A 115343-nucleotide genomic window follows, 5' to 3' on the forward strand; every position below is an offset into this window, starting at 1 on the left:
AGCAAATTTTCTGAGCACACCTCCGTCGGAGTGTGCATGAAACACCGCCCTGCCTTATGGCAGGGCGAATAATTTGTGGGCCACGCATCAGCTGCGGGCGGCCATGACACGCTCTACAGTATCAACAACAGCCTGAGTCTGAGGATCAATCTCAATATTGATTGCATCCCCCGGACGCCGGGTTGCCAGATTGGTTCTGGTGAGCGTCTCCGGAATCAGATTGACATTGAAGCGTTGTGCTTCCACATCACCAATCGTCAGACTGGCACCATCAATGCCGATATAACCTTTCGTGAACACATATTTCATCAAAGACGACGGCATCGAGAACCAAATCTTGTAATTGTTTTCAGATTCAATCACCTCATCCACCGTTGCGGTTGTCATGATATGTCCCGACATACTGTGACCCCCGATTTCATCCCCGAATTTCGCCGCACGCTCGATGTTCACCCGGTCCCCTTCACGGAGCAAACCAAGATTGGTCACACGCAGGGTCTCCTGCATCAAATCAAACGACACAAGATTGCCATCGATTCGGGTAACCGTCAGACAGCAACCGTTATGTGCGACGGATGACCCAAGCTCTAAGCCATGAATGAGCTCATCCGGCAAACGAAGCACGTGTGTCTGGAAATCTTTTTTCTTTTTAATTTCAACAACTTCAAAAGTTCCCTGAACAATTCCTGTAAACATCTGTCCTCCGCATTTAAAAGCAAAAACAAGCTTTAACTCACAATTTGACCACAAAGTTAGAACAACTGTCCCAAAATTTTGTGACTCGATTGTATTGGGTCAGGCAAATACTTATCCTTACTCACCGTAATGTTTCGCAGCGGTATTACGCTTAATTTCCTGACCATGTTTAAATCGCACACCAATCACCTGGGCTTCCGAATCCAACTTACTTTAACGACAGTCATTCTTCTGAGTGCCATTGGTGTCGGCATGATTTGGTACAACAGTTCTGAACGCGCCATCACCCAGGCGATTGAAGGATTTTACCGCCAGAGCAATGACGTCGTGAAAGATCACCTGGATGAATTTTTTAACAATGTCCGGCTGATCTACAAACAACAGGAACTGATGTCTGACGAACTGGATGCGATCGTTCAGGACAGAACAAAAATGCAACAGTACCTGACCGATTCTCTCGTTCAGCACCCTAACATAGAGCACTTTTACTTTGCTACACCGGAAGGCGGATTCAGGCTGATTGGCCGCGACCCGGATATTGTCCGGTTCAAACTGCCCGAAAGCTATGCAAATTATCTGGAATTTATCGAAACTGAGCGCCCGGAAGCAAGTGCGTTGCACCGCTACATTATTCATCCGGAAAAACAGAACATCCTGCTGAATACCAAGGAATACTATGACGCCCGTAAGCAACCCTGGTTTTTTCAGGCGCTGACTCATGACCAGGCCGTATGGAGTGAGCTGATCAAGCGTGAGGAACAGCAAGGTGAGCTGGGGGTTACGTTATCAAAAGCAGAATACGACCAGGCCGGCGAACTGCTGGGTGTCTGGGGCATGGATATTGATTTAACACCGCTAATTGATGAGCTGGAAAGTATCAAAATCAGTCCGAACAGCGTCATCACCATTCTGGGCCGGCAGGGAACAATACTGACCAGTACCCGGCCGGATCATGTGGCTGCCTACGGGGAACTGAAAACGATTGATCCTCAGCAGACGCCGCTTCTCTATAAAGTCTGGAAATACAGATACGGGCACACAACTGAAGTCAGCCCGGTCTACCGTTTTCACTGTCAGGGACAGGACTGGCTGAGCTATACCGGCTATTACACTCTGGACGGGGATGACCGGGTCACCATCGTCATGCTGTCGCCGTTAAGCGACTTCACTTCTGTCTTCATGACAGCCAAAGATACGGCCATCATCCTGACCCTGGTGCTCATGATCATCGCTGCCATCTACGGGTACTACGGAAACCGTTACATTCTGACGCCCATTCAGCGCCTGACACACGCGATTAACAATATCAGCAAGGGTCATTGGGGGCAGACACTGAATCTGAAACGGAATGACGAAGTGGGCCAGCTGGCGGATGCATTCGATGATATGAGCCGGCATCTGGAACAAACCATTACCCACCTGGATCAGGAGCGCGAAGAAACGGCCAGACTCAACCTGTTACTGGAAAAACAGAATCAGGAACTGGAGGCCAGAGTCGCAGCCCGCACTCTTGCCCTGAAGAAAGCCAACAGCCGTCTGGAAAAACTGGCTTTTTATGATCCCCTGACCAACGCACCGAACCGCCGCTATTTCTGGCAGCGATTCAATGAAATGCGTGATCGGCAAGGGTGCTGGCTGATGTTACTGGACGTGGATAATTTCAAAAAACTGAATGACACTTACGGACACCAGGTTGGCGATCAGGCCCTGCAGCATCTGGTCAATATCTGTAATGACACCTTTGACGAACCCGACTTTATTGGACGAATCGGTGGAGAGGAGTTTGCAATCTGCTCTCTCGCTCCGGATGAAAGCACCATTCGCCGGATCGCAGATGACCTGTTGAAACGCATTGCCTCAATCCCGGTTTCACTGGGAGACACGCTGATCACCATCACCGTCAGCATGGGGATCACCCAGTGTGAACCCGGCAGTAAAGGCTGTTTTGGCATTGCAGACGGATTGCTTTATCAGGCGAAACAATCGGGTAAAAACAAAGCGCTGATGATGAATCTGCAAGAGCGCGGCTAGCTTAGTGAGACTGATTGAATAAATCGTTGTCTGCCGGAGGGAAGCCGATATAATCACTACTGAATAATCTTCCAACAAGATATCCCTGCCCGCTGGAGCAATTTGTGCATTTTTATCGTCTTGAAACTAAGCGATTGCTTAAACTCGCTATTCCCGTTCTGATCGCTTCTGTTGCCCAGACTGCGATGAGTTTTATTGATACTGTGATGGCCGGTAGTGTCAGCGCAACTGATATGGCTGCGGTCTCCGTGGCTTCCAGCATCTGGATGCCTGCAATTCTGTTTGGAATTGGTGTACTGCTCGCTATGGTTCCCATCGTCGCTCAGCTGAATGGTTCCGGACAGAAAGAAAAAATCCCGTTTCAGGTTCAGCACAGTTTTCTCTTAGCGCTGCTGCTGTCTGTCCCTGTGATTCTGGTGCTGTATAACGCTGGCGTCCTGATCGATTATATGGCGCTCGAAAGCGTCCTGTCTGAAAAAACCATCGGTTATCTGCACGCGGTTCTTTATGCCGTTCCGGCCCTGTTTCTGTTTCAGGCCTTACGCAGCTTCTCTGAAGGATTATCCCTGACGGTTCCGGGCATGGTGATTGGTTTCATCGGCCTGCTTGCCAACATTCCTCTGAACTGGGTCTTTGTCTACGGTAAATTTGGCGCACCGGCTCTGGGCGGTGTAGGCTGCGGCGTCGCAACCGCCATTGTCTACTGGCTGATGTTCTTTGCCATGCTGATTTACGTCCTGGTGAACAAAAAACTCAACCGGATTGGGCTGTTCAACACCCTGTATCAGCCTGAAATGAGTACCGTCACCCGCCAGTTCAAACTAGGTTTTCCGATTGCGGCCGCACTGTTTTTTGAAGTCTCGCTCTTTGCCGCCATTGCCCTGCTGATTGCGCCGCTTGGCTCCATTGTGGTGGCCGCGCACCAGATTGCGATTAACTTTTCCTCGCTGGTCTTTATGCTCCCGATGAGCCTGAGCGCAGCGACCAGTATCCGGGTTGGACATCAGCTGGGTGAGAAAAACTTCGACGGCGCCAGAATTTCCAGCCATTGCGGTATCTGGCTGGGCGTCGCTGTCTCTCTGACCACCGCGGTACTCACGGTCATTTTCCGTGAACCCATTGGGTTACTTTATACCGATAACCCGGAAGTGGTCAGTCTTGCCGCCCAGTTATTGTTCCTTGCAGCGGTTTACCAATGCAGTGATGCCATCCAAGTGGTCGCTGCCGGTGCACTCCGCGGGTATAAAGACATGCAGGCAATTTTCGTCCGGACTTTCATTGCCTACTGGATCTTCGGCCTGCCGACCGGTTACACCCTGGGGATGACGCATCTGGTCACCGAGCCGATGGGCCCGCACGGATTCTGGATTGGTAACGTGGTTGGTCTGACGGCCGCTGCCATCATGCTGACAACACGCTTACTGTGGCTGCAACGTCAGGATCACGACTTCCAGCTGGCCCTGTCAGTCCGCTAATCCGGGCTCTGTAATCTGGCAACAGTACATAGAAGGCAGCAAAAGCTGCCTTTTCTTTACCTGAAAAGTCAGCATGTTAGCGTATACTTTGAAAAAACCGTCTGAAGTATCGCCCATGCTTTTTGTTCTCCGTCATTTTGTTGCTGGTCTGAAAGTCTTCCTGCTGTCGGTCTGCCTTATGCTGCTGAGTAGCTGCGACACACCGTCGTCAGAAAGCAGTTTCACAAATTATACCGATCGTCTGGCCTCGGTTCTGGACAGCAGTGAACCCGAAGCACCCAAGACTGCAATCCCCCCGCTGCCGGAAGTCAGTGAACTGCTGCAACAGACAGAAGATGTCCGAATGGGCCTACTGGATGCTTACGAGTTAAGAGCATGCGGCCTGTTTCAGCTGATTGCGGAGCGAAATTCCGTGCTGGGTAAAGTTCAGGACCGAACCCGGCAACTGCGTTACGAATTACTGTTACTGGACGGTATCAGTCACTGCCTTGCAACACTGCCGGAGAACAGCAAACTGCAGGCACAGCTCCTTCAGGTCCAGCGCATCAAACAGCAGGATTTACCCAAATATTTCTGGAACATGCTGCTCACCGGTGAAGAATGGCAGAAGCAATTCAAGCCGACCCATATCGCTTTCCCGTTAAACGCTATGCCCGGCGCTTCTGAAAGTCAGCATATTTTCCGCGGAATCGCCGAGATCGCCCGACAAATCAGCGCAGGACAGACGGTGACATCCCAAGCCGCAGACAACTTGCTGACCTATCAGGCAGACATTCACACCTTCCGTTATCTCGGCCAGTTGTTTTACGCCATGGCCCGCGCCCGGGACTGGCTCAATACAACCACCCGGTTGCTGAACAGCCAGGATTCGCAGGTGATGTGCGGTCCAAACCGCAACCAGCAACAAGCCGATTACCTGCAGAACGTGTTTTATAAGTTTTATGTCGGCGAGATTCAGCCCTATCTGGCAAAACTCGACAGTCAATACCAGGAAATTTCGCCCGACCTGCAAGCCTTATTTACAACGCCAGCACGCCCCGCTGCACTGGCTGACTACCAGAGTTATTACATTGACGGTGCATTACACAGCCAGTTTCGTGAAGCCACGCTCAACCATGTGCATTACTGGCAGACACTCTTCAAACGCTGTGGGATAAAGGTCGGACAGACCGGATAGCCTTCGCTATGCTTGATGAACAGAAATCGCGATGGAGTGACGCAATGAAAAAAATAAAAAATGAGCAAAAGTTGCTCAAAAAAGCCATGGAACTCGGCATCGCCTTTGCCCGAAAGCAGGGATACGAAGATTTTGGCAAAGGCATCTCTGAAAAAGACAAAGTCGAATGTATCTATCGCCTGCTGGTCGACGTCAAACAAATCACCCCCCTCGCCCCGGATCAGGAAGACGGCCCCAACATGCGTCACAAACTGGCCATCTGGATTTCCCGGCTGTTACCGCCGGATCATGAGTTACTGCAATAATTCTTCCCGAAAAACAATCACTCACTGACTGAAAGCGCACCAGGCAGTACAAGTTGCAACCAAACAGTCACGAAAAATAAAAAAGCCAACTCAAACACTTGCACCGGAGGGAGTGAATCGCTAATATTCACCCCGTTCTGATGCAGAGCACTTCCATGATACGACCGTAGCTCAGCTGGTTAGAGCACCACCTTGACATGGTGGGGGTCGGTGGTTCGAGTCCACTCGGTCGTACCAAATTTCGCATTAGAATAACTTAAATTTCGCGTCTGTAGCTCAGCTGGTTAGAGTACTACCTTGACATGGTAGGGGTCGGTGGTTCGAGTCCACTCAGACGCACCATATTTCGCAAATTGCCTCCCCTTTTTCAGGCAGTTCGCAACAAACAATACGACCGTAGCTCAGCTGGTTAGAGCACCACCTTGACATGGTGGGGGTCGGTGGTTCGAGTCCACTCGGTCGTACCAAAATTTAAAAATCTGCGTCTGTAGCTCAGCTGGTTAGAGTACTACCTTGACATGGTAGGGGTCGGTGGTTCGAGTCCACTCAGACGCACCATATTTCGCAATTGCCTCCCCTTTCAGGCAGTTTGCAACAGACAATACGACCGTAGCTCAGCTGGTTAGAGCACCACCTTGACATGGTGGGGGTCGGTGGTTCGAGTCCACTCGGTCGTACCAAACAGAGAAGCCCGTTCGAAAGAGCGGGCTTTTTCTTTGCTAAGAAGATGTATTCCACTTCTCTACATTACACTGGTGTTGCCAGATTCAGAAAGCTGCTTGGCGGCGGCTTCGTCGCTGACCCCTGTGAGTGAGTCTTTCAGCAGTTGAACCATGGCGGTGTGCTGTTCGGCAGAGAGTTTCAGCCCTTTGGTGTTCGCTTCGAACAGTGCGATCAGTTGTTCCCACATTGTTTGTCGTTCCTCAAAGAATTTATTCGCCAGTGACTCGGAAAGGTAGGTTGGGCAATCGTGCAGGCTGGCTTCGCTCAGCTCGATTTTGTCGAGGTTTCTGATGCATGGCCGTGTGACCAACCCGGCGCCCAGCAGGGTTGGGCCAAATTCCTGATACTGGCCGTTCTGCCCTTGTTCGTTACTGACGTAATTGGGATGAATTTCGGCGCTCAGGTATTTAAAGCCTTCTTTGGTGACTTTGCTGATGCCGAGTTCGTACCACTCCACCTCTGCACGTAATCGACCGCGATCGGTAAACAAGCGACGCACCACCGCCCCGGCACCGTTTTCAGGCTGGTGCTCAATGTCGATGTTGATTTCCTGGCCATAGACGTTCTCGTTGAAGTTTTTGACCAGGTCATCGAACATTTGCTGGGTCAGTTCGAATTCGCCGTAGCGCGGATCGTAAAATTTGCCGGTTCGGGTAATGGTGACAACACTGCGTTTACTGCTGCTGTGGGTATCCACCTTCACAGCATCCGACAGGAGATGAATGGCCCCGCTGGCCGGTGCTGCACTGAGTGCCAGCACAACACTGGCGGAAAGAAAGGATTGTTTGCTCATGTCTCTGCCCTAAAACGGAAAAGCCCCTGAGGGTAAACTCAGGGGCTCGGTCGCCATCAATGTGGGGAGAGTGGCAGAGGCTTGGAAGCGGCGGGAGGGGGATCATGGTAATTACGCTGACACAGAACTATGAACACCCTCTTCTGCGAAGCAATTTGCTATGTGTAATTACATCGACAGAGCTTCTCTAAGTCCTATATGCACAACCATTTGTTTACTAAAATCTAAATCAGAGTTGTTTTCACGATGAGACCAAGATTGGTACTGCTTACCACCTTTCTCTCTATTTTTCCAAGTGTTTCCTATAACACTAAAGTTATATAGATTAATTAGTGCCTGTTCAGCCTTAATGTTTTTATAATGAAAAACATTATCTTCATAATACTTAACAATATCTTTGAAATAAAAATAGTGCCGATTAAAATTTTTAATTAACTTAAGGCTTTCTTCTATTTCAATATCTGTAACATGTCCTGACATTTCATTCCTAACTTCGTCTAACAGATATTGAGAATAATCTGATCTAGCATCTGCTAAAGTTTGCCATCTAAAAGAATTATGCGACGGATGTTTCTCAATAATAGAATTCAGAAATGTAATAATATCCCTAGGCCTAAAGAATGTTCTTTCGAGTAAAAAACGTTCAGTAGGTATTTTATTAACATTATCAGGAAACAACAAACCAAATGCGGCATGATCAGATGCAGCTCCTAACAAAGGACTAGATTTCTTTGCTTTTGTTAATATCATTTTAATAAGTGGAGAACTCTTACTTATTCTATCTCCCCACTCTATTTTTACTGAATTTATTCTCTTTATTTTGTTCAAGTCAGGATCATTTAATATCGAAAATATATCTGTTCGCAGCAGGACAACCGATTTGGCTTCGATCCCATTCTCTACCATTTTAAGGTTTAAGTTATCTGCTGCTTTTATTAAACTTAAAATTGAATTTTTGTAATAGTCATCATCTCGAAAACGATCATCCAATTCATCATATATGATAGTATGAATTGTTGATGTACATTTCAATGCTTTAACAACAGTAAATTCTAAAGCCTCAATATAATCTAGATAACTACCTGTCTCTATTTTATCGCCAAAGTTGTTCTCGATGAAAGATCGAAAAACCCCGCCTCTTATTTTATTAGCTTTAGTAATCTCAATAATTCTTTTACTATCAATATCAATAGATTTGTAGTTCTCCTCAAAGAAATCCTCAATTTTATCTTTATGCTCATTCTTTGACATTTTACTATCTTTTAGTATTGAGCGAGATAAGTCTAGTAGAAGCATCCACCTCCATATTTCATAATATTCGTTAGGTTTCACATCTTCAGTTTTCAAGTGTACTAACTCTTGGAACTTAAAATCCTTGTAGGATCGAATGTCACAATTCCAACTATCATTTTTACTCGACATTTTCTTCATATAATGAGCTAAAAAAGTCTTTCCAGATCCTTTTCTACCCAAAATCAAAAATTTTTCTTTTCTTTGCACCTGATCATAAATTGATTTCTCGTTTATAAAAAACTCTTCAAAGTTATCTCTATAAATTGCCTCTTTTTTACCATCATTCTGACCTAAGTATAGGTCTTTAAGCTCCAATTGATTCAAATCTTACTCCTATCTTAATTGTTACTTATACATCATGTTTTGTGAACATAAGATGATATACCTCATTCGCATATCATTCTTTGCCCTCGTTCAACTTTCACCAACTAATCATATATTTAAACAGCATGCTAGCAAACGTCATTTCTGGCTTTTGCATGCTCCGATCACATCAGTAGAAGCTCAGCCCTACCGGCACTTCCACCCACCGCTTACAACGGCACAGCGCGACACCCTCTGCGACTTTGACGCAGCGGGAGCGGATGACGCCTTGGTGGGTAAAGATGCAGTGGCCGCATTCGCAGACGACGGCGGGGTATGGCCCCGCCAGTTCCTGGTACATGGCATCGAGTCGTTTTGTTCAAGTTCGGTGACGTTGGCCTGTACCATCATTCTGCCTCCATCTTGAGTAAGGCGATGTCGAGCTTGTCGCCGATAGATGCAGACAGATAAAAGAGTTGTTCAGCGGTGAGGGTTTCAACCGGGCCTGAGGTTGCGCCGGAGATTGCGGCTAACCCGCCAATCATTTCCCGGGCTTCGAGGACTAAGGTGTGCGGAACTTTGTTGATTGCCTGGAAAGCAGAAGCTGAATTTATAGACATAGCATGTCTCCGTTGAGAAGCAAATTTACATTGCCACTCGGAGACGCCAATACTCACGATGGTGGCAACTCGAACAGGGTTGGCGTAACCGGTCTCAACGATACCGGCGCGACCGAAGTCGCCCCTGCCCGAGCTACCATAGAGTACTGCTTTTCTTAGGTGTGCGCGAGCGCCGCCCAACAAAAAAGACGCTGAGCGCGTCTTCCGGGCTCTCTTAGTTTGCTGGACGCCAATCCAGATAACAGATTTTGCTGTTATGCAATTAGACCATACAGACAAGTAATGTTCGTCAATACCTAATTGCCTTTTCTATCTACTTGTAGCCATCGAATATAGTGATAATCTTTAAACCAATCTTTACAACCAGTTGATATGTGTCTAGTACGATTTAGCTCTGATAAGAACCCTTCATTATTAGAACTAAAAGATAATATTTCAATAAATTGAGGAACACTAAAAAACCTACAATTAAAAAATGGGTTCATTTCTTTAGCGTATTCTTCTTGGAATATTTTAGTCTGATATTGATTCCTAAGCTCAAGTAACACCTTATTTACTTTTTTATTCTTAGATTCATCATCACTGTTCAATTCAGAGTTTATTAATGAGCCTAATATCTGATGAACAAAAAGACCATCTTGAATACCAAAAAAGCCAAATAAAGTTAATGCCACTCTTTCAATACGTCTATTGTTTAGAAGAATCTCGGTGCCATCATTAAAAACAATTTTTTCATTCCGGCGAAGTGTGTATTCATGGCAACCTGTTTGAGATAGTGCATGAAATAGTGACTGTGAGATATCGACCATTGATGTCAATGCATCTCCGGCTCTTGCATTTGATGTTAAAGTCTTCCGCTTTAACTCAATGAAAACAATTGACTCTGCTGTCTCTATTATATAGTCACATTCTCTTCCTTGGCTCTTAATATTTAATTCTCTAGCAATTTCCTTTGGAATACTATAATTCTTATTGGAATGAAAGGTAATTCCGTTTTTCATGAATTGGCTCTCAACGAAGTCTTCAGCCACCTTACCTAATACATTACCATCCACTCCACGCTTTGAGAAAACATCAAACAACGAATAATAAAAACCATAGTTACAGAAATTTGAGTTAATATATATATAGTACTTACCCCTATTAATGAAAGGTCTTTCATAATAGTTTCTTTTTTCTATATCACTTGGGTTCAAGTATCCTCTATTAATATGTAAATAATTATGAGAAAGGATATCAAGTGCATTTTTTAAATCATCGAAACCATATTTCAATAAATCAACATATATGTCATGAACTGTAAATTTATATGGCTTTTCACCTGGTCTTGAAAAAATCCACTTCATTATGTCAACATATATATCAACATTAATATTTTCAGATTCCAATAACTTGGATTTAAACATTCCCTCAACCATTTTCAATGCATGATTATTTGAAATTTGATCTATAGAAAAATGTTGATCATACAATATATTCTTTTGAATAGCAGGAAGAATAGTATCATAGCGATGATTAATATCGGAAAATTTATTGAAAGGTTGAATTCTCTGAATGCAAAAATAATGTTTAATTAAATCAGTTACTTCCTCAAAAACCTTGGCGTTCTTATTGAAATTTCTCCTTGGTTTATCGATTTCATATAACTTATTTAAACATACATTAAATAAATACCCCCAGGGAATGTCAATCTTACTCAATTCAACTAAACCAGGCTCAGATCTTAAGAAATATCTTCTAGATTTTGAATCATACCTTTTTGATAACATCATCATAATAAAAAATAATGACTGCTCACCAAGCTTACTAAGTCTATAGTCAATGGCAGATAGTAAATCCACTTCACTTTTGTGATCTAAGAATGCACACCCATTATTTATAACTACATTATATCTTTTACTTCTAAGGTAGTTTATAGACCTAGATATAATTTTCTGCTCTTGGAAAATTTGTATATTGACAGGATCATAATTGGAGTCTATCGAATATAATGCTTCAAGATATCTTCTTGCTAAAAGCCAAGATTCAATAGAATTATTATATGAATCTAGCACGTTAATCTGGTAGCGAACATAAGAAAGGAATAAAAATGGACTTTTAAACTCTCCAGTTTTAGAAGAATAGTGTTTGAAACATATATGATCCTCAATATTGGTATATTGGCTGGAACTAACTTCTTTTCCACTAAGACATTGCCTTAGTTTTTCTTTTAAGAACTCTTTAACTTCACTTTCAGTTTTATGCGTTTTAAATTTGTATCCAAAAGATTTTGCAACATGAATAAAATCATCATATAAATTATTATCTAGGTGCCAGTCATAATCACCATTTTCCAAAAAATCTATAATCTGTTGCACGTTCACTCCAAATAATTAAAAACTAGCTTCGATATGAATCATATCGCACACAACTTAATTTGGAGTCAACAAATTTTATTCAAAACGAGGACATACGCTACTTATGCCGCATGTCCTGAAGTGGCAAGTTATGCTTACTGTAAATTCCCAACAGGCACTTCCACCCACCGCTTACACCGACACAGGGCAATGCCCTCGCCGATTTTGACGCAACGGGATCGAATCACGCCTTCGCTGTCGCAGATGCGGTAGCCGCATTCGCAGACAACTTCATTCACAATGGGTTTTACTGAGTGAAACTGAGGGAGTTGTTGTGCGGTATTCATAATTTGCTTCTAGCTTTTTGCCGTTTATCAGCGCTGGTTTGTACTGATGTCGCTCATTATATCCAAGTTACATAGGCAATTTTTCAGCAACATCAAAGGGGCCCGGTGTCGATGCCTTTGCGTTTCAGCAAGGCTTCCAGGGGATGACGATTGTTCTCTTTCAGGTGGCCCTGTTGCAGGGCTGCAACTTTATTATTTTGGCCCTGCACGGCTGGTTTTTAATTTCTCAAGTCAGAGTTTGTATCTGAGCAAAGTGGACTCTACGGACATGTCTGCCATGTGGATTAAATTATTGGACTTCGTTGTTTCATTGAGTCCTTTATTAACCGTTGTGTCCTTAATGCTCGAATAGCAGCGACGATCTCTTGAAAACCCTTACCGCTAGTCAATAAATTCTTGGCAAGCTTTTTCTCTTCCTCTGAGAGGGAAATGCCTAACTCCTTCTCCAAATCTTGCACAAGATCTTCAAAAGCAGTGTTTAGAAGCTGCTCCGAAAACATAGAATGGTTCTCACTCATTTTCTTACCTGATAATATTGTTATCTGTTAAGAAAAACATTCTATCTATTTGATATAGAAGTTGCACTTTCATTCTTCAGCTGATTGTCATTCATAGAGCTAACAAACGATTTCTCGCTATGTAGCAAAAGCGGGGCTGAATAAAACTCCCTGCAAGCCACTTTCCGTCACACATACTTTCACCCCCACAACATGAACCACACAATCACACAATCAAATATGATTCTGAGTGAAATGTGTACCAGACTTAGCGCAATAGCTTTCAGACAACCACAAATGGAATGGAATCCAGTGAGAACCTTTGAACATCGCCTTCATTTTATTCAGCAAGACCGAGCCCGGTCAAACTGGGCAGAAAGCTTAGGCATGTCTGAGCGCGAGTTTACAGCCCTGTTTACCGGCCCGTTTCCTGATACAGCGTTCCTTCAACTGCTTCGACGGGTTGAAAACGCAAATCTGAACTGGTTACTGTCGAATAATGGCGAGCCCTTTTTCGTCAACCATCACCTCTCGGGAGAAGCGTTTTCGGATACGATTCAGGCGAAATTAGAATACAAACCCTGGCAGGTGTATTTGTGTTCACTGGCCGAGCACACAATGCTGATCCTCACCCATCCTGCTCAGGTTGAATACAAGGGCAAGACGGTCGATTATCAGCAGCTTGAGATTCATGTCGGTCCGGGCAGCACTTCATCCGTCGGCAGAAAAAGGACAGGTCCTTGTCCCACATTTCAGTGCGACCGAGAAAAAATCCATTGCCAACGGCCAGCTGGGCACCTACGGCTTGATGCGAAATGGCGTCACTTTAAAAACCGAGTGTCATGTTGCCCTATCTGACTCCCTGCATTTTCCGGACAAGCACGAAGCAAAAGATCAAGCAGACACGATTTTGTTAAAGGTACTCATGGCACTGCTTGAACAGTGCCTTGCTGAATCCGGTGAAGAGCTCAGCGCTGAAAACAAAGCCAAAATTATTTCGACACTTTACAGCTTTGCAGGTCAGATGAAAATGACGGCGACAGACCTGACACCCGCACTGATCCGCACCGCGATTCAGATCATGTACGAACAGAACCAATGAACCGTTTTCTGTCATCGTTCGGGCCATTCAGGCTGTAATCAGCAAGCCCTCTTTTCCACTGCGGATATTAAGTTGCTGATCTGGATTCGAAATGCAACTTGATTCGCAAAATGCAAACCTCGTCTTTCCCATTATGTCCTGCCTTCTCGTTTGATTGCGGGACACAGCAGCCATCAGGCATTTGTATCCCTGCCCTGACAAACCATCATTTTTTGGCATGCTTCCTGCCTGAGCATTCACGAGCACATTTCATGTCTTGTTTTCAATGTATTGCATTCACTGTAATGCTCAGAACGTGTCGGGAGTGGTTATGAAGCTGGAATATATTCAGGGGAAAGACAGTCAGATTACTTTGGTCATTCAGGGCGAGATGGATGCAGATGGCTGCCGGGACATCCAGCCTTATCTGGACCAGATCATTGCGCAGGAAAAAGGGCCGGAGGTCCTCATCGATTTAAATCAGGTCCCCTTTATTGATTCATCCGGCATTGGCGCCATTGTTTATCTCTACAAGCGTCTTCGCGAACAGCATTGCACACTGTCGCTGAGCCAGGTTCACGGCCAGCCGCTGGAACTGCTGAAGCTGCTCAGAATCGATCAGGCGATTTCCATCAATCCGTTTGTCCCGGTGACAGAAAAATAAGCTCAGGGAAGTGCCCATGCGTACGGACAGCACATGCAGCATCGCTTTGCTGCTCATCTTCCCCCTGTTTCTGCTGAACGGCTGCTCGGTCTGGCCGGAAAAAGGAAACGGGGGCATGGCAGAACATTATCCGGTCACTCTGGCGCCAGTAATGCCCGATAAGCCGCTGGAGCCCGAGCATGGTCTGCGGTTTGAACTGGACATGGTCAGCCAGCATCTGGACATTCTGGTGCTGGAAGGCGCTGAGCAGTGCTTTCCGGCAACCGTCGTACAGGCAAAACAAAATCAGCAGCGCATTACCAGAGAGCTTGAAGGCGGGCTGAGTTACGATGCGGCCAACGATTTAATCGTTCAGCGCAATCTGCTGAAAAGACTGGAAAACCAGCTTGATGATGTGAAAAACAAAGGGGCATGTCATCCTCAGACGGCGAATATGCAGGCACCGGCGGCGCTCGCCAGCAAGCTGTACCAGTTGCTCAACAGCGACAATCAGTTTGCGTTCAACTCACCGGAAGTGAACCCCAAGTACATGGGACACCTTGCAGAGGCCGCCATTCTGCTGCGGGACATCCCCACTTACCGCCTGCACATTACCGGCCATGCCGACCGGGTCGGCACGCCTGAATTCAATCAGCGGCTCGCACTGAACCGGGCAAAGCAGGTTCAGAGATACCTCGAGATTTTCGGGCTTCCTTCAGCCCGGATCACTATCGCTTCCGTCGGCAGTGAAGACCCTTTATTTGACGGCCACGGCCCGGAGGTTCGTCTGACGAACCGCCGAGTCAGCATCGAGCTCGTCGAGATCACCCGCCCCATGCAAGGTAAGGAGTCACCATAATGTCAGGCTTACGTCTATTCCTCTCGGTGGTTCTGGTCATTGTGATGTCTGCAACCGCATCCGCGTATTCCATTCAGCATGGTGACCAGCTGACCATCAGCCTGCCGGGGGAGCAGTCTCTGAACCGGACCTTTCAGATTGACCGTCAGGGCCAGATTCAGTTACCGGAAATCGGCCCTGTGAAAGTCGCCGGACAGACCGAAGCTTCCGTGACCGCTTTCATTCGCGACAAACTGGAGAGTGTGATTCGCGATCTGGATAATCTCAGCGTTTATGTCAGCAAACGACAGTTACTGATCAGCATCCAGGGCTATGTCAACACACCCGGCGAATACACCTTACCTGCCAGCGCGTCGGTACAGGCCGCGATTGTTGCAGCCGGTGGAATGCGGCCGGGGGCGCAGCTGAATGTCATGCAGATCAAGCGCGCCGGCCAGACCCGCACATTTAACTACAAAGCCTTTCTCGACTCCGGCGATCAGTCTTTACTGCCTGTTCTGCAATCTCTGGATGTCATTTTCGTTCCGGCCTCGCCCATGATCGGGAATATCGAGCAGGATTTTGACCCCCAGAATCTGGCAGATGCCGGGGATGCCGCCAGCGACAGAGGTGCCGTTAAAGTGTTTGGTGAGGTCAATCACCCCGGCAGCTTTTCTCACAAAGACACGGCGAATCTGGTCGACCTGCTGATGCGGGCCGGTGGCGTCACCCGTTACGCCGGTGTCGAGCAAATCCGGGTCATTTCAAACAATGAGCCCGTCATCTTCAATCTGAAGCAGTATCTGGATACCGGTCAGGACACGCTGTTACCGCCAATCGAGCCGGGTGCGACCGTCTTTGTTCCCCGCCAGGAAGAAGAAGTGAAGCGCGGTGCGAACACCATTTATATCATGGGTGAAGTCGCCAAGCCCGGCGCTTACGAGACCAAACAGGGCACATCCTTTATGGATATTCTCGCCAATGCCGGTGGCCCGACCCGCTTTGCTGAATCCCGCCAGATCCGCATTATCACGGCACAAGGAGACATAAAGTCCTTCGACTTGTCAGGTTTCACAGAAGGCACAACCCGCAGAGCGCTCCCGCAGGTTTCCCCGGGGGACGCGATTTTCATTCCCGAAAAAACCGACATGAACGAAAAGTCATGGCTGAAAGTGTCGCCGCAGCGCGCGGTCAGAATCATGGGGGAAGTCGTGCGCCCCGGACGGATTGAATGGTCCAGTGAAATGAATCTGCTTGATTTGCTGGCCCATGTCGGCGGCCCGACGTCACGGGCAGATACAGCCAGAATTGAAGTGATGACCCCGAATGCTGCCGGTGTGAACCGGACCTATGTGTTCAATCTGGACCAATACCTGAAAAACGGTTCCCGCAGCAGTGATTTACCGCCGGTCCGTGCGGGGACAACCGTCCGGGTGCATGATCTACCGCAGGATCCGACCGACAACAAATCGCAATGGGTCCGACAGAGTTCTGAATTGTCTATCTATGTGTTCGGGCAGGTCGGTGCACCCGGTCGGTATCGGTTTACAAACCGCATGCACTTTCTCGATATTCTGTCGGCAGCTGATGGCCCGACCTCCAAAGCGGATATCCACAATATCCGGATTACCCACCGCAACGGCGATTACGCCAGAGTGACCAAACTGAATCTCGCGTTATATTTCGAAACCGGCGATGAAAATCTGTTGCCTAAAGTCACCACGGGGGATGCCATCTACATTCCGGAAAAAGACCGCAACTGGCTGGAAGAAAGCAAAGAATCCACCATCCGGGTGCTGGGTGCGGTCAATAAACCGGGACGGTACCGCTTTGATGACAACATGACTCTACTCGATTTACTCGCACAGGCTGGCGGACCGAGTAACAACGCCTATGTCGAAAAAATTACCGTGGTCAATCTGTCCTGTTGCCGGGATCAGGCCAGAACGTTTGACCTCACCGAGTTTGGCCGGACTGGTAATTTCAGCCTGCTGCCTGTGATTCGTGCCGGGGATACCGTCTATATTCCGGATCGCAGTGAGAGCACGATGGAAGCCTTTCGGCGCGGCATGAACGATTTGTTCCAGCTGGCCGCCACAGCCGCACTGGTGGGCTTACTATGACTATTTTTTCTCCCGACTCGCCCCAGATTGAGCAGATCTATCGTCACATTGTTCAGGAGGAACTGAAAAGTGTGGCAATTACCTCTGTCAATGCTGAGGAAGGTGTCACCTCTCTGGCTCTGGCACTCGCCCAGCGGCATTTGCTTTCAGGCCGCAATACACTGCTGGTCGATCTCAATCTGAACCATCCCACCCTGCTGCCGGTTCAGCTTCACCCCGAAACCACTGCAGAACCTGAATTTGGCACTCCCTGCACGGTTTGTATTGATGCTGCACCTGTAATTCTCAACGGCATCATTGCCCCTTCAGGCAGAGCCGACAGAATGATGCTGCGACGCCCCCACGCCATCTCAACGTGGATCAAAGAATGGCAGGCGACTTATGACCTCATCATCTTTGATACATCCCCGATCTCACAGACAAACCACGACTGTATTCCACCGGAAAGCATTGCAGCCGCCTGCGATGGCTGCCTGATGGTCGTGATGGCAGGCAAAACAACCGAAAGTCTGGCAGAGTCCTGCGCCCAGTCTTTGCGCTTCGCCGGTGCCCGACTGACCGGCACGATTATCAACGATCAATGTAATCCGGCACTCCGTTCTGAAATACAGCGTGAACTCGGCCGACTGCCGCAATGCTGCCGCCGGTTGGTCACAGCATTACGTAAAAAAGTGTCTGAAAACAAACTACTCTCCATAGAGCTGTAACATGGATGACAAGTCAGCCGCCGGACAGGTGCGAACATGCAATGGACCTGGATATGGACACGGATAAGAACATGGATATGAACATAAAAACTGTTTTACTGGACATCGAACAACCCGCCACGCTCGCCAGTGTCACGAAAATCCGGCGACTGCTTCAGCAGGCACTGAGCCTGAGTAAAGCCGACAGTCAGACCGCCAATCAAATCGCTCTGTGTTTTGCCGAAGCTGCAACCAATATTGTCCAGCACAGTTCCCCGTCGGCCCGGATACTGAAAGTCAGATTCAGCATGTCCTCTCAGAACTGGCTGCTGACGCTTGAGGACGATGGCGGGAGCTGGGATCCGACTCTGTTAAACCCGGCCGCGCCGGACGCCCTGACCCTGGATACGCTGATGCTGGATGCTCTGGCGCTGGATGCCGAATCCGGCCGCGGAATCGCGCTGCTGAGATCGCTCAGTGATGAACTCACCTATCAGGCCGCTGGCACGAATACCGGTGCGTTCAATTGCCTGACGGCCACCTGGCCGCATTGCCAGCAAGATGACAAGCCAACCATTTTTATTGTCGATGACGAGCCGTCACAACGGCGCCTTTATCAAACCTATCTCTCAGACGACTTTCATGTTCTGACCGCCGACAACGGCCAGCAGGCACTTGCGACGATCGATCATCAGCACATTGATTTAGTGCTGTCAGATATTCAGATGCCCGGTATGAACGGTCTGGAGTTCCGTGAACAGCTGAACTCACTGTCTCCCGGCGCTGCCGTTCCCTTCATTTTTCTGACAACAGCCAATGCCAGTGAAATCTTTCAGCAGGCTGCCACTATGGGCATTGATGACTACCTGACCAAACCCGTCAGCAAGCAACTGCTGTTGCAAACGGTGCACCGCGTACTTGAACGTTCCAGACAGGTTTACCGGCATCTGACCGGTCAGGTGAACCGGCAGATTGCCAGTGCCTTATCGCCGCAGCTTCCTGCGGGTTGTCCGGGCTGGCGGCTTGCTGTCAGGCAGCGAAATACAGGGATCGGCGGCGGTGATTTTGTGATGGCTCAGCCGTGCGAGAACGGCTTTTTTATCGCGGTTACAGACATCATGGGCCACAACGATACCGCCAAATTTTTCTCTTATGCCTACGCCGGTTATCTGCGGGGAATGTTGCTGAATCTCGCAGAGGTTGACTGCCCGCCGGATGAAGTGCTGCGGCGTCTGTCTATGGGCGCACGCACCGATCATTTCTTGTCTCAGGTGACCCTGACCTGCAGCGCACTTTGTCTGCATCCGGACGGACAGGTCGTTCTGGCCTCTGCCGGGCATCCACCGCCTCTGCTCATCACAAAGCAGCGCATTGAGGCAGTCGACATCAGCGGTATTTTGCCCGGGCTGCTGGAAGACCCGCATTACCCCGCCGTCACTCAGCTGCTGGAACCCGGACAACGTCTGGCGGTGATCAGCGACGGGCTGTTTGAATCTGCAATGACGCCGGATGGCCGGCAGGAACTGGAACGAAAAATGCTTGATGCACTCAGGAAGACACTTTCCCAACCGCTCGAGGAAGCCATTGAGCAGGTCATGCAAGTCTTTGATGACTGCACTGAGGGAAAGCCGAACGATGATGCCCTGCTGCTTCTGATTGAACGGGATTGCCAATGAGTCAATTTCTTCAGATGCAAGAGCGCAAGCAAGCTCTAAGGAGTCAAGATGAGAATTCTGATTGCCCTGTTCCTTGCCATTCTGGCTGCCATGCCGGCGCATGCCAGAGAGATTATTTTTGGGATCGTGCCTCAGCAAGCCGCCAGTAAACTCGCCCGTGTCTGGACACCTATCCTCACGCAGGTGTCCGAACTGAGCGGCCATACCATTCACTTTGCCACCGCACCTGATATCCCCACCTTCGAAAAACGTTTAAAAAACGGGGAATACGATATTGCCTACATGAACCCGTATCATTATGTCGTGTTCCATCAGGAGCCGGGTTACCGGGCCATCGCCAAGGCAGCCAATAAGCAAATCAAAGGCATTATTGTGGTCCGGAAAGACAGCGGGATCACCGCCCTGTCTCAGCTGGATCAGCAGACACTGGCATTTCCCTCTCCGGCCGCATTTGCTGCCAGCATTTTAACCCGCACCGATCTGTCCGCCGCCCATGTCCGGTTCACGCCAAAGTACGTGTCGTCCCACGACTCCGTCTATCTGGCGGTGGCTCAGGGCATCTTTCCTGCCGGTGGCGGTGTGATGCGCACGTTCAACAGCATTGACCCGGCGCTGCGAAACCAGCTGACCCCCATCTGGACAACCCGGGGATATACCTCACATGCCATCGCTGTTCATCCGGGAATCGACAGTCAAACCGCCACCAGTATTCAGCAGGCCCTGATCACCCTCGCAGCAAAGGAAGACGGCAGGAAAGCCCTGGCTGAATTAGCGATTTCGGGGTTTGAGGCTGCCGAAGACAGCACCTGGGATGATATTCGCGCCCTGCAAATCGATCTATTACAAAATTTAATGCACTGAAGGAGGCCATGATGAGTATTCGTCTGAAAACCATTCTGGGCATTGCCTTCATTGAAGTGCTTGTACTGGTGCTCTTAGTCAGCAACGCACTGACCTATCTCAGTCAGTCAAACCAGTCCCAACTGGAACAACGCGCACAGGCAGCCACAACGCTGTTTGCCCGGGCCACCAAAGATGCGGTGCTGTCTTACGACCTGGCAACATTAAACAGTCTGGTTGACGAGATCATGGCGATTTCAGACATCAAATACGTCCGGATCTGTAATCAGGTTCAAGTGCTGGCTGAAGGAGGTAACGTGCCTGCGACCTCACCGCACACAGGCAAAGACCAGGGGATCAGCGACGTCGATGACGGCATTTATGACATCCACTATCCGATCGTTGAAGCCGGAACCGTCTACGGCAGCATTGAAATTGGTTTTTCAACCTCCAAGCTGGAAACCCTGCTCACCGACGCCGGGAAGATGTTTACGTCCATTGCGGGACTGGAGGTCATTCTGGTCGCCGTCTGTTCCTTTGTTCTGGGGACGGCCCTCACCCGGCAGTTAAGCCGGCTCAAAATGGCGGTTGATGAAATCACGCACAACGGTCCGGGAATGACACTGCCCAGCCACACCAACAATGAGCTGGGGGCAGTCGTCCGCTCATTTAACACCATGTCACTGACGCTGGCGAAAAATCAGCAGGAAATCCAGGATTTGCTGGCGGACAAAAGCCGGACCCTGCATGAGCTGCATCGTCACGAAAAGATCCAGCAAGCCATTCTGACCGCATCTCTGGATGCCATCATTACGATCAATCAGTCCGGCTACATCGTTGATTACAATACCAATGCCGAACACATCTTCGGCTGGCAGAAGCATGAAATTCTGCATCAGGACATGGCGAAATACCTGATCCCGCAACACCTGCGTTCGCAGCACCGTCAAGGCATGGCGCATTTCATCAGAACCGGTGAAGGGCCGGTGCTCGGACAACGCATCGAGACCCTTGCCCTGCATAAAAACGGGTATACATTTCCGGTTGAACTGGCCGTCTCTCCGGTTGAAGTTGACGGGGACTACCTGTTTGTATCGTACATCCGGGATATTACAGCCCGGAAAGTCGCCGAAAAAGAACAGCTGCTGGCGGCTCAGGCCTTTGACGCTCAGGAAGCCATCTTTTTTGCGGATGAGTCTGGTCAAATTCTTCGCTACAACCCGACATTTCAGCAGCTGACCGGTTATGATCCGGCATCCTGTTCACCATTGCCCAGCCTCAGCAGCCTCGTGTCCGTGCATCAGGCAATGTGGCAAACCATTCATCAGGGCGGGAAATGGTCTGGCGAGCTGGTATTACAACCCATCCGCGGTGAAGCACTCCCTATTTATTTCAGTGCCTCCCCGGTGTTCCCCGACGAACACGCCGTACTCTACGTTTGCCACTTCATTGATATTTCAGAACAAAAGGCACACGAGGCCACACTGCAACGCGCTCGCCGGGAAGCAGAAAAAGCCAATGAGGCCAAAAGCCGTTTTCTGGCTTCCATGAGCCATGAAATACGCACCCCCATGAATGGTGTGCTGGGTATCCTGGATATCCTGCAGGGGGAAACCCTCTCCGCGCATCAGAAAAGCCTGGTTCAAACGGCACATGAATCCGGTAAACACCTGGTTGCGATCATCAATGACATTCTGGATTTCTCCAAAATGGAGGCCAACAATCTGGTGCTGAACCATGAGCCTTTTCATATTCAGCAGGTTTTTCACCAGGTCATTGAACTGATGACGCCGCTGGCAGAGAAGCATCATCTGACCCTGTCATTAACCTTGCCCCCGGAAGCCAACAACTTCGCTCAGGGGGATGCAGGCCGTATCCGTCAGATTCTGCTGAATCTGATCCATAACGCCATCAAATTCACACCGCAGGGCGGGATTCGCGTCGAAGTGTCGCTCACGAAAACCGCTCTCAACACGAAAGCAGGCTGGCAGTTGAACTGCCATGTGATCGACAGCGGGATTGGTATTGCTCCAGAGGCACAGGAAAGCCTGTTTGACGAATTTACCATGTCTGATCAGGGTTATACACGGGCCACGGAAGGCACCGGGCTGGGGCTGGCAATTTGCAAACGCCTGATACAGCTGATGGGAGGTGAATTGGGTCTTTCCAGTACCCTTCAGACCGGGAGTGATTTCTACTTTTCCATTCCGTTGGCAATTGCATCGCAAGATGCGACGCATCCACTGAGCCAGAAACAACTGCCGATTCTCCGGGCCGGGATGAAGATTCTGGTCACCGAGGACAACGCGGCAAACCGTCTGGTGATTGGCCATATGCTGAAAACCGCGGGTATCGAAACCGATATGGTCACCAGCGGCGAGCAGGCGATTCTTGCTGTTCAGCAACGCCACTACGACCTGATTTTTATGGACATCTCGATGCCCGGTATGGACGGCATGGAAGCAACACAGCGGATCCGAGCCCTGTCGCCGGAGAACCAGTCACTGCCGATCATTGCTTTGACCGCTCATACCCTGACAGGGGACAGAGAACGTTTCCTGTCCGCCGGGATGACCGACTACCTGAGCAAGCCCATTCACAAAGCACAATTACTGGACTGCCTGAGCAAGTGGGTCAAACCTGTTTCCGACAGCAACGAAAAGCGGTGCACTGTACCGTGTCAGTCCATTGATGAAGCAGAAACCTTCTGTGCGAATAAAGACGAAATTCCTTTATCGCTGTATCCGCTGGTTGATCCGACAACCATCCATCAATTGATCGAGGACACCTCCTTCGAAGATACCGACATGCTGGTCGAACTGTATCTTGAAGACAGCCAAAACCGAATCGCCACTATCCGCAAAGCCATTGAGGACAACAACCCGGATCAGCTGCAGTTTGAAACCCACGCGCTCGCCAGCAGCGCCGGCAGTTACGGCAATATCCGGCTGTCGATGCTGGCCAGACGCATTGAACATTTGTGTATTCAAAATTGCAAAGCGCATGCGATTGAACTGGGTGAGCAACTGCTGACGGTCGCGGAAAAGTCATTCCTGCAACTGAAAGCCTTGGATATCCATAATATTGTCCTGAAAACAGGCAGTTGATCTGCCGGATGAAGACGCACTTTGAGTTGCAGAATGCAACTCAGGTGAGTACAAGGCCTGACATTGCACGAAAGCATGCGTGTCCGGTCTGCCCATATGCCGCCTCCCTATAGGCAGCCTGCCTATATGTAGCCTGATAGGGTGGCATCAAATTTGCCGGGTTTCCGTATTCTCTTTTTGTCTGCGGGAACTCACATGAGCAAGAACACCTTCACTGCGAGACCAGCGAGCCGCCCGATCTGGCTGATTGCTGACAGCCGGACCCTGGGCGGGATTGAAACTCATATTCAGGAGCTGGCGACCGCATTAAAGACCAGCCGTTATGATGTGCAGGTCATCCTGTGGCAGGATTACGGCCAGACTCACCCGCTGATCGCCAGACTGTCGGCCCAGGCTGCGCCCCGGACCCAGCCCGTCCCCGTGTTTGTGCTGGACGGTAAACTTCGTTCCCTGCTCCGCCTTGCCAGACAGATGCGTCCTTTACTGGTGCATACCCACGGGTATAAAGCCGGGATCCTGTGCCGTCTGCTCAAACCCTTTTTGTCCTGCCCGGTTGTGTCGACCTATCATGCCGGAGAAACCTGCCGCGGCAGGCTGGCGCTCTATGATATGGCCGACAGAGCTACGGCCTGTCTCGCCAACGCTACTTTTGCCGTCAGTCACAGCATTGCCAGCCGCCTTTCCCGGCCATCGGTCGTACTGGATAACTTCACCAATCATCTGAGCCAGACGGCTTCTCAAGGACATCAAATTGCTTTCGTTGGCCGTCTCAGTCATGAAAAAGGCCCGGATCGCTTTGCCGAACTAGCCCGCCAATGTCCGGCACTTCAGTTTGACTGCTACGGCGACGGCCCGCTCAGAACAGCATTAGAACAAGACAGCCCGGCGAATCTGCACTTTCACGGCATGCAGCAGGACATGACTGACATCTGGCCGAACATTGGCCTGCTCATCATGCCTTCCCGGCACGAAGGGCTGCCAATGGCCGCGCTGGAAGCACTCTCATTCGGCATCCCTGTCATTGCAACAGAGGTGGGCGCTATGAGCCGCGCGATCATCCATGACCACAACGGCTGGCTGATATCCCCGGATGAGCCCGAACACCTGTATCACTGGCTGAAACACTGGTTTGCCCTCCCCGCCGAACAACGCATGAACATGCGTCAGCAAGCGATTCGTTCCGTCCGGAAGAATTTTTCAGCCGAAGCGGTTCTGCCCGCACTGCTGGCACAATATTCGCTTGTTGTGAATCTGACACCGGCAAAGCTGGCCTGAGGGCGCAACCCGAATGTGCTGCGCGGCGTCTGAATTGCTCAGCCTATTCGCACGAAGACACACCGAAACACACGAACACCGATCGACATCGGTTCGGAGGCACTGATGAACAGAGAATCAACCACTGCCAAAACCATTTTATTTGTTCACTATGGCGACGATGGTATCCGGGGAAGTGAACGGTGTTTGCTGAATCTGTTCGCACATCTGGACAGAAAAGCCTTTACGCCGGTGCTGTGGTGTAACAGCCAGGAGCTGGCCATGGCGGCCAGAGCCATGGGCGTCGCCTGCCATGCCACCCCCTTTTCGCTGTTGCTTGGCTGGGAAAAACCCAAACTCCGGCTGTTCGGTTGGTGGCAGCTGGTTCGCGCCGGTCAGCGCCTGATTCATGCTTACCGGGCCGATGTGGTTCACTGCAACAGCGGTGCCCCGTGCCAGTGGATGCACTGGGCCGCGAGATGGTGCCGGACGCCGATGCTTGTTCACCTGCATGCCCACTATTCACTTCGGGATCGCCTGACACTGGGGCTCTATCAGGCCCCTTTGCTGGTCGGCGTCAGCGACTATGTGCTTTCTCCTTTTATGCAGGAAGGATTTGCCCCGGAGAAGTGCCAAATCATTCCCAACGGCATTGATATCGAGGCTTTGGACGCAGTGGAAGCATTCTCTTTCCGAAACACCATGGGCATTCCCGATGATGCCATTGTCCTGGGCTATGCCGGGGCCATGCTGATGGAAAAAGGCATTGATCACTTACTGAATGTTACCCACAGACTGATTGCAAAAGGGTATCCGGTTCATTTAGTGCTACTCGGAAACGGGCGGGATCAACCAACATTTGAAGCAATGGCGGAGAAACTGAATATCCGTGATCGCGTTCATTTTGCAGGTCAGCAGGCCGATGCCATTGCCTGGATGAAAGGCGGCATGGATATCTATATCTCCAGTGCACACTCCGAATCTTTTGGTCTGGCACTGGCGGAAGCAAGTCTGGCCGGACTGCCCGTGGTCGTCAATCAGATTGGCGGTGTCGGCAGCGTGATTAAAGATCAGGTCACCGGGCTTCTCGCCGCCACAAACAATGAAGTCGATTTGCTCGCCAAAATCGAAACCCTGCTGACCGAGCCGGACTTACGGCAACGGTTAGGCGCCTCCGGACGAGACTTCATCCGTAACAACCTGACCATTGAGAAATACTGTCAGTCGTTTGAAACACTCTATCACGCCATCGCCAGCGACGCGGACAGCATCCCGCGCCTGCATAAAGACTGGCACCTGCACGCAATGTACCGGGGCATCCTGAGCTTTCGGCCAAACAGACTGACCCGGTTTCAGGCGCAGCGCTGGTTAGAGGAACCCTGCCATGGCGAAAAGTAACACCCTCTTCATCATCGATCCCATCGCCTTTGGCGGGGGCAGCAAAAATGCGACCGTTTCTCTGTTAAAACAGCTGCCCGCCGGACAATTTCATATCCGGGTCCTGACCAATGACCCGGAGAGCTGGCCCCTGCCAGACTGTGAACATCTCCCGCTGTGGCGCCCCCAGTGGCTCCCTGAAGGTAATCACGGACTCGGCTATCTGATTCGTCACCTGCTGACTGCAGCAACGGGATTGAAAGCCTGCCTGAAACATGGCCGGCCAGCACTCTTACTCGGGGCGTCCGGCCCCGGAGTCGATTTTTCTCTTTTCCTGCTGAAAAAACTGACCGGCTGGCCGTTGCTGCAACTTGTTCATGGGCCCGTCGGACATTCCCGTATGCTCGGACGAAGCCTGGCCACGGCCGACAAAGTCTGCTTTCTCGACAGTTGTCAGGACAGTATGACTGCGGCGCTTCGCAAGGCAGGCTACAGATTTACTCCCGTCAAAGCCAGATTTCAGTCTTTCATCAACGGGCTTTGCCCCGACCAGTGGCCTGGTGCATGCCAGTATGAACAGCCCCGTTTGCTATGGGCAGCTTCTTTGCTGAAATGGAAAGGGCTGGACCGGCTACTGCTGGCCCTTGAGTCGCTGCCGGTTGAGCACCGTCCGGATTCAGAGATCTGCTATCTCAGACCCAGACAAACCCAGCTGCCCGTTTCTGAAGCCGGGCAGCCGATTGCCCGGATTTACTGGCATGAAAATCCGGTCAACTTCGATGCCATCCGGGCCCGCTGTAACCTGTTTATCTCAACCAGTGTCAGGGAACCCTTTGGTCTTTCCGTTCTGGAAGCCATGGCTGCGGGACATTGTGTGGTGATCCCGGCCGACGGCGCTTACTGGGATTCAGTGTTAATGGACGGCGTCCACTGCATCAAGTACCCGCCTGGTGACCACGATGCCCTGGCCAGCACCATTTTATGGCTGAGCCGGGATATGAAATCAGTTCAGCGCATTGGAACCAGAGCACGCCAGCTGGCCGAAAATTACCGGGCGGAAACATGCTATCAGCCTGTGGTCGATGTCATCACCGAACTCTGCTCTCCGCCTGCAGCCGACGTATCCGTCAGGCTGCCGTTTATCCAGCGCGTGAAAGCCCGCATCGGAGGTGCCAGACATGGTTAAACTCCCGGTTCCCAAAGCCATGCAATACATGGTGTTGTATGGCATCAGCATTGTGCTGATGAAAGGCGTTTCCCTGTTTATGCTGCCATTTATCACCCATCAGTTGCCGCCGGATGAATTCGGTCGGCTGGAAGTGCTGACCAGTATTGCGATGTTCGCCAGCATTATTCTGGGAATGGGGTTAAGCGAAGCGCTGTACCGCTTCGCCGGTGCCGCGCAAAATGAACAGGCGCAGAAATTCCATGCCAGTCAAGTCATGGGGATCACCCTCTGCATTGCAATCCTGACCTTGCCTTTCGTCTGGACAGCCGCTGCGCTGATTGGTGATCTCAGCCCGGCCTTATTTTCCCGTTACGAGTTAAGTCTGATGTTCACCGTGCTGGCCTTCGAAAGCTGCATCGCTGTCCCGCTGGCATGGCTGAGAATGCGAGATAAAGTCTGGACGTTCTTCTTGCTGACCACAGGCAGAGCCATCAGTCACGCGGGCTTGATTCTTCTGATGCTCCATGCCGGTAAGGGGGTGACCGGCATTCTTGAAGCCGGGTTTATGGTCGCCATGACGCAGGCCGTGCTCCTGCTCATCATCCAGTACCGGGACACCGGCATCCGCATCCAGCGGGTCAAAGGACGCGAGATTCTCAGCTATTCCTGGCCGATCATGGGCAGCGGCTTACTGGCATTTACTCTGAACGGATTCGACCGGTGGGTGCTGGCCCATTTCGCCAGCCTGCAGGATGTGGCTCAGTATGCCGTCGCCAGCAAATTTGCGCTCGCCGTGGTGCTGATGATGCAGCCCTTTGGGATGTGGTGGATGCCCAAGCGTTTCGGGATACTGTTTGGCGAAAATGGCCGGTATCAGGCCGCCCGGATGACTACCCACGGCCTTGCTCTGCTCGGACTGATAACCGTCAGCGTCAATCTTGTCGCCCCTGTATTCATTCACTGGCTCATGCCGGCCAGCTATGCACAGGCCAGCCTCTATGCGTTTGTCCTCATCCTCATCGCCGCACTGCGTGAAATCTGCGAGTTACTGAATCTCGGCGCTTTGGCGACCAAAAGCACCCGCTCGCTGATGATGATTCAGGGGCTGAGTGCCGTCGTCGGTGTCTGCCTGATGATTCTGCTCACACCAGCCTGGTCTGTCTGGGGAATTCTGGCTGCGCTGCTTGCCGCCCAGTTCATACGTGTCCTGCTGATCTGGCGTTTAAGTCAGGCCCGGCATCCCCTCCCTTTTCGCCGGAAAGCCCTGGCGGCAGGCGCTGCCCTGACCGCCATCGTCATGAGCCTGAGTGTGATTTCCTGGAACGCGATAACCCAGATTCTGGTTGCCGGTGTCGCCACCCTCATGCTGGCCTGGTGTTTTCACCACCTGCAGCTTCTACCGGATTTCATCCGGCACAGGGTTCTGTCACGATGACCGATGCGCGTCTCAGGTCATCCAGAAATCAGTGCCTGCTCGGGCTGGCACTTTGTGTCGTCTTCGGCGCAATCTGGCGGCTGATTCCGCATCCCCTGCTGCTGCCGGTATTTGGCCTGATACCATTTGCGATTTTATTTGTGCTGACCCGCCCCTTCCTCATGGTACTGCTGTTTGTGGTTTTTTCTTTTTTCCGCATCCATGAAGTCTTCCCGCAGCTTTATTCGCTGAAAATCCCGCTGCTGCTGTCGCTGGCTTCTCTGGGAGCACTGTGCTGGCATATTGGGATCTCACAGCGGTATCGCGCTTACTGGCACCGGGATCTGACCGTGCTGACCACCTTCGCCATTCTGGTTCTGATTGGTGTCATCATGGCTGAAAACCGCGGTATTGCGCTGACTTACTTCAAAGCCACTTACTGGAAAATCCTGATCATGGTCTTTGCGATCGCCTGGTTGTCCCGGGCCGCAAAGGATTTTGCCCTGTCCTCCAACGTGATTGCGTTTTCAGGCATGGTGGTCGGCCTTGTCGCTCTACACAACAAAGCCAACGGGATCGGGCTGGTAGAAGGCACCCGTGTCACCATCGGGCGTGCAATCGGTTCGATGCTGGGCGATCCCAATGATCTGGCACTGGTCCTGATGTTCCCGACCTCATTCGCGGTCGCACTGCTGCTGACCAAATCCATGCCGCTGTACAGCCGTCTCATCGGATTGTTATCGACTCCTATTCTGTTCAGCGCAGTGCTTGCCACCCAAAGCCGTGGCGGTCTGCTGGGGATCCTGACCGTCTTCGGATTATTCGGCTACCGCCGGATGAAGTCCAAAACCCTGTTCTTCTCACTTGGCGCACTGGCAGCTGCGTTGCTCTTTCTGGCCGCCGGTATTTCAGACCGGGCTTCAGGCGGTGCCGCAGAAGAAGGCATCGATGCCTCTGCCATGGGCCGTTTGTATGCCTGGGAAGCAGCCACAAAAATGGCGGTTGCGCATCCATTTACCGGCGTCGGGCTGGATAATTTCTATGCCAATTACTTTTTCTACAGTCCGCACTGGGACGGCCTGAACCATGCGGTTCACAGCACCTGGTTCGGTGTACTGGCTGAAACCGGATTCCTGGGTCTCACGGTTTTTGTCACCATGATTATTTGCCTGATCCGCACCGCTTTTGTCACTCTCGGCCGGATTGAAACGAATCTCACCCACTACGATCCTGCCGTCTATACAACGGCGCAGGCTGTCCTTGCCGGGTTGCTGGGCACTGTTGTGTCCGGCACCTTTCTGACCCAGGGGTTTACCTGGCCAATCTATATTCTGGCGGCACTGGTGATTGCGGTCGGAAACTATGTGAAAACCCAGGCGTCGCAATCCAGCCCGGAACCACGACGACAGCCTCAACCACATCCTCAACAGGAGACTGCATCCGGCGATTCGTCCGTTGCATTTTGCGAAGCGAAATGTCCTCACGCTGAGAACATTCATGACTCTTCTCAGAAGACACTGCCTGACTGACAAACTGGCACTACCTATGCATAAGCCAGATACAAACCTGATTGAAAACATTGATTGTTTCAGCAAGTGTTCCAGCACAGGAGGTCTCATGTCAGTTGTGTCGGTCCATCATGTAAAACAGTGGCTCAAACATAGCCAGAATCCTCTAGCAAAGCGGTTATTTCACTTTTGTCTGTGGCTGCGCCGTTTGGAAGTTCCTGCGCCGCGCCTGCTGAGTCTGCCGCTTTATCACGGCTGGAAAGTCGCTCTCACCTCAGTACAAACCCTAGTCCGGATATGCTGGTGGACCCCGCTATTCAAAGGCCGTCTGACAGCGTGCGGCCGCGGCTTAAACCTGTATGGCGGCCTGCCATTTATCTCCGGTCCGCTGAAAATCACCGTGGGACATCGATGCCGGATCTCCGGACACACAACCTTCAGCGGCCGGGCTCACGGAACCTGTCAGCCGGAGTTACGGGTGGGCGATAACGTCGGAATTGGCTGGCAAACCACCATTGCAGTCGGCACTCAGGTGATTCTGGGCAATAACGTCCGGATTGCAGGACGCAGCTTCTTGTGCGGCTATCCGGGTCATCCGGTTGACCCTGTCGCCCGGGCAGCCGGACAGCCAGATGCCGATTCACAAACCGGCGATATTATTCTGGAAGACGATGTGTGGCTGGGCACAGGTGTATATATCATGCCCGGTGTCCGTATTGGTCAGGGCACGATCGTCGCTGCCGGGAGCATTGTGACTAAAAGTCTGCCGCCGGGTGTGCTGGCTGCCGGAAACCCGGCGAAGGTACTCCGTATCTTGATCCACCAAAGCCCTCTGACCCAGCCGGATGAGGAGAAAACAGATGCCGCATGATCTGATCGTCTTCGGCGAAGACTGGGGTGGCCTGCCGTCCAGTACCCAGCATCTGATCCGGTATCTGGCACAGGATCGGCAGGTGCTTTGGATCAATTCAATTGGCCTGCGTCGCCCGGCACTGACAGGCCGGGATCTTCAGCGCGCCTGGCGAAAACTGTTCGCTGCACGACAGTCCGGCCAGCAACCTCAATCCGGAATATCAGTGCCAGACCAAATGCAGGTCATCAATCTGAAGACGATTCCAGCACCGCGCACTCGTTGGGAACGAAAACTGGCCACCTCGCTGATGCGTCGTCAATTGCTTCCGATTATGCGGCAATCCAAACTGCACGCTCCCATTTTGTGGACATCGCTGCCGACCGCCGCCGATTTATGCGGACAACTGGGCGAGTCTGCGGTGGTTTACTACTGCGGCGATGATTTTTCTGCCCTGGCGGGCGTCGACCACCAGACCGTCTCCCAACATGAGCAATCACTGGTCCATCGTGCCGACCTGATCATGGCGGCCAGCCCGGTGCTGGCTGAGCAGTTTCCGGCTTCGAAAACCCGGCATCTCCCCCACGGGGTTGATTTCTTGCGCTTCAATTCACCCGTACCGCGAGCCGCAGACTTACCGGATGACGGCCGACCAGTCGCCGGATTCTACGGCAGTCTGTCTGATTGGCTGGATTATCCGATGCTGGCTGAGGTGATCAAACGCTTACCGGACTGGCATTTTGTCTTTATCGGTCAGATTCACACAGACATCAGTCCGATCGCCAAATTGCCTCAGGTCCATCTTCTGGGTCCCCGAGCGCATCACCAGCTACCGTCTTACAGTCAGCACTGGCAAGTCTCTTTATTGCCTTTTGTTGATAATGCGCAGATACGTGCCTGTAACCCGCTCAAGCTGCTTGAATATCTGGCTGCCGGTCAGCCTGTGGTTGCAACCCCTTTTCCTGCGCTGAAGCCGTACCGGGAACTGATTCACGTTGCCCGGAGCGCCGATGAGATGGTCAACGCCATTCTGCGGGCCGGTCAGCAATCTCCGGCACCCCGTCAGGCAAATGTTGCGGCGGACCATACCTGGCAGCAAAGAGCGGCTCAGGTGAGCCAGTGGCTGGAGGGACTGTAATGCGACTGTCTCATCGGTTTCTGATCATTCTGGAAGCGGCCTGGCGGCGGCGTTATCTGATTGTGTTGCCGATTCTCATTCTCCCGGTGTTCGGCGGTATCATCGGAACCTTCAGCCCGAAAACCTACCGTTCCCATACCAGTATGCTGATTCAGGAAACCTCGAAAATGAATCCGTTTCTGGAGGATCTCGCGGTTTCAGCCATGCTGAAAGACCGCATGGACGCCTTAAAAACCCTGCTGCACAGCCGCCACATTCTGGGCGCTGTCGCACGCGACCGCGGGCTCATTCACGATCAAACCAGCGATGCCGAAACCGATGCGGTCATTGCCCGCCTTTCTGCCGGTCTTACAGTCAGTATGATGGGCAAGGATCTGATCCGGATTGACTACCGTTCCGGTGCCCGGGAGGGTATGAAGGAAACGCTGGATATTGTGAGCCGGCATTTCATTGAGCAAGTGCTCGCCCCTGAACGGTCTTCCATGAAAGATTCCAGCTACTTCCTGTCTGAGCATATTCAGTATCGCCGGGAAGAACTGGAAAAAGCCGAACAGGCACTCGCCAGTTATAAAAGTGAGCACATCACCGTACTGCCCGAGTTACAGGTGTCGACCATGACGCAGCTGGGTCAGCTCAAACAGCGTCTGGCGGAAAAAAAATCTGAATTGGCAGGCGCCGTGCGCAGTCTCGGCGGTCTGGACCAGCAGCTGTCCAGAACCAATCCGGTGATTGGGCGCATTGAAGAACAAATCATCAAAACCCGCAGTGAAATCACCCTTCTCCGGGCCAGATATACCGATCAGCATTCCGCGGTTCAGGGCGCGCTGCGTGAACTCAGAAGACTGGAAGATGAAAGACAAAAAGTCCTGTCGGCCACACCCACCCCGGTGAACCCGGAACAGCTCTGGGACATTGCCTCACACAACACGGTCTATGACAACGGACACACCCAGCCGTTACTGATTTCGCAGCTCGAACAGCTGCAGTTAGCACGCAGCAAAGTCGATGCGCTGCAGGAAGAAACCGCCAGCCTGAAAAACATGGTGCATGAACTGGAAGCAAAGGCGCACGCCTTCAGTAATAAAGAACAGGAACTGAAGCGACTGGAGCGGGATCTGGCCGTCAAAAGCCAGCTGTATGACGAACTGCTCAAGCGCTATGAAATGGCCCGGCTCACCAGTTCTCTGGGTATTTTCGAGCAGGACAAACGCATCAAAGTGATTGATCAGCCCTTTACGCCGAGCGGACCATCGAACCTGCCTGTGATTGTTTTCATTCTGTCTGGCGTGTTTGGGGGCATTTTGATTGGCAGTGGTGCGGCACTGGTGCTTGAACTGACCGATACATCAGTCCGGCGCAAAGATCGCCTGTACAGCCTGACCGGTGTGCCTGTGCTGACCCGCCTGCCACCACAACCCCAGTCAGCAGTGAATTTGGATCTCAGTGCCTCGTTTGCAGAAAGACGCACAGAAAACAGCATCCCGTTGCCATAAAACTGCACCGTTTTCATCTTGAGTCTCAAAATGCAAAAAAAACGGACATCCGCCAGCAGGACTTCGTGATTTATCAGGAACTCAGGATGGGTTCAATCATGGCACAGCAATTGCTGAATCAGGAAATGAGCATCCAGCCAGGTAAGGTGAAGCGAATGAAGACAGTCATCCAAGTTGTACAACACTTGAAACCGGGCGGTCTGGAAGCACTCGCTCTGGATATTCTCCGGTTTTCTGCCAATAAAGACAGCATGTATATCCTCAGTCTTGAGGGCACCAAAGCTTCAGCGCTGGACCAATGGCCGAGACTCGAAGCCGTCGCGGATAAACTGATCTTCCTGGACAAAGAGCCGGGCTTTTCCCCTGAACTCATCCTGACGCTCACCCGCATTTTCCGCCGGATGAACGCCGAGATTGTCCATACACACCACATCGGGCCATTACTGTATGCCGGTCTGGCCGCAAGGCTCGCAAGAGTTCCCACGCTGATTCATACCGAGCATGATGCCTGGCATCTGGCAAATGAAAAACGGTGCCGGCTGCAAAAACTTGCACTCACGTTTAGTCGCCCGCTTCTGGTTGCAGACGGTGCTCAGGTCGCATACCAGTTGTATCAGCGTCTGAAGCGCCGCAACGTCATGACCATTCTGAACGGCATAGATACAGAACGCTTTCAACCGGGCAGTCAGGAAAAAGCCCGCCAGTCTCTGGGACTGCCGCAGGATGCGTTGCTTATCGGGACTGCCGGAAGGCTTGAGCCCGTCAAGCGGCAATTCCTGCTGATCGAAGTCCTGCCGGAATTACCCCATCATGTCCATCTTGTCATCGCAGGACACGGCAGTATGGCCGATAAACTGTTCAACCACGCCATCAGCCTGAATGTCACAGAACGCGTGCATTTTATGGGGCTGGTTGAGGATATGCCCCAGTTTTATCAGGCTCTGGATTTATTTTGTCTGGTTTCTGCGGCGGAAGGCTACCCGCTGACCCCGCTTGAGGCCCAGGCCTGCGGGATCCCGGCAGCGGTTACGGATGTTGGTGCCAGCCGGGAAACACTGTGCCCGTTCAGCGGCATGATCCTCAGTCCGGAAGACCCGCGAACCCTGACCTATCAACTGACAACAGCGTTAATGACGAAGCCGAGACAGAACCCGCGACATCATATCCTGCAACACAACGATGCCCGAAAAATGGCGTTTGCATACGATGAACTTGGCCGTCTGGGGAAGCTCCCAGCCTAAAACCGACAGAGAACCGGCATAGAAAAAGGTGACCGATATGTGGCAGCAACTCATCAGCTCTCTCACCCTGATTGCGATTGTTCTGATCATTTATCATCACCTTGGCTATCCATTGCTTTTACGCTGGCTGAGCAAAAAAACGTCATCAGTCAAACCACAGACCGTCAAACCGCAGGCCATCAGCCGGGCATTTCAGGACAGCGCATCTGATGCAGACTTACCCCGGATTGCCATAATGGTTCCTGCCTATAACGAAGCGGCCTGGATCGCAGAAAAAATCCGTAATCTCGCTGCGCTGGACTATCCCGGCAGTAAACTCAGTATCGTCATTGCCTGCGATGGCTGTCAGGATGAAACGGCCGCGCTGGCAAGGCAGACAGCCGATGAAATGGCCTGCCGGCATCTGAATATTACCGTGATGGAATTTGCAGAGAACCGCGGAAAAGTCGCAACGATGAATGAAGTCATCCCCTTGCTGGCATGTGATCTCGTGGCGCTGAGCGATGTTTCCGCCATCATTTCCTGCGATGCATTACTACAGGCCGCGGCAAGTTTTGCTGATCCCGCGGTGGGAGTGCTCAACAGCCATTATCAGATCTACCAGCCGGGCACCGGCGGCGAAGAAACCTACTGGCAATATCAGGGGCGGCTCAAGACTCAGGAAGCGGCGCTGGGGGCGACGCTGGGTGCCCATGGCGCCTTTTATCTGTTCCGGCGTGAGCTGTTTGAACCGCTCCCGGCTGACACAATCAATGATGACTTTGTTCTGCCGATGCGGATCGTGGCCAAGGGCTACCGGGCAGCCCATGAAAACCAGATTATTGCGCTGGAACTGGAAGCTTCGTCTGTCGCCATGGATTTCAAACGTCGCCAGCGAATCGGCGCGGGCAACCTGCAACAAGTCGTCCTGTTGAAACAGCTGCTCAGCCCCAGATACCGGGGCGTCGCCTTTCTTTTTACTTCCGGCAAAGTCCTGCGGGTTCTGAGTGGTTATCTGATGGTGTTTGCGCTGGTCGGCAGTCTGCTGCTCGCCGATGAATCCAGCGTATTTCTCTGCCTTGCGCTAATTCAGTGCTTTCTGTATCTGATTGCCGTCACGACGCTGATTTTCCCGGCCGCACCGACAGGCAAACTGGGACACACCCTCGCTTATCTGGTCAGCGGTCATGCCGCCAGTCTGATCGGCAGTCTGAGGTATGCCCTGGGTCTGGAAAAAGGTCGCTGGCAGCGGGTCACAGCTCTCTCCGCATCTGACAGACGCCCGTTCATTATCCACTCCAACCAACGCCGGAGCAGCACCATGAATCCGATCACCGCCAAAACAAAACGCGTGATGGATATCATCATTGCCGGACTGGGGCTGGCGCTCACGCTTCCCGTCTTCCCGGTCATCGCACTGGCCATCAAACTGGACTCCCCCGGCCCTGTTTTTTTCCAGCAGCGCCGGATCGGACAAATGCTGCCTGAGCAGACCCGAATCTTTAATATCCTGAAATTCCGGACCATGGTCGTAAACGCGGAATCCGTGACTGGTGCCGTATTCGCGTCCAAGGCAGATCCACGCATTACCCGCGTCGGTTCGTTCCTCAGAAAAACCCGTCTGGATGAACTCCCCCAGCTGATTAATGTGCTCCGGGGTGACATGTCAATCGTCGGTCCCCGGCCGGAAAGGCCGGAATTTTATCAGCAGCTCGAATCAGCCATTCCCTTTTTCACCGAACGGACGTATGGAATTCTGCCCGGGATTACAGGTCTGGCTCAGATCAACCAGGGCTATGACACCAGTATCGAAGATGTTCGCAGCAAAGTGGCTTTTGACCACAGCTACGCGCTGATACTGGGGTCGTTCTGGCCATGGTTCAGAACTGACCTGATGATTATGGGTAAAACATTCGGGATCATGCTGGGTCGAAGAGGGCAATGACTGTGAGTAGCACTATAACGGCGGTGAGTCACAACGCAATTCAAATGATTCGAGTATAAATTTCCACAACAAGTTGAACGCCCCAACTTTCTCCGACTCTGTGATCAACCTGACTCTTTTGTCGTGGTGCTCATCTATGGTTGCAATGCAGAGAGTGCCATCGGAGGTACTGATGTACTGCCCTATTATTTCTGATTTAAAGCTGAATTGAATGAGGGCATATCATGACAAATATTTACCAAGAGATATGGGATGCAGATCAGTCGGGATCTGGTGTAAAGGCAATCCTCGATAATGAGACGGGTGACCAGAGCAAAGGGTTTGTAAAAGTGAACCACCAACTTGATGTACAGAATCGGGATTTGAAAGTTCTGACGGAAGTGGCCATCCCTGAATCCAAAAAACGGACCTATGAACTATGCCGCGCGCTGTTTGATAATTACGCGCTGGCAGAACGTGATGAAGAAACAGAAACACCGGAAGAACGTGAAGAAATACATGACTTAGTTCATGAAATGATTGATACCGCACCGATGCAAGTGGCCAGAGAATACGTTGCGATAACAACAGGCACCAGCATTAGCCGCGACCGATGGTATAACACCCTGATGGAAATGTGGTTCAGACGTTTTGAAATGGGGGGCGATCCGCATTTATCTGGCTTTGAACATGTGGTGGTCGGCGAGCAAGAGAAAAGTAAAGTTCAGGGCTATCACTTCTGGTACAAATATTACCTTGATGATGGCTTTGGACATCTTGTTGATGGCTCTCAGGATCATTTTCCCGGCCTTCAAAAAGACCGGATTATTTATCTGGGCTCAGAACAGTCCAGTGGTCAAAAGCAATATCCGGAGTCCGTGACGATTTCCTACGGTTGGAATGCGCCGGATTATGAACGCAATGCTGTTCGGCCATTAACCAAACCCATTGGCGGCTTTTTTGTAGGCTGCAGTGTTGAAGGCTTACTTGCACTTGGAACAGTCAGAGCACACATCGGAGCAAGAGCACCAAAAAACGCCATAATCAATGATGCACTTTACGACCTGAAAGTCTTCCGCAGCTCAAATAACCGACACATTCGAACCTTCTATCCTATGTTTAAGGGCGCAGCGCAGCCTTCAGATATGCCTGCCGTACCGCATCGCAATGACAATGGACCTACGGTCACCCCGACTGTAGACGGATCCGTGCGGATTATCGCAGCTCTGGTGAATCCGGAAGGGCATGATCCGGGCCATGAGTCGGTCACTATACTCAATACCTCACTCTCGAAAGTCGACCTGAAAAACTGGCAACTGGTTGACCGGAACGGCAATGCACAGGAACTCAACACCATCAGCCTGGACGGCGGTGAGTCTCTTCGTATTCCACTGCAACCCAACAGTGTACAACTATCAAATAAAGGCGGAAGCATCCGTTTGGTCATGTCAAACGGTAATGCTGTCCATACGGTCACTTATTCGAAAAATCAGGCTCAATCCGGCAGAACGATTCTGTTCTGAGATTGAGCGGATTTCTTTACAACTGCAGTGTCAATCGGAACACCAAATTATCATCAGGGCCACAATGGCCCTGATTCTTTTCATATATTCCCTGTCATTACTACCACAGTCTAAATAACTCTTGTTTGGGGTTGAGTTTTAACGTTGAGTTGAGCTTTGGCCTTAATGTCATCAATCTCTTGCATCAACGTAGCTGCTCTGAATTGATTGGTCACGTTCGCAACTTTGAACAGTTTGGCTTGCTCCTTCATCATTTTTCCTGTTTTGGGCAAACCAAACCATGCTGTTGGTTTTTGGCGGTCCAGCATTGTTAATCGATCAATCACCGTCCTTGGGCTTTCATCGGCGGTATTTTGAACGCCAAAATCGATCAACTCCGGTGTATTCCCTTCAAACCACTTTTGTTGCCACCAATGATCGGTCGATGGCACCCTCCAGCTGATATACCCCCCTTTTAAGATTTTACGCGGCGATTGAATGGCCCCCGAAAAACTATACCGAACATTACCCGATGAAATTGGCAGAAAAAAGTCAGGCGTATAAAAATCTGAAACCAGAACACCGTTAATCTGATAGGTAAATTCTTCCGCTTCACTGGGATCGCAAACTTCCACCAGATACTCAACAATCCCTTGCTCAGGCACGATCGAAGGTGCACTGATCATACGGTTTCCCATGGGGTCAACCAAAATTTCCAGAATTTCGTGACTGGCTGTAATCGACCAGCGGTTTGAAAACTGAACTAAACCAAACGGCTTTTTATTTTGGTCTAAATGAATGCCTGCAGCCCCGGCGAATCCAATATCATCCTGAATCAGGATAGGCCAATAACCAGAAGGAACATCTTCCAGCTGATCAAAAGCGCTGACCGTTGCGTCTACCCCCCAAATAGGAGTAAAGTCTCTGCTTACCTGAATCTGAAGTGCAGCAGCAACCATCTGGACTTCCCAATTTTTCACCTGACTAGTTTGAGAAACCAAAGCAATATAATTAAACATTTTTGTTTCCTCTGTCCTGATACAATCAAATCGTTGAAAAAAACATATAACACCACAGAATTAAAACTCTTTAATGTGAGTTATTCATTAACATATTCAGAATCTTATGCTGATAATACGACCTCTCTTTAAAACCACCATATACTGCCGGGAAATAAAGCAGAGAAACATATGCTGACGTTTCATTAATCGAATCCAAAATAACTGAATACCTTTCATACTTTGAGAAAAGAGTATTATCACTTAGTGGAAAATCAAAATTCCCAACCCAAAAGCTAGCATGAAATCTATCACCTCCATCCGAATCAGAATTATTTTCATTTTCGTCCTTTTTAATCCCCACATCAACCTTAACCATATTCCATTTTTTATAATGAAAAGTTGAACTTATCGTAAACTCTCTTTTAAACAACTTCCCATCGTGAGAAAAATATAATTCAACTGGTTTTTCTCTGTAGACGTTCCCTTCGCGATCACAATATTCATGAGGGTCATTAACTCGATGGAATGGATGAATCTCACAGCTTTTTGCTAAGTCAATTTTGAATCTAACTCTATAGCTAACACTACTCAAACTTTCCAGCTGCTTTGTTTTAACTCTGCCTGAAATTGATATTAGCCTAGCCTTAAGGCGCTCTTTCTTATTAGAAAATATAGAATTTATTTTATTCTTATTATCCACCGTGACTTGACGAAAAAAATCACCTTGATGTTCTTTATGATATTTTAATAAAATTTTCTTTTGACAATCACTTAGTTTTTCAATTAATTCACCATCTCTCATGATATTATATTCATCACCAAAATCATTCATCATATTTAAGAGTACATAGATGAAAAGCGACTTCATGTCAATCGCTTCATGAAAGTTTCTTGCCAACATATCTAACAAGGTGATTTGATTGTTATATCTATCATAAGCACAAACTTTTTCATCGCCTTGTTTTTTACCCTCTTTTTTACCTTTATTTTCATTTTCATGTTTTCTGTTTAAATTTACTTCATTACCTCCTCCGAAAAAAGAATTTAAGATAGTTGTGAACATGTCTTTTCTTACTTGACTTTCCGCTTGCGTCTGCTCACTAATAAGCTGAGTATATAAATTTATTTTTTTTGAATTTTCTTGCTCATGAAAAATAGTCCATGAAGCGACAGCTGTTATTATCGCAGCAATCACAGCTGTACTCACACCTCCAACTGCTTGAAGTTTATCCCATATATCCTTTTCTGGCCTCTTCCTACTTCCAAACTGTCGATTTTGATTCATGTTTCACCTTCTAAGTTGCAATCAAAACAAATAACATCCCTGAATAAAACACAAATTGAAAACCAGTCGTCATTAAATGACGATATAAAAAATAACTTTCTAAAAGAAGACATCCAGAAAATAAAAATATCAAATATATGGTTTAATAAATCACCTTGAACTCGTTCCAATCTAAAAAAGTCTACCTCATCAAAATTATATTCATTGACTAATAAACAAGACATCCATCAAATTCAATCCAGACACTGCGGGCCGTCAACTGTTGATTCGGTTCCATCTGATGTCAACTCCCTCAAATCATCACTATACTTGGCCCTATAACCCCATAAGAAACAGAAGGTAAGCAATGATCCTCATTACCGGGGCCAGCAGTGGACTGGGCGCTGCGCTGGCAAAAACTTATGCTCAGGATAAGCACACGTTAACGCTGACAGGCCGTCATGATGAACGGCTGCATGAGGTGGCTCAGGCTTGTCAGCCTGCCAATATTTGTACGCTGACTGCAGATCTTTCTGATCCCAAAGCAGTCACCCGGCTTTTTGACCAGCTCCCCGCGACACCGGAAACCATCATTTTCTGCACCGGCAGCGGCCACTTTGGCACGATTGAAAAACAGGATCCCGAAGCAATTGCCCGGCTGATACACAACAACCTGCTGTCTGCAGCCTATTTCCTGCGTGAAGCCGTGATCCGCTATCGCAATACTCCGCTGACCATGGTGATGGTGATGTCTACAGCAGCGCAAACCGCAAAAGCCGGTGAATCGACCTATTGCGCCGTGAAATGGGGCGTCAGAGGATTGATGGAATCCGTCCGGCTGGAACTGAAAGATAAACCCATGAATCTGGTGGGCGTCTACCCGGGCGGCATGGCAACCGATTTCTGGGCCACCAGCGGGAAAACCATGGATCTCAGCGGCTTCATGACAGCAGATGAAACAGCAAACATGCTGAAAAAATCTCTGCATCATGCCAACCACGGTTATATCTCGGACATCACAATCAACCGTTACTGATTCCCTCACTTTTTCAGGGAACAGTTTCCAGGCATCAGCCAGTCATCCCGGCTGGCTGATGACCTGTGGCCTGTGGCCTGTGACTCAAGACACAACCGCGCCAAACTCTGTTTGCATACAATCGGTTAGCATTGTTGAATTACATTTCGCCCCAAAAGAGAAAATTACATGTCCGAATGCTACCAGCTGGTCTCTGAACTCAAAAAGCAACTCAAATTACATGGCGTTCAATATCAGGACATCGCCCGTACTCTGGCACTGAGCGAAGGCTCGGTGAAGCGGTTACTGGCAGATGGCAGCAGTATCAGTCTGGAGCGGCTGGAAAAAATCTGCCAGCTCATGGGTATGGACATGGCTGAACTTTTTCAGCTAACTGCGTCAAGTGAGTCCGGGTTGCAATCGCTGACCCATGAGCAGGAAAAACAGCTGGTTGAAGATAAAGCGTTACTGCTGGTGGCCGTCTGTGTGCTGAACGGCTACCGCTTTGCCGACATTCTGGAACAATATCATTTTTCAGCCCCGGAACTGATTCAAAAGCTGGCACAATTGGACCGGCTCAGGATTATTGAATTACAGGCAAATAACCGCATCCGGCTGAAAATCTCCCCGTCCTTTTCCTGGCTTGCCGGCGGCCCGATTCAGTGTTTTTTCCAGCAGCAGGTCCAGAAAGAGTTTTTTGCCAGTCACTTCAACGACGACGGCGAAAAACTGGTGATGACAACCGGGCTCATGTCGCTCCCGAGCAATCAGAGAATGCAGCAACGCCTACAGAAACTGGTCAGCGAATTTTATGCGACCTGCCGGGATGATGAGAACCTGAGTATGGATGCCCGACACGGGACGTCCATGATTCTTGCGATTCGTCGCTGGCAGTTTCCTCTGTTCGATGAATTCCATCCGGCACCAAAGTCATAACCTGTGGCACCTCAGGTCTCATGAGAAGTAACCTGTAATTTAACGCTGTTCGATTCTATCAAGTTCCGCCAAGCTTCCCTGCGTACACATTGTGGTCTGACCGCGAACTGCATAGGAGGCACTCATGTCACACCATCGATCACTCGCAAACATTGCAAAGAACATGCTGTCCGTATTTCTCTTCATTGCTGTCGTTTTTGTCTGTCCGGCAGCTTTGGCCAGCGGCCTGCTGAAACCGGTGCAAAGCCAGTATCAGGATTTAAAGATTCAGTCCCATCACGTCAGTGTCGTGATTGAAGACGGCTACGCAACCACCAGTATTGAGCAGGAATTCTTCAACCCGAATGATACCGAACTGGAAGCCCTCTACACTTTTCCCGTTCCGCAAAAAGCCGTTGTCGGTGAATTCGTGTACTGGATCAACGGCAAGCCTGTCATTGCCGAAGCAGTCGCGAAAGACAAAGCCAGGGCAATCTACAACGAACAGAAAAATCAGGGGAACGCAACCGCTCTGACAGAAAAGAACAGCTTCAAGACCTTTGAAATGCGAGTTTTCCCGGTTCAGCCGCAGCAGCAGGTCAAAGTGAAGCTGGTGTACGTGCAGGATGCCCTGCTGGATCACGGTGTCGGACGTTACGTTTATCCGATGGAAGAAGGTGGTGTGGATGAACAGGCAGCGTCTTTCTGGACACGCAATGATCGGGCCGAAGAAGCATTCACGTTCAATGTCACCGTCAAGTCGGCTTATCCGGTCGATGGCCTGCGTTTGCCTGCCCACCCTCAGGCGCTGATCAGTCAGTCCCAGCAAGACGGGCAATCGGTCTGGTACAGTGAAATCACCAATCAGTCGCAACAGCAAACAACTGAAGCAAACGAAGCTCAGGCGGTCAACAGTCCTTTCAGACTGGATCAGGACATCGTGGTTTACTGGCGGCTGAAAGACGGATTGCCCGGTCGTCTGGATATGATTGCCTATCGCGACCCGCAACGCAGTTCGCGCGGCACGGTCAAACTCACATTCACGCCGGGTGATGACTTAGGCGTCATTTCGCAGGGTCGCGACTGGACATTCGTGCTGGACAAATCCGGCTCCATGACCGGTGACTACAGCACACTGGTCAACGGGGTTGAGCGTGGCCTGGATAAACTGCCAGCCGACGATCGTTTCCGGATCATCATGTTTGACGACAGTGCCCATATGGCAACCAAGGGCTTTTTACCAGTCACGGCAGAGAACATCCAAAACGCCATCGCCTCAGTGAACCGGTATCAGCCAGACGGCGGTACCAACTTATATGAAGGCATTGAAAGCGCCGTCAGCCATCTCGACGCTGATCGCCCGTCCGGCATCGTGCTCGTCACTGATGGCGTGGCCAATGTCGGGACGACTGCGAAGCGTGAATTCCTGAAACTGATGCAAAAATACGATGTGCGCCTGTACACCTTCATCATGGGGAACAGTGCCAACACGCCGCTGCTGGAGCCGATGACCAAAGTCTCAAACGGGTTTGCGATTTCAGTGTCTACCGCCGATGACATGCTGGGTCATCTGATGAACGTTACCAGCAAGCTGACACATCAGGCCTATCGCAATGTGCAGCTTGACATCGATGGCGTCAAAATCAAAGACCTGACCCCGGCACAGATCAACAGCTTATATCGGGGTGAACAGTTGACAGTGTTCGGCCATTATTTTAAGCCCGGTCAAACCCGCATCACGCTTTCCGCCACAGTGAACGGTCAGAAACGTGAATACAAAACCGAGATCAATTTGCCTGAAAGCGCTCTGATGAACCCTGAAATTGAACGGCTGTGGGCTTTCTCTGCCATTCGCGATCTGGAAGATCAGATGAACTATCTGGAACAGAAAGACAGCGATATGGAGCAGGCGATTGAATCCCTGGCGGTCGAATATGGCCTACTGACCGACTACACGTCTCTGCTGGTGGTTGAAGATGAAGTCTTCGAACAATTGAGCATCAAGCGCCAGAACAAACAGCGGGTTGAAAAAGAGCAGCTGGCACGTCAGCAACGCGGGCAGGCCAATGCCGCCCCAACCCAGGTGGATCACGCTCAACCGATGTTTCATCAGTCTGCGCCCAGTTATTCTTCGGGCAGCGGCGGCGGCAGCCTGAACGGATTTGCCCTGCTTGCTCTGCTGGGCTTCACCGCGTGGCGAGTCAGACGACATCAGGGATAACCTCAGAAATTACACGTCTCTCAAGAAGCCAGCCCTCGCTGGCTTCTCGCTGCTCATCTCCGGCCAAACTCACCTTTGAAGCATCAATCCCTGGTCACTCAACTATAATCAGCACTCAACTAAAGCTTTTTCTGACGGGTACTTTTCTTTTCATCGGCTCAGAACCTGCATCAAACATCATCAGGAATGTGCCGAAAAGTGGCCGCAACGGAGATTCCCCCCAAAAAAATGCGGAGGTTCAGATGTCCTCGACCAAATTCAATGACATCATTGATAAGCCAACTTTTTTTGGTTCTTTATTTTTACTTTTCGCCGTCACTCTTCCTTTAATCTTTTTCCCGGATACCGGTGCCGCCTGGGTCCGAAATGCAAAAGATTTCGTGACCGATCAACTCGGTGTGCTCTACCTGATCCTCGGCCTTGGCGCCTTCATCTTCATGGTTTACGTGATTTTCAGCGACATCGGGCAAATCAAGCTGGGCACACCGGAAGAAGATCCGGAATTTTCCACCCTTTCCTGGGCCGCGATGCTGTTCTGTTCCGGGATTGGCGCTTCAATTTTGTACTGGTCGATGATCGAGTGGGCCTATTACTACCAAACGCCCCCTTTTGATATTCCGGGAGAAACCCACGAAGCCGCCAAATGGGCTGTCACTTACGGCATCTTTCACTGGGGGCCCCTGGCCTGGTCGATTTATCTGATCCCTGCCCTGCCAATCGCCTACTTCTACTACGTCCGAAACCATAGTGTGCTGAAGATCAGTGAAGCGCTGATGCCGGTGCTGGGTGATGAACGGGCCCGAGGCTGGCTGGGGAAACTGATCGATGTGTTCTTTATCTTCGGGATGTTAGGCGGCGGCGCCACAACACTGGGCCTCGCAGCACCGCTGATTAATCAGGGGATTCATGAACTGCTGGGTGTTCCCAATAACCTGTATACCCAAATCGTGGTGCTCATTATCTGTACTGCCATTTTTGGTTACAGCGCCTATGCAGGGCTGAAAAAAGGGATTCAGATGCTCTCGAACATCAACATGTGGCTGGCCGTCGGCATTCTGCTGTTTATTTTCATCACTGGCCCGACCCTCTTCATGCTGAATACCGGGGTGGATGCACTCGGCAGGATGATCAATAACCTGTTTGAAATGGCAACCTGGACTGAGCCATTTGCCCAGTTCCGGCAGTTTCCGGATACCCACTTCCCTCAGGACTGGACCATTTTCTACTGGGCCTGGTGGCTGGTCTTCGCACCCAGTGTCGGCCTGTTTATCGCACGTATTTCCCGGGGACGCACCATTAAAACCATGGTCGTCGGTTCTATTTTTTACGGCACACTCGGCTGCTTCCTGTTCTTCATGATCATGGGTAACTACGGCATCTACCTTCAGCTGTCAGAAAAATTAGATGTGATTACCATTCTGAATCAGGAGGGTGCCACCACGGCAATTTTTGCCATGTTGCACACGCTCGCATTGAGCAAACTGGTGATCCTCGCATTTACCATTCTGGCCGTGATCTTCACAGCCACCACATTTGACTCGATTTCTTATATTCTCGCCGCCGTGGTGCAAAAAGAAATTGATGAAGAACCGGCTCGCTGGAACCGGCTGTTCTGGGCATTCGCACTTTCCGTGATGCCGATTACGCTGATGTTCCTGGGCGGACTGGACACCCTGCAAACCGCCAGCGTCATTGGTGGCGTGCCCCTGCTCATCGTGGCATTGCTTTTATGTGTCTCCATCATCCGTGCTGCGCACTTTGATCTGCGTTATCAGCCTGACTTTGAAGATAAAGAAATCTATATCGAAGAGCTGCCCGAGGATGACCCCTGGACCGAAGACGGCTCCTGGGATCAGGAAGCGCCGGAAGAACACGGGGTTTCTCATGACGACAAACCGCATGACGAAGGCGATCCCGACAGTCACCCCTCAAGGCTCTGACATGAAATTGCAATTACAGGGGCCGAATCCCTGCGGCCCTATTTACACACGGAGAGCAACATGCGTCTTCTGATTGGAATGATCGGTGTATTCATTTCAGGGATGGGACTAATTCTGGCCGCAGAACCGAGACTGATTCTCGATTTTCTGGCCCATCATAAAAAACAGCTCTGGCTTCAGATTGTCGCCGTCGTCGCACGCTTACTGATCGGCTACCTCCTGATTGAATATGCAGACCAGAGTGACTATCCATTGCTGGTGGCCGCTTTAGGCTGGATTGCCATTATTGCCGCACTGTTTTTAATGACCCTGGGCAGAGCGAATTTTAAAAAGCTGATCAGCTGGGCGGTAGAACTGAGTGAAATTCAAGGACGAGCAGGCGGTGTGTTCACTGCTTTGTTTGGCGCCATTCTGGTCTATATCGCGCTGTAAATAGAGATCAGACAGTACACCCGGACAGAACAGCCAGAGAGAATCGGCCGCCAGAGAAAATAAGTCACAGCAGATTTGTATTTCCAAGCCCACTGCTATTGATAGGCTTTACATGTCAGGGCATGGGTGCCGTAACCCCAGGTGACCTTCACCTCTCCCTGATGCTCCCACAAGCTTTCATTGCGTCCGACATATTTTGTCCCACTGCCGCTTTCCTGCAGAAACATCAGTGACACGCGGTCGCCGCGTTCGGCAATCAAGGATGCCGGGTCTGTCGGATAGTAAGTTGCAATGACTTCACTGCCCGGCTGATCCTCGCACCGATAAAACACGGTCTGTGTTGCTTTAATCAGCGCGTATTTCGCCTGCAGCTCTGCAATCCGGCGCTGGTATTCCTGCTCGACACATCGATGTTGAGCATCAGCTTTCCAGCATTCATTCCGGCCTTTGATCCAGCCTCTTTGCTCCGCTTTCAACACCGGGGGATGCTCATTCGTCGCTTTTGCTGTTGCTTGCTGATACACATCCGCCAATTGGTTATCCAGCGCAGACAACCTTTCATCCTGACAAATCATCGCTTCAATACTGCCGGCTCGAACAGCACTGCAATCAAATGAAGGCTGAGCCGATTTCGCCTGCGTATACATCAGCACGCCAGTGGCTATGACACTGAAAACGACCCAGCCGACTTTCACTTTTTTCACGTTTTCCGCCTCCGGCGCTGAACTGCCTGTTACAAACTCAACTATAGGCAATAGAATTTCATCCGTCAGAAAAGCATTCAGCACCGGCAGCGGATTCATTTCAATTTACTGAGCAGGCCCGTCATCTGGTTCAGCTGGCTTGTAGTCATCCCTTCAGCCATCGCTTCAGCACCATGGTTAAAACTGACCAGAGCATCCTGGTAAATCTCTTGTCCGGTTGGTGTGAGTTTCACCAGGCTGACTCTGGCATCCCGGCTGTTTTTCTCTTTCTCCACCAAATGGTTTTTCTCCATTGGATTCAGCAGCCGTGTCACACCAGATGCCGTTAAACCCACCGCTTCCGCCAGTACTACCCGGCTCATTGACTGGCCTGCAGTTTCACTGAGCTGATGCAGTACAAAAAATTCAGACACACTGATCCCGTGAGCACTGAGCTTCCGGTCAATATTTTTCATCAGTTTGGTTTGGATTAAAGTCAGTTCCATAAATAGCTGACCCTGCGGACTCATTGCAGACATAAACACCTCGATATAATCAATACTTGATGAATCAAGTATTGATCAACAATTGGTGTGTTATCAAGCAATTTTTTATTTCAGGGGCAGATAAATATCTGTCACCGCTTCATGCTCCGCAACATCCGGAAAAAAGCGGACACGTTCAAAGATCAACGGAAAATCTGCCAAAGATTCTCCGCTTTCGGGAAACCACCGGCCATACAACGCCTGTACGACAGGTGCCAGGCACTCATCTGAGCCAATGTGTCTGACTCTGGCATACCGCCCGGTAGGGATCGTTTTACTGACGATTCCGGCAGCGTCATCCGCCATTGAGTGCTTGACCTCAGCGGCTAGATCAAACCGGTATTCATCTGCCGGTGTTGCTTCCGGATCATCGTAAAGCAGGTTGAACGTCCGGCTGATATCGGGCCGCAGGCCAACTGACTTTCGCCAGGCAATAAAACGCTGGATGCTTGCCCCAAGAGTGACAGGGTCACCTTTGTGTTCAAATACAGCAAGCTGAATTTCGGGGAATTCGACAATTTCTGTTTCTGGTAATTTATCGGTCATGTTCTTTTTCCTGACATTCGAAAGTGGTTGTTGCAATGTCTGCCAGTATTCCCAGTCAGGATTTGCCTGAAATGTCGTGGGGCTCTGACCAAATACCTGCCGGAATGCCCGGGAGAAAGATTCCGCATTTTGATAACCTGCCGCAAATGCGATGTCCGTGACGCGATGTTCTGGCCGATATACCAGTTGATAAGCCGCACGTTTGAGGCGGAGCTGCCGGATATACCCATTCAATGGCATGCCCAGCATTGATGAAAATAAACGGTGAAAATGAAAAGGCGATAAACAGGCAACCTCGCTTAACTGCGCCAGTGTCAGCGATTGCTCCAAGTTTCTGTCGATCTCGTCCAGCACCCGGCTCAACGTTTGATGATAATCAGTCATGATTTTCTCCGGTCATCCGAGCCACCATCATACAAATCTTCCCCGCGGTATGCCTGACCATTCTTGCGCTCATTCAGGATACTCTTCAGGCATCAACAAACAAGCCGGGGCCTCTCGGCACCCGGCTGTTCACAACTACCAGTCTCGTAACAATTTACAGGCCGATGATTCATCAGCGTTCTTATCATCGCGTTATGAAAAGACGTCTCAGGTCACTGCGGTCAGTTTTTTAAATTCTGCCTTATCCCACAGGCCATGAGTCATGATGTCCGCCAACACATCGACACAATCCCACAAATCGACATAGCGAACATAAAGCGGCGTAAATCCGAAACGCAAAATATTTGGCGCCCGGAAATCACCGATGATATTGCGGGCAATCAACGCCTGCATGATGGCAAACCCCTGTTCATGGGTCAGAGAGACCTGACTCCCGCGCACTGCCGGATCTTTGGAAGAAACAATCCCGAAACCAAACTGACCGCACCGCAATTCAATCAGCTCCATAAACAACTGCCCCATCCGCAGCGATTTTTCGCGGATCAGGTTCATGTCAGCAGAGGCCATGATGTCGACGCCCACTTCCAGCAAACTCGCGCCGACCACAGAGGTGGTACCACACAAGGTTCTTTCAATCCCCGGTGCAGGCTCATATTCGTCGCGCATGGCAAATGGATTCGTGTGACCAAACCAGCCGCTCAGCGGTTGCTCCAGATGTGCTAGATGACGTTTCGCGGCAAACAGGAAACCCGGCGCACCCGGGCCGCCGTTCAGATACTTGTAACCGCAGCCCACTGCAAAATCGGCACCCACCTGATTCAATGCCACCGGCACCGCGCCGGTGCTGTGGCTGAGATCCCAGATGATCAGTGCGCCTTTTTCATGGGCCTTGGCCGTGATTGCCGCCATATCAAACATCGCACCGCTTTTGTAGTGCACATGAGTCAGCACCACCACGGCGGTCTCTTCGTCAATCGCGTCCATGATGCGGTCGCGGGACTCTGTGACCAGGCGTACCTTGCCATCCATGAAACTTTCCAGGCCCTGCAGAATATATAAATCTGTCGGGAAGTTACCGGGCTCAGACAAAATTTTGCTGCGACCGGCATTCAGCTTCACCGCAGCGGCAGCCAGCTTGAACAAATTCACTGATGTCGAATCGGCCACGATCACTTCACCCGGTTCAGCCCCAATCAGACCGGCGATCTTGTCCCCGACACGGCGCGGAATATGAATCCAGTCATGGGTGTTCCAGCTGCGGATTAAGCCTTGACCCCACTGTTCTTCCACCACTTCCCGGGCTTTTTCTTTTGCGGCTTTCGGCAAGACGCCCAGCGAGTTCCCGTTGAGGTAAATATGGCCTGCCGGCAGCTCAAACTGCCCGCGATATTCAGCCAGCGGATCAACCTGATCCAGCGATTCAAAATAGGCTCTGTCCAGTGTTTGCATGTGACTTTACTCCTTGAAATGATGCCTTACACCACACTGCGCAGCAGTGCCCGAACCGGAGACGCATCCAGCGCATCCAGCTTCAGTGGCGGTGCAATCAGCTCGTAATCGCCCGGGGGCACATCATCTAAAACCAGCCCTTCCAGAATCGCCATCCCATGGCGCCTGACGGCATGGTGCGCACGCATGGATTTAGACGTCTGCGGATCCAGTGACGGGCTATCAATCCCAATCAGGCACGCACCCCGTTCTGCCAGTAAATCGATGGTTTCCGCAGCCACCGCCGTAAAATCAGTAACCCATTGGTTGTGCGGAAATTGCGAGTAGGTTTTCAGAATGACCCGCTCAAGCTGATCCGGCAACTGGCTGATGATGTCCTGCGGTTTCACCCACCCAACCGCCTGAGTTGCATCCACTACCACGCAGGGGCCGATGTAATATTCCAGGCTGACCGCTGCCATGGTTTTCCCTTTGGCATCATAATGAACCGGCGCATCCGCATGCGTGCCCGAATGGGTCGACAGGGTAAATTGACCGACATTCACCGGACACTCGGCACTCATTTCCCAGTGAAAATGCGAAGAAAACTCGGTATCTCCCGGCCAGACTGGCAAGCCTTTTCGCAACGTTTGCGAAATATCCCAAATCTTAATCATGTTTCGGCCCTTCAATCGACGTACGGACCGACCACAACTCAGGGAAGAATTGCAAATCCAGCGCTTTGGTCAGGTATTTCACCCCGGACGTACCGCCCGTTCCGCGACGATAGCCAATGATGCGCTCCACGGTTTTCATGTGGCTGAAGCGCCATTTCTGAAAATTGAATTCCATGTCCACCAGCTTTTCTGCCAGCTCGTACAGATCCCAGTATTCGTTACTGTGGTTATAAATCTGAGCCCAGATACGCTCAACGGCCTCACTAGACTGATAGGGCTGTGCGAAGTCACGATTGAGATGGGAATCCGGCACGTCAAATCCGCGATCTTTCAGCAACTGCAGGGTGACGTCGTAAATACTTGGCGCATGCAGCACAGTTTTCAGATGATCATAATATTTCGGATGAGCGCGATGGGCCTGAATCATGGCTTCGTTCTTGTTCCCCAGCAGGAATTCCAGTTCGCGGTACTGATATGACTGGAACCCGGAGCTCTGCCCCAGCTCATCGCGGAAACTGGCATAATCTGCCGGCGTCATCGTCGCCAGTACTTCCCAGGCATTCAGCATCTGAGACTGAATCCGTGTGAGGCGACTCATCATCTTGAACGCCGGACGAAGTTTATCCTGACGGATATTCTCAACCGCCGCATAAGCTTCATGCAAACACAGTTTCATCCATAATTCAGAAACCTGATGGATGATGACAAACAGCATTTCATCATGTTGTTCCGTGACCGGGTGCTGGCAGGATAACAACGGCTCCAGGGCAAGATACTGGCCATAGCTCATGTCCTGATCCCAATGCACTTTCTCATTGGCCAGATCCACTTTCAGCTTTGGCGCGTCCTGTGCCTTATCCACTTCACTCATAGCATATGTCCTTATTATCAGAGGTCACTTAACCTTTCATTAACAAGTTTACGAAACGCTTTTTTGCCTGTAAATTTCATAAAATAATCAAAATCCATTCATTTTTTTCATACGATATGGCGACAAAAATCAGTACCCGTCACTTACAAATGGTTATGGCTGTGGCAAAAGCAGGCAGTGTGTCAGAAGCCGCCAGCGAAATCGGGCTCACTCAGTCGGCGCTCAGCCACCGGATCCGGGAAGCAGAAAGATTGCTCAATACCGAGCTGTTTTACCGGCAACATAAAAAACTGATTCCGACGAGCGCGGGCCAGCGGCTGCTGTTATCCGCATCCGTCGTGCTCAGTGAGCTGGAAAGGGCTGAAAATGATATCGATAAGCTATCGGTCGGTATTGAACATGTCATTCGTGTCGGCAATGAAGTGTTCGGGGGATATCACTGGCTGCCCCCTTTTATCAAACAGTTTGGCGAAACATATCCGAGCTATGCCGTCGAAATCATTCCGGATGTTTCCCTTGACCCGTTTACCGCGTTACGCAATGGCACGATTGATCTCGCGATTGTTTCCGGCACGATTACCCAAACCGGATTCCGCACTTTCAAATTGTTCCGGGACGAAATGGTGGCCGTTATGCCCGACCAACACCCGGATGCCGGCAAAACCTGGCTCACACCGCAGGATATCGCCTCAAATACCTACATTACCTACCATACGACGCCCGGACCCGGCCGGGAGTATGAGCAATTGTTCAGCCCAAACCAGCTGCTGCCCCCTAAAGTGATTCGTGCAGGGGTGACCGAGGCGGTTGTTGAATTTGTCAGAACGGGCACAGGCATCACCATTATGCCGACCTGGGTTGTCAAACCTTATCTGAAGGGCGGCGGTTTAAGCACCGCCAAAGTGACAAAACAGGGCCTTTACATCCATTGGCAGGCCCTGATCCGAAAGGATGAACGCCCAGATTCACCTATTGTGACTTTTGCGAAAGCGCTGAAGAAGAGCGACCTTCAGGCGCTGTAGTCTCCGGCACGGCAAACGACAAAGGCTGATAGCGCAGGCCTGCAAGTTCAGCAGGCCCGCCATTTTTCTGAAAGCCCTGAGATTCATAAAAAGAGACCGCATTCAGTGAGGAACGCACCGTCAGCTCCGGATGCCGACAATATGGCAACAGTGACTGCAACAGACACCGGGCAATCCCCTTGCCCTGCCACTCTGGTAAAACAAAAAGCATGGACAAATGGGCGCCCTGTTTCAGTTCAGCCATGCCTGTAATCACATCCTGTTCTTCATACACCAGTATGAGATTGTCTTCCTGAAGACGCAGTAACAATGCTTCCTTCGATGCAACTTTGAAAAAGGTCTGAATCCCTGCCGGGCGCAAGCTGGTCGCAACACAAGCCATAAACGATGCTTTGACCAACGCTTCAACCTGTCCGACATCACCAGCTGTCATCTGCCTGATTGCCATCCGCATACTCCCCCTCAATTGAAAATCCGGTTTCAAACCCTGTGCTGACTTGGTTTCTTTTCTCTATCAGGTCTCTCTCCGAACTCTATCCGGCATTGGCCAGCATCGGCAAAACGACCCGGCGATATTCCGCCAGCGCGATGTTATCCGCAGCAATGGTTGCCGGTGCGGTTTCCTGTAAAGACGTCCAGATCACTGCTTCAGCTTCTTGGGCCGTAATCTCGCCGGTCCAATCAGTTACCACGTAATAGTGCAACCGCTGCAATTCCAGCGTTGGATGGTACAGCGTACACAACGGAAAATAACGAACGGGCGTAACGGTAAGTTCTTCTTCAACTTCGCGGTGTAAGGCCTCTTCCAGCGTTTCACCGGCTTCGACATGTCCGCCCGGTATCACCATTAAACCCGGGTCGACCGCTTTGGTGAGTTTACGTTTTTCCAGCAGTATCTCTTCATCGCGAATCAGCATAAAGGACACGCAGTCATGAATATCTTGCATCATGGTTTCGTTCTGCCTCGTGTTGCCATCGGATGATCAGGATTGAGTTGCAACAAATCCCACTGGTTACCGTACAAATCCTCAAACACCGCAACCGTGCCGTATTCCTGCTCGCTTGGCGGACGTACAAAACGGATGCCCTCAGCGGCCATACGTTCATAGTCACGCCAGAAATCATCCGTGTTCAGAAACAGAAAGACGCGCCCGCCGGACTGATTACCGATAAAATCCATCTGCTCGGGTTTGGAAGCTCTGGCCAGCAACAGTGCAACACCGTCAGAACCCGGCGGAGAAACCACCACCCAGCGCTTGTCCTGCTCTGGCTGATAGCTGTCTTCAATCAATTCGAATTTCAGCTTATTCACATAAAAATCAATCGCTTCATCGTAGTCTTTCACCAACAATGCAACGTGAACTATGGCTTGTTTCATACCTTCAGCCTTCCGTTCTCTGGATCAAAAGTTCAGACATTCTGATTGTCTGAAGCATTAAAAGAATACATCCGGACTTCATCACGAGCGAACCAGCCCAGACGTTCATAAAAACGCTGCGCCGCCTCATTCTCGCAAAAGACAAAAAGATGCGTTTTTGCAATACCAGCCGCCGCCAGCCCTTCCACGGCTTTTTCAATCAGCATCTGACCAATCCCTTGTGAACGATGCGACTCAGAAACGGCCAGGTGCTGCAGATATCCCCTGCGCCCGTCGGTTCCCGCCAGTACGGTCCCCACGACCTTGCCCTGGTGTTCGGCCACAAAACTGGTCCCCGGATTCCGCGCCAGATAAGCTCCAATGCTTTCCGGTGAATCCGCATCCCGCAAAGATAACCCTTCAGATTCAGACCAGATATTCATCACGGCCTGATAATCATCCATCGTCATCTCCCTCAGACTGACCCTCTCCCGCGAACTCACTGAATCCGATGATATGAATGGTGCGACTTCCATGTGACCGTCCCTGTTCTCTTTTTCAACTCTCATTCGCCTTTGCGGCGATACACATATCCGCCCACCCACAACGTTTCGTCTTCTGTGTGCAGATGGATCAGATTGTCATATGCCGGATATCCCATATGAACCGCCTGAGGAAAATCCGTGAAGGGTAAAGCTGCACAGCAGACTGCGCACGCGGGATCTTCCGGGATGTTATACAGCGGGTTCGACGCTCGGGCATAAATGCCTTCTTCAGTGCGGGTATAGAGAATATATCCGCTGAAGTTTTTACCCTGATTCCATGCAGCTAATGCTTCAAGCTCAAAATGAACGGCATTGAGGCTTTCCAGACTATCCAGCTCAATACACCATTTCGGTTTTCCGGCACTGAATATGCCTTGTGCCAGCATCTGAGCGGGTGATAACCCGAACCAACCTGCCTCCGCCACATCCGAAAAATTCGGCGGAACGGCTACAGAAGGCGCCATGCTGACGCTCACCTGATCACCCTGTTTTCGCACCTGGCTGATCCCCGTCCCGGTTTCCACCGAGAATACGGATGACTTCAGATGACTGGCGGCTCCCAGCAATGCATGTCCGCAAATTGGGGCTTCTTTCGAGTCCGGATAAAAAAAGCGAAAACGCACATCGGCACAGTGGCTGTCAGATATCACAACAACCACAGGAATACCTGAGTCCATCGGATTTTCGGCCACATCCGACACAGCCATGATGTTCCCGCCCCGATCCGCACTCTTGCCAAATACCTGATAGATTTCCATGATTTACTCTAAATAAGGTTCAATAACAGACAGGCAGTGATTGACCGTCGCTTCTTTCTCTCCCACTGGGGCAACATAATGGATCGCATTTCTGGCAAACGAGATACCCGCAGATTTTGCAATCAGCCACATTGAAAGATACTGAGATGCCATGCATCCGCCAGCAGTGGCAACCGACTGGCTGGCATGAAATGGCTGCTCCAGTACCTTCAGTCCGGCATCCCTTGCCCAGGGCTGCGTGGTCAGATCCGTACAAACCGGCTGATGGTTCTGAATGCCTAATGCCGGTAACCACAATACGCCCGAACACTGGGCAGCCAGCAGCTGTCTGTCCGGGTTCAGCGAAAGTGCATTTAATAAATGTTCATCGGTAACCAGCTGACGGGTACAATTGCCGCTGCCCAGAATCACCGCATCCGCCTGATTGGCATACGCAAGCGGCTGTTGTGCGGAAATTTTCAGTCCATTCATGGAAGTGACTGTCGGTGTGGGGCTGGTGATCTGTACCTGCCAGTGCTCCCCTTTCACCCGGTGAAGAATGGAATAGGCTATCAGTGAATCAAGCTCATTAAATCCGTCAAACGTGAGGATGGCGATCTTCATAGCATTGTCCCTTGCTCTCTTTTATCGTCATTGCGGCATCACTGCCTGAATTGTGACCGGGAACAGATTAACTTGAATGAACAAAAGGTTACCAGCATTAAATTGACGATCTTATTTTCAGGTTCAACAGGTCTGCTGAAAGAAGCAATCTCCCCTCATCAACGGCTCGGATAGCCTTTTCGGGCAGACTTCAGCTTTATTCCGTGGCCAGAGTTCGGGTCGCTTCTGTTTCTGATTCCGGATATAACCTGCACACACCAAAGAAGAAGCACATCAATACCAGGATGAGCAATGCCAGTCCTAATGCTGCAGCGTCGAACGACCAGTCAAACAGGTATGAACAATAAAATGCAACGAATGTATTGCCCGCCGCAATCAGGATGTTTTGGGCCGCTGCCGTTCGGCCAGCAACACCGTTGAGCGTCCTTGATTGCAAAAACGAAGACAGACTCACCGCTGCAAACGTAGTCGAAGCGCCAAAACAAAACAGCATTACCGGCAGCCACAGCAATTGTTCAAACAGCCCGTAGCACAGGAATGCAACAGCAGAGATACCCTGATTCAGCATCAGGTGAAAATCGGAAGAAAGTGACTGGAACCTCCGATGGAATTGCTTCATCAGTATCCCGGACAGAATCGCACCCGATGCATAGCTGACGCTCAGCCACGACAACCAGACGGTATCATCAGAAAATTTTGCAGCCACCAGCGGCGCCAGCAGTAGATAAAAACCTCCCAATGAAGCAGCAATGGAGAAACTGCTGGCCAGACGAACACTGAAAGCCCGGTCACTTTTGATGAAATCAACAAAATCATGCCAGTTTAGCTGCTGAGGCTTTTCCTGTGCTTCCGCTGTGGTGTTGAAACGGCGGCGGCGATAGATGGAAAGGCTCAGCACGAAGCAGAACCCATAGATCAGTGTCATCAGATAAAAAACGGCAATTTCAGAGTACCAGGATAAAAATAACCCGGTTAGTGATAAACCAATGATCTGACCAAGCTGAGACGCTGATGTCATGCGCCCATTTACCACTTTCAATTCATCTTTTGCGGAAATTTCCCTGACCAGAACAAACAGAGACGTCCGGTAAAATGGCCGGAACACATACACCATCGCGGCAGCAATCAATAAACTGACCGAATAGAGCACGTCATAGCTCATCGCCAGAAAAAGAAACACAGACACACTCAGTGCATTAATGGCAATCAGTATCCGGGCCGGTGCATATCGGTCCGCAAAAGATCCGGCATAAAGCTGGATGAGCGTGACAATTAAAAATTCGCCGCCATAAGCTGTGGCAAATGCCCACAAACTATTCGTCTGATCGTATAAAAGTTTGCCCAGTAACAGCGTAAAAATGGCACTGGCCATCTTGGTAAAAAATTCGATATAAGCCGGAAAATTTTTCAAAACTTCACCCAGTCGATGGATTGATTCAGAGACGCGATACCAGAAAGCAAGGACACACGGGATGAACATTTGGCCCTGAAGTCAGCCTTCAGCGCTCACACCGTTGGCGCTTCGGGCTGATGCGGCACCACGACTTTCAGTCCGGGCCAGTGTTCGAGCCACTGTTTTTCTGCCACTCTTGTCTGAAAAGCCGTGAACGGACGACGTGGATTGTGCGTCAGGCAGCCGGCAAACAAAGATGTCAGGCCAAAGCAGGCAATAATATCCAGTTCTCCTGCCACACTGCGGGCCGCGACAGCCGTCTCACATTCAACCCAATAACTGATGGCATCCATCGTGCTGGTATACGGCTGATCGCCATTTCGTGTGTGCATCAGTGCCTGATTGCGAACCTGCCAAACCACAAACGGATATTCACGGTTCAGCTGTGCTTCTGTTTGCCAGGCTTTTTCCTGTGTCTGCTCAGACGGGTCGAAATAAACCACATCGACATCATTGAGCGATGTCGGCGGGTTGTAACCATGTAAATGATCCCACACCAGATTTCGGACAAACCCGGCCCCGACATATGCTTGCGGTAAGTTCAGCGATTCTACAACGGCTAACACCGACATACGCAGATCATCCTGTCGCAGCCACTGCGACAGTCTGTCTGCCAGTTCGGCTTCCTGTTTCAACATCTGACTCATTTATTCACGATTTCCGGCGGGACCTTCGGCTGACCATCCAGGTTGAAAAAAGGATTCGGTTTGCCTTTCCCCGTCAGTTTCCAGCCCAGAATTTTCAGCATCACCCGGATCATCATTGGCCAGACCCGGTTTGTCCGCAGAATTTCTTCCGGCAAAACAGGATCAGCATGTTGCGGATAAGCATGCGCGCGAACCGGTCCGAGATGCGCTTCAGTTCTGTCTTCAGGGACAATCGCGGTTTCAATCAGTCCCACGAATGGAAAACCGGGTTTCAGGGTATTTGCAAGCGGGGTCTCACAACAGCCGGCATACCAGCGATAAAGTCCGTCCGGCGTCAGACGCAGACAGCGAATCTGTTCCGCCCCTTTTGTCCATTGGACGCTGGAAGGGCTGAGCTGAAAAATCGCGGTGCCACGATGTGCGGTTAAGATTCTTTCCGGTTTCAACTGCTCAGCAAATGCCTGACAATCCTTGCAATAGCACACCACACGATTACCAGACGATGGCGCAGGCACCAGTGCAGTCCCCTGAACTTCCCCGCATTCACAAGCAAGACGAATTGTTGCCATACCCCTCTCTCCCTGATTGATAATTCCCGGATGCATTATTGTGTGACGGGCGGTTTTTCTTCAGAGTGCGATATGACACTTTCTGAATGGACCGCCAATCGTGCACGCAAATGTCTTACATACTCTCTCAAACGTAACGCATTATTAGCAAACTTTTTGTTTCCGCAGGGAATCCCGCGATAAGAAATTTCCGGACTGGAATAAACAGGCAGCACCTCGTCAGCGTAAGACATGATGGTCCCCTTACCAGCGCATTGATAACCAAAAGCATAAAATTTGAAGAATTGCTTTAAGTGCGACGGGGTTGTTTCAATGACCTCATCCAGAGTCATTTCCGTCTGCGCTGAAAATGTATCGATATCATGCTGAGCCCAGGCCAGATGCCCCAGTTCATGCTCCAGCGTGTCTTTATCGCAGGCCATATCCAGGGTAAAAAACTGCGGAAAGACGCGGTTATTTGTCATCCCGCAATGCTCCGGCGGCAAGGCTTCAGAACGTTTACTGCTGAATATAACGCCATAATAATGATTCGGTTTTCGGGTCATTTCCTTGATGGATTCCGGATCATAATATTCCAGCATCGAATGAACCACATTGATGCTCTCAAATTCCGGTAAATTCAATTCATCCACCTCAACAATCTGATGCAAGGTGCGATGCATTGGCACACAAGAATTCTTCAGAATCTGGTTGGCCCTGTTGATCCAGCTTTGAATCATGCCCTCCCGCACATACGGAGAATAATCATCTTTCACTTCTTTCGACAGAAAAAATGTAATCGGCGTTTCGACCACTTCTTCCTGCTGACATTTTGGTAAAATCAGGTTTTCGGGCGATGCCGCAACCTGAGCAGACATCAAACAAATCAGAGAAAAGAAAAAGGAAAGCAAAGTGCGCACAACTAACTCCACGAAATACTGAAGCCAGGCAATATATATGCAAACGCACCAATAGGTAAACAGAAAGATGAACGAAACAAAAAGGATCCTCTCCATCGATAAACGCTCTTTCAATGACATAATCATTCAAACGAATGAACCCTCATGTTCCGCCTACTCGTAACTGTAAAAAACGGCATTGAATCTATTCAACATTATAAACTGTCAAAAAAAATTATCTTCTGTGTCCTCTATATTCAGGGTGAGAGCATGAGTTAACAAATTGTAAAATCGCCACATAAAAGGCACGTTGGGATCTACAACAAGAGTGATTTTTAACCATCTGCCACAGGTGTGAAATGCATGAGGTGTCTAATAATTACTCAACCAGCCTGAGGGAACTCACAGGTGTTCAAAAAAGTGAACATACGTGCTCTCACCCTGCCTCTATATTGAAAGCACTATGTGGTCCCCAATCTGACACTCGAACAAATCTAAACCCTGTCAGACCTGCTGATGATAGAGCAGAAATAACGAATTCATGGTAAAGGTATTTTGGATCTTCGTTCAATCGAAAAACCAATCTTTCATTTAAGGGAATTTTATCCAGAACGTCTTCATCCAATGAAATTTTCTTCAAAATAAAACGATCATCAACGTAAGTACCATCAATGACAGAACGTTTTTTACTTAGTGCTCTATAATTATTCCAAATATGCACAAAGTTGCATATTTTCCATGTCATTCCATTATTCTCAATATAAGTTGGATAAAAATCGACACCACGTAAATGATATGATCCCAAAATAGTCTTGAATTTATCTGACACGAGGCAGATGGCATAACTCCATGATAATCACATGGGCTAAATTGACCATCATCACCACAAGTTATCTCAACATATCCTAAGCCAAGAACCTCTCGCTTTATAGATTGTTGACGAAGCAAACGAATCCCCTCATCTGACTTTCTGTTTTTTTTAATCATATACTTTGAAGAAAATTGATCTTCTAATAACAGATAATATTGGTCATCATATTTCATTCTCAATAACCCAATATGCATGATATGTTGAAACATCCGGAGAAGTTTTGGGCAGCAGCTCAACTATCCTTGATTATTCTATTTCACATTTATCTATATCGATTCTATTCATCAAAGCTCTCATGTGGGGGCAAATCAATAACAAAATCGTTACTCAAACTATAAGTCATCATAAAAATCATCATCGTCTTCAAAAGCTGAACCAATCGACCAGTGGTCAACACGGCGAAAACCTAACCCACTCAGGTTTGCTGCTTTGAGCGCTTCAACAATCGACTCATGAAAGAGAAATGTTGGATCTTCTTTCAGACGGAACACTAATCTATTTTCTAATGGCACTTGATCCAGCACTTTTTCATCTAATGAAAGTTTCAATAACGTAAATCTGTTATCAACATAGATTCCGGTAATTTTACTCCGCTGCTGATGAATCGCTTCAAAGTTATTCCAGATATGCATGAAATAATGTTCCGATCAGACTTTATCGCCATTCACAATATCGCTTTGGTAAAAATCCACACCGGGTAAATTAAATGGCAGTAAAAATTGCCTGAATTTTTCAGAGACCAATTGTTCTGCGGTCTCATGATAATCGCAAGGCTGAAAGGTTGCAGCACACCCTGATGAAATGCCCACACGTCCTGGCCCTAACACTCTTCTGTGAATTGGAAATATCGACATCAATCGCCCTAAACCTTCATCGGACCCTTGAATTTTATCTAACATATAATTCGCAGAATCGCCACTTTCTTCCAACATATAATACTGGCTGTCGTATTTCATGCTTATTACCCTAAATGAGGATCATTTTGAATAATTCGAATACGTTGAGAAAATGATTGAAATCAGATTTTCTGATAAAATAACTGACAAAAAACTCAACCACTTTTTTCATTATATCGTTCATCATGTTGAAAATAATGATTTATGATAACCGCCACAATTCGTGGCGGTGAATACAAGGTCAAACTGGTCAAATTGACCCATTCTTTTTAAGAAAATGCACTATCCGGCCCCCAATTTTGAATCGGAAGAAAATTCAAACCCGTCAAATCAGCCAGTCTTAGCGCTTCTACCACAGACTCATGATAAAGGTATTGAGGATCTTCATTTAAACGAAAAACCAAACGTTCTTGTAAGGGAATCAGATCCAGTACTTCTTCATTTAATGATATCTTTTTTAAAATAAACATATCATCCTCATAGGTTCCTTGATAAACCGATCTTTGGGGATGTAAAGCGCGATGATTTTGCCAAACATGAACCAAGTAGTGGTCTTTCCAGACTTTTCCACGATTTTCAATATGCGCAGGATAAAAATCAACGCCCGGCAAATGAAAACTTTCTAAAACATGCTTCAGCTTCTCAGAAATTAACCCAGCAGGCAGCACTTCATGATAATCACAAGGAGAATACTTGCCATCATCACCGAACGTAATATGAACATGACCCGGCCCAAGAACACGACGCTTGATTGACTGCATCATGAGCAAATCTTCAAGTCCTTCATCAGACTTTTCACTCTCAGCGAGCATATACGCGCCAGAACTGGCATCTTCAGTCAATAAATAGTACTGATTATCATATTTCATATTATTTTCCTAATTCTAACTTCCCAGTAAACTTCCCGACGCCTAAACCATGATTGCGATCAGGATATGGACAATTATGTGTTCGTTTTTCTTTTTTATTATCTTTAAATGATATTTTCCCTATTTTTTTAGCACCACTGCATCCTGTTTTTGACTTAGGGTGATAATCTCTGCTATCCCAATCAATTGTCCAAGTAAAACCATGGATGTACCCTAATATTTCTTTGCTTCTTTCTCTCATTTGTTCTGCGAACATCTTTCGAGCTTTTTCAGATGAGAGTGGTGGCTTACAAAACCTTCCTTTTTTCACTAAATCTAAAACTTTTAGTGCTTCTTTTTTTGCTGCTTTTGGGTAAACCAAGTATGGCTTATTCTCCACAGTATTTTCAGCAAAATTGTTAAGTCCTACTGAATCTTTACTAATTTCAAACTTTTTCACAGTTGTAAAATCAACTGGATTACCCTCAAATGCTATACCATACATATGATTAGTTTGGTGCCGCTGAACACCGAGTTCACATGCAAGCGATGGTGTCATGGGTAATGTAACTAAATTATCTACCGTGTTAATATCAAAATTAAATTGATCAAATGCTTTAATAAATTGACGATCTTTTTTCACCGCCTCAATAGGTATAACATGATGCACAGCAAGAGTGAAACGACCAACAAACCATGGGTGCGTGGATGGAAAACCGCCTGGATAGTTTTTCGCCATATTTTCCTTATAATTCTTACTTTCGGTCACACCCTGACCTTTTTTCAAACGATTTCTATTCCCACATTTCTCTCTCTTACAAATCGGGCACTGTTTGGGCAGATTCGTCTCATTATCTTTTTCATGTCGCTTTTTCTCATGATGATTCAGCATAAGTTTCTTGTTGTCGGCGATTTTCATCAGCACGTCAACCAGTCCCTCCAGTGCTTTGGCGCCGTTTCGTACGGAGACACTGCCAGAGATGGCGGCTGCGGCAACCGGGGCACCAATCCCGCCACTGACGGCCCCGGCAAGCGCTGTACCGCCGGTCACTGCGGCGATGTCGATGCCTTTCTGAGTTGCCTGAGATATCGCAAACCGGGTCAGTTCATCGGGCGGCATTGCTTCCATGAAGCGTCGGGGCAAACTAGCAAGATATTCACGGGTGTCCGGATCAGACAATAACAGCAGCAGAATTTCCATTGCCATACTGGCTTGCTGCAAGCCCAATTTTGCCCGGTCAACCTGCTGCAATTGACGTTGTAACACATCAATATCGCCAGTCGCGATAGCCATCACCAGCGCATCAATGCCGATATCTGCCGCGTCCATCAGCTCACCGAACTCACCAAAGTCCGGAATATATTCTGTCACCCCGGTACTGATCCCCATCCCGGCGTTTTTGGCATACGACCAGCTTTGCTCCAGGAAAGACAAATCATCGAAAGCATCCTGACGGCTTTTCAGTTCGTCCAGTTCAGCTTCTACCGATGCCTGCAGGACAGCAAAGTTATCCTGGGCGATGGCTGGTGCTGCCGCTGCCTGACGGCGGGCAATGTTCACCATGTCGTCCAGCACACCGCTCAGCAAATCCGGCACTTGCTTGGTGAGTTTCTCAAGCGCTTTTTCGGCCTTTTCAGCATCACTTTTGAGGCCAAACTCAATCTCAGCCCCTACCTGCGGCACACCCACCAGCAGAGCACGACCGCTGGCATCCAGTTTCCCGGTCAGCTTTTCACCATTGGCGAACATCACACTGTAAGGCACATACCCCGCAGGCGTAAGCTCGATATCATCATATGTGAGATTGATAGCGAGCGGCGCAGGCATGGATTTGAGCGAGTGCACGACATCCGAGATGCTGCCCCCTTGCGTGGTACGCTGATTGTTGGTCGGCACCACCATCACCTTTTCGCCTTTACCGCGAATGGTGGTGATTTTTTGTTTCAGGCTCTTCATGGCCGCTGAGACATCATCCGGCAATGTGCGACGCACAGTGCTCACTGCGTCACGATGCGCCTTCAGAGAATCAGAAATATAGGTGTAACCCCTGGTATTCGCATGGTGCAGGATGGTTCCGAGCCGTGCATCTGTTTTTTCCAGAATGTCGACACAGGTACGGCTGAGCAGGGTTGATGCTGCCTCCCAGTCCAGATTGTCGAGCCATTCGACCGGATTCCCCGTCCCCAGATGACGCATCGAGGCCAGCAGATTGTTCCCGGATTCATCCTGATGATAATTCACAAACAATTCGAATAAGATGCCGTGTTCATCCAGCACCGGCATCAGGGTGCTGATCAGACCAAGGACTTCTGCTTCCGGAATCTTTTGCTGATCAAAGAAGTTGATTAGCCGGGACGCGATGTTTTCAACCTGTCCGGGGCTGGGATTGAGCGGTAAAGATGCGCGAATTTCCACTTCCAGCATCTGGCGAAAATCCAAACTGTCGGCCAGTGTCTCCCCCACATATCCCCAGAGGCGCTGCTGCATATCCCCTCGTTGTACCCAAAATGGCACACAAATTTGTGAAGCGCGATCGAAGAACACGTCGTCTTCAAGTGTCTCTTGGCCCGGGTTGGCCGGACGTGGATAGATGATTTGAAAAGGTGCCGGTGCTTCGCCGTATTCAATGGTGCAGGCTTTCGTGGGCAGGCCATCGACAATCACTTTGCCTTGACCGTTCAGTGTCCCTTCTGCCAGTACAGCGCCGGTCTCGTCTTTCAGCTGAAACGGTGCGTCTGCCAGCGGATGACCGGAGGGATAGCGACAGTCGATATGCAACGCATGGGTGGTGTCTTCCTCAGGCTGGACCGTGACCGACGGATTTTCACAGCCAAAACACACCGTGTTTCCTGCGTTCATGGTCATCATGTCGGTTTTACGCGCGACGCCCACACCTTCAATTTTCACCGTCGCCGATGCCGATGTGAACTTCGCCTCAGCTTCCGTTGTACCAGAGACCATCCCTTTTTTATCACCGCCGGCATCTCCGGTACTGCTGGCAAACTGGCTGCCTTTCAGCGCAATACTGTTCCCGCCATCCGCAGTCACTGTTTTGGTTCCGTCAGCCAGATCGGCAGCTTTTGCATGATTGCTATAAGGAATCGGAACCACTGATGGACCCACAGTGGTCATGCAGACATCCGGCACAGAGGCATTTGCTTCTCCCCCCGAACCTTGATGAACAATACTCAGACCATCAGCGCTAATTGTGACACCCATGATGCTTTCCTCGTGAACTGAACAAGAATACATCAATATTCTATCCGATGCTCAACACCTTATCCCATTGACAAAAAAGAGGAAATGGTCTGTCATAATCACGGATGATCCTGTCATTCCGACAATAATATGCAGATTGTGAAGCAGATCAAAACGACGGTTGGCTGCGACTGTGAATCAGGAAGCTGTGACAAAACACAAATCGCCGATGCCAGTGACATTTGTTGCCCCCGTTTGGCGACAACAGATTCACCCGCTTCGAAGCTACTTTAGAAATTGCTTAAAAAATATAAGCATCCATGCCTTATGGGCTGCATCTCTCAATTTTTCAGGAGATCAGCCAGGGGCGTCTGCCTGGCAGCCTGATGTTCCCGAATATCTTCCAGCACGCCGTACAGACAAGGAACGACAAATAATACCAGGACACTGGATGCCAGCAATCCAAAGGTAATACTGATCACCAGCGGGATCATGACCTGCGCCTGCAGGCTGGTCTCAAAGAGCAACGGCAGCATACCTGCGATGGTGGTTGTCGAGGTCAGCAACATTGCCCTGAGCCGTTCCTCACTGGCCTTTCTTGCGGCGTCGTGCAGTGTCAGTCCCTCACCGGCATTCGCTTTTACGAATTCAACAAGCAATATGGCATTGTTCACCACAATCCCGGCCAGTGACACATAGCCCACCATGCTTGGCATGGTCAGCGGGTAACCCATCAGCATGTGTCCGCCGATCACACCAATCAGTGACAATGGAATCGCCAGCATGACGATCAAAGGCTCGGCATAGCTTCTGAACTGTATGCTCAGCAAAACGAATATCCCGACCAATCCGGCCAGAAAACCAGAACGTAATGACATCTGGGTCACCCTGCTGTTTTTCATTTCACCTTCCGCCGTCATCGTTAACCCGGGAAACCGGGCCTGCAATTCGGGCAGAAATCTTGCGAATGTATCGGTGACAACGGCTTGTGCGTTGGTGTGTTGTGTATGGACGGCACCGAAAATGGTGACAGTCTGCTGACCATTGATTCGGTTGATGCGTGAATAATCCCGTTCAAAATGGATATCTGCGACACTTGCAAGCGGAATCCGTGTGCCTGTGACCGGGTGAATGATGGGAAAATATTCCAGCGTTTCCAGACTGGCCGATTGCCGGGTATCCAGTTGAACATTGATTTCAACCTCATCCAGTCCCTGATAAACCTGATCCACTTCCTCACCATAAAAGGCCTGCCTTAACTGACTTGCGACCTGCGCAGCCTTCACCCCGGCCGCCAGGGCTGCCGGTTTAAGTGTCAGACGCAGCTCCGGACGTCCGGCCCTTAAATCATCAAAAACGTTATAAACCCCGTCATACCCCTGAAGCCATTGCTGCAGAGCAAATGAAGCCTCTGATAAAACAGCGGCATCGCGTCCCTGCAGGCGCAATTCGATGGCCCGGCCTGCCGGACCAATCGCAGGTTCGGTGAAAATGACTTTCGTCACCTCAGGCATTGGCGGTAACGCTGCCATCCATTCGGCAGTCAGGGTATCGACATCCGTCTTGCGCCGCTCAGCGGTAAGCAGATCGACACTGATGGTTGCCAGATGAGCTCCGGTTTCGAAAGCATCCACATTCTTGTTGAAACTCACAGTCACTGCCTGTACCAGAGGCGCAACTTCCTGCTGATTCAACGACTCGCTGGCCTGAGTCAACGCACCAAGCACGGTGTCGACGGCAGATTCCGTCTCTTCCAGCCGCGAACCGGCAGGCAGGATCAACCTTGCTTCCAGCACATCGCCATCCATCTCCGGCAGCGCCTGAAACTTGAGGTCACCACTGGCGAGCATTGCAACGGACAAAATGAATAACGCAATACTGCCGCCAATCACTGCATAACGATACTGCATCGCCTTGTGAACAGCTTCACCCGTAGCAAGCTGCAAACGGCTGAAACCCCGATCGACCGCTTGCCTGAACCAGTTGTGTGTCTGCTGCTTTTCATGCGTCAACGTATGATGTAAATGACTGGGCAAAATCAGAAATGCTTCAATCAGACTGACCGTAATCACAATCAGTAACACAGACGGGACCACCCGCAGGATCTGCCCGATATCGCCCTCAATCGACAACAGCGCTCCGAAAATCAGAACCGTGGTTAAAAAAGAGGACAGCACGCCCCGGGCAACCATGGAAACGCCTGCAGTGACCGCAGCCAGTGGCGATTTCCCCTGCCGGGACTGCGCAGCAATACTCTCGGCAATCACAATGGCATCATCCATCAGAATGCCCAGTGCCAGCAGCAGTGCAACGATGCTCATCATATTGAGCGTGATCCCCAGCGCCGACAAAAAGAAAAAGCTTGCCAGAAAGCTGACCGGCAGCCCGGCGACGACCCAGAGGGTATACCGCAGGTTGAAAAACAGCAGCAGGCTGAAGAACACCAGCACAAGCCCCTGCCAGGCGTTATCGATCAGCATTGTCAGACGATCAACCACAATGGAAGTGTTGTCCTTAGTCAGCGTCAGCTGCACGCTGTCCGGCAATTGCTGGCGTTCACTGGCAAGAAATGCTTCAACCGCAGCCAGCACATCCAGACTGTCATCACTGGTATTTTTCGAGACATTCAGCAACGCGGCCGGATTCCCGTTAAACAGCGCAAAGTCTTCCGGATGACTGAAAGTTTCTTCGATTGTCGCGATGTCTCCCAGCTGGACCTGACTGCCGGTTTGCCCGCTGAGGATCTGCAAACGTGATAAACCATCCACCGTCACACGCTGGTCGTCCACACTGAGATCATACGTCTGATGACGGGTCTCCAGATCCCCCAGCGGCAGATTGATATTCTGAGATGCAATGCTCGCGCTGATTGATTCCAGTGACAGTCCGTAAAACCTCAGTTGCTCAGGATCCAGTGACACACGCAACTGCCGGGTGGAAAAGCCTTCAATCCGAACCAGTGGAATCCCTGGTTGTCTCAGCATTTTCTCTTTCAGCTGTTCAGCCAATGCTTTAAGTTCTGGCCGCGTCAGCTGATCGGCTGTCACAGCCACGGTGACAACCGGACTTGTCCGGCCCATTTCTTCGATCACAGGTGTGTCTGCTTCGTCCGGAAAACTATCGATACCATCCACAGCCGAACGAATATCATCCTGAAATGCTTTGAAATCTTCACCTTCCGCCATCGTCAATGTCATCATCGCCAGACTGTTCCGGGATTCACACTGCACTTCGTCCATGGCAACAATGGCTTCGGTGGCCTCTTCCAGCGGACGGCAGATGCCATTTTCCACCTCTCGCGGACCAGCACCGGGATAAGGCACCGTCACACGAACCGTATCGGTATCAATCTTCGGAAAAGTTTCCCTCTGCAGGGTTGGTAAATAATACAGGCCCGCCAGAATAAACAGCGCCATCAGCAAGTTGGCTGCCGTCGGGTGACCAGCAAAAAACCGGATCATGGTCTGCCCTCCCCATCCGTTTTCACCAGCTCAGTTGAGGATGAAGACAGACGTTGCTGCAACGCCACGTCCTGCTGCAGGACCAGAGGCATTCCCGCCATCGCGGGCAAGAGATCACTGGTGATTACTGGCGTACCAGCCGGAATCGCATCCGGGCTGAATAATGCCAGATCCTGCATGGTCAAATCTGGCGAGGCCGGTAACCGACGCAGCTTTGAGTCTTGATCTGCAATCAGCAAATATCCCTCATGCAACGCATGACGCGGAATGATCAGTGCGCGGATTTCTGTCCCGACCAGGCTGGCGACAACCGGCATCCCATCCAGCAAAGGTGGCTTACTGCCCGGCGTCAGATCCTGATAAGGCTGATCAATTGCCAGCCGGATGCCCAGCGTATGCGACTGTGGGTCCAGAGATTCTCCCAGACTGAGAATGTGGCCGGTCCAGGACGATTCAGAAAAGCCGGGTACCCGAATCTCGGCCTCGATTCCCATCTGGGCAATCAAAGTGCCGAACACACGGGCATCCGTCACATTCACCGATTGTGTTCTGTCGCTAAAAAGGGTTTGAAAAAAAGGTTTCAGCTTCGCAACAGGAAACTGGGCCGTGACTTCCATTCGGTCAATACCGCTGGCTTCAAATAAAACTTGTCCGGTCTGCATGAACTGCGCCTGCTCCGCCTGTACCGCTGTCACCCGGCCGGTGAAAGGCATGACAATCCGGGTTCGTGCCAGGTTTCGCTGTGCCTGCGCCACCTGAGTTTCCGCAACCGTCTGTCTGGCGATCAAGACCTCGCGATTGGCTGGCAGGACAGCCAGCTCATTTTCCAGCAACGCCTGTTCCTGCTGCAGCTGAATCAGCTTCTGACGCTCACCATCGACCTGAGAAGCCGACTGAGCACCACGCTGGTTCAGCGTTTGCTTTCTGTCCAGTTCCCGTCTGGCAACTTTCATCGTATCCAGAATCAGTGTCTGACGGCGTTTCAGAGTCTTGTCTGTCTGTGCCAGCTCAGCCAGGTTGGCCTTCGCAATGGCCAACTCAGCTTCTGCCTGACTCAGCGCCAGCAGGTAATCGGCCTGATCCAGTTCAACCAGAACTTCGCCCTGATTCACCAGACTGCCCTGCTTCAGCAAAGGTGAGACCTTGCTGACCCTACCCGAGACTTCAGCAATCGCTTTGACTTTCACAGAAGGTTCGATAAAACCGTGTCCGGTCAGACGAGGACGCACAAGTGACGGCGTCGCTTCAATGTAAGACACTGCGGTTGGCGAAACCTCGACCGCCTGATGCTTCACCGGGGGCCGGGTTATCACGAGCGTCACCATGACAATCACGGCACAGCCGATAAACAGCGGCGCGACAGCTTTCGTTTTCAGTAACTGACGAATTTTAGCGGATTTCATCGGAGTCTCCTTGCGCCGGGAAGTGGCCAAACCCCTGGGTCAATAACAGGGTTAAATGCTGTTTCCATGCATCTGAACGTAACACCTGACGATCCACACCCAGAACGCCTTGAATCAAAGGTTCTGCAATCATGGGGAACGCCATCAGGCTGATCATGGAAGCAGTGGCAAAACGAGGATTAATCTCTGCCCGTAAAATGCCTTTTTGCTGCAAGACCGAAAACATGGTTAGCAACGCATGGCCGATGCGGACTGGGAATGTTTTTACAAAATGCTCTCTCAGCCGACCCTCACTGGCCAGCACTTCATCTTTCACCAGATTGATGAGCCATGGCTCTTCCGTCATGATGTCTGATATCGTCGACACCAGCACAGGCAGTACCCGTTCCGGCTCCGTGCCGAGTAAGCCTGCCACCTGCTGAAGCCTGCGTTGACGCATATCGCCGGTACGATCCAGTAACGCAAGAAACAGCCCTTCTTTGTTGCCGAAGTAATAACTGATCATCGCAGATTGCGTCCCGGCTTCAGCCGCCAGTTCGCGTATGGTGATGGATTTATATGATTTTCTGTTCAGCAAACGTTCGGCAGCATCAAGCAGTGCCGCCATCATCTGTGCCTGCTTTTCCGGATCCTGTGGTCTTCCTCTGGACATAAGCCTTCAATTCATTAATCAAGTGATCAACTAAAAAATAAGAGGAATCTGACTACTTTGCAATGCCTGAAAACTGAACACAGATCAAAAATTCAGATGAAGATACAGACAACGTTCACCTTGTCCGGGTGACACATACAGCGAACACCGGCTGGCAAAACCTGAATCTGAAATCATTACTCGTGATTTGCATAATAAAATTGCCCGTCTATTTTTATTTTTGCTGACATTTGGGGTTGGCTTTTATTTATAACAATGACAATAAATGGTGGACAAATGAACAAAACAACGGATTTGGCTTTTTATCGCGAAGAAAACTTTGGGGGTACCCCTGAATACTATTCGCTCGGAGATGATGTGACGTTTCACGATGGTGACAACTTCAATGATAAATATTTATCTTTAAAAGTCATTAACCCGGTGAAAGTCAACTGCTACCAGCACTCTGATGGTTCAGGCTTTTTCAACAGCTACACCTATGGCAATTACCCAAGCCTTAAAGAAATGGGCGGACTTTCAAAGTTCCAGGTGACTGAAGTAGATACTCATTTTGCAATCAGTATGCGGTTGATTGATGTGACCGGGGGTGAGCCTCGTCAGTTCCTGATGACATTTAATGCGCATGATATTGGTGATGCACAAATCTGGTCTGGTGATCAGGAATATAGTTTATTGCCAGTCACTGAGAATAGCGATATCGTCACTTGCGCCATTTATATTCGGGACATGACAACCGGAGAATATATTGCCAATGGTTCGATGTATTTCCAGTACAATCCGCACAATGGCATTGTTGAGATCATCACACCAGCAGAAACCTTCCCATCGAATCTGACAGTAAAACGAATGGATAATACGAAGTTCGACTTCACGCTGACCAGCCGATAAAATATAGCTTCCTGTGCCTCAGCAGCAAGTGTTGAGGCACAAAATCAAATGCTTATCCTGCGATCAACTTTGATTAGCCAGAGCCGTGAGAACCGCCACGGCCTTGTCTGCTTTGTCGGCAGGGACAAATATATGATCGTGGTAATACGCTGCAATCACATTCGCACTGATTCCATGCTCAGCCAAAGCGGTAGACACAGCAGCTGTCAGTCCGACGGCTTCCAGGCTGGAATGTACCGTTAAAGTAATACAGCGAAACGTCGTATCAGAGACTGCCCCGATAGCCTCGGCGGCTGACTCTGTGACAACCAGCGTCAGTCCTTCCTGCTCTCTGAACATTGCTATCGGCGAAAGCGCCAGATATTCAGCCACACCCCCTTTCACACTACAAAACACATAGGCTTCCGGGCGCAATTGTGGCGACATTGAACGAAGTAAGGCTTGTAAATCCGTCATCCCTGACATTTTTCTCTCCATTTCATCTTTTGATTACAGTGATTTATACATGACAAACGTATCGACATATCCCAAAGTCCGGTGCCGGTAGGCACCAGGAATCGTCCCGACAATCTGGTATCCCAGTTTCTGCCATAAAGCGACCGCGGCTTCATTTGTCGACACCACGGAATTAAACTGCATAGCCCGGAATCCAAGCGAAACCGCTATTTGCTGAGAATGTTCACACATGGCTTTTGCCACACCCCGACCACGCGCCTCTGAAGTCACCATATAACCGCAATTACAGACATGATCACCCGGCCCCATCGCGTTCGCTTTCAGGTAGTAAGAGCCCAGCAGCATACCATCCTGTTCGCAGACAAAAGTTCTCAGCGGTTGTTCACACCACAATGCATAAGCCTGAGATACATTCATTTGCGGCTCAAACGCGTAAGTTTCCTGTTCCTGAATGATGGTCTGAAACGTGGGCCAGAATTGCTGGAAGTCTGAAGAGGTCATTTCTCGGAAAAGCATTCTGATTCCTTTTGATTGCCTGAAGAAAAGCATGTCTATTTCAGTAAATACAATTTAGTTTGCGCTGTGACGCTGAGCATCAGCTGGAACTGTGTGAGGCTCAGTATTTTTGAACATCCGGATATTGAGCTGAGGCCTGTTCATGATAAATATCAGCCAGATAACCTGCCAGCTCTGACTCCTGCAAATCTGAAGGAATGACCACATCATAAACCCGGGCTCTCAGAGAAGTCTCGGATTCCATGAAGAGCAACCATTCCCCATCCTTGCGCTGAACCGACATCAGATGACCAAAGACATTAAATTTGATGAACATCATGATTCCATTCCTCCCGGGTCATGTCAGTCTCTATCGAAACAACATAACAGCTTTTCAGGCAGGGGCAATCACAGGGTTATCTAAGTGTTTCCACTTTCGCTCGGAAGGCGTGATGAAAGAAGATGTTCTGAGAGGTGAAACCAAAAAAATTCGGGGCTTTGCAGCCCCGCACTCAAGGAACCATAGTTCAGTTTCTTATTATAATTCCGGCGGTTGGCGACGTGGTGTCACCAAGCCATTAACTTAAGCGTATTCAATCGATCACGATATGGCGAAAAATAAACGCAAAAATACGTCAAAATTTCGTCACGATCACGAATGAAACACAGGGCTTCTGTTCAGATTGGCGTAAAATGCACGAAGAGTTAACGAAACCGGTCATTGTCAGACAGACATCAACCCGTTGTATCGATAAGTTGTACCACACCAAAACACAATGAAAGCCTGTTTGCTTTCCTGACAGCCATAAACGAATTGCAGCATCCTAGCATTGGTTTATGACAGTACAAATACGTCTTGAAAGCTTCTGAATGCACACCACAATCTGTATGAAATATACTGCATCCAATTCCTGCTGACTGAACTGATTTATCCGTCCGTTTATATGTCTCTTTCATCAGGAAGCAAAAGGATACATGATTCTCATCAGTTTTGGCAATTATTCTCTGTCCATTCATATGATGCAAATAGGAATATCATTCAATAATCACTTACCATTTCCTATTCAGATCAGACGCATACCTCAGAATTGCCTGCTCATATTTCTTAATGGAAGGACTGTTTGTTTTTTCGACAAGTAACCTCAGTACAATTTCCATCGCTTCTTTATGTCTGCCTAAATGATACAAACACATCGCATAGAATGGTTTTATTTCATCCGCATCAGGATACTCTGCAATAACTTGCTTAAAATAATCCAGTGCATCGTCATAATTTCCCAAACAACGATGAGTACAGGCTAATCCAAACAATGCTTCGAATCGATCCAAAACACTCAATTCTCCTGCCAGTGCAAGTTCATAATGCAGGACCGCTTCTTTTTCTTTTCCCTCATTGTCATAGGACCAGGCGATATGCAAATGTGCCTGTGGAGCGTACGGTGATTGGTTCTCAACTAAGGTAAAAAGTAATGCTCTGGATGCCAGATGTTCCCCTTCCCACCTCAGTGAAACAGCGCGAGTAATCATGGTTTCCATTTGAAACACCTTTAACTGATAAAGATAATTAGAAAATAAAACGCCGCAAACCCTTCAATGAGGAAGCATACATTCATCGTCTGAAGGTAAGACTCAAACCATTTCATCTTCATCATGAAAGGTAATATGAATGCCATCAGACAAAATAAGATATCTGTCAGCAGCCTGTTTTCCAGAATAAAACCAGACAATTTCTTATTATTCATGTCACGCATATCGACCCATCGTTCAAGAAGCAATGATCGCTCTAAAAGAATGGCATCCTGTTTTGGACAGTTTTACAATTTCCCGCATCGACACTTCTTCTTACCAGGACCTTATTCTGAACGATGCCTAACTCGCAGGTATGCCTTTTCCTGAATCCTTCAATATTGCGGAATAAACCATCACCGTACTGGGTGGCGCACGAAGAAAAAACAGATCGGCGAACACAATCAATGCAATAATCCAGATGAATATCCAGGCAGGCAACATATACTGACGTTCAAATATCAGATTCATCGGACTCTCTTTATTTTCCAGGCCACGACATCCCCTTCTGACCGTCTTTTACCCCACTAAGATTCACCAGGAATTACTTCAGCCTTAGCCCTGAACCACCGGCCTCCCAAGACACACACAGCCAGACCGAGAAAAATGAACCCCGCACCTAAAATTTCTGATTCTGCCATTCGCTCACCAAGCAGCAAAGCCGCTGTAATCATCCCGACCACAGGGATCAGCAAGGCAAAAGGAGTGACTGTGGCAGCAGGATAACTCTTCAGTAAGTGTCCCCATAAAGCAAACGCCAGGAGGGTCGAAATATAACTGACATAGGATATTGCCAGCCAGGTCTCTGTTTTTGCTGCGAGTAATAACGAAATTGGGTCAGATGTTTCTGTGAAGTAAGAAATGACGAGCAACGGAGCCGGCGGAACCAGACTCACCCAGACCATAAAATGTAACAGGTTCACCCCTTTCATACGTTTCATAATGCTGTTCGCAATTGCCCAGCAGAAGGCAGCCGCAAGGATCATCACAAGACCCAGGACAGTGATATTTCCGCCACTTTCCATCAGAAATAAGCTGAAGCCTGTGCTCGCAATCAAGATTCCTATGGCATGATGCTTGCCGATCGCTTCTTTGTAGAGCAACACGCTCAGGCCAATCGTAAAAAATACCTGCGCCTGCAAAATCAGGGAAGATAAACCTGCCGATGCATCCGCTTTCATTGCGATAAATAACAGCCCGAATTTCAATACACCGAGAAACAGCCCGACGCCAAGTACGTTGAACACCGATGTCTTTGGAAAAGGCACAAAAAAGACAGCCGGTAACGCAACCACAGCAAACCGTAATGCAGAAAATAAAATGGGTGGCAGTGTTTCCAGACCGATTTTAATCGCAGAAAAATTCACGCCCCAAATCAGAACAACCAGCAACGCTGTGGCGATATCTTTTGACTTCATGTTTCATTCCTTGATTCAACAGCAGCATCAGGCTTTGTGGACGACAAATTCACCCTTTCCGACCGGTAACAGGCAAGACGTCAACGTGTCTTTGGTACTTAAATAGGCCATAAAGTCTTCCAGTTCATGCCGGTGTGACATGGCATTGTCACACACCAGTACCCCGCCTGAAGACAATCGGCTTAAAAGGTCATCTGCATACGCCAGATATGATGAACGATCAGCATCCAGAAAAATCAGATCGAACATCTGCTGGTTGCCACGAAGAAATTCGCCGGCGTCAGCCTGAACCTGCACAATGCGATCCTGCAGTTCTGCGCGGGCAAAGTTCTCGGCTGCCATCTGAGCTTTATCAGCAAGCTTTTCAACCGTCACAACTTTGCCGGATGCCGGAAGCGCTGATGCCAGCCAAAGCGTGGAATATCCGTTTGAAGTGCCGATTTCCAGCACCAGCTCCGCTTTGGAAGCCTTCACCATGACAGCCAGAAACTCACCTGTGTCACGGGTGATATTCAGCAGTTTTTTGGCTCGGTTCGTTTCACTCGCATCATTCTGTTCACCCAAAATTTCCAGCTCATGCAGCAAGTCTGATAGCGGCATACTTCCTCCCTGAAAGCGCAGTCATGAAGTTGTGGATCTCATCTGACGACAGATGAAAATGATATGCAGCGAGAAACATATCAGGTGTGCAGGGTTTGGGCAATGCTGGCCGGGCAACAAAAAAAGGCTGCACAAGGCAGCCAAGCATCACAACTAACTGGGCTTTTATGCCCATTCTTATACCGTTCAACATCTATCTGCACTGGCAGATGAATGTATCAGTTAGATGTAACGACCCACTGAACGGTGATATTAAACTTTATGATGAAATTAATTGAATTAGTTATCCTTTGCGCAAGGCACAACCAACTTTTCCTGATAACCGCACATGACCGGATAACTAGTCGCATGCCGGATATCCGGCACTTCCGTCAGCACATGATCTTTATAATGCCGCCATGTATATTCAGCCATCCGGACACAGTAGGCAGGGTTTGAGTCGGCATGACATAACTGTCTGGCACGAAGTAAAGCCGACATTTCGACCTTGCACTGTTGGATCTGTTGCTCATCCTGATAGAGCTGAGAACATAACGACAACTGATCTTCATTTGTTGAAACTGCTTCACGTGAAATATCACGCCAATGGATTTTGGATGACGCACAAGCACAGAGAAAACTGCAGAGTTGCAAAATCAGCAACCACCGAATCCACATAACAAGCCCTTCCTTTCGCTTTAACCCTATAAAAAAGCGACCGTTAAGGAATGGTTCATAAATGTCGGGGGCCGTAAAAAAGCCATGCTTCCGCATGGCTGACTCTTAAACTGAGGTGCTGCACACCTCTTCGTTAGTGATGTACCGCGGCTGGACGGGATTCCGATTCACCATAAGCCTTTCTGAGCTCAGTCACTGCCGTGCTCGGGCCAAGGATCAAAGATACAAACGCAACACCGCCGACTAATAAGACTCCCCCCACGACAGGCCCCACAACAAAACAGTAGAACGCCAGAAAAGGCAGATATACGGTATAGCGAAGTACCGTTAACAAAATAGCTCTGAAGAAAAAGATTGTGTTCATCATCATCTGTACCCCTGAAATAAAATTGAGCGCGCTCATTTATGCTAATTTGAGCGCGCTCAATTTTCAAGGGTATCACTGATACTTTTTTCCCGATGCGTTATTATGGTGGCAAAAGCAGGATCTTAACCGGGCACAGCCACAGATGAATAAAAGAGAACAAACCCGCCTTAAAATTTTACAGGCAGCCTGGCAGCTGTTTCGTCAAACCGGGTATCAGGACACGACCACTCGTCTTATTGCGGAACAGGCTGGCGTTGCAGCCGGGACTGTATTCAGCCATTTTCCATCCAAGCTCTCGCTGCTCAAAGCAGGGCTGATGCAACAAATCGATATGGTTTTGAAAAATGCGAAAGCTGAAGAACCCGATACCCACCCGCAAGGAAAGCTCATCCACTACGCAAACCATCTGTACGCTTTTTACTGCAGTGAAGCCGACTTCAGCCGGGAGTTATTCAGAGAATTAATCTGGCAGCAGGAAGAATTTGAGCAGCAGCTGGATGCCTTTCGTCATCAGCTTTTTGCTCAGGAAGAGAACCACAACCCGGATATGGCTGCCGTGATGATGGATTGTTACTTCATGACTTTAGTTTCCGGGCTGAACGCAACTGAGCCTGATGCATCCGTCATGCTGCATCAGTTACAACGAAAACTGCAGGTGTTACAGCTCAGCGAAGCGCCTGACGACGCGCATGCGCCACAGCAATGAGGCGTTTTTCGAGCACAGATTGCTTACCGGACTGCGCTTTTTCCAGTTCTCGCAGCAAACGGGTGATTTCAGTGTCCAGATATCGGGCATTTTTCGTTCTGACCAGTGAACGAATCACTTTTTCAGCATTCTCCGGTAACGGCTGTTCAATCGCCCAGCGATAACTGTATCCGGCGATACCCGGGTTCACCGCAACCCGGCTGGTATCACTCCGGGCTTGCTCTGGCTGTTTCGGAGCAGGCACATCTTCTGTCCGCCCCACCCTCGCATAATATTTTTCTGTCACTGGCGTCCCGGCTGCAGGTAAATCTCCGGCTTGGTATAACAACGGCCCGATGCTTCCGGCCAGTTCGATCGCCGCTTCTCTGACAAAAGCGCTGGCATTGCGCTTCCCTTTTTTTTCTGTATCTGTGTAATACACAGCGGCAAAATCTTTCGCACGGGTCAGTGCCACATAAGCGAGACGTCGCTCTTCTTCCTGATCTGTTTTCATGTCTGTCGCCGCGGGGTTACGGTAAGGGAACGCATCTTTATCCCAAAACGGCAGATAGACCCGGTCATACTCACATCCTTTTGCCCGGAAAATTGTGGTCACCTGGATACTTTCGGATTGCGCTGGCTGTGCGCTTCGCTCCGTACTGACCTGTCTGGACTGAGCCGAATAAAATTCGAAATATTGCAGCGCTTTTTCACACCGTTGGTCCATCGTTTCCAGTACGGTTGAAACCGCATCCAGCCGGTCAATCGCTTCTTCGATTTCACTGGCTGTTGCTTCTGTTTTCCATATCCAGCTGTCCAGCCCGCTTTCCCGGCGATACTGCTCAAAAACGTCAAACGCCTTCTGGCTACCTTTGCGTTGCAGACGCCCCAGTAAATCCAGCCGCTCAATCAGATTGTCCAGTTTGAGATTCGGGTTCGCTTGACCATGACGTTCTGCAAACCCGGTCCAGGCCTTGCTGTTCATTTTCGCCAGCTGGTCACACAGCGGTTTCAGTTCCTTATTCGGCACATAACAATGCGGAAACGACATCAGACTGAACATCAGCGTCGAACGATCCTGATCAGCCATCTGTTCAAAACGTCCCACAGCAAGCTGCATGACTTCCATCAGCAACCGGACTTCCCTGCTGTTGGCCAGGACAGACGGCACTGGCATCTGGTATGGAATTTGTTTGCTGAGAAACGCCAGTTCAAACAGCAACGTCTGGGACCAGCGCCGGACCAGAATCGCCACATCGCCCGGCTTGCCGCCTTGCTCAAGGTGTGTCTGTATTGCGGTCACAATTTCTCCGACCTGACGTGGCGAACCAGTCAGGCTGACCTGCGTATCTGACACAGCCTCCGAAGGAACCGTCAGAAAATCAGAAAAACGGGCCTGGTTATGTGCAATCAAATGACTGGCAGCCAAGGCCAGACTGTGCCCGAAACGAAAGGTCTGAGACAGGGTATAGACAGTCGCAGGTGCGAAGTCCCGCTCAAAGTTGAGCATAAACTGAGGCGCACTGCCCCGCCAGGTGTAAATACACTGATCCACATCGCCGACAGCCACCAGCTGGCAGCCGTCCCCGAGTAACAGTTTCAGCAGGCGGTACTGTGCATTGTTGATGTCCTGAAATTCATCCACAACCAAAAGCCGACACTGATGCTGATAACGCGCCCTCAGGCTGATATTTTGTTCCAGCAGACCAACCACGGTGACCAGCCAATCGTCAAAAAACAGCAACCGCTGTGCCTGCCGTAAATGCTCAAAGGCCTGAAAAGCCTGCAGAATAAAACGGTAATCGCTGTTAATTCCGGCCATCGCAAAGACTTCAGCCGGTGGCAGCATATGCGCTTTCACCAGCCCCACAAAACTCAGCAGCAATTCCAGCGTTTTCGGCTCTTTCAGTTGCTGCTGCTTGCTGTAAGCCGTTTCTTTGCCGGCCATTTGTCGCAGCACCTGCTTTGCCAGACTTTTATCGTTTTCACCCGGGTTGAAATCGACTCTGAAGCCCGATTCCGCCAGATAACCGGACTGGTTCAGCACACTCAGACAAAAACTGTGAAAGGTATGCACGGGCACAGGCTGTTCAACACCCGCCTGCGCCAGCTTCCGCTGAAAGTCACGCCGGATATCACTGTTGAACATCAGCACCAGCATTTCCTGGGCTGGCCGCTTGAGAAGCTGTGACTGAATCAGGCCAACCAGCGTCGTTGTTTTACCTGTGCCTGCACCGGCAATACATAAGGCATTTCCTTCTTCATGCTGAATAAAACGCTGCTGTTCAGAAGTAAAATGCATGTTGAATACGCCGTGGCCTGAAAGATGAAGGGACGCGATTTTGCCATAATTTCGTCCCATACACGAACCTCTGCTCTGTCTTTGCGATTTCTGCTGAATTTTCAGGGATTGCCGGATTAACCATCAGTCAGAAAAACACCAAGGCAAACGTTTGCTTTTTTGCTGAAAGGCAAAATGACTTCTGCTATTATCTGCCTCGCCAACAGGAGGTTTCGCCCCCTGCCAGTAATTTTCATCGAATTGACTCTTGAAATAGGAACTTCACCATGAGCCTTGCTGATCAAGTTCTCGCTGTAAATGATGATCTCCCAATCCGTACCGACCAGCCGGTTCACAGCGGTAAAGTACGCTCCGTTTACTGGCTGACTGAAGCTGACAGCCGCCGCCTGATCCAGGAGAAAGGCTATGATGTCAGCCCGGATGCCCCGCTGGCAATTATGGTCATCAGCGATCGCATTTCTGCATTCGACTGTATCTGGCACGGTGAAGGCGGCCTGAAAGGCGTTCCGGGAAAAGGTGCCGCCCTGAATGCGATTTCAAACCACTGGTTCCGCCTGTTCCGTGAGCAGGGTCTGGCAGACAGCCATATTCTGGATATCCCGCACCCCTTCGTCTGGATAGTGCAGAAAGCGCGTCCAATCAAAGTAGAAGCCATTTGTCGTCAGTATATTACGGGTTCAATGTGGCGCGCATATGCCAATGGCGACCGTGAGTTTTGCGGCATTGCAGTCCCGGATGGTCTGCAAAAAGATCAGAAACTGCCAGAGTTACTGATCACCCCATCTACAAAAGGCATCCTGCACGGTATTCCGGGTGTGCCTGCGGTTGATGATGTCAATGTCACCCGCAACGATCTGCTGAACAATTTCAAAGCCTTCAACTTCAGTAAACTTGAAGACATAGACCATTACGAAACGCTGCTGAAACAAGGTTTTGGCGTGATCAGTGATGCCCTGGCTCAACTGGATCAGATTTTTGTCGATACCAAGTTCGAATTCGGCTATGTCACCGATGCCAGTGGTAAAGAAAAAATGATCTATATGGACGAAGTTGGCACGCCGGACTCTTCCCGTATCTGGGACGGCCCGGCTTACCGTGAAGGTCAGATTGTTGAAAACTCAAAAGAAGACTTCCGGCAGTTACTGCTGAACCACTTCCCGGATCCGGATATTCTGCTGAATAAAGATCGTATGAATGAACGTGAGGCACTAGCACGTGATAACGCATTGCCGAAAGAAGTACTGATGCAGGTGTCCCGCATTTATACAGGTATTGCTGAAAAGATTACCGGCAAGAAAATTGTCCTGGGTGGTAATCCCAAAGAAGAAATCATCACAGTCCTGCGCAATGAATATAGCCTAATCGACTGACAATATTCCTCTCGTTGTATACTTTCAGGGCAGCTTCGGCTGCCCTTTTCAATCCGCACAATATTCTTCACTAGCGTCAAATGTATTATTCCTCACAAAATGATTCTCAAAAAACATTCATGCATCACAAATACAAATTTTCGCTATTAAGGCTTTTTTGCTGCGGGACGACAATAGAAGGACAAAAACATTCAAAGCAGTAGTTGAGGGACCCAATGAAGTTTAGCCACAAGATCGTTGCCACTTCGTCGGCAATACTGTTCGCCGCCTTAGTATTACTTTCAGGTATCCAGTACGTTCACACCAGAGATGATGTCAACAAGTTAGTCAGCAGCAGCATCAATGAGATCGTTTCCGGCGTGAACCAAACGCTGGTCACCGAGATCGCCAGCCGTACCAAATTAGCAAATATGACAACCAGCCTTGTCGAACAAAATTTCTCTCCTGAAAACATTCGTACCGTTATCGGTCAATCCGTTTTAGCAAACACTTTTGAACTGACTGGTGTCGGTTTCGAGAAAGATGGCTCCTACATCATCAGTGATCCAAGCTGGCAGCCTTCCGCAGGCTGGGATCCTCGCAAACGCCCCTGGTATACACAGGCCAGAGACGCCGGGCATATGATCATCACATCCGCCTACCGCGATTCAGTCACCAATGAAATTCTGGTTTCTTTTGCTGCGCCAATCAAACAAAGCGGTAAATTTGCAGGCGCCATTTTCTTCGACGTCAGCATGAGTAAAATGGCCAGCCTCATCAACCAGGCCTCCCTGTTTGATGCAGGTTATCTTTTCCTGATATCTGGCAAAGACACCATCATTGCCCACCCGGATAAGAAGAATAACGGTAAAATACTGTCTGAAACTTATCCGGGATTAAAGGTATCAGACAAACCCATTGATACTGAGCTGGATAACGAATCTGTGAACGTCAGCTTCCATAAAGTAGATGGTCAGAATCTGTATATTGGTGCTGTACTGAAAAAAGACATCGCTTTTGCGGCCGTGAACCAAATTAAGCAAAATGCGATTGTGTATTCACTGCTGTTCATTGCATTTGGCTGTGTAGCAGTTTTCCTGATGGTGAAACGCCTGATGCGTCCACTGGACGTGATTAACCAGGCCATGAGAAACATCTCTTCCGGTCAGGCTGATCTGACACAGCGTCTCAACACCGATGCTGAACCAGAATTTGCCACTTTGGCACAAAGCTTTAATCAGTTTGCAGAACGGATGCAGCAACAGATTATCCGTTCACAAACCTTAAGCCGCGACATCATGCAAGGCACGGAACTCACCGCAGAGGGTGCGAATCGTTCCGCAGAAGCCATGAACCGCCAGCTGCAGCAACTGGAACAACTGGCCACGGCCATGAATGAAATGGCTTCCACTTCTGCCAATGTCGCTGACAACGCACAAAGCGCCGCGTCTGCAGCTTCTGCAGCCGAAGAAGCCGCACAACAAGGCAGCAATGTCGTTTCCCGTACATCCGTATCGATTCACGATCTGTCGGATCAAATCGATCAGGCCGTTGATGTGGTCAGAGAACTGGAGTCTGCAACCGGGAATATTGAGCGTATTCTTCAGGTCATTAATGACATCGCCGATCAAACCAACCTGCTGGCACTGAATGCGGCGATTGAAGCAGCAAGGGCGGGTGATTCAGGCCGTGGCTTTGCCGTGGTTGCTGACGAAGTCCGCACGCTGGCCCAACGTACCCAACAATCGACCACAGAAATCCGCCAGATGATTGAACAGCTTCAGGCGGGCGCAAGCTCAGCAACCAGCACAATGGCGCTGAGTAAAAACACCGCCAGCAGCACGGTGGCTATGGCACAGGAAGCGGATGATGCCCTTTCAAGCATTCGTGAGGCCATTCAGCAAATTAATGATATGAATATACAAATTGCTTCTGCAGCAGAAGAGCAAAGTCTGGTCGCTGAAGACATTAACGGTAACACCATCAACATTAAAGATCTGTCGGTTCAGGTAGCTGAAACCGCCAGTGAAACCAGTGTTGCCATGGAAACACAGATTCAGAATGTCCGAGAGCAGAATGATCTGATGAGACAGTTTACGGTTTAAGCTGTGTTTTGCCGCCAGATTAATTATCTGGCGGCATCATTGTTCTATCCCGTGTGGAAATGTCCGGATAAGGGTTCTGACACGAACGAATTTCAGCGTCTCAGGTAAATATGGTCCGCATAACGTTTACCGCCAATTTCGTAAGCTTCAGGAATTTTTTCCTGTAACGTGAAACCGCACTTTTCCAGCACGCGCTCAGATGCAATATTTCCTTCCGTGACCACCGCTTGAAAGGCATCCAGACCACATTCATCTTCAGCCCAGTTGATCACGGCGCGCAGGGATTCTGTCCCATAGCCTTTGCCGTAATACTCAGGCATGAACAGATACCCCACTTCCGCAATCCCATCTTTAAGAATGAATCCGGTAATTCCGACTTTTTGATGCGTCTGCTTTTCTGTAATCACCAGTGTCAGCCAGCCATCACTTTCTGGCGTCCAGCCGTTCAGACGTGATTCAAACCTGGTTTTCAATTCGTATTCTGCAGGTGCATCAAAACATTTTTCAATCACAACAGGGGTAACATGCAACGCATAAAAAAGTGACCAGTCTGCTTGCGTGATTGGTGTCATGATCAGTTGTTGGGTTTCTAACTTCATCCGTGATTTCCTCACCTATTTATCCAACACTATTTTATTTTCCATTCAGGAACTTAACATGGACACAGGGATTCCCACCAGAGCGAATCAGTAAAAAATTCATTTTTAATCAGTCACTTGTCTTATCGGAAATATAGGCGGAAATATAGGCAGAGATGTTGTACAGCAACTGGATGTCACACAAAGCCACACTCAAAAGACAGACGTCACGATAGTCACGTCTGCCTTATACAAATCAGGCTTCAGCAATTGTTTGGGTAATGAGTTTATCGAATATCTCAGACTGCCCCGCTGGAATCAGTTGTCGGTGTGTCGCTCGGCGCTTATCGGCATCATACAATCGCTCAATCAGCCAGCCTGTCAGATACATCTGAGACAAGCATCCGCCAGCCGTTGCTACATTGCCATTCACGACCAGTGCTTTATCCAGTACACATACGCCTTCCGCTTCAAGGGCTGGCTTTGCATCCGGATGGGTTGTTGCCGGCACGCCATCCAGAAGCCCGAGTTTAGCCAGAATAAAAGCCCCGGCACAGATCGAACCGATCAGCTGCTGCTGAGGATTCAGTTTCAAAGCAGACATAAATTCAGGATTGTTCAGGGCCGCAGGCACACCTTTATAGCCACTGCAGAATAAAACAGTATCCGCGTCAGACACTTCAGCAAGATGACCATCTGTTTTAACTTCCATACCCAAGGTTGAAGTATGCACCGACTTTGTTCCCAGTACTTTTACAGTCCAGTCCGATGACTTTCTCCCCAGAATATCCCGCAACAGGAAAAAATCGACATCGGTAAAATCATCAAAAATAACAATAGCTATCTGATACATCCTATTCCTCCAGACTCACATGGTCATTCATATCATTTGGTCGAACGCAGCATGATGAATTGACCTCACCCTCTCTGCGTGCTGAAAAGAGTCATACTTAAAATCGCTGACTAAAACACGATTTCAGGCCGTCGTAGTTACAGCGATTGCTTCAGAAAAGAGAGGGCTTCACTGGTTTTGGTCGGGATAAACTCGGTGATTTCATAGATTGCCAGCCCATGCTGGCGGAAAGGATCGGCCAGCAACACTTGATCTAAAGCTACACGGTTTTCTGCATTTGCCAGGATGACACCTCCGGTTCGGGGCTCTTTCCTTCCTGACAACAGAAAGACACCGGCAGCATACTGCTGTTCCAGGTAAGCGATATGCGCATCCAGGTGTTTTTCTACTTCACTGAGCGCACAAGTATATGTGAGTGATACAACAAACATAGGCTTCCTTGAGTTGATGACGTAGCAGTTTCGTCTGCACTGAGCCGACCAGAGGCACTGATATTTCCAGTTTTCATCGACAAAACAAATGTAACAATTTGTTTATTAAGGGGACCTTAACACATACACACCCAAACGCATATTTCTCTGCGTTGCAGAATCTGTTTTGCAGTTTCGCCTTGCGGCAAAAACACAAAGGCCAGCTCATGCTGGCCTTTGAATTCATTCCTGTCTGTCTATTTTATTATGATGTTGATTTGGCTGTTCCTGCAGAAGAAGCCTCACCATCTACATTTGGCGATTGCTGGCCTTTACGCTTCATACGCTCTTCCCAGTAATCCGCGCCTTTAATGCCCAGTTTGACTGGATCAAATACGTATTCGGTTACACCGGCTTTCTTCTGTTCTTCATAGTCTTTCAGTGCTTTCAGTGCAGGTTTCGCCATGAAGAAGATAATCAGAATACCGACAATGTTCAGCCAGGCCATCAGACCTACACCGACATCACCCATTGCCCAAGCCAGGTTCGCAGTTTTCACAGCGCCGTAGAATACAGAGCCCAGCAGTACCAGTTTCAATGCGAAAACCAGTCCCGGAACATGAATCGTACGGTGGATGTAAGCAATGTTCGTTTCTGCGATGTAGTAGTAAGCCAGAATCGTTGTGAATGAGAAGAAGAACAACGCAATGGCTACGAATGGTTTACCCAGACCAGGCATTGCTGTCTCAATCGCCATCTGCGTAAATACCGGGCTGTTCGCTGCAATATCAGCAGGCAGATTCTGTACCAGGAATGCACCTTCAGCACCGTGTACGTTAAAGGCACCGGTAATGATGATCATGAATGCAGTTGCACTACAAACCAGCAGCGTATCGATATAGATTGAAAACGCCTGTACAAAACCTTGCTGTGCCGGGTGATCAACCTGTGCTGCCGCTGCAGCGTGAGGACCTGTACCCTGACCGGCTTCGTTCGAGTAAACACCACGTTTTACACCCCAGCCAATCGCTGCACCCACACCTGCCATTGGCGAGAAGGCATCACCAATAATGGTTGCAAATACATGCGGCACCATATCAATGTTCAGCAGAATGACGACGAAAGCCATCACAATGTAACCCAGCGCCATAAACGGAACGATAATCTGGGTAAAGTGCGCGATACGCTTCACACCACCAAAGATGATGATAGCCAGAACCAGACACACAATTGCACCGGTGATGATCTTCGCAGAACTGAATGTACCTAAAGTGGTTTCGATCATCTCACCAGAACCGAACGCAGCCGCTACTGCATTACCGATACTGTTTGACTGTACACCAGGCAGAAGCAGACCACATGCCAGGATTGTTGCGATTGCAAAGACCCACGCATACCATTTTTGTCCCATCGCTTTTTCAATGAAATAAGCCGGGCCACCACGGAACTGACCTTCATCTTCCTCTTTATAGATCTGAGCCAGTGTTGACTCATAGTAAGCCGTTGAAGCACCCAGGAAGGCAACAACCCACATCCAGAATACGGCACCAGGACCGCCAAAACCGATTGCGGCAGCAACACCAGCAATGTTACCTGTACCGACACGACCAGAAAGTGATACCGCCAGTGCCTGGAAAGAAGAAATACCCTTGTCAGAACTCTGGCCAGAGAACAACAAACGAACCATCTCACCAATATGGCGGACCTGCATGAAGCGTGTTGTGATGGAATAAAATAAACCGGCACCCAGGCAAAGATAAATCAGTGCCGGACTCCATATTATTCCGTTGAGAAAATCGACCAATGACTGCATATGAGTCTCCCTGTTATAGTCTGTATGGTTACAACTCGAGCAGTATAATACTCAGATTGTAATCTAATTGTTAAGAACTTTATTTCATCAGCCTTCATTCACCCATTGAAAGCATCATATGATAACAAAAACACAACAAGCAGTGTTTTACACCAATCAATTGTAGTTCAATAAAATTATATTCCAATAAAGACTCTTACATCCTGTAATAATTTGTATAACAATTAGCCAACCCCACCTGAAAAGATCTCAATATTGTGCAGTAAGTCAGCATAAAGGATGCGACAAGGCACATTTTATGCGCATCTTTATGCACAATATTCTGTAACTAAAGCATAATCCATCTGAGGCAATCTGTGAAAAAGAGGTGCCTGATCAGGATAAAAACCTGTCGCACCTCTCAAAGGGGGGAAAGAGCGTTTTAGCTCATTGCAGATAAGCTGACGAGTTCGCGCGTATACTCAGCTTCAGGCTGATGAAACAGCTTCTGCGTCGGTCCTTGCTCAACAACGCGACCATCTTTCAGTACCAATGTGTAATGGCATAGCGATTTGACAACATTCAGATCATGGCTGATGAACAGGTAGCTCAGCCCGTACTTCATCTGTAACTCTTTCAGAAGATTCAGGACCTGGAACTGCACCGTTCTGTCCAGTGATGACGTGGGTTCGTCCAGCAAAATGAATTCGGGTTTCAGCACCAGAGCCCGTGCAATCGCAATCCGCTGCCGCTGCCCGCCGGAAAACTCATTCGGATAACGAAACCGGGTTGCCGGATCCAGCTCAACATCCTGCATGGCCTGGCAGATCATGGCATCCTCTTCCTGTTCTGACAGATGCTGATGTACCTTGAGCCCTTCACCAATAATCTGAGCAACCGACATACGCGGGTTGAGCGCAGAAAACGGATCCTGAAAGACTACCTGTAACCGGCTCCGGTAAGGCAGCATTCCCTTCCTGCTCAAACCTCCGATTTCCTGACCATCAAACCGGATACTGCCTTCACTGCTGAGCAACCTCAGAATTGCCATGCCCGTCGTCGATTTACCGGAGCCGCTTTCCCCCACCAGACCAACACTCTGACCCCGTTTCAATAAAAAACTGACATCCGTCACAGCTTTAATATGCCCGATGACACGTTTCATAATGCCGCCTTTTACCGGGAACCAGACACGCAGCTTTTCAACTTCAAACATCGCATCCGGATCGCCCTGAACCGGCACAGGCTCACCAGGCGGATCGGCCGCAATCAGTTGTTGAGTATAAGGATGCGAAGGGGCGGAAAAAATCATTTCCCGGGTATTGGTTTCCACCAGTTTACCCAATTGCATGACCGCAACCCGGTCTGCAATCTTACGAACAATGCTCAGATCATGGGTAATGAACAGCATCGCCATGCCCATTTCTTCCTGCAATTGCTTGAGCAGATCCAGTATTTGCGCCTGCACCGACACATCCAGTGCTGTCGTCGGCTCATCCGCAATCAGCAGGTCCGGTTCATTAATCAGCGCCATGGCAATCATGACCCGCTGCCGCTCGCCGCCGGAAAGTTCGTGCGGATAAGCATACATCCGTTGCTCCGGATTCCGGATCCCGACTTTCTTCAGCCAGCTCAGTGCGCGCTTTTCAGCCTGCCGCTGACGAACACCCCGGTGTATCGCCAGGGTTTCACACAACTGGCGGCCGATTTTATGAAGCGGGTTCAGCGACATCATCGGTTCCTGAAAAATCATCCCGATTTTTCCGCCACGCAGTCCCCTGAGCTGGCGTTCGCTGCATTTCAGCGTATCCAGACCATCATAAAGAATCTGCCCTTCCAGATAACGTGCCGACGCCTTCGGCAGCAGACGAAGGATCGCATTGGCGGTGACGGATTTTCCCGAACCGCTTTCCCCGACCAGCGCCAGCGTCTCTCCGCGCCTGATGGTCAGGCTGACTTGTTCCGTCACGGGGCGAACAGGTTTGCCATTTACAAACCCCACAGACAGATTATGAATCGTTAACAGTGCATCACTCATGGTACTTCCTGAACACTACTGTTGATGAGGGTCGAATGCGTCACGCACGGCTTCACCAATGAACACGAGCAGACTCAGCATAATTGACAGAACAACAAAGGCCGACAGCCCCAGCCAGGGTGCCTGAAGGTTGGTTTTCCCCTGTGCCAGCAGTTCACCAAGAGACGGTGATCCCACGGGCAGGCCAAAGCCGAGAAAGTCCAGCGATGTCAGCGTGGTCACTGAACCACTGAGGATAAAGGGCATCATGGTCAGAGAGGCCACCATCGCATTCGGCAACATATGGCGCAGCATAATCCGCCGGTCATTGACGCCTAACGCCTGTGCGGCACGGACATAATCCAGATTACGGCACCGCAGAAATTCAGCACGCACCACACCTACCAGCCCCATCCAGCTGAACAGCACCATGATGCCGAGCAGCCACCAGAAATTGGGCTCCACGAAACTGGAAAGAATAATCAGCAGAAACAGCGTCGGCATCCCCGACCAGATTTCGATAAAACGCTGTCCGAACAAATCCAGCCAGCCGCCATAGTATCCCTGCCCTGCGCCCACCATGACGCCAACCACCGTAGAAATCAGTGTCAGCGCAAAACCAAATAAAACCGATATCCGAAAACCATAAATGATGCGCGCCAGAACATCGCGACCTTTATCATCCGTCCCCAGCCAGTTCACACTGTCAGGCGCTGAAGGTGCCGGGCCGGATAAGTTGTAATTAATCGTGTCGTAATGGAAGCGAATCGCAGGCCAGATCATATAACCGTCGGCATTGATCAGGTCCTGAACATAGGGATCGGTATAATCCGCTTCTGTTGCAAATTCGCCGCCAAACTCTGTTTCGGCATACTGTTCGGCAATCGGAAAATACCAGTCGCCTTTAAAGCTGATCAGCAGAGGCTTGTCATTGGCGATGACTTCTGCAAATAAACTGATCAGAAAAAGCACCGCAAAAAACCAGAGCGACCAGTAGCCACGCCGGTGCGCCTTAAATCTCGCCCAGCGTTCCTGTGTCAACGGATTCAATGAAAACATGGAAGATAATTTCTGAAACACCATACTACCTGGCCTCGAAATCAATACGCGGATCGACCAGGGTATAAGTCAGGTCAGAAATAATATTCATGACCAGACCCAACAGGGTCATGATATAGAGTGTGCTGAACACAATCGGATAATCGCGCTGAATGGTTGATTCAAACCCTAACAGACCGATCCCCTCCAGTGAGAACATCACTTCAATCAACATCGAGCCGGTAAAAAAGATGCTGATAAAGGCGCTTGGAAAGCCTGCAATAATGATCAGCATGGCATTGCGAAAGACATGCTTATATAAAATGCTGCGATCATCTAACCCCTTCGCCCTGGCGGTCACGACATACTGCTTATTGATCTCATCAAGAAACGAGTTTTTGGTCAGCATCGTCAGCGTGGCAAAACCGCCAATCACCATGGCGATAATCGGCAGGGTCAAATGCCAGAAATAATCTCCGATTTGCTGATACCAGGCGAGCTGATCAAAATCAGAAGAAAAGAGCCCCCGCAACGGGAACCAGCTGACATAATTCCCACTGGCGAAAAAGATGATCAGCACGATGGCGAACAGAAACCCGGGGATTGCATAGCCGGCGATCACCAGTGCGCTGCTCCAGATATCGAAGCGAGTGCCGTGATTCACCGCTTTCGCAATCCCTAACGGGATGGACACAAAATAGATAATGAGCGTGCTCCACAACCCCAGAGAAATAGAAACGGGCAGACGTTCAATAATCAAATCAATCACGTTACCGCCGCGAAACAGGCTTTCTCCGAAATTAAATGTGGCGTAGTTTGTCAGCATGTCGACATAACGCTCCCACATCGGCTTATCAAAACCGAATTGTTTTCTGATTTCAGCAACCACTTCCGGGTCAAGTCCGCGCGAACCCCGGTATCCACTGCTGCCATTGCCCTCACCCTGCGTTGTGCCCGATGGTTTGACTTCCTGACCACCGCCGGTGAACCGTTCCATAATGCCGGACGTGTGGCCCTCCAGTTGCGCTACGGCCTGTTCTACCGGCCCGCCCGGCGCAATCTGAATCACAAAAAAGTTAATGGTGATGATGGCCCAGAGTGTCGGGATCACCAGTAAAAGCCGCCGGATAATATATGCCGTCATACTGCTTACCTGCTTTCAACCCATGATTAACGACGTTTTTCCGGCAGTTTGGCTGCCTTGGCCTGATCAACCCACCAGGTGTCGACGCCCAGCGCATATTTCGGCCGGACGGCAGGACGATCAAATTTATCCCAGGTCGCAATACGGAATGTGCTCAGATACCATTGCGGAATCACAAAGAAATTCCACTGTAATACCCGGTCCAGAGCCGGGCCAAGCGCAGCCAGTGCTTCCGGATCCTGCTGATGCACAGCAATTTGTTCTGTCAATGAATCAATCGCCGGATCCTGAACCCCGGCAGTGTTATAAGTCGAGTCCAGATATTTACTGTTCCAGGCAATCAGCAGGTTTTGCGTTGGATATGGGTTCGCACTGTAACCGGAAGACACCATATCAAAATCACGATCACGGAGTCGTTTGATGTACTGCGTGGTGTCAACGGTCCGGATTTTCATGTCGATGCCCATCTGCTTCAGATTTTTCTGTAATGGAATCGCGATTCGTTCAGTCGTCGGACTGTAGATCAATAATTCAAATGCGAACGGTTCACCGGTTTTCACATTCGTCATCACCTGATTTTTCAGCTCCCACCCTGCTTCTTTCAGTAATGCAAAAGCTTTTCGGGCCTGTTTACGAATACGTCCGGAACCGTCTGTCACCGGCGGCTGATAAGTTTCGGTGAATACACGTGGCGGAATTTTATCTTTAAGAGGCTCCAGATACTTTAATTCCGCAGGTGATGGCAATCCTTTGGCCTCATAAGGCGTATTCTGGAAGTAACTCCGGGGACGCGTATATTGGTTATAAAAGAGAGTTTTGTTCATCCACTCAAAATCCATCGCATAATTGAGTGCTTCACGAACTCTGGCATCCTGAAAGACAGGGCGCTGTGTGTTGAACACAAAACCTTGCATTGCCTGAGGAATTTCGTGAGGGATCTCTTCCTTCTTTATGTAGCCATTATCAAAGTTGGTGCCTTCATAAAGCGTGGCCCAGAACTTCGCGACATTTTCCTGCCGGAAGTCGTACTCACCCGCTTTAAATGCTTCCAGCGTGACCGTGTCATCCCGGTAGTAGTCATACCGGATCGTATCGAAATTATGGCGCCCGACATTCACCGCCAGATCTGCCGCCCAATAGTCTTTCACCCTGGAATAAGTCACGCTCTGCCCGGCCTGATAACTGGTAATTTTATAAGCACTGCTGCCGACCGGAGGTTCTGTCAGAGGCTCGCTGAGTTTTTTGTCTTTCCAGAAATGTTCCGGCAATACATTCATTCCCTCAACCAGTGAGAACAGCTTTTCGCGGTTCGGGACTGACATCTCAATGCGGGCTGTCAGTGGAGAAATAGCAGTCACAGATTTCACGTCTTTATAAAAAACACGAAACTGCGGCACACCTTCTTTCATGAACTTATCAAAAGTAAAAGCGACATCTTTTGCTGTAATTGACTGACCGTCGTGAAACCGGGCTTTCGGATTCACATCAATTTCCATCCAGGAAAAGTCATCGGCATAACGGACTTTCTGAGCAATGAGGGGGTAATAACTGTCGATTTCATCATTGGCAGACGTAAACAGAGTGTCATAGATCTCATCTGCCCCCGCAACTGAGACCCCCCGGGATGCATAACGGTTAAAGCTGTCGTATGTACCGACTTCGGCATAGGTGATGCTGCCGCCTTTCGGGGCGCTGGGATTCACATAGTCAAAATGTTTAAAATCCGGCGCATACTTTGCCGTTCCGAAACCTACTAAACTTATACTTTCAACCACATCAGCTGCAAAGCTGTTCGCACTCACCCACAGCAATCCGGCCAGCAACGGCATGCTTCGTTTTAATCGGTTCTCCATATCCCCTCCAAAACACCTCAACCACTAATTTGACCCATTCATTTAAAATTGTTTTATTTTCATTATTGTATGAATGGTCAATAACAATTAGCCGACATGTACCACAAATATACACCATAAGAAAATAGCCAGCCTGAATCACTGGGCATATCATCAAAGTTATTTTTATGGTCCGTCTATCCTGACAGCACAGAATAAGGCTCAGGACAGACTCATCTGTCCAGTTCAACCAGGAGTCCTTCTGATTGCATCTGTCCTGAAAACGAATTTGAAAGCAATCAAAACTGCGCTTCATGCGAAAATACCGGGAAGACATGCCTATCCAGCCCCGCAATGCACCAGATTTCCGTATAATCGTGCCAATTTTTGCGTTTTTCTTGAGCAATCATTCGCTTCTGGCCAACATCAACGGGTTAAAAGCCAGCGAATAATCATTAAATTACTCAGATCTATGTTCTGATACTTGGAAGTAGTGCTATACTCCCCACCCTGACATGTGACAACAATTGTTCATATAGAGAAAAACAATGGCAGATCTATCTAAATACAGAAACATTGGTATTTTCGCGCACGTAGATGCGGGTAAAACCACTACCACTGAGCGTATCCTGAAGCTGACCGGTAAAATTCACCGTCTGGGTGAAGTACACGATGGTGCTTCTACGATGGACTTCATGGATCAGGAAGCTGAGCGTGGTATCACAATCCAGTCTGCTGCGACGACCTGTTTCTGGAAAGACCACCGTTTCAACGTAATCGATACTCCGGGACACGTTGACTTCACCGTTGAAGTTTATCGTTCTCTGAAAGTTCTGGACGGTGGTGTTGGTGTATTCTGTGGTTCTGGTGGTGTTGAGCCTCAGTCTGAAACGAACTGGCGTTACGCGAACGAATCAGAAGTATCTCGTCTGATCTTCGTAAACAAACTGGACCGTATGGGTGCTGACTTCTTCCGCGTTGTTGAGCAAGTGAAGAAAGTTCTGGGCGCTAACCCTCTGGTGATGACTCTGCCAATCGGCCGTGAAGATGACTTCGTGGGTGTGGTTGACGTTCTGAACCGTCAGGCGTACGTATGGGATGACTCAGGCCAGCCAGAAAACTACGAAATCAAAGAAATCCCAGCGGATATGGTTGATGACGTAGAAGCTTACCGTGAAGAGCTGATCGAAACTGCTGTAGAGCAAGACGACGCACTGATGGAAGCATACATGGAAGGTGAAGAGCCTTCTGTTGAAGACCTGAAGCGTTGTATCCGTAAAGGTACTCGTGACCTGGCATTCTTCCCGACTTTCTGTGGTTCTGCATTCAAGAACAAAGGTATGCAGCTGCTGCTGGATGCTGTTGTTGATTACCTGCCAAACCCAACAGAAGTTGACCCTCAGGATCTGACTGATCCAGAAACTGGTGAGCCAACTGGTAAAGTTGCTACCGTTTCTGTTGACGAACCATTCCGTGCTCTGGCGTTTAAGATCATGGATGACCGTTTCGGCGCCCTGACCTTCATCCGTGTTTACTCTGGTAAGCTGAAGAAGGGTGACACCATCCTGAACTCTGCGACTGGTAAAACTGAGCGTGTTGGCCGTATGGTGGAAATGCACGCTAACGACCGTAACGAGCTGGATTCTGCGCAAGCAGGTGACATCATCGCTATCGTTGGTATGAAGAACGTTCAGACTGGTCACACTCTGTGTGATCCGAAGCACGAATGTACTCTGGAACCAATGATCTTCCCAGATCCAGTAATCTCTATCGCTGTTGCTCCAAAAGACAAGAGTGCTTCTGAGAAGCTGGGTATCGCACTTGGTAAGATGATCGCAGAAGATCCATCATTCCAGGTTGAAACTGACGAAGATTCTGGCGAAACCATCCTGAAAGGTATGGGTGAGCTGCACCTGGACATCAAAGTTGACATCCTGAAGCGTACTCACGGTGTTGAACTGACTGTTGGTGCTCCACAGGTTGCTTACCGTGAAACAATCACTCAAGCAATCGAAGACAGCTACACGCACAAGAAGCAGTCTGGTGGTTCTGGTCAGTTCGGTAAGATCGACTACCGTATCAAACCAGGTGAGCCAAACTCTGGCTTCAAGTTCGTTTCTACTGTTGTTGGTGGTAACGTTCCTAAAGAATTCTGGCCTGCAATCGAAAAAGGCTTCGCTGGTATGATGAATACTGGTGTTCTGGCTGGCTTCCCAGTGCTGGACGTTGAAGTTGAGCTGTTCGACGGTGGTTTCCACGCAGTTGACTCCTCTGCTGTAGCGTTCGAAATTGCTGCACGTGGCGCTTTCCGTCAGTCTATGCCTAAAGCGGGTGCACAGCTGCTGGAACCAATCATGCACGTTGACGTATTCACTCCAGAAGATCACGTTGGTGATGTTATTGGTGACCTGAACCGTCGTCGCGGTATGATCAAAGACCAGGTTGCTGGTACAACTGGCGTTCGTATCAAGGCAGACGTACCTCTGTCTGAAATGTTCGGCTACATCGGTCACCTGCGTACAATGACTTCTGGTCGTGGTCAGTTCTCTATGGAGTTCTCTCACTACTCTGCATGTCCAGCAAACGTTGCTGACGCAGTAATCGCAGAAGTTAAAGAGCGTAACGCTAAGAAATAATTCATTTCTTAACGGACCAATAAAGAACCCCAGCTCAGGCTGGGGTTTTTTTATCTGTATGAATGAAAATTAACGACAATTCAGTGAAGGATTACTCGCTGCATTCACACAGAAAACGCATCAGCCCATACTGCTGTAACCAGACCAGCTGCTCAGGCTTCTTCACCAGAAAGCGGCCGCTGTAATTCATTCCATTTGCAAACAAGCCTTCAATATTATTTGCTGAACGCGGCAAAATCAGCATCCATCGCTCAGTCAGCAGAATATTATGCGGCTTACAGACGGTCCCACCCGCTTCAATCAAAGACAAACGATGCATTCCCTGCATATAAGCTTCATACAGTTCATCCGTCGTCATGGCTTCCACCAGATACAGACAATGATGAAACGGCAGTTTTCCCCCGGCGATCACTTTCTCCAGCGGGATTTCACTGCGGACCAGCTGCATGTGACGATGTGGCTGGCTGGCACCGGCTAAGGGACCACTGTTATAAAAACCAAAGACATCCGGCTGTGTAAAACCGCCTAACCAGGCGTGCCAGTCTTCCCAGCTTAACGGCGACTCCTGCGGTACAAAATCTTTCGAGCAAATCAGCAAATGAGGTGAGATCACCGGATACTTATTCAGCAGGCAAACATGGTGTTCTCCCGCTTCACAAACATACATCGACTTTTCATAGGGCAGAAACGGGTTAGCCTCTGGTTTAGACATCAGTCCCTGAAGTTTTTTACCTGCATTCTCTGTGACCACATGACCCAGATAATCGACGCCCTGCTCCACAATCGTTTCTGCTTCCGTCGTAATGGGCATCAGACTCCCGTCTGCCAATGCCCGTTTAGCCACCTGCTCAGCGAGTTTCCAGTTCATATCCGAATCCCTTGTTTTTTTACCAAGATACTCCAACTTCGCGGATGTGTCATAACACTAAGCCGACTTTTAACGAAGAGGCTTCTCAGCAGTCAAAACCTTGCCGTCAACAAAGCTACTTGCGCTGAAGAAAGCATTCCGGGGCATTGGATTGTGTGTACAAAAATATTTACGGTTTGAACATTTTTGTCCAGTTACGAAAACAGGCCCGCACCTAGCCGCTCATCAGGAAAGTCGGTAAGATTCCCGCATCTTTTTGAGGATACGTCATTCACTACTGCTTATCTGTGTCTACAGATCACTACTCCTGCAGCTAGGTTGTTTCAGCGTTCGGTCAAACCTGATACGACTCCGACGATATCGGTCTTGTTCGGTCAAACAGATCTTTAGCATCCTCAGAACAATGTCGTTCAAACGACATTGCAACAGATAAAAAAGGCGCTTCCTAAGGGAAGCGCCTTTTTAACATCAGATGTTCTCTGTGCTACCTGTGACGTTAAATCAGCTCTGCCATCAGCAGGAAGCAACCAAACAGAAAGCTCAGCCCCATTGCCATCATGCCGCCACCAGCCTGATACACTTCAGCATTGCCATTATCACTTGCCCTGTCACCACGCTGTCTGACTTTGATTGTCATTGCCATTGGCACGAAAACAGCGAGGAATACCAGAATAATACCAGCGTAACTCAGGACCGACAGGAACTGATTGGCTGCCAGCAAAGCACCCAGCATCGGCAGAATGAACGTAATCACATAAGTCACGGCCCGATTTTGACGAAAGGTGTCAGCATTCTGGTCAAACAGTGCCATAGCAACCCCCAGGAAGGACGTGAGCAGTGCCAGGCCGGTGAATACGGAAAGGATGAGTTGCATGCTGCCATGGCTGGTACTCAGTGCCGCAATCAGTTCAGAAACGTTTGCAAAACCAACCAGTTGCTCTGAGGTCAGATTCCCGACCGCTGCGTAGAGCCAGAACAGATAACAGAACAGCGGGATCAAAGAACCCAGGATAACCATATTTCGCAGTTGCTTGTGTGACGCTTCAGGGTTGTAAGTCACCAGCGACGGAATCACCACCATGAAACCAAAACTGGTGAAGAGAACCGAACTGGTTTTAACCAGCGCGACTTTGTTCTCGCTCCCCACGGATGCCAGATTTTCCAGGCTGATCCCCGGAACTAGCGTCACTAAAGTAATTGCCAGCATCAGAACCATTGCTGCAAACAGGAAACGGTTCAACCGGTCAATCACCCCCGTACCCGCTGCAACGACCAGACCGGCAATCACGGTAAAGCCGACTTGTGCCTGTGTTGCTGTCAGCTCAAGCCCAAGACTGACTGTCAGCTTTTTCACCAGATCGCCGGCACCAATGATGTAAGCCATCAGCAGGCAAACCAGCAGCGCATACAGCAGGCCATTCGTGATGACCTGGCCGCCTTTACCCAGTGTTTTTCGGGCAATGGAATTCATTCCCAGGCCGCCACCCGCTTTAATACTGGCTTCGAGCAGCAAAAGTGCCGCATAGGTGGTACCCACCCAAATCAGGAGCATCAGCAAAGAGCCCCAGAGCAGGCCAAATTGCGCCAGGACCATTGGAATGGCGAGCATACCGGCGCCTAATGCTGTACCGGCAATGATCAGGGAGCTACCCAGTAATTTCATATTCACGACTTTGTCCTTTATTTTTATGGAATGCCGATAACCCTCATCAAAGGCATTCTGAAGCTTGATTCCGCGTGTTCCCTTCGGCAACTGCCAGTGGCTGTATGTGACGCAGGCTTTCGCAAGCACAATTTCGTCAATACACCACAGACAATGCTTCAAAAGCTTGCTGACCAGCCCTCAGGCTTCAGCATGCATGGCTTTCGGGATGATGGATGACGCGATAAATCGTTTCGTACAGTGAAAACGCAATGCTTTTACATCATGAAAATCAGTTGTGATCAAAACAGACCAAACTGGCTCAAGCGACTAAAAAACAAAGGACGAAATGCAGCTCGCAGAGAGGTAAATTGCGGCAAAAAGGATGCACAACTGCAGGTTATGGTTCTCTGACGAGAAAAAGCAGGTATAGATATCCTGTCCGGCAAGGTCGCCAGATTCAGGGATCCAGGGTGTAATATCATTAATCGTACTCCTGATACGATAGTTTTTCGGTCATTCTGATGAAAAAGCAAGCATCTATCCTGCGTTTTCATCTCTTACCAGAGAAAGGTAAGGCGTTCGGTCAGGTAGCAAGTTAATAAGGTGTAGCACAAACCACAACCTGCATTTATGAAATATTTGATTTCGATCTTGAAAAGTCTGGGAGGAAGGTCATTTTGACCATAAATGAGAAGGGAAACAAAAGATCAACCTGGACATTTTCTGTCCAGGTTGTGTGTTTGCAACGGTGATGCGATTACTCTTTACAATAGTGTTTGTGCAGCATAGAAATAATGTCTATAACAGCCACATTATCCAGACGATAATAAATGGTCTGTGCTTCCCGACGGGTTTTCACAAACCCTGCACGGCGCAGCCAGGCCAGATGCTGTGACAAAGAGGACTGAGGTATCGGAAATCGCTCATTGAGCTGAGAAACAGACAGTTCCTCTTCCTGTAATACACACAGAATCATTAATCTATGCTGATTTCCCATAGCCTTCAGCAGCTCTACGGCCTGCTCTACGTTCGCCTCCATCTTGGAATAATCTTGCATTCGCGCCCTCGTATTTACTTCATGTTATTTTTAACTATTTTAAGAGACGGTCGATAGTGCCAGAAAACTGCATTCCCGCCAACATTGCAACAACAAAGCCGAAGATTTTTATATTGCCACTCAGTAAATTAGCCACAGCAGGTCCCGGGCAAATGCCCACAAGCCCCCACCCCAAACCAAAAAGTACTGCACCAATAACCAGAGGTTTATCGATCACTTTATTGGCAGGAATAAAAAACTCGCCGCCAAAAACTGGCGTGGAACGTGTTTTCACCAAAAACTGATAACCCAGGCCGAACACCACTAATGCGCCGCCCATGACGAGAATTAAACTGGGATCCCACTGTCCGGTTATATCCAAAAAGTTCAGCACTTTATCCGGATTAACCATCTGTGAAACCGTCAGACCTGCTCCAAACAGCAGACCTGCAATTAAGGCGATGAAAAGTTGCATAACATTAAACTCCGATCAGGTGACGAACCACAAAAACCACAACAATCGCCACGGCCATAAAGGTGAGAGTTGCCACAACAGACCGGGGCGACAACCGGCCGATCCCACAGATGCCATGGCCACTGGTACATCCCGAGCCAATTCGGGTGCCTGCGCCGACGAGCAATCCTCCGATGAGAATTACAGACCAGCTAGCATCAATATGTTCCGGCAACACCAGTCCAAAAGGCGCAGCCAGAAGCGGGCCAAGAATCAGGCCAAGAATAAACATCCAGCGCCATTTCGCATTCGGATCACTGACCTGCATTGCGCCACTGACAATCCCGGATATCCCGGCAATACGGCCGTTCAGTAACAGCAGCATCAAAGCTGAACCTCCCAGCACAAAACCGCCAATCAGCGCACTCCAGGGCGTAAATTCCGTCATAATTTCCTCTCTGTCTCTTTCATTCGATGATCAATACACATCAGCTGCTATTTCAGCGAAGTACTGACTGACAATGGAATTTTGATATAGGCTTGCTCGTTACTTTCAGCCGCCGGCATCTGGCCCCCGCGGATATTGACCTGAACCGAGGGATACAGAAGCCGGGGAACATCCAGTGTCTTGTCCCTGTTTTCACGAACAGCAATAAACGCCGCTTTTTCTGTTCCGTCATGGATATGTATATTGGTACGGAAACTCTCAGCGACCGTCGTCTCGTACGCCAATTCGCGGCCACCCGGCTGATAGTCATGACACATCCAAAGCCGAGTCTCAGGCGGCAGCTGATGCAGACGGTTCACACTGTCGTACAGCACACCGGCATCACCACCGGGAAAATCACAGCGCGCGGTGCCGCTGTCGGGCATGAATAAGGTATCCCCGACAAACGCATTGCCTTCAATCAGATAAGTCACGCTGTCATTGGTATGCCCGGGGGTCATCAGTACCTGCCCCTGAAGTGCACCAATCTGAAACGATTCATTGTCTTGAAATAAATGATCGAACACGTCGCCATTTGCTGCTAACTCAGCATCATCTACATTGAAAATCAGTTTAAAGGTCTTTTGTACTTTGGTAATGCCTTCCCCGACACCAATCTTGCTGTTCAGCTGCCGGCGTAAGTAATACGCAGCCGATAAATGATCAGCATGAGCGTGTGTTTCCAGAATCCAGTCCACCGTCAGATCATTGTCTCGAACAAAAGCAATCTGCTCGTCTGCAAACGCAGTCCAGAGCTTGCCAGAGTTCTCTGCAAAATCGAGCACGCTATCAATGATTGCTGCATGCCCGCCTTGCCTGTCATAAACAACGTAGCTGATGGTGCTTGTACTCTCGTGATAAAAGGCTTTGATTAACGCATTCATGGTAAATCTCCCTTTGCATTCTTTTCTTTATATCGTATATTACACATGTACGATTCAATAAGGCAAGTTTTTGAGGTAACCATGATCACCATTTTGTTTGGTTCAGTTGCCATCGGATTAAGTTTAGGTGTCCTGGGCTCCGGCGGTTCAATTCTTACAGTGCCTGTGCTGGCCTATGGTTTAGGGCAGACAGAGAAACAGGCCATCGCCAGTGCCCTGCTGATTGTCGGCCTGATCAGCTCTGTGTCTTCTTTCTCCGGCATCAGACAGCGTCTGGTTCACTGGCCGCTGGTCTGGCTGTTTGGTTTACCCGGGATGGCCGGGACTTACCTTGGCGCCTGGTTCGCCAGCTATACCTCCGGCATCATTCAGATGACGGTCTTTGCAACGATCATGCTGGCAGCCGCCTGGCGCATGTTCAGACCGGCCAAAACCGAACCTGAAACACGACCTGAGCGCTCATACTGGCTGACCGGTTTTCAGGGGTTACTCGTGGGTGTTCTGACGGGCTTTGTCGGTGTCGGAGGCGGCTTTCTGATTGTTCCCGCCCTGGTTTTACTGAGCGGCCTGACGATGCGGACAGCGGTTGCCACCAGCCTGGTGATCATTGTGATGAATTCTTTCGTCGGATTCCTGAAATATCAGCAAGTGCTGGCTGAAAGCCATACTGAACTGAACTGGCAGATCATCGCCATCATGGCAGCTATCGGTATTGCCGGCAGCCTTACAGGTCAGCGCCTGTCCGGCCGGTTACCCCAGCAGAAAATCAAAAGTGCTTTTTCTGTGTTCCTGATTCTGATGGCAGGTTTCATTTTGTACCAATCCCTGCCCGCTTTATTCCCTGCTTCCACGCTCTGATTGAAAAGGAGTCAGACTATGCTTGTGAACGGACGTAAGCTTGCTGAGCAAGCCAAAGAAAGTATCCGTGAAATCAGCTGCCATGAACTTGCGGTATTAATGGACAACGACATCATTTTGATTGATGTGAGAGAACATCATGAGACAGAGAGCGGTATACTGCCGGGTGCAGTCCATATGTCACGGGGGGTACTGGAAATGCAGCTGGAGAATCACCCGTCTGTCGCACATCACCCGGAGCCGTTACAAGTGATGTCTCAGCAACCGGTGTACCTGTACTGCCGGTCCGGCGCACGTTCAGCGCTTGCTGCAGAATCGTTACGCCGGATGGGGTTTGCACATGTTTATTCTCTGGCGGGCGGTATCCTGGCCTGGCAGGAAGCGGGCCTCCCTGTGATCAGTCTTTCGCAGCGTCATGCCGGACAATGACATTCAGGGGCATTCATTTATCAGCCCCGATGGCAACTTACAGCCTCCAGTCAGCGTGACGGCCATCTGGGTGTGGGCGTTCCAGAGACAGTTTTTTAAAGTTTAAGCATTCAAGAAAATTAAATGGTGGAATTTTAATGACGAAAATCGTAATTATTGGCGGCGTCGCAGGCGGCGCTTCCGCAGCTGCCCGTGCAAGACGTTTAAGCGAAGATGCGCAAATCATCATGTTTGAGCGTGGCCCCTATATCTCATTCGCCAACTGCGGCCTGCCCTATCATATCGGCGGAGACATACCTGAGCGCAGCAAGCTGTTGTTACAAACACCAGAAAGCTTCAACAGCCGCTTCAATGTCGATGTGCGTGTGATGAGCGAAGTCATCGCGATCAACACATCCGGCAAATCCGTCACAGTCAGAAATGGTGTCTCGGGCGAAACCTATGAAGAGCCTTATGACCACCTGATCCTCAGCCCGGGGGCCGCTCCCATCATTCCGGACATCCCGGGACTGCCAAACCCGCTGACACACTCCCTGCGGAATATCCCGGATATGGATCACATCATCCACACCATTGAAATGAACAAGGCTGAACACGCAACGGTCGTCGGTGGCGGGTTTATCGGCCTGGAAATGATGGAAGCACTGCATCAGCGTGGCATCAAAACCACACTACTGGAATTAGCCGATCAGGTGATGACACCGACCGACCCTGAAATGGCCGGATTTGTGCATCAGGAAATTCGTGAAAAAGGTGTGGATCTCCGGCTGGGCACCGCGCTGACTGCCGTTGAATATAACGGCCGGGAGCCTGTCGCCAGTGTCGATGCGGGTGAAGATGACAGCGACCAGCACCTGCTTGGACACTTACAGCTCACGCTCAGTACCGGTGAGACCTTGCAGACTGACTTGCTGATCATGGCCGTCGGTGTCCGCCCGGAAACCACTCTGGCCAGCGCGGCAGGAGTGACACTTGGCCCGCGGGGCGGTATTCAGGTCGATGATCAGATGCGGACCAGCGATCCGGCCATTTTTGCCGTGGGTGATGCCATTGAGACGCTTGATTTTGTGACGGGTGAACCGATGCTGGTTCCGCTTGCCGGGCCTGCGAACCGTCAGGGACGCATGGTTGCCGATGTCATCTTCGGCAAAGAAGAGCACTACCAGAACACTCAGGGCACAGCCATTTGTAAGGTTTTCGATCTGGCCATTGCATCCACCGGCATGAATGAAAAACGCCTGAAGCATGCAAATATTCCCTATGAAAAGGTATATGTGCACACTGCCAGCCACGCCGGTTACTATCCGGGGGCGGAAGCGGTTTCCCTGAAACTGATTTATGCCCCGGACAGCGGAAAAATTCTGGGGGCTCAGGCTGTCGGCAAAGACGGAATTGATAAGCGCATCGATGTTCTGGCGGTGGCACAGCGTGCCGGAATGACCGTGGAACAACTGCAGCATGTCGAACTGTGTTATGCGCCACCCTACGGCTCAGCGAAAGATGTGATTAATCAGGCTGCCTTTGTTGCCTGCAACATCCGAAGCGGTGACATCACTCCCATGCATTATCACGAGCTGGGTGAAATCAGTGAACACCAGATTCTGCTCGATGTGCGTAATCCGGGAGAACTGGACGCTCAGGGAGCAATTCCGGGTGCCGTCAATATTCCGGTCGACAGCCTGCGTGAGCGTATGAATGAACTGCCGAAGGACAAAGAAATTCTGGTTTACTGTCAGGTTGGACTGCGCGGCAACGTCGCTTGCCGTCAGCTGAATCACCGGGGATACACAACAAAAAACCTGGTTGGCGGATACAGAACCTATCGCATCGCGCAACAATAATGCATCAGACAGCATTCTGAATCAGGGGGATTCGTTCCCCTGATTGGAGCGTGTTGATTGTCCCCGTCGCAGACTAAGATCGCCGCGGTCGCTTACTTTGGTGACTCGCCTGCCTACTCGCCGTCAATCCAGAGTTTGTGAAAATCACTGTAGCCGGTTTTCGTCACCTGAATTCCCCTGACCTGACAGACGTTCAGGATTTCTTCTTTGCCGAAGAAAAGCGGCAGATACTGGCGTGACGCCAGCAAGTCCTGCTCAATTTTCACGAACGCGTCAGCAGGTGATTGCAGCGACACCGCCTCATCCACCAGCCGCTGATGCTGACGCCAGGATTCAGGTTCAGCATACAAAAAGCGTAAACCTGAAGAAGCCAGCATCCACTCATACACCCCATATTCATGAGGAAGCTCCATTACTTCTTCCAGAAACAGTACATCAGCCCGGTCTTTCATCAGAGACGGATTGCTGATATCTGTCAGCTCAATCACTTCCAGCTCCAGCCCGGTCTCTCTGATCACACCGTGCAGCCATTGTGCCAGCTGCGCTAAATGGGGAATCGTCCAGCGGGGTTCGGTCAGAATCAGTTTTCCTTCCAGCTTGAGGTCTGCAGGCGGTGCTGAATCTGATGGCGCTGAAAATGACAGTCCGGAGACGACATTACCACCATCAACAACATTTCTTTTCGCAGCAATATAATCAATGAGCTGCTCCAGATCTTCAGCAAGAATCTCTGCATCTTTGCGAAAGCGTGCCGTCAGATAAGAAAAGGACTGTAGCGTATAGGTTTCTTTGATCCCATCATCCTGACTTTGCTGCCCCAAGTATTCGCTGAGCTCTCCTCCCTGATGACTGAGTGTAATCCGGTCAAGCAGTGCAGATTGGCGGAAGTAAGCCGGGTGTATATTCAGCACCAGCTTGTCGTCGTCCCAGGCTTCGATACAGAATGGTCCTGTTCCAACAAACGCCTGACGACCATCGCCATAATGCCTGACATCCGGGGTCACGATCGACGCATGAGGCACCGCGAGTGCATGAAGAAAGAGCGGGTTTTGTGCTTTCAGCCGAATACGCAGACTGTGGGCAGATAACTGGCTGATTGATACAATCTGGCTGAACAGATAACTCACGGGTCCGCTTTTAATCACCAGGCGTTCAAGGCTGGCAATCACATCCTCAACCGTCAGGAATTCACCGTCATGGCGTCTGATATTTCTGCGGATCCACAGCGTCACGTCGTTGTCTTCAGTCTCCCAGGCGTGAGCAATCCCCGGCAGCAGTCTGCCCTGCTGATCCTGAATCAGTAAGGTGTCATACACACTTTTGATGACTTGCAGTTCAGCAATCCGGTAGGTTTTTGCCGGATCAATCGTATCAACCCAGGGATAACGTGTAATGAGCAGCTGGTTATTGGCTTCATTCCAGGCGTTCTGTTTCTCGGTCACCTGGGATAACGCCCGCACGGCTGTAGCGCCATAGAGCGACAATAACTTAGACACAGAGCCAAAGTGACCACTCGCAATTTCCGGTTGCAGAACGCTGCAAATCGCCTCCTGCAACGACACTTTCATCATGAGTGTACTTGCTTTGCTTCTTCCGACAGAAGGGAACCAGTCGATCCAGCCGGCTTCGCACAGCTTGCTCATGATGGTCGACGTATTGCGTCTTGACGTGGACAGCACGGCCTCTAATTCTTCAACGACAACAGAATAGACCGTTCGATATTGATATTTGGAAAGGAGTTGGTTCAACCTTCTGAGATTCGCTTCACTCACAACATTCTCAGCCAGAGATACTCAAGGGGAATGCATCATAAAGCAAAAAGCCCCCAATGGGTATGGGGGCTCTTAACCGATGATCAGAAATGGTAGCTTAAGCCCAAAGACAATTGCTGAAACTCAGGCTCAACTGACAGTGATGCACCGGCAACATTCAGCACCTCCAGTTCCGGCTTCAGATAATCCCAGTTCGCACTGACTTTCAGATGCTCATTGAAAGCATATTCAGCACCCAGACCAAACATCAGTGTCGTGTCACTGGTGGAAACTGTTGTGTAGCCAGAATAACCATACACGCTGTTTGATGCCGTAAAATCGGCACTGAAGTGCGCAAGGCCTGCTTTTGCAAACACTGCAAACTGCTTGGTCAGCGGCAGCGACAGTTTCGGCTGAACCGCGAAATAGGTCATGCGGTCAACGGTGAGGGTTTCCTCTTCAAGCGCGTCAATACCACCAACCGTCACTTCTACCCCAATATACGAATTGAAGTTATAACCGGCGAACAAGCTGCCACTCACCATGCTTTCATCTGCATCGTACGACTGAGAGCCCGACATTCCGAGAATATTGCCGCTGATATCAACGCTGTTGATTTTCGTCTGACCGAGACTTGCACCGATATAAGTTTCTGCCTGTGCAGAAAAAGAAGACACGCAAACTGCAAACACTGCGAAAGGAATAATTTTTTTCATTTTTCATTGCCCTGTTTATTTTGATGTCTATCCACTGCGCTTCCATGGGCAATTCAATGACAAAGCTCCGTTTGCTGAATAGGGGCGCAATCATGCAGAAAATGAACAGGGGAAAACAGGAAAAGATACGGCGTTTTTTTTCTCGTTTTTGTCAGTATCCTTTTCATAATGAAACAAAAGGTTGCGGAAATTTTTTCTGCCTGAGGATCACTTCCTCTTGAAACCAGATCAAAAAAGCTTACTCAATCGCTTGATATTCAATCCGGTTAATTTATGTTGTTCTCTTACTCTCAAAATCCCGAGCCATACGTTTCTTTGTGAGGCTCACAGCGCTTCCGCCGGGATGTACCGCCATGATTCTGCATTTGGCTGAGTTCATTTCCAGGCAATTGAAACTTTTACAATTATGATGGATTTATGAATCTCAAAAATCAGCCTGAATCCGAAGCGAACCGTCGTCCGTTAGCGGTCCGGGACGTCGCACTGACCAAACGTATTGCGGTGTGGTTAAGCCGTAAAAACATCACGCCGAATCAAATTTCACTCATGAGTATTGGTTTTGCCGTGATCGGGTTCGCCGCCCTGCTCTGGTATCAGGACGCATCCAACGCTGTGCTTTTACTGCTGGCGGCTGCCTGTATTCAGCTTCGTCTGCTGTGCAATCTGTTCGATGGCATGGTCGCTGTTGAAGGCGGCAAAAAAACACCCGCCGGAGAACTGTTTAATGATGTACCGGACCGCATTGCCGATCCGCTGTTTATCATTGCAGCCGGATTCGCAACCCATTCAGATTTCGGGATGACGCTGGCCTGGAGCAGCGCTCTGATTGCAGTACTGACCGCCTACGTCCGTGTCTTAGGTGTCAGCATGGGTTGCCCGGCCGATTTCCGTGGCCCGATGGCCAAACAACACCGGATGGCACTGCTCACGGGCAGTTTCATTCTGCTGTTTATCAGCCGTATCTTTGACTGGCTGCCGGATATCCTTGGCTATACGCTCGATGCCGCACTGGCGGTGATGCTCATCGGCACCGTGATCACCACCTGGCGCCGTCTGGCAGGCATCTATCACTTTAAAGCCAGTGAGCACCGCGCTGAAATGACCGGAGACACGCATCATGACTAGTATTCCTCCGCATTCGCTGCATCTGATGATCGCCATTCTTGGCGTGCTGGTCCTGGGCACGCTGGTGTATTTATGGAAATCCCGCGCCCATCCGGACCGGGATTATCTGGAACTCAAACTCCGTATCCGATCCTGGTGGTGGATGATTGGCATCGTCTTCGTGGTGCTCTATCTGCCCCTCACCTACACCCTGTTTTTTGTCGGTTTTCTCAGCTTCATGGCACTGAAAGAGTTTCTCTCAATCGTGCCGACCCGAATGACCGACCGCCGGGTGATTTTCTGGGCATATTTGTCGATACCGTTTCAGTACTACTGGCTGTCCATTGGCTGGTACGGCATGTTCATTATTTTTATTCCGGTCTATGTCTTCCTGTACCTGCCGATGATGATGGTCCTCATCGGAGATACCAAAGGCTTTATCCGCTCGGCTGGGATCATTCACTGGGCGATGATGCTGACCGTATTCTGTATCAGCCACATGGCTTATCTGCTGGTCCTGCCGAGTAAAAATCCGGATGCCGGTTCAATGGGGATGCTGCTGTTCCTGCTGGTCTTTACGCAGTTCAACGATGTTTGTCAGTATGTCTGGGGGAAATCCTTCGGCAAACACAAAATTGTGCCCAAAGTCAGCCCGAACAAAACCTGGGAAGGTTTTCTCGGCGGCAGCGCTACCGTGATTCTGGCTTCTTACTTTGTTGCACCATATCTGACTCCCCTGACTTCGTTCCAGGGACTGGTGGCCGGGATGATCATTGCGCTCAGCGGATTTATCGGTGATCTGGTGATTTCTTCTGTAAAACGAGATCTGCAAATCAAAGACACCAGCCAGTTCATTCCGGGACACGGCGGCATTCTGGATCGCATCGACAGCCTGATGTTCACAGCACCGCTGTTCTTCCATTACATCTACTATCTCTATTACTGAGGAAGCTATGGCTCACTTACTCAAGGTGTTGTTCGTTTTTTTCATTGTAAAGCCCCTTGTGTTTGTGGGCTTAGGGCTGAATATCATTCAACGGCAGAACCTGCCGGCAGACGGTCCGGTTGTTGTCGCAGCCAACCATAACAGCCATCTGGACACACTGGTTCTGCTGGCCCTGTTCCCGATTTCAATCATCCACAAAGTCCGCCCGGTTGCCGCGGCGGACTATTTTCTGGCAAACAAGTTGGTAGCCTGGCTGTCACTGAATGTCATTGGCATTATCCCGCTGCGCCGCTCTCCCTCCCCCAGCCAGCGTGAAGCGGTTTTACAGGAATGCCATCAGGCACTGGAACGCGGTGAAATTCTGATCATCTTCCCCGAAGGCAGCCGGGGCGAACCGGAAATCATGAGCGGACTGAAGAAAGGCATCTACCATCTGGTGAAAGACCATGAGCATTGCCCGGTCACACCTGTGGTCATGCGTGGACTGGGCCGCTCCCTGCCCAGAGGCACCGCAATGTTCGTGCCCTTCAATTGTGATGTCGTGATTGGCGAACCCATCGCACATTTCCAGGATGCCGACGACTTTGTCAGCACGATGCAGAATCAATATCAGGCCCTGGCGAAACATTGCATCACACAAACTGGCGAAGATCATGAGAATGCGGAATAAACCACGCAACAGACTGGCAGGCTCTGATTGCTTTTTGAACTAAATTCGGGAAAAATCTGGCGCCTGCCCCTGTCAGAATCAGAACACCAAACGGTTTGTGTTCTGGGATAACTTCTCCGATATCAATAAGGAAAAAGCGTGAAACTCCCCGTTGCCGCAGTACTGGCCTGCTTATGTACCACGCAAGTGATTGCAAAAGAAAACATTCATATCGAACTGCAGCCACCGCAAACACGAGATGAAAAACAAGCGGCAAGTGAAATCAAGACCAGTCATGTGAACCAGACGCTGACCGAACTTTCCGATCACTTTTTTCCATTCGAAAAAACATTGAATATTGTCTACGGCAAAGATGAAGGGCCTTTATACAACCCGGAAAATCATACGATTTATATTCCCTATGATTTTTATACAGAGTCCCGCAGCTATTTTTCTGAAAATAAGTACGAGAAGAAATACGGAAAATCTGCACAAGAAGGTGCACTGGATACACTGTTGCATACCCTGCTGCATGAAGTGGGACATGCCTATATTGAGGACAAGCAGATCCCGGTACTGGGTAAAGAAGAGGACGCCGTCGATAATTTTGCGACAATCATTTTGCTGAACTATGTCGATGACGGTGATGAAATTGCTATCAGCGCCGCAGACATGTTCGCATTCGAGTCGGCGGATCGCCCCGATTACTATGATTTTGGTGAGTATATTGATGAGCATAGTTTTGACTTACAGCGTTATTTCTCAACACTTTGCTTAGTCTATGGCAGCAACCCGGAAAAATTTCAGTATTTACTGGACGAAGTCGAAAAGGATTACCTGAAAGACCGGAAAGAATTCTGCGTCGAAAATTTTGAGGTTGTGAACGATAACTGGCATCGCTATTTACCGTCAGACGAGCAGTAGTCTGCCAATCATTGTCTCCGAGTGAACAACAGCATGTGACCCTGTCTCTTCCTTCCGGGCAAAGACGTGGTCACCTGCTGGAAAAACATAAAATAGTTCATTGACTAACTTTCAAAAGAGACACACGAGTCACGTTGTTCCCATTCACTTCGAAGCACACCATACTTCACAGAATCATAATATTCCCCCTGGAAGTAACGCACTTTACGCAGTCTCGCTTCTTGCTGAAACCCAAGCTTTTCAGCACAAGCCATCATCCGGGGATTTCCGGACCAGGTTGTCAGGCCGACCCGTTCAATTTCAAGCGCTGAAAACAAATGGCTGATCCATTGAGGTAAAGCCAGAGCAGCCAATCCTTTTCCCCAGTCGTCAGATTGATAAATGATCACACCCATTTCCAGCCAGCGCGTCGATTCACATTCCCAATAATAACTGACAGAACCGACAGGCCTACCACTCATTGTAATTAACTGCATGGTCTTTCCCTCGTACATACGTGAAAAGGTACTTTGGGCAAATTCAGTGAAAGATGGCGTGGTATAAGGAAAATATGGCCCGTTAAACTGTGTCCAAGCTTCATCTGAAGTCACTAAATGATACAGCTCATCCAATTCACTGAGTCTTGCCGGTCGAATCGTCACTTCGTTCTGTGTCATTTCACGTCCTGTTTCATCAAATTAAGCTGATATTGCAGATGTCACAAATATTACCAGCGCTTTTTCGCCGCAGTATTCAATCCTGACAGCGGCATGGCGAAGCACAAACTTTGTTCATTGCATGGCCTTTGCTCAGCGTCTCAGCAATAGCAGTACTACTGATGTACCAGCCACCAGAGAATTCACAGCAATAGAAAATACTCCGTCCTTGGGCTTTATCTGAAACATACTGCGCCAAAGTAAGCGCTTTCACGGGATTGGAAGGAATACCATCACCACGGAGATAAATATTCGCCAACTAAAATTTAGCGAACAGTGCGTCACTATTTTGATTAAAGTACCCCGGTTTCCCCATGGCCCCAACTTGCAAGCTGTTCACCCACTCTCCTTCAGACTCCTGAGCCGCAACTTTTTCATACCGCTGAATCGCAACCGGTATATCTTTCTCTACACCTGAACCCAGTTCATAAGCAACTTCCATACGAAGTTGTGCCCAGGGTTCACCGCGTTCTGCTGCCAGTTTTAACACTTCAAACACTGTCTCGTAATCATACTTTTCCCAAGCGACATCCACAGTACGCTCACCCGGGTTGGGATTTGAACCGGCACAGGCAGTCGGGCCAAGTATTGCAGTCAGCATGCAGATAATTTTCATCAATGTCCTTATTGATGGAAAAAGTAACTGAAAGAAATGGACGTTCGTTTCCTTATCGGCTCAACGTGATTCACGAAAGCACGCCAGGAATTCAAATGCAGCGGAAATCGCCCCTGAAGCATCCGCTGCATGTCAAACCGATGGCTCAGAATTCGTGTTCTTCAACAATAAATGCTGAAGATTTATCATGGTCAATGAAGTTTTTCTCATCTTCAAGCAAAGCCGCACTTAACTTCTGGCCTTCGGGTGAACTCATCCCCGCCATCAGCGCGTCAATCGACTCAAACCAAACCTCGGCAACCCCGTCGTACTCAGGCCGCATCCCTCTGGAATCTCTGAGCATCTCATTGAGTGGTGTCTCTAACAAATGTGATTGCACGTATCGTTTGGCGCCCATCGCATCAGCATTTTTCATAAAGAACGGACCATGCTGATTCATCCAGTAATCCCTGAATGCCTCCCGGGTCATCTCTGGATGTCTGGTAATACACATCACAAACTTAATCATCGTCTCCGACTCCTCTGCGGATAAGATATGGATACGCAGGCTTGCTGCAGGAAGCATCACAATAAGATCCGGCATACAGCGTGAATCACGACCGTCATCCACAGCAATTTATCCGTGGCTTCCATGACTTTTCAGGCAGTCCAATCGTATTAACTCACCACAGTAAACGATGCGCGTGACCTGCCAGGTCGCCGTCCCACAAGTCACATCAAGTATAGTGAACGTGATGTGAACATTTCAGAATGAGCCTGTTGCTTATTATCTACAGCCTCGGAACGACGATGCTGCAAGCTAGCCTGATACATCATCATTGCACTTTCTGCCTCCTGAGCACCGCACATGTCATGAATGATCCTTTCCGTAGCCCAGATTTAAGCCATGTGTTTTACCTGTCAGGCTCTGGCAGGTTGAACACGCTATTTCCCGGCAGGCCCAACGTCCATACCGTCATATGAGTCGAGACCAAGTTCACTGGCGAACCGGTAAAACTCATGGTTACGCTGATGCAAACTCTCGGGGGTATGCGTTTCTACTTTCTCAACATGAAGCCAAAACAGATCCGGCTCGCTCGGTTCTTCTTTCTCAGAAAGATAAATACCAACGAAACGATATCCTTTTGCAGCAAGAGCATCCTTCGCCCTCTCAAGGCCGGATGGTTCATGATGTGTAAAATAATATCCCCACAACATGTCGCCAGAGATATCCCAATCCGTTTTCTCTGAAATATCGGAGAACATTGCCTCCAGCTGTCCGAATTGAATCCGCTGATCCGGCAGATCATCTGACGCCTTCACTTCCGGGAATGCGTCTATTGAGCAACTGAGAATGAACAAGGCAATCAAGGTTTTCATCAAGTTGTCAGCAAATAACATGCATTTCCTGCCTTCATAGCAATGAGCAAAACAGATTTCTCTCAACCGGTTACACCAGTTTTACGCAATCTCAGAATGCCTGGCGTTTCGTTCACTTCACTGAAGGTTTTCGGACATAAATGGCGGCAATCATCAGTCCCGATACGAAACTGACAACATGACCCAGTTTTGGGAGGTGATTTTCTGCGTAAATTATATCTAAAACAAATGCCGGGAAAATCACCAGACCCAGCACGAAAGCCGTCATTTTATGTCTCAGCTGACCCGACGCATACAGCACTGTTCCAACAGCTGCGAGGGCCAAGATCCCCTGAGAACCGCCAGTTCCAAGATTCCAGAGAGCTGGTACCGTCAATGTGCTGACAAACGTACCTGCAGATCCCCCCAGAAACCAAACGAGTGCCAAAACAAAACGTCCCACCCGCGGTTCAAGTAAACAACCTAACGCAAACAGTGAGAGCACATTGTAAAACATATGAAACTGCTTCACATGAATCAGCTGTGATGCGAATAGCCGCCATAATTCAAAATTGACAAGATGCTCAAGCGTATAACCACCAAAGGGTTCCAAATCAGGCACTTTTATCTTTCCGATGAGAGTGCCTGAAATTGTATAGTTCACCGCTAAAGACACGACAAATGTCAAAATGCACAGAATGACAGTGAGGTATGGGAATCGGTGTATCTGCATCTGTTATTCCATTCTGACAAAAGCTCAATAAGCTTATTTCCTGAACACTGTCTACTCAATCACAGCGATTAGCAGGCCACATCACCCACACAGATATAGTCCACATCGGCTGAATTTCCCCATGCATTACATGTATCCAGGTAATTCACTCTGATGGGTGATTTCGAATGATAAGCAGCAAGAACCGAAGATAATGTCGCCTGATATCTCGGTGATGTACTGTCCATTGCAAACCGGCCTGTGGTTTTACATCCCTGAGCAACATTGTTATTCAATTGGAAAATAATAATTTCTTTTTGCTCATGTGAATATGGGATATACCCGGATATTACACCGGATTGAACAGATGCATTCACCGAAAATGATGTCAATGCAATGAGTGTTGCAATTCGTTTTTTCATCTCAACTCCTTTTAAAGTCATGATACACAAATAAAAAAGAATAAAACGGAATCAATATATTCCGTTTTATTTAAATGTCATGTTAACTCATACCCAGACAATTGAGCATCATTTTGTATTGCGTCATCTTACTTCTTAAAGATGACTTCATCTATGACAGCATCTTCAATCGATTCCCAATTCCATCCCCATGGTGACTGAAGATACGCAATGAAATCTGGTATTTCAGTGTTCACTTCAATTTGACCAGAACCACCA

107 protein-coding genes and 5 tRNA genes (2 of these 112 running past the window's edge) are annotated in these 115343 nt (G+C 49.5%); 47 read left to right on the plus strand and 65 right to left on the minus strand.

From position 1 onward, the window contains the following. Positions 1 to 14, plus strand: partial view of a CPXCG motif-containing cysteine-rich protein gene (locus L4174_RS08810; RefSeq protein ID WP_248140406.1) — the end only. It extends 190 nt beyond the left edge of the window; only the last 14 of its 204 coding nucleotides appear in the window; its start codon lies beyond the left edge, outside the window; the stop codon is at positions 12 to 14. Positions 15 to 87: 73 nt separating this feature from the next. Here L4174_RS08810 and L4174_RS08815 read toward each other — a convergent pair whose 3' ends face one another. Beyond that, positions 88 to 696 carry a riboflavin synthase subunit alpha gene (locus tag L4174_RS08815; protein WP_248140407.1) on the minus strand — a complete coding sequence of 203 codons (609 nt, stop codon included), beginning with the start codon at positions 694 to 696 and terminating at the stop codon, positions 88 to 90. Between the two features lie 165 nt (positions 697 to 861). On the opposite strand from L4174_RS08815, the gene L4174_RS08820 reads away from it, so the two are divergent. The 9 genes from L4174_RS08820 (at position 862) to L4174_RS08860 (ending at position 6364) form a co-directional block, all read left to right on the plus strand. After that, complete coding sequence (locus L4174_RS08820) at positions 862 to 2727, plus strand: diguanylate cyclase (protein WP_248140408.1); 1866 nt, start codon at positions 862 to 864, stop codon at positions 2725 to 2727. Between the two features lie 104 nt (positions 2728 to 2831). Next, the gene (locus L4174_RS08825) at positions 2832 to 4202 is read left to right on the plus strand and encodes an MATE family efflux transporter (RefSeq protein ID WP_248140409.1); all 1371 of its coding nucleotides are present in this window, start codon (positions 2832 to 2834) and stop codon (positions 4200 to 4202) included. Between the two features lie 115 nt (positions 4203 to 4317). Continuing rightward, the gene (locus L4174_RS08830) at positions 4318 to 5379 is read left to right on the plus strand and encodes a DUF3080 domain-containing protein (protein ID WP_248140410.1); all 1062 of its coding nucleotides are present in this window, start codon (positions 4318 to 4320) and stop codon (positions 5377 to 5379) included. 44 nt (positions 5380 to 5423) lie between these two features. Next, a complete protein-coding gene (locus L4174_RS08835; RefSeq protein ID WP_036753032.1) occupies positions 5424 to 5684 on the plus strand; it encodes a DUF5062 family protein in 261 nt (86 codons plus the stop codon). Between the two features lie 160 nt (positions 5685 to 5844). After that, positions 5845 to 5921 (plus strand) — tRNA-Val (locus tag L4174_RS08840). Between the two features lie 28 nt (positions 5922 to 5949). Beyond that, positions 5950 to 6026, plus strand: a tRNA-Val gene (locus L4174_RS08845). A gap of 48 nt (positions 6027 to 6074) precedes the next feature. Further along, positions 6075 to 6151, plus strand: a tRNA-Val gene (locus L4174_RS08850). Between the two features lie 14 nt (positions 6152 to 6165). After that, a tRNA-Val gene (locus tag L4174_RS08855) sits at positions 6166 to 6242 on the plus strand. 45 nt (positions 6243 to 6287) lie between these two features. Beyond that, a tRNA-Val gene (locus tag L4174_RS08860) sits at positions 6288 to 6364 on the plus strand. Between the two features lie 62 nt (positions 6365 to 6426). Here L4174_RS08860 and L4174_RS08865 read toward each other — a convergent pair. The 5 genes from L4174_RS08865 to L4174_RS08885 all read right to left on the minus strand — a co-directional run bounded on the left by L4174_RS08865 (position 6427) and on the right by L4174_RS08885 (position 12617). Further along, positions 6427 to 7200 (minus strand): phage protease, encoded by a 774-nt coding sequence (locus L4174_RS08865; protein WP_248140411.1) that lies wholly within the window; start codon positions 7198 to 7200, stop codon positions 6427 to 6429. Between the two features lie 168 nt (positions 7201 to 7368). Further along, positions 7369 to 8817 (minus strand): P-loop ATPase, Sll1717 family, encoded by a 1449-nt coding sequence (locus L4174_RS08870; RefSeq protein WP_248140412.1) that lies wholly within the window; start codon positions 8815 to 8817, stop codon positions 7369 to 7371. A 386-nt stretch (positions 8818 to 9203) separates the two neighbouring features. Continuing rightward, the gene (locus L4174_RS08875; protein WP_248140413.1) at positions 9204 to 9416 is read right to left on the minus strand and encodes a hypothetical protein; all 213 of its coding nucleotides are present in this window, start codon (positions 9414 to 9416) and stop codon (positions 9204 to 9206) included. A 296-nt stretch (positions 9417 to 9712) separates the two neighbouring features. Further along, positions 9713 to 11773 (minus strand): hypothetical protein, encoded by a 2061-nt coding sequence (locus L4174_RS08880; RefSeq protein ID WP_248140414.1) that lies wholly within the window; start codon positions 11771 to 11773, stop codon positions 9713 to 9715. A gap of 610 nt (positions 11774 to 12383) precedes the next feature. Next, positions 12384 to 12617: a hypothetical protein gene (locus L4174_RS08885; protein ID WP_248140416.1), complete on the minus strand. Its 234-nt coding sequence runs from the start codon at positions 12615 to 12617 to the stop codon at positions 12384 to 12386. Positions 12618 to 13287: 670 nt separating this feature from the next. Between L4174_RS08885 and L4174_RS08890 the strand changes: the two genes are divergently transcribed. The 19 genes from L4174_RS08890 to L4174_RS08980 all read left to right on the plus strand — a co-directional run bounded on the left by L4174_RS08890 (position 13288) and on the right by L4174_RS08980 (position 38459). Next, positions 13288 to 13698, plus strand: a complete 411-nt coding sequence (locus L4174_RS08890; protein WP_248140417.1) for a hypothetical protein — start codon at positions 13288 to 13290, stop codon at positions 13696 to 13698. A 310-nt stretch (positions 13699 to 14008) separates the two neighbouring features. After that, the gene (locus L4174_RS08895) at positions 14009 to 14341 is read left to right on the plus strand and encodes an STAS domain-containing protein (RefSeq protein ID WP_248140418.1); all 333 of its coding nucleotides are present in this window, start codon (positions 14009 to 14011) and stop codon (positions 14339 to 14341) included. 16 nt (positions 14342 to 14357) lie between these two features. Continuing rightward, on the plus strand, positions 14358 to 15179 hold the full coding sequence (locus L4174_RS08900; protein ID WP_248140419.1) for an OmpA family protein: 822 nt from the start codon (positions 14358 to 14360) through the stop codon (positions 15177 to 15179). Beyond that, entirely contained in the window at positions 15179 to 17281 is a 2103-nt protein-coding gene (locus L4174_RS08905) for an SLBB domain-containing protein (protein ID WP_248140420.1), read from the plus strand. The genes L4174_RS08900 and L4174_RS08905 overlap by 1 nt, the downstream gene beginning before the upstream one ends. After that, positions 17278 to 17988, plus strand: a complete 711-nt coding sequence (locus tag L4174_RS08910; protein WP_248140421.1) for a protein SypD — start codon at positions 17278 to 17280, stop codon at positions 17986 to 17988. The genes L4174_RS08905 and L4174_RS08910 overlap by 4 nt, the downstream gene beginning before the upstream one ends. Before the next feature lie 71 nt (positions 17989 to 18059). Next, complete coding sequence (locus L4174_RS08915) at positions 18060 to 19643, plus strand: SpoIIE family protein phosphatase (protein ID WP_248140422.1); 1584 nt, start codon at positions 18060 to 18062, stop codon at positions 19641 to 19643. Positions 19644 to 19691: 48 nt separating this feature from the next. After that, positions 19692 to 20504 (plus strand): phosphate/phosphite/phosphonate ABC transporter substrate-binding protein, encoded by an 813-nt coding sequence (locus L4174_RS08920; RefSeq protein WP_248140423.1) that lies wholly within the window; start codon positions 19692 to 19694, stop codon positions 20502 to 20504. A gap of 8 nt (positions 20505 to 20512) precedes the next feature. Further along, the gene (locus tag L4174_RS08925) at positions 20513 to 23590 is read left to right on the plus strand and encodes a PAS domain S-box protein (protein ID WP_248140424.1); all 3078 of its coding nucleotides are present in this window, start codon (positions 20513 to 20515) and stop codon (positions 23588 to 23590) included. Positions 23591 to 23785: 195 nt separating this feature from the next. After that, positions 23786 to 24865 (plus strand): glycosyltransferase family 4 protein, encoded by a 1080-nt coding sequence (locus L4174_RS08930; RefSeq protein WP_248140425.1) that lies wholly within the window; start codon positions 23786 to 23788, stop codon positions 24863 to 24865. Positions 24866 to 24970: 105 nt separating this feature from the next. Continuing rightward, positions 24971 to 26242 (plus strand): glycosyltransferase, encoded by a 1272-nt coding sequence (locus L4174_RS08935; protein WP_248140426.1) that lies wholly within the window; start codon positions 24971 to 24973, stop codon positions 26240 to 26242. Then, on the plus strand, positions 26229 to 27407 hold the full coding sequence (locus L4174_RS08940; RefSeq protein ID WP_248140427.1) for a glycosyltransferase family 4 protein: 1179 nt from the start codon (positions 26229 to 26231) through the stop codon (positions 27405 to 27407). Before L4174_RS08935 ends, L4174_RS08940 begins: the two co-directional genes overlap by 14 nt. Then, positions 27400 to 28824: a lipopolysaccharide biosynthesis protein gene (locus L4174_RS08945; RefSeq protein WP_248140428.1), complete on the plus strand. Its 1425-nt coding sequence runs from the start codon at positions 27400 to 27402 to the stop codon at positions 28822 to 28824. The genes L4174_RS08940 and L4174_RS08945 overlap by 8 nt, the downstream gene beginning before the upstream one ends. After that, complete coding sequence (locus L4174_RS08950) at positions 28821 to 30332, plus strand: O-antigen ligase (protein ID WP_248140429.1); 1512 nt, start codon at positions 28821 to 28823, stop codon at positions 30330 to 30332. The genes L4174_RS08945 and L4174_RS08950 overlap by 4 nt, the downstream gene beginning before the upstream one ends. 88 nt (positions 30333 to 30420) lie before the next feature. Further along, entirely contained in the window at positions 30421 to 31182 is a 762-nt protein-coding gene (locus L4174_RS08955) for a DapH/DapD/GlmU-related protein (RefSeq protein WP_248140430.1), read from the plus strand. Beyond that, on the plus strand, positions 31172 to 32299 hold the full coding sequence (locus tag L4174_RS08960) for a glycosyltransferase (RefSeq protein WP_248140431.1): 1128 nt from the start codon (positions 31172 to 31174) through the stop codon (positions 32297 to 32299). The genes L4174_RS08955 and L4174_RS08960 overlap by 11 nt, the downstream gene beginning before the upstream one ends. After that, on the plus strand, positions 32299 to 33792 hold the full coding sequence (locus L4174_RS08965; RefSeq protein WP_248140432.1) for a chain-length determining protein: 1494 nt from the start codon (positions 32299 to 32301) through the stop codon (positions 33790 to 33792). The genes L4174_RS08960 and L4174_RS08965 overlap by 1 nt, the downstream gene beginning before the upstream one ends. Before the next feature lie 86 nt (positions 33793 to 33878). Then, a complete protein-coding gene (locus L4174_RS08970) occupies positions 33879 to 35033 on the plus strand; it encodes a glycosyltransferase (RefSeq protein WP_248140433.1) in 1155 nt (384 codons plus the stop codon). A 37-nt stretch (positions 35034 to 35070) separates the two neighbouring features. Next, positions 35071 to 36957 (plus strand): sugar transferase, encoded by a 1887-nt coding sequence (locus tag L4174_RS08975; RefSeq protein ID WP_248140434.1) that lies wholly within the window; start codon positions 35071 to 35073, stop codon positions 36955 to 36957. Positions 36958 to 37181: 224 nt separating this feature from the next. Beyond that, positions 37182 to 38459 carry a lamin tail domain-containing protein gene (locus L4174_RS08980; RefSeq protein WP_248140435.1) on the plus strand — a complete coding sequence of 426 codons (1278 nt, stop codon included), beginning with the start codon at positions 37182 to 37184 and terminating at the stop codon, positions 38457 to 38459. A gap of 110 nt (positions 38460 to 38569) precedes the next feature. Here L4174_RS08980 and L4174_RS08985 read toward each other — a convergent pair whose 3' ends face one another. After that, positions 38570 to 39457, minus strand: coding sequence for a hypothetical protein (locus L4174_RS08985; RefSeq protein WP_248140436.1), 888 nt, complete (start codon positions 39455 to 39457; stop codon positions 38570 to 38572). A gap of 70 nt (positions 39458 to 39527) precedes the next feature. Beyond that, positions 39528 to 40724, minus strand: coding sequence for a hypothetical protein (locus L4174_RS08990; RefSeq protein WP_248140437.1), 1197 nt, complete (start codon positions 40722 to 40724; stop codon positions 39528 to 39530). Positions 40725 to 41070: 346 nt separating this feature from the next. Between L4174_RS08990 and L4174_RS08995 the strand changes: the two genes are divergently transcribed. The 5 genes from L4174_RS08995 to L4174_RS09015 all read left to right on the plus strand — a co-directional run bounded on the left by L4174_RS08995 (position 41071) and on the right by L4174_RS09015 (position 47226). Continuing rightward, the gene (locus L4174_RS08995) at positions 41071 to 41739 is read left to right on the plus strand and encodes an SDR family NAD(P)-dependent oxidoreductase (protein WP_248140438.1); all 669 of its coding nucleotides are present in this window, start codon (positions 41071 to 41073) and stop codon (positions 41737 to 41739) included. 168 nt (positions 41740 to 41907) lie between these two features. Then, a complete protein-coding gene (locus tag L4174_RS09000) occupies positions 41908 to 42654 on the plus strand; it encodes a helix-turn-helix transcriptional regulator (RefSeq protein ID WP_248140439.1) in 747 nt (248 codons plus the stop codon). Positions 42655 to 42778: 124 nt separating this feature from the next. Then, positions 42779 to 44854, plus strand: a complete 2076-nt coding sequence (locus tag L4174_RS09005; RefSeq protein ID WP_371929324.1) for a VIT and VWA domain-containing protein — start codon at positions 42779 to 42781, stop codon at positions 44852 to 44854. A gap of 242 nt (positions 44855 to 45096) precedes the next feature. Further along, positions 45097 to 46794, plus strand: coding sequence for a BCCT family transporter (locus L4174_RS09010; RefSeq protein WP_248140440.1), 1698 nt, complete (start codon positions 45097 to 45099; stop codon positions 46792 to 46794). Positions 46795 to 46854: 60 nt separating this feature from the next. Next, positions 46855 to 47226, plus strand: coding sequence for a hypothetical protein (locus L4174_RS09015; RefSeq protein WP_248140441.1), 372 nt, complete (start codon positions 46855 to 46857; stop codon positions 47224 to 47226). A gap of 95 nt (positions 47227 to 47321) precedes the next feature. Here L4174_RS09015 and L4174_RS09020 read toward each other — a convergent pair whose 3' ends face one another. The 6 genes from L4174_RS09020 to kynA form a co-directional block, all read right to left on the minus strand. After that, a complete protein-coding gene (locus L4174_RS09020) occupies positions 47322 to 48029 on the minus strand; it encodes an MliC family protein (protein WP_248140442.1) in 708 nt (235 codons plus the stop codon). After that, positions 48026 to 48448: a MarR family winged helix-turn-helix transcriptional regulator gene (locus tag L4174_RS09025; RefSeq protein WP_248140443.1), complete on the minus strand. Its 423-nt coding sequence runs from the start codon at positions 48446 to 48448 to the stop codon at positions 48026 to 48028. The genes L4174_RS09020 and L4174_RS09025 overlap by 4 nt, the downstream gene beginning before the upstream one ends. A gap of 72 nt (positions 48449 to 48520) precedes the next feature. Next, complete coding sequence (locus tag L4174_RS09030) at positions 48521 to 49384, minus strand: GyrI-like domain-containing protein (protein ID WP_248140444.1); 864 nt, start codon at positions 49382 to 49384, stop codon at positions 48521 to 48523. Between the two features lie 207 nt (positions 49385 to 49591). Then, complete coding sequence (gene kynU, locus L4174_RS09035; RefSeq protein ID WP_248140445.1) at positions 49592 to 50833, minus strand: kynureninase; 1242 nt, start codon at positions 50831 to 50833, stop codon at positions 49592 to 49594. Between the two features lie 26 nt (positions 50834 to 50859). After that, the gene (gene kynB / locus L4174_RS09040) at positions 50860 to 51489 is read right to left on the minus strand and encodes an arylformamidase (protein ID WP_248140446.1); all 630 of its coding nucleotides are present in this window, start codon (positions 51487 to 51489) and stop codon (positions 50860 to 50862) included. Further along, positions 51482 to 52360 carry a tryptophan 2,3-dioxygenase gene (gene kynA, locus L4174_RS09045; protein WP_248140447.1) on the minus strand — a complete coding sequence of 293 codons (879 nt, stop codon included), beginning with the start codon at positions 52358 to 52360 and terminating at the stop codon, positions 51482 to 51484. Before kynA ends, kynB begins: the two co-directional genes overlap by 8 nt. A gap of 116 nt (positions 52361 to 52476) precedes the next feature. Here kynA and L4174_RS09050 point away from each other — a divergent pair, with 116 nt between their 5' ends. Beyond that, on the plus strand, positions 52477 to 53382 hold the full coding sequence (locus L4174_RS09050) for a LysR family transcriptional regulator (protein WP_254589082.1): 906 nt from the start codon (positions 52477 to 52479) through the stop codon (positions 53380 to 53382). Here L4174_RS09050 and L4174_RS09055 read toward each other — a convergent pair. The 19 genes from L4174_RS09055 to L4174_RS09145 form a co-directional block, all read right to left on the minus strand. Beyond that, positions 53330 to 53830: a GNAT family N-acetyltransferase gene (locus tag L4174_RS09055; protein ID WP_248140449.1), complete on the minus strand. Its 501-nt coding sequence runs from the start codon at positions 53828 to 53830 to the stop codon at positions 53330 to 53332. The genes L4174_RS09050 and L4174_RS09055 overlap by 53 nt on opposite strands. A gap of 85 nt (positions 53831 to 53915) precedes the next feature. Further along, entirely contained in the window at positions 53916 to 54329 is a 414-nt protein-coding gene (locus L4174_RS09060; protein WP_248141656.1) for an NUDIX domain-containing protein, read from the minus strand. Further along, positions 54329 to 54760, minus strand: a complete 432-nt coding sequence (locus L4174_RS09065) for a VOC family protein (protein ID WP_248140450.1) — start codon at positions 54758 to 54760, stop codon at positions 54329 to 54331. Before L4174_RS09065 ends, L4174_RS09060 begins: the two co-directional genes overlap by 1 nt. A 32-nt stretch (positions 54761 to 54792) precedes the next feature. Next, the gene (locus L4174_RS09070; RefSeq protein WP_248141659.1) at positions 54793 to 55209 is read right to left on the minus strand and encodes a GNAT family N-acetyltransferase; all 417 of its coding nucleotides are present in this window, start codon (positions 55207 to 55209) and stop codon (positions 54793 to 54795) included. 95 nt (positions 55210 to 55304) lie between these two features. Continuing rightward, complete coding sequence (locus L4174_RS09075; RefSeq protein WP_248140451.1) at positions 55305 to 56042, minus strand: PhzF family phenazine biosynthesis protein; 738 nt, start codon at positions 56040 to 56042, stop codon at positions 55305 to 55307. Positions 56043 to 56045: 3 nt separating this feature from the next. Beyond that, positions 56046 to 56645, minus strand: a complete 600-nt coding sequence (locus tag L4174_RS09080; RefSeq protein ID WP_248140452.1) for a DJ-1/PfpI family protein — start codon at positions 56643 to 56645, stop codon at positions 56046 to 56048. Between the two features lie 196 nt (positions 56646 to 56841). Then, the gene (locus tag L4174_RS09085) at positions 56842 to 58056 is read right to left on the minus strand and encodes an MFS transporter (RefSeq protein ID WP_248140453.1); all 1215 of its coding nucleotides are present in this window, start codon (positions 58054 to 58056) and stop codon (positions 56842 to 56844) included. Positions 58057 to 58151: 95 nt separating this feature from the next. Then, positions 58152 to 58745 carry a nucleotidyltransferase family protein gene (locus L4174_RS09090; RefSeq protein WP_248140454.1) on the minus strand — a complete coding sequence of 198 codons (594 nt, stop codon included), beginning with the start codon at positions 58743 to 58745 and terminating at the stop codon, positions 58152 to 58154. Next, entirely contained in the window at positions 58742 to 59314 is a 573-nt protein-coding gene (locus L4174_RS09095; RefSeq protein WP_248140455.1) for a DUF6151 family protein, read from the minus strand. Before L4174_RS09095 ends, L4174_RS09090 begins: the two co-directional genes overlap by 4 nt. 35 nt (positions 59315 to 59349) lie before the next feature. Beyond that, positions 59350 to 60213 (minus strand): hypothetical protein, encoded by an 864-nt coding sequence (locus tag L4174_RS09100; RefSeq protein ID WP_248140456.1) that lies wholly within the window; start codon positions 60211 to 60213, stop codon positions 59350 to 59352. Positions 60214 to 60628: 415 nt separating this feature from the next. Beyond that, on the minus strand, positions 60629 to 61021 hold the full coding sequence (locus L4174_RS09105; protein WP_371929325.1) for a hypothetical protein: 393 nt from the start codon (positions 61019 to 61021) through the stop codon (positions 60629 to 60631). Next, the gene (locus L4174_RS09110) at positions 60934 to 61236 is read right to left on the minus strand and encodes a hypothetical protein (RefSeq protein ID WP_248140458.1); all 303 of its coding nucleotides are present in this window, start codon (positions 61234 to 61236) and stop codon (positions 60934 to 60936) included. The genes L4174_RS09105 and L4174_RS09110 overlap by 88 nt, the downstream gene beginning before the upstream one ends. Positions 61237 to 61395: 159 nt before the next feature. Continuing rightward, positions 61396 to 61695 carry a hypothetical protein gene (locus tag L4174_RS09115; protein WP_248140459.1) on the minus strand — a complete coding sequence of 100 codons (300 nt, stop codon included), beginning with the start codon at positions 61693 to 61695 and terminating at the stop codon, positions 61396 to 61398. 15 nt (positions 61696 to 61710) lie between these two features. Further along, positions 61711 to 62019, minus strand: a complete 309-nt coding sequence (locus tag L4174_RS09120; RefSeq protein WP_248140460.1) for a hypothetical protein — start codon at positions 62017 to 62019, stop codon at positions 61711 to 61713. Between the two features lie 209 nt (positions 62020 to 62228). Next, entirely contained in the window at positions 62229 to 62828 is a 600-nt protein-coding gene (locus tag L4174_RS09125) for an imm11 family protein (RefSeq protein WP_248140461.1), read from the minus strand. 1 nt (position 62829) lies between these two features. After that, positions 62830 to 66027, minus strand: coding sequence for a PAAR-like domain-containing protein (locus L4174_RS09130; RefSeq protein WP_248140462.1), 3198 nt, complete (start codon positions 66025 to 66027; stop codon positions 62830 to 62832). A 320-nt stretch (positions 66028 to 66347) separates the two neighbouring features. Beyond that, the gene (locus tag L4174_RS09135) at positions 66348 to 69467 is read right to left on the minus strand and encodes an efflux RND transporter permease subunit (RefSeq protein ID WP_248140463.1); all 3120 of its coding nucleotides are present in this window, start codon (positions 69465 to 69467) and stop codon (positions 66348 to 66350) included. Then, positions 69464 to 70870 (minus strand): efflux RND transporter periplasmic adaptor subunit, encoded by a 1407-nt coding sequence (locus L4174_RS09140; protein ID WP_248140464.1) that lies wholly within the window; start codon positions 70868 to 70870, stop codon positions 69464 to 69466. The genes L4174_RS09135 and L4174_RS09140 overlap by 4 nt, the downstream gene beginning before the upstream one ends. After that, entirely contained in the window at positions 70857 to 71522 is a 666-nt protein-coding gene (locus L4174_RS09145; protein WP_248140465.1) for a TetR/AcrR family transcriptional regulator, read from the minus strand. Before L4174_RS09145 ends, L4174_RS09140 begins: the two co-directional genes overlap by 14 nt. A 276-nt stretch (positions 71523 to 71798) precedes the next feature. On the opposite strand from L4174_RS09145, the gene L4174_RS09150 reads away from it, so the two are divergent. Then, positions 71799 to 72410, plus strand: coding sequence for a beta/gamma crystallin domain-containing protein (locus tag L4174_RS09150; protein ID WP_248140466.1), 612 nt, complete (start codon positions 71799 to 71801; stop codon positions 72408 to 72410). Positions 72411 to 72473: 63 nt separating this feature from the next. On the opposite strand, the gene L4174_RS09155 is transcribed toward L4174_RS09150, so the two are convergent. The 8 genes from L4174_RS09155 to L4174_RS09190 form a co-directional block, all read right to left on the minus strand. Further along, positions 72474 to 72875 (minus strand): ACT domain-containing protein, encoded by a 402-nt coding sequence (locus L4174_RS09155; RefSeq protein ID WP_248140467.1) that lies wholly within the window; start codon positions 72873 to 72875, stop codon positions 72474 to 72476. Positions 72876 to 72899: 24 nt separating this feature from the next. After that, a complete protein-coding gene (locus L4174_RS09160; RefSeq protein WP_248140468.1) occupies positions 72900 to 73382 on the minus strand; it encodes a GNAT family N-acetyltransferase in 483 nt (160 codons plus the stop codon). Positions 73383 to 73482: 100 nt separating this feature from the next. Beyond that, a complete protein-coding gene (locus L4174_RS09165) occupies positions 73483 to 73701 on the minus strand; it encodes a hypothetical protein (RefSeq protein WP_371929326.1) in 219 nt (72 codons plus the stop codon). A 710-nt stretch (positions 73702 to 74411) separates the two neighbouring features. Beyond that, entirely contained in the window at positions 74412 to 74897 is a 486-nt protein-coding gene (locus L4174_RS09170; protein ID WP_248140469.1) for a tetratricopeptide repeat protein, read from the minus strand. A gap of 557 nt (positions 74898 to 75454) precedes the next feature. Then, positions 75455 to 76345, minus strand: coding sequence for an EamA family transporter (locus L4174_RS09175; protein ID WP_248140470.1), 891 nt, complete (start codon positions 76343 to 76345; stop codon positions 75455 to 75457). 27 nt (positions 76346 to 76372) lie between these two features. Next, positions 76373 to 76945 carry an O-methyltransferase gene (locus L4174_RS09180; RefSeq protein WP_248140471.1) on the minus strand — a complete coding sequence of 191 codons (573 nt, stop codon included), beginning with the start codon at positions 76943 to 76945 and terminating at the stop codon, positions 76373 to 76375. A gap of 279 nt (positions 76946 to 77224) precedes the next feature. Next, complete coding sequence (locus L4174_RS09185; protein ID WP_248140472.1) at positions 77225 to 77602, minus strand: hypothetical protein; 378 nt, start codon at positions 77600 to 77602, stop codon at positions 77225 to 77227. Between the two features lie 133 nt (positions 77603 to 77735). Further along, on the minus strand, positions 77736 to 77972 hold the full coding sequence (locus L4174_RS09190; RefSeq protein WP_248140473.1) for a hypothetical protein: 237 nt from the start codon (positions 77970 to 77972) through the stop codon (positions 77736 to 77738). A gap of 139 nt (positions 77973 to 78111) precedes the next feature. Between L4174_RS09190 and L4174_RS09195 the strand changes: the two genes are divergently transcribed. Continuing rightward, entirely contained in the window at positions 78112 to 78675 is a 564-nt protein-coding gene (locus L4174_RS09195) for a TetR/AcrR family transcriptional regulator (RefSeq protein WP_248140474.1), read from the plus strand. On the opposite strand, the gene L4174_RS09200 is transcribed toward L4174_RS09195, so the two are convergent. Further along, positions 78635 to 81016, minus strand: a complete 2382-nt coding sequence (locus tag L4174_RS09200; protein WP_371929327.1) for an ATP-dependent helicase — start codon at positions 81014 to 81016, stop codon at positions 78635 to 78637. The genes L4174_RS09195 and L4174_RS09200 overlap by 41 nt on opposite strands. Positions 81017 to 81222: 206 nt before the next feature. Between L4174_RS09200 and L4174_RS09205 the strand changes: the two genes are divergently transcribed. After that, positions 81223 to 82326 (plus strand): phosphoribosylaminoimidazolesuccinocarboxamide synthase, encoded by a 1104-nt coding sequence (locus L4174_RS09205; RefSeq protein ID WP_248140475.1) that lies wholly within the window; start codon positions 81223 to 81225, stop codon positions 82324 to 82326. Positions 82327 to 82541: 215 nt separating this feature from the next. Further along, on the plus strand, positions 82542 to 84410 hold the full coding sequence (locus L4174_RS09210; RefSeq protein WP_248140476.1) for a methyl-accepting chemotaxis protein: 1869 nt from the start codon (positions 82542 to 82544) through the stop codon (positions 84408 to 84410). Between the two features lie 92 nt (positions 84411 to 84502). Here L4174_RS09210 and L4174_RS09215 read toward each other — a convergent pair whose 3' ends face one another. The 8 genes from L4174_RS09215 to L4174_RS09250 form a co-directional block, all read right to left on the minus strand. Next, complete coding sequence (locus tag L4174_RS09215; protein ID WP_248140477.1) at positions 84503 to 85009, minus strand: GNAT family N-acetyltransferase; 507 nt, start codon at positions 85007 to 85009, stop codon at positions 84503 to 84505. A 235-nt stretch (positions 85010 to 85244) separates the two neighbouring features. Continuing rightward, positions 85245 to 85841 (minus strand): DJ-1/PfpI family protein, encoded by a 597-nt coding sequence (locus L4174_RS09220; protein ID WP_248140478.1) that lies wholly within the window; start codon positions 85839 to 85841, stop codon positions 85245 to 85247. 137 nt (positions 85842 to 85978) lie between these two features. Next, positions 85979 to 86272 carry a YciI family protein gene (locus L4174_RS09225; RefSeq protein ID WP_248140479.1) on the minus strand — a complete coding sequence of 98 codons (294 nt, stop codon included), beginning with the start codon at positions 86270 to 86272 and terminating at the stop codon, positions 85979 to 85981. Between the two features lie 244 nt (positions 86273 to 86516). Continuing rightward, complete coding sequence (locus L4174_RS09230; protein ID WP_248140480.1) at positions 86517 to 88064, minus strand: sodium:alanine symporter family protein; 1548 nt, start codon at positions 88062 to 88064, stop codon at positions 86517 to 86519. 421 nt (positions 88065 to 88485) lie between these two features. Then, on the minus strand, positions 88486 to 90081 hold the full coding sequence (locus L4174_RS09235; protein WP_248140481.1) for an ABC transporter ATP-binding protein: 1596 nt from the start codon (positions 90079 to 90081) through the stop codon (positions 88486 to 88488). Between the two features lie 15 nt (positions 90082 to 90096). Beyond that, positions 90097 to 91119: an ABC transporter permease gene (locus tag L4174_RS09240; RefSeq protein WP_248140482.1), complete on the minus strand. Its 1023-nt coding sequence runs from the start codon at positions 91117 to 91119 to the stop codon at positions 90097 to 90099. A 25-nt stretch (positions 91120 to 91144) separates the two neighbouring features. Further along, a complete protein-coding gene (locus L4174_RS09245) occupies positions 91145 to 92242 on the minus strand; it encodes a microcin C ABC transporter permease YejB (protein WP_248140483.1) in 1098 nt (365 codons plus the stop codon). A 26-nt stretch (positions 92243 to 92268) separates the two neighbouring features. Beyond that, positions 92269 to 94071: an extracellular solute-binding protein gene (locus tag L4174_RS09250; RefSeq protein WP_248141667.1), complete on the minus strand. Its 1803-nt coding sequence runs from the start codon at positions 94069 to 94071 to the stop codon at positions 92269 to 92271. Positions 94072 to 94622: 551 nt separating this feature from the next. Between L4174_RS09250 and fusA the strand changes: the two genes are divergently transcribed. Further along, complete coding sequence (gene fusA, locus L4174_RS09255) at positions 94623 to 96710, plus strand: elongation factor G (protein ID WP_248140484.1); 2088 nt, start codon at positions 94623 to 94625, stop codon at positions 96708 to 96710. Between the two features lie 91 nt (positions 96711 to 96801). Here the strand turns inward: fusA and L4174_RS09260 are convergent, their stop codons facing one another. The 6 genes from L4174_RS09260 to L4174_RS09285 form a co-directional block, all read right to left on the minus strand. Next, positions 96802 to 97578 (minus strand): DUF4922 domain-containing protein, encoded by a 777-nt coding sequence (locus tag L4174_RS09260; protein WP_248140485.1) that lies wholly within the window; start codon positions 97576 to 97578, stop codon positions 96802 to 96804. Between the two features lie 496 nt (positions 97579 to 98074). Further along, the gene (locus tag L4174_RS09265) at positions 98075 to 99247 is read right to left on the minus strand and encodes an amino acid permease (RefSeq protein ID WP_248140486.1); all 1173 of its coding nucleotides are present in this window, start codon (positions 99245 to 99247) and stop codon (positions 98075 to 98077) included. Positions 99248 to 99980: 733 nt separating this feature from the next. Further along, a complete protein-coding gene (locus L4174_RS09270; protein ID WP_248140487.1) occupies positions 99981 to 100280 on the minus strand; it encodes a metalloregulator ArsR/SmtB family transcription factor in 300 nt (99 codons plus the stop codon). Positions 100281 to 100314: 34 nt separating this feature from the next. After that, positions 100315 to 100734 carry a YeeE/YedE family protein gene (locus L4174_RS09275; RefSeq protein WP_248140488.1) on the minus strand — a complete coding sequence of 140 codons (420 nt, stop codon included), beginning with the start codon at positions 100732 to 100734 and terminating at the stop codon, positions 100315 to 100317. Between the two features lie 4 nt (positions 100735 to 100738). Beyond that, a complete protein-coding gene (locus L4174_RS09280; protein WP_248140489.1) occupies positions 100739 to 101161 on the minus strand; it encodes a YeeE/YedE family protein in 423 nt (140 codons plus the stop codon). A 47-nt stretch (positions 101162 to 101208) separates the two neighbouring features. Beyond that, positions 101209 to 102084 carry an MBL fold metallo-hydrolase gene (locus L4174_RS09285; protein WP_248140490.1) on the minus strand — a complete coding sequence of 292 codons (876 nt, stop codon included), beginning with the start codon at positions 102082 to 102084 and terminating at the stop codon, positions 101209 to 101211. Between the two features lie 81 nt (positions 102085 to 102165). Between L4174_RS09285 and L4174_RS09290 the strand changes: the two genes are divergently transcribed. The 3 genes from L4174_RS09290 to L4174_RS09300 all read left to right on the plus strand — a co-directional run bounded on the left by L4174_RS09290 (position 102166) and on the right by L4174_RS09300 (position 105212). Beyond that, positions 102166 to 102942 carry a sulfite exporter TauE/SafE family protein gene (locus tag L4174_RS09290; RefSeq protein WP_248140491.1) on the plus strand — a complete coding sequence of 259 codons (777 nt, stop codon included), beginning with the start codon at positions 102166 to 102168 and terminating at the stop codon, positions 102940 to 102942. Between the two features lie 18 nt (positions 102943 to 102960). Next, on the plus strand, positions 102961 to 103371 hold the full coding sequence (locus tag L4174_RS09295; protein WP_248140492.1) for a rhodanese-like domain-containing protein: 411 nt from the start codon (positions 102961 to 102963) through the stop codon (positions 103369 to 103371). A 137-nt stretch (positions 103372 to 103508) separates the two neighbouring features. Further along, positions 103509 to 105212 (plus strand): FAD-dependent oxidoreductase, encoded by a 1704-nt coding sequence (locus tag L4174_RS09300; protein WP_248140493.1) that lies wholly within the window; start codon positions 103509 to 103511, stop codon positions 105210 to 105212. A gap of 113 nt (positions 105213 to 105325) precedes the next feature. On the opposite strand, the gene L4174_RS09305 is transcribed toward L4174_RS09300, so the two are convergent. Together L4174_RS09305 and L4174_RS09310 are read right to left on the minus strand one after the other, a co-directional pair. Next, positions 105326 to 106984, minus strand: coding sequence for an ABC transporter substrate-binding protein (locus L4174_RS09305; protein ID WP_248140494.1), 1659 nt, complete (start codon positions 106982 to 106984; stop codon positions 105326 to 105328). An 83-nt stretch (positions 106985 to 107067) separates the two neighbouring features. Next, positions 107068 to 107679, minus strand: coding sequence for an outer membrane beta-barrel protein (locus L4174_RS09310; protein ID WP_248140495.1), 612 nt, complete (start codon positions 107677 to 107679; stop codon positions 107068 to 107070). Positions 107680 to 108096: 417 nt separating this feature from the next. On the opposite strand from L4174_RS09310, the gene L4174_RS09315 reads away from it, so the two are divergent. From L4174_RS09315 to L4174_RS09330, 4 genes are all read left to right on the plus strand, one after another. After that, positions 108097 to 108804 carry a CDP-alcohol phosphatidyltransferase family protein gene (locus L4174_RS09315; RefSeq protein ID WP_248140496.1) on the plus strand — a complete coding sequence of 236 codons (708 nt, stop codon included), beginning with the start codon at positions 108097 to 108099 and terminating at the stop codon, positions 108802 to 108804. Then, entirely contained in the window at positions 108797 to 109729 is a 933-nt protein-coding gene (locus L4174_RS09320; protein ID WP_248140497.1) for a phosphatidate cytidylyltransferase, read from the plus strand. Before L4174_RS09315 ends, L4174_RS09320 begins: the two co-directional genes overlap by 8 nt. A gap of 7 nt (positions 109730 to 109736) precedes the next feature. Then, positions 109737 to 110399 carry a lysophospholipid acyltransferase family protein gene (locus L4174_RS09325; protein WP_248140498.1) on the plus strand — a complete coding sequence of 221 codons (663 nt, stop codon included), beginning with the start codon at positions 109737 to 109739 and terminating at the stop codon, positions 110397 to 110399. A 138-nt stretch (positions 110400 to 110537) separates the two neighbouring features. Further along, positions 110538 to 111302, plus strand: coding sequence for a DUF4344 domain-containing metallopeptidase (locus L4174_RS09330; protein WP_248140499.1), 765 nt, complete (start codon positions 110538 to 110540; stop codon positions 111300 to 111302). Positions 111303 to 111406: 104 nt separating this feature from the next. Here the strand turns inward: L4174_RS09330 and L4174_RS09335 are convergent, their stop codons facing one another. From L4174_RS09335 to L4174_RS09365, 7 genes are all read right to left on the minus strand, one after another. Continuing rightward, a complete protein-coding gene (locus L4174_RS09335) occupies positions 111407 to 111958 on the minus strand; it encodes a GNAT family N-acetyltransferase (RefSeq protein ID WP_248140500.1) in 552 nt (183 codons plus the stop codon). Between the two features lie 298 nt (positions 111959 to 112256). Next, positions 112257 to 112613 (minus strand): hypothetical protein, encoded by a 357-nt coding sequence (locus L4174_RS09340; RefSeq protein ID WP_248140501.1) that lies wholly within the window; start codon positions 112611 to 112613, stop codon positions 112257 to 112259. Positions 112614 to 112758: 145 nt separating this feature from the next. After that, positions 112759 to 113121 carry an EthD domain-containing protein gene (locus tag L4174_RS09345; RefSeq protein ID WP_248140502.1) on the minus strand — a complete coding sequence of 121 codons (363 nt, stop codon included), beginning with the start codon at positions 113119 to 113121 and terminating at the stop codon, positions 112759 to 112761. Positions 113122 to 113537: 416 nt separating this feature from the next. Next, positions 113538 to 114038 (minus strand): ribonuclease E inhibitor RraB, encoded by a 501-nt coding sequence (locus L4174_RS09350; protein ID WP_254589083.1) that lies wholly within the window; start codon positions 114036 to 114038, stop codon positions 113538 to 113540. A 46-nt stretch (positions 114039 to 114084) separates the two neighbouring features. Beyond that, the gene (locus tag L4174_RS09355; RefSeq protein ID WP_248140504.1) at positions 114085 to 114684 is read right to left on the minus strand and encodes a rhomboid family intramembrane serine protease; all 600 of its coding nucleotides are present in this window, start codon (positions 114682 to 114684) and stop codon (positions 114085 to 114087) included. Between the two features lie 68 nt (positions 114685 to 114752). After that, complete coding sequence (locus L4174_RS09360) at positions 114753 to 115085, minus strand: hypothetical protein (RefSeq protein WP_248140505.1); 333 nt, start codon at positions 115083 to 115085, stop codon at positions 114753 to 114755. Between the two features lie 128 nt (positions 115086 to 115213). Next, positions 115214 to 115343 carry the 3' portion of a hypothetical protein gene (locus tag L4174_RS09365; protein ID WP_248140506.1) on the minus strand. 1496 nt of this gene lie beyond the right edge of the window, so 130 of the gene's 1626 nt are visible here — the last part of the coding sequence; its start codon lies off the right edge, out of view; its stop codon occupies positions 115214 to 115216.

This window comes from Photobacterium sp. CCB-ST2H9 (assembly GCF_023151555.2).
GTDB lineage: Bacteria > Pseudomonadota > Gammaproteobacteria > Enterobacterales > Vibrionaceae > Photobacterium.

What these genes read in the sequence shown, in the direction of transcription:
- L4174_RS09180 (WP_248140471.1), bottom strand. Translation starts at nt 76,945, where the DNA reads ATGCCGCTATCAGACTTGCTGCATGAGCTGGAAATTTTGGGTGAACAG.
- L4174_RS09165 (WP_371929326.1), bottom strand. Translation starts at nt 73,701, where the DNA reads ATGATGTTCATCAAATTTAATGTCTTTGGTCATCTGATGTCGGTTCAG.
- L4174_RS09155 (WP_248140467.1), bottom strand. Translation starts at nt 72,875, where the DNA reads ATGTCAGGGATGACGGATTTACAAGCCTTACTTCGTTCAATGTCGCCA.
- L4174_RS09275 (WP_248140488.1), bottom strand. Translation starts at nt 100,734, where the DNA reads ATGCAACTTTTCATCGCCTTAATTGCAGGTCTGCTGTTTGGAGCAGGT.
- L4174_RS09325 (WP_248140498.1), top strand. Translation starts at nt 109,737, where the DNA reads ATGGCTCACTTACTCAAGGTGTTGTTCGTTTTTTTCATTGTAAAGCCC.
- L4174_RS09175 (WP_248140470.1), bottom strand. Translation starts at nt 76,345, where the DNA reads ATGAAGTCAAAAGATATCGCCACAGCGTTGCTGGTTGTTCTGATTTGG.
- L4174_RS09005 (WP_371929324.1), top strand. Translation starts at nt 42,779, where the DNA reads ATGTCACACCATCGATCACTCGCAAACATTGCAAAGAACATGCTGTCC.
- L4174_RS09230 (WP_248140480.1), bottom strand. Translation starts at nt 88,064, where the DNA reads ATGCAGTCATTGGTCGATTTTCTCAACGGAATAATATGGAGTCCGGCA.
- L4174_RS09025 (WP_248140443.1), bottom strand. Translation starts at nt 48,448, where the DNA reads ATGTCTGCAATGAGTCCGCAGGGTCAGCTATTTATGGAACTGACTTTA.
- L4174_RS09185 (WP_248140472.1), bottom strand. Translation starts at nt 77,602, where the DNA reads ATGTGGATTCGGTGGTTGCTGATTTTGCAACTCTGCAGTTTTCTCTGT.
- L4174_RS08985 (WP_248140436.1), bottom strand. Translation starts at nt 39,457, where the DNA reads ATGTTTAATTATATTGCTTTGGTTTCTCAAACTAGTCAGGTGAAAAAT.
- L4174_RS09110 (WP_248140458.1), bottom strand. Translation starts at nt 61,236, where the DNA reads ATGAAATATGATGACCAATATTATCTGTTATTAGAAGATCAATTTTCT.
- L4174_RS09260 (WP_248140485.1), bottom strand. Translation starts at nt 97,578, where the DNA reads ATGAACTGGAAACTCGCTGAGCAGGTGGCTAAACGGGCATTGGCAGAC.
- L4174_RS08920 (WP_248140423.1), top strand. Translation starts at nt 19,692, where the DNA reads ATGAGAATTCTGATTGCCCTGTTCCTTGCCATTCTGGCTGCCATGCCG.
- L4174_RS09010 (WP_248140440.1), top strand. Translation starts at nt 45,097, where the DNA reads ATGTCCTCGACCAAATTCAATGACATCATTGATAAGCCAACTTTTTTT.
- L4174_RS09055 (WP_248140449.1), bottom strand. Translation starts at nt 53,830, where the DNA reads ATGGCAATCAGGCAGATGACAGCTGGTGATGTCGGACAGGTTGAAGCG.
- L4174_RS08935 (WP_248140426.1), top strand. Translation starts at nt 24,971, where the DNA reads ATGAACAGAGAATCAACCACTGCCAAAACCATTTTATTTGTTCACTAT.
- L4174_RS09090 (WP_248140454.1), bottom strand. Translation starts at nt 58,745, where the DNA reads ATGAGTCAGATGTTGAAACAGGAAGCCGAACTGGCAGACAGACTGTCG.
- L4174_RS09060 (WP_248141656.1), bottom strand. Translation starts at nt 54,329, where the DNA reads ATGCAAGATATTCATGACTGCGTGTCCTTTATGCTGATTCGCGATGAA.
- L4174_RS08905 (WP_248140420.1), top strand. Translation starts at nt 15,179, where the DNA reads ATGTCAGGCTTACGTCTATTCCTCTCGGTGGTTCTGGTCATTGTGATG.
- L4174_RS09120 (WP_248140460.1), bottom strand. Translation starts at nt 62,019, where the DNA reads ATGAAATACGACAGCCAGTATTATATGTTGGAAGAAAGTGGCGATTCT.
- L4174_RS09065 (WP_248140450.1), bottom strand. Translation starts at nt 54,760, where the DNA reads ATGAAACAAGCCATAGTTCACGTTGCATTGTTGGTGAAAGACTACGAT.
- L4174_RS08895 (WP_248140418.1), top strand. Translation starts at nt 14,009, where the DNA reads ATGAAGCTGGAATATATTCAGGGGAAAGACAGTCAGATTACTTTGGTC.
- L4174_RS09075 (WP_248140451.1), bottom strand. Translation starts at nt 56,042, where the DNA reads ATGGAAATCTATCAGGTATTTGGCAAGAGTGCGGATCGGGGCGGGAAC.
- L4174_RS09145 (WP_248140465.1), bottom strand. Translation starts at nt 71,522, where the DNA reads ATGTCCAGAGGAAGACCACAGGATCCGGAAAAGCAGGCACAGATGATG.
- L4174_RS09335 (WP_248140500.1), bottom strand. Translation starts at nt 111,958, where the DNA reads ATGACACAGAACGAAGTGACGATTCGACCGGCAAGACTCAGTGAATTG.
- L4174_RS09315 (WP_248140496.1), top strand. Translation starts at nt 108,097, where the DNA reads ATGAATCTCAAAAATCAGCCTGAATCCGAAGCGAACCGTCGTCCGTTA.
- L4174_RS09015 (WP_248140441.1), top strand. Translation starts at nt 46,855, where the DNA reads ATGCGTCTTCTGATTGGAATGATCGGTGTATTCATTTCAGGGATGGGA.
- L4174_RS08950 (WP_248140429.1), top strand. Translation starts at nt 28,821, where the DNA reads ATGACCGATGCGCGTCTCAGGTCATCCAGAAATCAGTGCCTGCTCGGG.
- L4174_RS08955 (WP_248140430.1), top strand. Translation starts at nt 30,421, where the DNA reads ATGTCAGTTGTGTCGGTCCATCATGTAAAACAGTGGCTCAAACATAGC.
- L4174_RS09270 (WP_248140487.1), bottom strand. Translation starts at nt 100,280, where the DNA reads ATGCAAGATTATTCCAAGATGGAGGCGAACGTAGAGCAGGCCGTAGAG.
- L4174_RS09280 (WP_248140489.1), bottom strand. Translation starts at nt 101,161, where the DNA reads ATGACGGAATTTACGCCCTGGAGTGCGCTGATTGGCGGTTTTGTGCTG.
- L4174_RS09300 (WP_248140493.1), top strand. Translation starts at nt 103,509, where the DNA reads ATGACGAAAATCGTAATTATTGGCGGCGTCGCAGGCGGCGCTTCCGCA.
- L4174_RS09340 (WP_248140501.1), bottom strand. Translation starts at nt 112,613, where the DNA reads ATGAAAATTATCTGCATGCTGACTGCAATACTTGGCCCGACTGCCTGT.
- L4174_RS09080 (WP_248140452.1), bottom strand. Translation starts at nt 56,645, where the DNA reads ATGAAGATCGCCATCCTCACGTTTGACGGATTTAATGAGCTTGATTCA.
- L4174_RS08875 (WP_248140413.1), bottom strand. Translation starts at nt 9,416, where the DNA reads ATGTCTATAAATTCAGCTTCTGCTTTCCAGGCAATCAACAAAGTTCCG.
- L4174_RS08885 (WP_248140416.1), bottom strand. Translation starts at nt 12,617, where the DNA reads ATGAGTGAGAACCATTCTATGTTTTCGGAGCAGCTTCTAAACACTGCT.
- L4174_RS09210 (WP_248140476.1), top strand. Translation starts at nt 82,542, where the DNA reads ATGAAGTTTAGCCACAAGATCGTTGCCACTTCGTCGGCAATACTGTTC.
- L4174_RS08945 (WP_248140428.1), top strand. Translation starts at nt 27,400, where the DNA reads ATGGTTAAACTCCCGGTTCCCAAAGCCATGCAATACATGGTGTTGTAT.
- L4174_RS09130 (WP_248140462.1), bottom strand. Translation starts at nt 66,027, where the DNA reads ATGGGTGTCACAATTAGCGCTGATGGTCTGAGTATTGTTCATCAAGGT.
- L4174_RS09290 (WP_248140491.1), top strand. Translation starts at nt 102,166, where the DNA reads ATGATCACCATTTTGTTTGGTTCAGTTGCCATCGGATTAAGTTTAGGT.
- L4174_RS08995 (WP_248140438.1), top strand. Translation starts at nt 41,071, where the DNA reads ATGATCCTCATTACCGGGGCCAGCAGTGGACTGGGCGCTGCGCTGGCA.
- L4174_RS08925 (WP_248140424.1), top strand. Translation starts at nt 20,513, where the DNA reads ATGATGAGTATTCGTCTGAAAACCATTCTGGGCATTGCCTTCATTGAA.
- L4174_RS09140 (WP_248140464.1), bottom strand. Translation starts at nt 70,870, where the DNA reads ATGAAATCCGCTAAAATTCGTCAGTTACTGAAAACGAAAGCTGTCGCG.
- L4174_RS09285 (WP_248140490.1), bottom strand. Translation starts at nt 102,084, where the DNA reads ATGAATGCGTTAATCAAAGCCTTTTATCACGAGAGTACAAGCACCATC.
- L4174_RS09170 (WP_248140469.1), bottom strand. Translation starts at nt 74,897, where the DNA reads ATGGAAACCATGATTACTCGCGCTGTTTCACTGAGGTGGGAAGGGGAA.
- L4174_RS09240 (WP_248140482.1), bottom strand. Translation starts at nt 91,119, where the DNA reads ATGTTTTCATTGAATCCGTTGACACAGGAACGCTGGGCGAGATTTAAG.
- L4174_RS09355 (WP_248140504.1), bottom strand. Translation starts at nt 114,684, where the DNA reads ATGCAGATACACCGATTCCCATACCTCACTGTCATTCTGTGCATTTTG.
- kynB (WP_248140446.1), bottom strand. Translation starts at nt 51,489, where the DNA reads ATGATTAAGATTTGGGATATTTCGCAAACGTTGCGAAAAGGCTTGCCA.
- L4174_RS09115 (WP_248140459.1), bottom strand. Translation starts at nt 61,695, where the DNA reads ATGCATATCTGGAATAACTTTGAAGCGATTCATCAGCAGCGGAGTAAA.
- L4174_RS09160 (WP_248140468.1), bottom strand. Translation starts at nt 73,382, where the DNA reads ATGCTTTTCCGAGAAATGACCTCTTCAGACTTCCAGCAATTCTGGCCC.
- L4174_RS08990 (WP_248140437.1), bottom strand. Translation starts at nt 40,724, where the DNA reads ATGAATCAAAATCGACAGTTTGGAAGTAGGAAGAGGCCAGAAAAGGAT.
- L4174_RS09215 (WP_248140477.1), bottom strand. Translation starts at nt 85,009, where the DNA reads ATGAAGTTAGAAACCCAACAACTGATCATGACACCAATCACGCAAGCA.
- L4174_RS09095 (WP_248140455.1), bottom strand. Translation starts at nt 59,314, where the DNA reads ATGGCAACAATTCGTCTTGCTTGTGAATGCGGGGAAGTTCAGGGGACT.
- L4174_RS09245 (WP_248140483.1), bottom strand. Translation starts at nt 92,242, where the DNA reads ATGACGGCATATATTATCCGGCGGCTTTTACTGGTGATCCCGACACTC.
- L4174_RS09345 (WP_248140502.1), bottom strand. Translation starts at nt 113,121, where the DNA reads ATGATTAAGTTTGTGATGTGTATTACCAGACATCCAGAGATGACCCGG.
- L4174_RS09235 (WP_248140481.1), bottom strand. Translation starts at nt 90,081, where the DNA reads ATGAGTGATGCACTGTTAACGATTCATAATCTGTCTGTGGGGTTTGTA.
- L4174_RS08820 (WP_248140408.1), top strand. Translation starts at nt 862, where the DNA reads ATGTTTAAATCGCACACCAATCACCTGGGCTTCCGAATCCAACTTACT.
- L4174_RS08930 (WP_248140425.1), top strand. Translation starts at nt 23,786, where the DNA reads ATGAGCAAGAACACCTTCACTGCGAGACCAGCGAGCCGCCCGATCTGG.
- L4174_RS08890 (WP_248140417.1), top strand. Translation starts at nt 13,288, where the DNA reads ATGTCGGTCCGGGCAGCACTTCATCCGTCGGCAGAAAAAGGACAGGTC.
- L4174_RS08940 (WP_248140427.1), top strand. Translation starts at nt 26,229, where the DNA reads ATGGCGAAAAGTAACACCCTCTTCATCATCGATCCCATCGCCTTTGGC.
- L4174_RS09000 (WP_248140439.1), top strand. Translation starts at nt 41,908, where the DNA reads ATGTCCGAATGCTACCAGCTGGTCTCTGAACTCAAAAAGCAACTCAAA.
- L4174_RS09070 (WP_248141659.1), bottom strand. Translation starts at nt 55,209, where the DNA reads ATGACGATGGATGATTATCAGGCCGTGATGAATATCTGGTCTGAATCT.
- L4174_RS09195 (WP_248140474.1), top strand. Translation starts at nt 78,112, where the DNA reads ATGAATAAAAGAGAACAAACCCGCCTTAAAATTTTACAGGCAGCCTGG.
- kynU (WP_248140445.1), bottom strand. Translation starts at nt 50,833, where the DNA reads ATGCAAACACTGGACAGAGCCTATTTTGAATCGCTGGATCAGGTTGAT.
- L4174_RS08830 (WP_248140410.1), top strand. Translation starts at nt 4,318, where the DNA reads ATGCTTTTTGTTCTCCGTCATTTTGTTGCTGGTCTGAAAGTCTTCCTG.
- L4174_RS09200 (WP_371929327.1), bottom strand. Translation starts at nt 81,016, where the DNA reads ATGGGACGAAATTATGGCAAAATCGCGTCCCTTCATCTTTCAGGCCAC.
- L4174_RS08910 (WP_248140421.1), top strand. Translation starts at nt 17,278, where the DNA reads ATGACTATTTTTTCTCCCGACTCGCCCCAGATTGAGCAGATCTATCGT.
- L4174_RS08970 (WP_248140433.1), top strand. Translation starts at nt 33,879, where the DNA reads ATGGGTTCAATCATGGCACAGCAATTGCTGAATCAGGAAATGAGCATC.
- L4174_RS09250 (WP_248141667.1), bottom strand. Translation starts at nt 94,071, where the DNA reads ATGCCGTTGCTGGCCGGATTGCTGTGGGTGAGTGCGAACAGCTTTGCA.
- L4174_RS09220 (WP_248140478.1), bottom strand. Translation starts at nt 85,841, where the DNA reads ATGTATCAGATAGCTATTGTTATTTTTGATGATTTTACCGATGTCGAT.
- L4174_RS09135 (WP_248140463.1), bottom strand. Translation starts at nt 69,467, where the DNA reads ATGATCCGGTTTTTTGCTGGTCACCCGACGGCAGCCAACTTGCTGATG.
- L4174_RS08965 (WP_248140432.1), top strand. Translation starts at nt 32,299, where the DNA reads ATGCGACTGTCTCATCGGTTTCTGATCATTCTGGAAGCGGCCTGGCGG.
- L4174_RS08900 (WP_248140419.1), top strand. Translation starts at nt 14,358, where the DNA reads ATGCGTACGGACAGCACATGCAGCATCGCTTTGCTGCTCATCTTCCCC.
- L4174_RS08865 (WP_248140411.1), bottom strand. Translation starts at nt 7,200, where the DNA reads ATGAGCAAACAATCCTTTCTTTCCGCCAGTGTTGTGCTGGCACTCAGT.
- L4174_RS09360 (WP_248140505.1), bottom strand. Translation starts at nt 115,085, where the DNA reads ATGAAAAAACGAATTGCAACACTCATTGCATTGACATCATTTTCGGTG.
- L4174_RS09295 (WP_248140492.1), top strand. Translation starts at nt 102,961, where the DNA reads ATGCTTGTGAACGGACGTAAGCTTGCTGAGCAAGCCAAAGAAAGTATC.
- L4174_RS08815 (WP_248140407.1), bottom strand. Translation starts at nt 696, where the DNA reads ATGTTTACAGGAATTGTTCAGGGAACTTTTGAAGTTGTTGAAATTAAA.
- L4174_RS09150 (WP_248140466.1), top strand. Translation starts at nt 71,799, where the DNA reads ATGAACAAAACAACGGATTTGGCTTTTTATCGCGAAGAAAACTTTGGG.
- L4174_RS09030 (WP_248140444.1), bottom strand. Translation starts at nt 49,384, where the DNA reads ATGACTGATTATCATCAAACGTTGAGCCGGGTGCTGGACGAGATCGAC.
- L4174_RS08835 (WP_036753032.1), top strand. Translation starts at nt 5,424, where the DNA reads ATGAAAAAAATAAAAAATGAGCAAAAGTTGCTCAAAAAAGCCATGGAA.
- fusA (WP_248140484.1), top strand. Translation starts at nt 94,623, where the DNA reads ATGGCAGATCTATCTAAATACAGAAACATTGGTATTTTCGCGCACGTA.
- L4174_RS08915 (WP_248140422.1), top strand. Translation starts at nt 18,060, where the DNA reads ATGGATATGAACATAAAAACTGTTTTACTGGACATCGAACAACCCGCC.
- L4174_RS09190 (WP_248140473.1), bottom strand. Translation starts at nt 77,972, where the DNA reads ATGATGATGAACACAATCTTTTTCTTCAGAGCTATTTTGTTAACGGTA.
- L4174_RS09320 (WP_248140497.1), top strand. Translation starts at nt 108,797, where the DNA reads ATGACTAGTATTCCTCCGCATTCGCTGCATCTGATGATCGCCATTCTT.
- L4174_RS08960 (WP_248140431.1), top strand. Translation starts at nt 31,172, where the DNA reads ATGCCGCATGATCTGATCGTCTTCGGCGAAGACTGGGGTGGCCTGCCG.
- L4174_RS08980 (WP_248140435.1), top strand. Translation starts at nt 37,182, where the DNA reads ATGACAAATATTTACCAAGAGATATGGGATGCAGATCAGTCGGGATCT.
- L4174_RS09310 (WP_248140495.1), bottom strand. Translation starts at nt 107,679, where the DNA reads ATGAAAAAAATTATTCCTTTCGCAGTGTTTGCAGTTTGCGTGTCTTCT.
- L4174_RS09020 (WP_248140442.1), bottom strand. Translation starts at nt 48,029, where the DNA reads ATGAATCCGCTGCCGGTGCTGAATGCTTTTCTGACGGATGAAATTCTA.
- L4174_RS09050 (WP_254589082.1), top strand. Translation starts at nt 52,477, where the DNA reads ATGGCGACAAAAATCAGTACCCGTCACTTACAAATGGTTATGGCTGTG.
- kynA (WP_248140447.1), bottom strand. Translation starts at nt 52,360, where the DNA reads ATGAGTGAAGTGGATAAGGCACAGGACGCGCCAAAGCTGAAAGTGGAT.
- L4174_RS09205 (WP_248140475.1), top strand. Translation starts at nt 81,223, where the DNA reads ATGAGCCTTGCTGATCAAGTTCTCGCTGTAAATGATGATCTCCCAATC.
- L4174_RS09125 (WP_248140461.1), bottom strand. Translation starts at nt 62,828, where the DNA reads ATGAAATATGATAATCAGTACTATTTATTGACTGAAGATGCCAGTTCT.
- L4174_RS08975 (WP_248140434.1), top strand. Translation starts at nt 35,071, where the DNA reads ATGTGGCAGCAACTCATCAGCTCTCTCACCCTGATTGCGATTGTTCTG.
- L4174_RS09225 (WP_248140479.1), bottom strand. Translation starts at nt 86,272, where the DNA reads ATGTTTGTTGTATCACTCACATATACTTGTGCGCTCAGTGAAGTAGAA.